This window comes from Kineosporia sp. NBRC 101677 (assembly GCF_030269265.1).
Lineage (GTDB): Bacteria > Actinomycetota > Actinomycetes > Actinomycetales > Kineosporiaceae > Kineosporia > Kineosporia rhizophila.
Window position 1 is genome coordinate 1 of sequence record NZ_BSTA01000012.1, and the last position, 115,343, is coordinate 115,343.

A 115,343-nucleotide genomic window follows, 5' to 3' on the forward strand; every position below is an offset into this window, starting at 1 on the left:
ATCTCGGACGTGAACTCCTGCAGCCGTTTCCGCACCCGCTCCAGTTCGCCCCTGTCCACCCCGGTAGTCAAACAGCTCCGGACAGAACAAACAAGTCAGAAGCGGATGTAACAAAGCACTACTAGGCTCTGGGCCTCGATCCGTCTCGCCCGGCCTGCCCACCGCAGGTCAGAGCTGTCTTGCATTCCCGGGCCCGGGCCCTACTGTTGAGCGTTCTCAAAATCTTTGTGGAGCGAAGGACTTATGCGCACAGTTCAGTTCGGACCTACCGACGTCCAGGTTCCCAACGTCGTCGCGGGCATGATGCGGATCAAGGCCGACGGCGACGAGCAGATCCAGGAGCTGTACGGCGCCGCCCGGGAGGCGGGGATCGACTTCTTCGACCACGCCGACCTGTACGGCTTCGACCATCCCGGCGGCGGCCCGCACTGGTGCGAGCACCGCTTCGCCTCGGCCCTGAAGCTCAGGCCCTCCGAGCGCGAGCAGATCACCCTGCAGACCAAGACCAGCATCGTGGCCGAGCCGTGGCACTACGACTCCTCCTACGAGCACATCGTCAGCTCGGCCGAGGGGTCGCTGAAGGCCCTCGACACCGACTACCTCGACGTGCTGCTGCTGCACCGCCCCGACGCGCTGATCGAGCCCGAAGAGGTCGCGCGGGCCTTCGACCACCTGGAGTCCTCCGGCAAGGTGCGGGCCTTCGGGGTGTCGAACTACACGCCGCGCCAGATCGACCTGCTGAAGACCGCGGTGAAGCAGCCCATCGTGGCCAACCAGGTGCAGCTGTCGATCACCCACTCCACGATCGTGGCGCAGGGCCTGTCCTCGAACATGGTGGGTTTCGAGGACTCGGTGACCCGCGACGGCGGTGGCGTCGTCGAGCACGCCCGCATCAACAGGATCACCCTGCAGGCGTGGTCGCCATTCCAGAAGAGCTTCGGCGGCGGCCTTCTCCTGGGGGCGGAGGACCTTCCGGAACTGAACGCGGCCCTCGCCCAGCTCGCCGCCAAGTACGACGTGACCCCGGCGGCGATCGCCACCGCCTGGATCACCCGGCACCCGGCCGGGATCCAGGTCGTGCTCGGTACCACCAAGGCCGAACGCATCACCGAAGCGGCTGCGGGTTCGGACATTCCGCTCACCCGGGCCGAGTGGTACGGGTTGATCCAGGCGGCCGGGCACAACGTTCCCTGATCAGTGGGTCACCGGTCGGCGAGGGCGGCCAGAGTGTCTGCCAGGTGCGCGACGTCCTCGGGGGTCGTGTCCCAGGTGGTCATCCAGCGGGCCTCGCCGGCCTCTTCGTCCCAGTCGTAGAAGTGGAACTGCTCGTGCAGCTGCACCAGAACCGGTGCCGGGAGGCGTACGAACACGGCATTGGCCTGTACCGGGTAGCTCACCGTGACGTCGTCCCGCCCTTTGACCGCGTCGTGCAGTTGGCTGGCCATGGCGTTGGCGTGCCGGGCGTTTCGTAGCCACAGGTCCGACTCCATCAGGGCGAGCAGCTGGGCCGAGACAAACCGCATTTTGGACGTCAGTTGGGTCGTGATCTTGCGCAGATAGTTGATTCCGTGGTCGAGTTCGGGATCGAGAACCACGACCGCCTCGCCCACCATGAGCCCGTTCTTAGTGCCACCGAACGAGAGGACGTCGACACCGACGTCCGTAGTCAGTGAACGCAACGGCACGCCCAGGTGAGCCGCCGCGTTGGCCAGCCGAGAGCCGTCCATATGCACGCGAAGACCGTTGGCGTGGGCGAAATCGGTGATCTCGGCGATCTCCTCGGGGTTGTAAACCGTTCCCAGCTCGGTGGACTGGGCGATGGAGACCACCTGCGGCTGGGCGCGGTGCTGGTCGTCGAAGCCCCGGGCCTCGGCGCGGATGTTGTCCACCGTGAGCTTGCCGTTGACGTGCGGAACGGTGAGCAGCTTGATCCCGCCGACCTTTTCGGGCGCCCCGGCCTCGTCGACGTGCAGGTGCGACGTGCGGGCGCAGATCACCGAGGCCCAGCGGTCGGTGGCGGCCTGCAGCGCCACCACGTTGGCCCCGGTGCCGTTGATCACCGGATACGTCCGGGCCTGCGGGCCGAAGTGTTCCCGGAAGACCTCCTGCAGACGCTCGGTGTAGATGTCGTCGCCGTAACTGACCTGATGGCCCTCATTCGCCTCGGCCAGGGCGGCCAGCACCTGCGGATGCACACCCGAGTAGTTGTCGCTGGCGAAGCCTCGGTGGTCCGGATCGTGCAGTCTCACTGGGGGAGCTCCTTCTCGGTTCTTGTTTCCCCCACGCTGACGGCTGGTGGCACAGTGGCGAAAGCGGGTTCCGCCGATGCTGAGCGTAGGATTTGCCTGTGCTTGACTCCGGGCGTCTGCGCCTGCTGGTGGCCCTGGCCGACACCGGCTCCATCGCAGGAGCCGCGCAGACCGTGGGGTGCAGCGCAGCCGCCGCCTCTCAGCAGTTGGCTGTGCTGGAACGCGAGAGTGGTGTCTCCTTGCTGGAACGCGGCGCGCGCAGCGTGCGCCTGAGCCACGCCGGGCAGGTGCTCGCCGAGCACGGCCGCCGCATCCTGGACGACCTCGCCGCCGCCGAGCAGGCGGTCGTCGCGGCCGGATCCCCCAACCATGGACGAGTCCGGGTCGCCTCGTTCGCCAGCGGCGCCCGGCGTCTGGTCGGGCCGGTGATCGCGAGCCTTCGACGCCGATCGCCCGACCTCGACATCACTTTTACCGAGATGGAGCCGGAAGAAGCCGTCCCCGCCCTGAGGTCCGGCGACATCGACCTGGCCCTCACCCACCAGTACGCCGGATTCGCAGCCCCTGATCTGCGTGGCCTTCAGCAGACCTTCCTGCTCAGTGACCCACTTGCCTTGGCGGTGCCGACTCACGGCGCGCAGACCGGTGACGTCGATCTTCTGGACTTTGCCCAGGACGGCTGGATATCCGGCCGGTCGGGTCATGGATTCCAGGCCCTGACGGAGATGGTCACCGGGCTGTGCGGCTTCGAGCCCCGGATCACCGCCCGCGCCGACACGTACGCACTGGTGCTCGACCTTGTAGCAGCCGGCCTGGGCGTAGCGCTCGTGCCTCGAGGTGCCGTCGCCGCCCCGCGAGGTGTTGTTCTGCTGGGCGTTTGTTCACCTGCGGATCTCGTTCGCGCGGTTCACGTCACGAGGCGCAGCGGGGACTGGGCGGCAGCGACCCTGGCCTTCGAAAGGGAACTTGTCCGAAGGGCGGGAAGAGTCCCAGCAGGGATCCTGAACCATGTCGGGTGCGGGGGCTGCAACAGTCATGCCCACCGGCAAGAAGGTAACCGACGGTCTGGTGCCCCCATCACCCGCTTGTGCCTGCTTCAGCCGAGGCGGAGGGCCGGAAGGTAATAGGGTCCTACCGGATTCAGCCACTCGTCCACGCGTCGGGTGCACGGGGAATGTGCGCTGTCCAGAGGCCGGCAGGAGCTTCCCTCGGTCACCGAACGAACCCAGAGGTCTGCACTGTTATGAGCATGGAAATGGCCGCGTGGTCGACGATCGCCGGGGCCCGGTCGGCCCGGGAGCGGCAGCCGTTCCGCCCCGGCACGGTGCGCCGCGTGATCGTCCTGGCCCGTGAGCGCAGGCGCTCGTTCGGCCTGTTCGTGCTGGGTAGCGCGGTGACGGCGGTGCTCTCGGTGGTCACCCCGGTCCTGGCCGGGCGGGTGGTGGACGCGATCGGTGAGGGGGACCGGGGCGCGGTGGTGCGGCTGGCGCTGCTGATCGCGGTCATTGCGCTGGCGGAGGCGGGGCTGGGGGTGGCGGTGCGCTGGCTGTCGGCGCGGCTGGGTGAGGACCTGATCCTGGATCTGCGCACCCGGGTGTTCGACCACGTGCAGCGCATGCCGCTGGCGTTCTTCAACCGTACCCGCACCGGTGCGCTGGTCAGCCGGCTGAACAATGACGTGCTGGGGGCCCAGCGGGCCTTCAGCAACACCTTGTCGGGCATTGTCAGCAACTTGATCGCGGTGGCCCTGACCGGCGCTGTGATGATCGGGATCTCCTGGCCGGTGACGCTGCTGGCCCTGGCGCTGCTGCCGTTGTTCGTGGTGCCGGCCCGGATCATGGGCCGGCGTCTGGCTCTGCTGTCCCAGGATGCCGCCCAGTTGAACGCGGCCATGATGACGCGCAGCACCGAGCGCTTCTCGGCCAGTGGGGCGGCCCTGGTCAAGCTCTACGGGCGACCTGAGGACGAGTCGCGGTTCTTCGCCGAGGCGGCCGGGCGGGTGCGGGACATCGGGGTGCGTACGGCGGTGCTGCAGACGGTCCTGATCACCTCGCTCACCCTGGTCTCCGCGCTGGCCCTGGCGCTGGTCTACGGGGTCGGTGGGGTGGCGGCGGTGGCCGGGAACCTGGAGACCGGCAGCATCGTGTCGTTGGCCCTGCTGCTGACCCGGCTGTACGCACCGCTGACCGCTCTGGCCAGCGCCCGCATCGACATCATGGGTGCGCTGGTGAGTTTTGACCGGGTGTTCGAGGTGCTGGACCTGGTGCCGCTGATCCAGGAGGCCCCGGATGCGCGTCCGGTGCCGGACGGCCCGGTGAGTGTCGAGTTCCGCGATGTCGGCTTCGCCTATCCGAGCGCGGCGGAGGTTTCGCTGGCCTCGCTGGAGGATGTGGCGACGCTGGAGACCCGCGGCGGGGCGCAGATCATCCACGACGTGTCGTTCCGGGTGGAGCCCGGGCAGGTCGTGGCCCTGGTGGGTTCGTCCGGCGCGGGGAAGTCGACGCTGGCGAACCTGCTCGCACGGTTGTACGACGTCAGTTCCGGGCAGATCCTGGTCGGCGGGACCGATGTGCGGCAGTTGCAGACGGACTCGCTGCGGCGCACCGTCGGAGTGGTCAGCCAGGACGGTCACCTGTTCCACGAGTCTCTGCGCTCCAACTTGCACCTGGCCCGCCCGGAGGCCAGCGACGAGGAACTGCTCGATGCCCTGCGGCGCAGTCGGCTGGCCGATGTGATCGCCGGGCTGCCGGAGGGCCTGGACACGGTCGTGGGGGAGCGCGGCTACCGGTTCTCCGGTGGGGAGCGGCAGCGGCTGACCATCGCCCGACTACTGCTGGCGCAGCCTCGGGTCGTAGTCCTGGACGAGGCCACCGCACATCTGGACTCGGCGTCGGAGGCGGCCGTGCAGGCGGCGCTGGACGAGGCCCTTGAGGGCCGTACCGCCATCGTCATTGCGCACCGTCTGTCCACCGTGCGCTCGGCCGACCAGATCCTGGTGCTGGAGGCCGGCCGGGTGGTGGAGCGCGGCACCCACGAGGAGTTGCTGGCTCTGGACGGGCGGTACGCCGAGCTGCACCGGACCCAGTTCGCCACGTCGGACTGACGCCGTCGACCGTCGGCCGTGCACAAGGCGTCGGGCCAGAATGGGCTCCAGGCGGATAGGGTGGTCGGCCATCCATCCGGAGGAGTTGTCGTGACCCGCCCTGTCGACCCCGATGAGCAGGAGTACGTCGAGTTCGGGCCCTGGGTCACCGAGGTCAGGACCTTCGAGGAAATACCCCGCCTCTTCCGCTCCGCCGGGATCGACCCGCGCGAGCAGCGGCTGGTGCTCAAGGTGCCGCGCGACATCGAGCGCCGCAATGTCGGCCCGGGCATGCACCTGTACGACTACCTGGTCGTGCTCGGCTTCGCAGAACTGACCGTTCTGCAGCGCAGCGGCGAGCGCTTCCAGACCCGGAGCATCCCGATCGATCAGATCGCCGCTGTTCAGGACAGTGTGCGACTGCTGGACGGCCGGCTCACCGTTCATGCCCTGGACGGCTCGAACGTTCAGGTCGCCTACAACGGCTCCGCCACTGACACGGTGCGCAAGCTCGTCGACCAGATCCGCGAGACCTATGCGCCACGGCCCCAGGCCATGACGGCTGTGCCGCAGCAAGCGATTCCGGCACTGGGCCGCGGCGATGTGGGGCTGGCGACGGAGGTCAGGCGGCTGATGCAGGCCGAACCGCAGCTGCGCGTGCTGCACGCCGCCCCCGGCGTCACCGTGACACCCGCCTCCGCCGTCGAGCGGTTCTACCGGCGGCTGCAGCCTCTGACCCTGCACCCTCTGGTTGCTCTGCAGGACGAGCGCGAGATCCAGGTGATCCACCGGCGGGACTGGTGCACGCCGGCGGGCGATGAGATCTCCCTGGCCCGCACGCTCGTGCCGCGTTCGCGCATCACGCAGGTCATGGGCCGGCCCTGGGAGCGTTTCCGGGGCGTGCACGTGATCACGGTGCACGTGGGGCAGACCCAGCTGGACTTTCCCGTTCAGGCCGGACCGCAGAGCACAGCGATCCTGGCAGGCATCCGGCCCTAGGACGGCCAGTCGGCGTCGTCGACCTCACCGGCCACCCGGTTGAACGCCACCACGCCGCGAGCGATTGCCCGGCGCTCGGTGGGCGTCAGATCCGCGACCAGAGCAGCGATCTCCTGTCGCCGCGCTACGGTCACCGCGTCGAGGACCTCGCGCCCGGCCGGGAGGAGCGCCACCTCGACGGCCCGCCGGTCCCAGGCGCACGGGCGTCGCTCGATGAGCCCGATGCGCTGTAGCCGGTCCACCAGCCGGCTGGCGTTGGACTGATCCACACCCAGCTCGCCGGAGAGGGCGCTGATCGTCTGACCACCCCGGGCGGCGAGCAGGACCAGCAGTCGGTGCTGGGCGAGGGTGATGTCCACCGGGGAGGCGGTCAGGGAGCGCAGGGAGATGCCGATCAGGGCCCGGCTGGCGGTCAGCAAGGCATCGGTCGCTCGTGCGTGCTCCCCGGGCGTGGGGCTGGGGGTGGACACGGGGGCGGCTCCTAGGTCGGGCTCTGACGCAGCGCCCATTCTCCCGCACCGGTTCGGCCCGACGATTTGCATGCGCTTGAACATGTAAAAGGACTTTGGCGGGGACCGCATGGGACCAGTGGCCCTGATGGCGCCAGCCCGCTTGACAGCACTGTGAGAGCACGGATTTCAGCCACGTGATCCGGGCAGGACGCCGCATTCAGATGCTGGCGTCACCACGACGGTGTGATCGGTCATACGGGCAGAGAGGTTGTCGTGAGTCGCGACATCGAGACAGAGCGGACGCGGGCGGCGGCCGAGGCGGGGGTGGGCTCGCCCTGGGTGATGGTCGTCGTGGCCACGCTCGGCTTCGCCCTGAACTTCTGGGCGTGGGCCCTGGTGAGCCCACTGGGGCCGTTGTTCCGCGACAACGGCCGGCTCGGCGAGCTGAGCGAGTCCGACGTCTCGCTCATGGTGGCCGTGCCGGTCATCGTGGGCTCGCTGGGGCGCATCCTGGTCGGGGCCCTGACCGACCGCTTCGGCGGGCGGGTCATGTTCCCGCTGGTCTCGGCCGCCACCGTGGTCCCCGTGCTCTTCCTGGCCTTCTTCGCTCTTGACTCCTACGCCCTGATCCTGGTGGGCGGCTTCTTCCTGGGAATCGGTGGGACGGCGTTCGCGGTCGGGGTGCCGTTCGTCAACGCCTGGTTCCCGCCGGAGAAGCGCGGCCTGGCCGTCGGCATCTTCGGGGCCGGTATGGGTGGGACCGCGATCAGCGCACTCACCACGGTGCGGTTGTTCCAGAACGTGGGGGAGCAGGCGCCGTTCCTCATCACCGCTGCGGCGCTGGCGCTGTACGCCGTCATCTCCTGGCTGGTGCTGCGGGACGCGCCCGGCCGAAGCGTGCCCAGTACCTCCCTGGCCACCCGTCTGGCCGCCACTGCCCGGCTGCCGATCACCTGGCAGGCCTGCGTTCTGTACGCGGTGGCGTTCGGTGGGTACGTGGCGTTCTCGGTCTACCTTCCGGCCTACCTGAAGACGGCTCACGGGCTGACCGCGGCTGACGCGGCGAACCGGATGGCCGGGTTCGTGATCGTCGCGGTGCTGATGCGCCCGGCCGGGGGTTGGCTGGCCGACCGGTTCGGTGCGATCCCGGTGTTGGGCGCCGGGTTCGGCGTGGTCGTGGTCGGTGCGGGCATCTCGGCCGGAACGCCGCCGCTGGACGGCATCGGCACGGTCGCGTTCCTGGCCATGGCCGCAGCGCTGGGCTCCGGCAGCGGCGCGACGTTCGCGCTGATCGCCCAGATCGCCGAACCCTCACGGGTGGGCGGGATCACGGGCCTGGTCGGGGCGGCCGGTGGCCTGGGCGGGTTCGTCCCGCCGCTGATCATGGGCTACGTCTACGGCCGCACCGACTCCTACGCGATCGGGCTGTGGCTGCTGTCGGCCGCCGCTGCTCTCACCCTGGCCCTGACCCTGACCGTCGTGCGCCGCACCGCGGTGAGCGTCACCTCCGGAAAGGAAGTTGCGTGAGCACCGAACGCAAACCGGACGCCCACAAACGTCCATTGTTGGAAGGCCCTCTGTCGGAGGCCCTGGTGGGCACGCGGCGGTTCTTCACCCGTGGTGAGGTCTCGGCCGACGGGCGGACCCTGACCAAGAAGGGCGGCCGCCAGGCCGACGACTTCTACCGTGACCGCTGGAGCCACGACAAGGTCGTGCGCTCCACCCACGGTGTGAACTGCACGGGCTCCTGCTCGTGGAAGGTGTACGTCAAGGACGGCATCATCACGTGGGAGACCCAGCAGACCGACTATCCCTCGGTCGGGCCGGACTCCCCGGAGTACGAGCCTCGTGGCTGTCCTCGGGGCGCGGCCTTCTCCTGGTACACCTACAGCCCGACCCGCGTGCGCTACCCGTACGTGCGGGGCGTGCTGCTGCAGATGTACCGCGAGGGCAAGCGCCAGTACGACGGCGACCCGGTCAAGGCCTGGGCCCATGTCGTCGAGAACCCCCAGCGCGCGAAGACGTACAAGAGCGCCCGCGGCAAAGGCGGCCTGGTGCGGGCCGGCTGGGACGAGGCGGTCGAGATGGTGGCCGCCGCGCACGTGCACACCATCCAGAAGTGGGGACCGGACCGCATCGCCGGTTTTTCGCCGATCCCGGCCATGTCGATGGTCTCGCACGCTTCCGGGGCCCGGTTCATGCATCTGATCGGCGGCTCGATGCTGAGCTTCTACGACTGGTACGCCGACCTGCCGGTGGCCTCCCCGCAGGTGTTCGGCGACCAGACCGACGTTCCGGAGTCCGGCGACTGGTGGGACGCCGGCTACCTGATCATGTGGGGCTCGAACGTCCCGGTCACCCGCACCCCGGACGCGCACTGGATGACCGAGGCGCGCTACCGTGGCCAGAAAGTCGTTGTCGTGGCGCCCGATTACGCGGACAACGTGAAATTCGCGGACGAGTGGCTGCCGGCCAATCCCGGTACGGACGGGGCGCTGGCGATCTCGATGGGGCATGTCGTCCTCAAGGAGTTCTTCGTCGACCGGCAGACCCCCTACTTCGTCGACTACACCAAGCGTTACACCGATCTGCCGTTCCTGGTGAAGATCGACGTCGGCGCCGACGGGGTGCACCGGCCCGGGAAGTTCCTCACCGCCGAAGACCTCGCGGCCCACCGGGACGAGGAGAACGCCGCCTTCAAGACGGTGCTCATCGATGCCGCCACCGACGACGTGGTGGTCCCCAACGGTGCACTGGGTCACCGTTTCGGGCCGACGGGCGAGGGACGCTGGAACCTCGACCTGGGTGCGGTGGACCCCCGGCTGAGTCTGGTCGGTGCCGAAACCGATGTGGTGGAGCTGGAACTGCCGCGGTTCGACAACCCGGACGGCGCGGCCGCCTCTATGCGGCGAGGCGTTCCGGTGCGCACGGTCGAGGGGCACCTGGTCACCACCGTGCTGGATCTCATGCTTGCGCAGTACGGCGTGGCCCGCGCAGGGCTGCCCGGGCAGTGGCCGTCCGGCTACGAAGATGCCGACGCGCCCGGGACCCCGGCCTGGCAGGAGCAGTTCACCGGCGTCCCGGCAGCCGCTGCGGCCCGGATCGGCCGCGAGTTCGCCCAGAACGCCGAGGAGTCGCGCGGACGCTCAATGATCCTGATGGGCGCGGGCACCAACCACTGGTTCCACTCCGACACGATCTACCGGGCGTTCCTGGCCCTGACCACACTGACCGGTTGCCAGGGCGTCAACGGCGGCGGCTGGGCACACTACGTCGGGCAGGAGAAGGTCCGGCCGATCACCGGCTACAACCAGGTGGCCAACGCCCTGGACTGGAACCGTCCGCCGCGCAACATGATCCAGACCGCCTACTGGTACCTGCACACCGACCAGTTCCGCTACGACCAGTTCGGCGCCGACACCCTCTCGGCCAGCAGCGGGCAGGGCACGTTCGCCGGCCAGAGCACCGCCGACGTGATCGCCCAGAGCGCTCGGATGGGCTGGTCCCCGTCCTACCCGACCTTCGACCGTAACCCGCTGCAGATCACCGAAGAAGCAGCCGCAGCCGGGCGCAGTACCGCCGAGCACGTCGCGGCCGGGCTGAAGGACGGGTCACTGAACTTCGCCTGCGAGGACCCGGACGCGCCCGAGAACTTCCCCCGGATCCTGTCGATCTGGCGGGCCAACCTGATCGGCTCCTCGGCCAAGGGCAACGAGTACTTCCTCAAACACCTGCTGGGCACCGACTCCTCGGTGCGCGCCAGTGAGACTGCTCCGTCGTTGAGGCCGCGGGACGTGACCTGGCACGAGGACGCTCCGGAGGGCAAGCTGGACCTGCTGATGACGCTGGACTTCCGGCAGACCTCCACCACGGTCTTCTCGGACGTCGTCTTCCCGGCCGCCACCTGGTACGAGAAGCACGACCTGAACACCACCGACATGCACCCGTTCGTCCACTCGTTCAACCCGGCCATCGCCCCACCCTGGCAGACCCGCACGGACTGGGAGACCTGGCAGGCGATCGCGGCCAAGTTCAGCGAACTGGCCGGTCCCCGGCTGGGCACCCGGCGCGACGTGGTCGCCGTTCCACTCATGCACGACACCCCCGACGCCATGGCCAACCCCCACGGGGTGGTGCGGGACTGGAAGAAGGGCGAGTGCGAGCCCGTGCCGGGAGTGAGCATGCCCCGGCTGGTGGAGGTGGAACGCGACTACGGGGCGATCAGCGAGAAGATGAACGCGCTGGGGCCGCTGCTGGACACGCTGGGCGCCACCACCAAAGGCGTGACCTTCGAACTGGGCCAGCAGATCGACTACCTGCGGGCGAAGAACGGTGCAGTGCGCGGAGGCGTCGCTGACGGACGTCCTTCATTGAAACGTGACGTCCACGTGTGCGAAGCGATCCTGGCCCTGTCGGGAACCACCAACGGTCACCTGGCCGTACAGGGGTTCAAACAGCTGGAGAAGCGCACCGGCCACCAGATGCACGACCTGGCCGCCGAACACGAGGGCAAGCAGGTCACGTTCGCCGACACCCAGGCGGCCCCGGTCCCGGTCATCACCTCCCCGGAATGGTCCGGCTCGGAGTCCGGAGGCCGGCGCTACTCACCCTTCACGATCAACGTCGAGCGACGGAAGCCGTGGCACACCCTCACCGGACGCCAGCACTTCTACCTCGACCACGACTGGATGAGCGAACTGGGCGAGAACCTGCCGGTCTTCCGGCCACCGCTGAACATGGGCGCCCTCTTCGCAGAGCCGGCGATCGGTGACGTCGCCGGCCCCGGCGCCGATCGGGTGGAAGGGCTCACGGTGCGGTACCTGACCCCGCACAACAAGTGGTCGATCCACTCGGAGTACCAGGACAACCTGTTCATGCTGTCCCTCTCACGCGGCGGCCAGACCATCTGGATGAGCGACCGCGACGCCGCCAAGGTGGGCGTGAAGGACAACGACTGGATCGAGGCCGTCAACCGCAACGGCGTGGTCGTGGCCCGGGCCGTGGTCTCGCACCGGATGCCCGAGGGCACCGTGTACATGCACCACGCCCAGGACCGGCTCATCGACGTGCCCCTGGCCGAGACCTCGGGCAAGCGAGGCGGCATCCACAACTCCCTGACCCGACTGCTGGTCAAGCCCTCGCACCTGATCGGCGGGTACGCCCAGTTGTCCTGGGCCTTCAACTACCTCGGCCCGACCGGCAACCAGCGCGACGAGGTGACGGTCATCCGTCGCCGCTCGCAGGACGTGGAGTACTGACATGCGCGTGATGGCTCAGATGGCGATGGTGATGAACCTCGACAAGTGCATCGGGTGCCACACCTGCTCGGTCACCTGCAAGCAGGCCTGGACCAACCGCACCGGCACCGAGTACGTCTGGTTCAACAACGTGGAGACCCGTCCCGGACAGGGGTATCCGCGCACCTACGAGGACCAGGAGGAGTGGAAGGGCGGCTGGGCCCTGAACCGGCGCGGGCACCTGGTGCTCAAGGGCGGCGGACGCATCCGCAAGCTCGCCTCCATCTTCTCCAACCCGAAGATGCCCTCCATCAAGGACTACTACGAACCCTGGACGTACGACTACTCCACCCTGACCGACGCCCCGGCGCAGCAGCACACCCCGGTCGCGCGGCCCAAGTCGCTGCTGACCGGCAAGGACATGAAGGTCGAGTGGTCGTCCAACTGGGACGACAACCTGGGCGGCTCGGCGGCCACCCTGGAACGCGACCCGATGCTGGCCAAGATCGAGCAGAAGGTGAAGTTCGAGTTCGAGCAGACCTTCATGTTCTACCTGCCGCGCATCTGCGAGCACTGCCTGAACCCCTCCTGCGCTGCCTCGTGCCCCAGCGGAGCGATCTACAAGCGCGAAGAAGACGGCATCGTGCTGGTGGACCAGGACCGCTGCCGGGGCTGGCGGATGTGTGTCTCCGGCTGCCCCTACAAGAAGGTCTACTTCAACCACCGCACCGGCAAGGCCGAGAAGTGCACCTTCTGCTTCCCCCGCATCGAAGTCGGCTTGCCGACCGTCTGTTCCGAGACGTGCGTGGGCCGGCTGCGCTACCTCGGCCTGATCCTCTACGACGCGGACGCGGTGCTCGAGGCCGCAGCCACCCCCGACGAGCAGGACCTGTACGAGGCCCAGCGTGCCCTGATCCTGGACCCGAACGACCCGGAGGTGGTCAGCGCAGCCGAACGTGACGGCATCCCGCACGACTGGATCCAGGCCGCCCAGCGATCCCCGATCCACGCGCTGATCAACACCTACAAGGTCGCGCTGCCCCTGCACCCCGAATTCCGCACCATGCCCATGGTCTGGTACATCCCCCCGCTGTCGCCGATCGTCGACGTGGTCAAGGAGACCGGTTCGGACGCAGAGGATTCCGGCAACCTGTTCGCGGCCATCGACACGCTCCGGATCCCGGTCGAGTACCTCGCCGAGCTCTTCACCGCAGGCGACGTGACACCCGTCCACAATGTTCTGCGCAAACTGGCCGCGATGCGTTCGTACATGCGAGACATCACTATGGGACGGTCTCCCAACGGTGCTATCCCGGCTTCGGTGGGGATGGGGGAGGAGGACATGTATGACATGTACCGCCTGCTGGCCATTGCCAAGTACGAAGACCGGTACGTCATCCCGCCTGCCCACGCCGAACAGGCCCATGCCCTGGAGGAAATAGCGACCGAGTGCTCGGTGTCGGAGTACGGTGGCGGTCAGCAGGGGCCTTTCGGTGAAGGGTCCGGACGGCTGGTTCCCCTTGCCGCAGAAAACTTTCAGATGCTGCAGGAGCGTCAGACCTCCGACACGATGACCGCTGCCGCCGGGAAGCGCCGACGGGTGAATCTGCTCAACTGGGACGGCAAGGGCTCACCGGCCGGACTGTTCCCACCCGCCGAGGGCGATCCGGAAGGCGATGCGCGGTGAAAAGTCTGACCAGGATGAGGCGCAGCAAGCCGCACCAGATCTCGCCGGAGCACACTGCGTGGATCTGGCAGGCGGCCTCGTTGCTGCTGGACTACCCCGACGAACAGCTCCCGGAGCGGCTCGACCTGGTCGAGCGCGTGGCGCGGGCCGTTCCAGGGCGCAGTGCAGAACTTTTGGACGATTGCCAGCACCGTTTACGAGGCGTTGCCCTGGTCGACCTGCAGGCCGACTACGTCGGCACCTTCGACACCCGGCGTCGGCACAACCTGTTCCTGACCTACTTCGCCCACGGCGACACGCGCAAGCGCGGTATGGCCCTGCTGCGGTTCAAGCAGACCTATCTGGAGTCCGGCGTCGAACTGGGACCGGACGGTCAGCTGGCCAACGGTGAACTTCCCGATCACCTCTGCGTGGTGCTGGAATACGGTGCGGCCGTCGACCTCGAGCGCGGCCGTCAGCTGCTGCTGGATCACCGCGCCGGCCTGGAACTGCTGAACATCGGCCTCACCAAGAGCGACTCGCCCTGGGCCGGCGCCGTCCAGGCCGTCTCCGCTACCTTGCCGCCCCTGGCCGGAGACCAGATGTCCGCGGTGAGAAGACTGGCGGCCGAAGGACCCCCGGCCGAAGAGGTCGGACTCAGCCCATATGCCATCCCTGGCTTCGACCCTGCCCCGGCAGTCCAGCTGCCCATGCCTACTTTCCGCGGAGCCCGCTGATGGACACGTTCCTGTGGGTCGTCGTGCCCTACGTCTGCCTGACCACCTTCGTGGCGGGCCACCTGTGGCGCTACCGCTACGACAAGTTCGGCTGGACCACCCGCTCGTCCCAGCTGTACGAGAACCGCCTGCTGCGCTGGGGCAGCCCGCTGTTCCACTTCGGCATGCTCGGCGTGGTCGGTGGCCACGTGATCGGCCTGCTGGTGCCGCGCTCGTGGACCGAGGCGGTGGGGATCAGTGACCACCTGTACCACCTCGTCGCCGTGCTCGGCGGCCTGCTCGCCGGGATCGCCGCCACCGCGGGCATGCTCATCCTGATCTACCGCAGGCGCACGGTCGGCCCGGTGTTCTCGGCCACCACAGTCATGGACAAGGTCATGTACCTGTTCCTGGCCGCGGCCATCCTGCTGGGCATGTGGAACACCATCGCCGGATCCGTCTTCACCATCGGCGGGGAGTACAACTATCGTGAGGGCGTCTCGGTCTGGTATCGCTCCTTCCTCGCCTTCCAGCCCGACGCGTCACTGATGGCGGACGCGCCGATCGGTTTCCAGCTGCACGCCCTGGTCGCCTTCGGCCTCTTCGCGATCTGGCCCTTCACCCGGCTGGTGCACGTCTTCAGCGCCCCGCTCGGCTACCTGACCCGGCCTTACATCGTCTACCGCAGTCGCGACATCCAGCTGGGCAGTCACCGGCCCCGGCCCGGCTGGGACCGCGTCAGCTCTGATGGAACGAAATGAGTTCCGTCATGGAGATCGCGCGCCGGGAGACGGTTCCCAGATCCTTGCCCTCGGCCGTCCAGGGTGGCGGCCAGGTGTGGATGCCCTGGTCCAGTCGCGTGCCGGCCACCTCGTCGGCCCATCCTGACCAGCGCAGCGATGCGTAGAAGTCGCTCAGCCAGCCGGTGAGCATGGCGGCGAGCCAGCGGCCGTATCCCAGTTCCAGGTCTTCCCAGGCCAGGGTGTCCGGAGCGTAGTAGTGCACGGTCGGGGGTGACTCAGGGGCGGACTGGCGCCAGACGAAGTGCCCGCCCAGCACGTCGTGGGCGACGGTGACGGATCCGGTGGAAGGGGCTGCGGCCGAGACCACGTCGGGCAGCGGGCCGCGCCGGCCCTCGTAGCCACTGCCGAGTACCCGCAACCAGCCGTGGTCGATCAGGATCCCGCCGGTGTGCAGCATCACCGCGCCCAGCCAGGAGCGCTCGGTCATGCCAAAGGCGCTCAGACACTGCTGAGCCCGCTGCGCATCCACCGGCAGAACCTCGACGGGGTAAGGGGCCTGGTCGGCGCATTCGCGGATCTCGGGCCAGGCCGGTGTGCTCATGGGGTCAGGATTGCATGCCCTCGGTTCGGCGATCCTGAACATGGGTGCAACGGGGTCAGTGTCCTCGCTTCGTCTCCAGTAACGCCCGGCGTCGAGTCGGGTCGGCCATCACACCGGCCAGTTCCTCGTCCCACAGCAGGCCCATCGGGGCTAGATGCCCGCTCGACAGAGGGCGCCACTGCTTGAGGCCGTTGACGAGGTGATTGAACGACTCCTGTCCGCGCCCCGCCGCAGCAAGCGACCGGGCCTCGTCCACCGTGACAGCGAAGGCGGGGGCGTAACTGAAGTCTGCCCGCAGACCGGGTTCGCGCTGGAAGGTGGCGAGCAGTTCCCGAAGACGGTGTGCAAGCTGCTGCGGAGCCCGCTCGATCGTGCGGTCCAGAGCCTGCCGATCGTTACCGGGACAGCCGAGGACCAAGAGCGGCAGCAGGTCCTCGAAGACGGCCGGATCTTCGGCGATCTCGGGTTTGCGAAGGTCGAGATCCGAGATATGCGAAGGGCTGTCGTGACGGCCGTCAAGAATGTGGAGCTGCGAACGTAGGACATCCGCACGGTGGTCCCCGAAGCTCACCGCCCGGTCAAGAACGTCAGCCCGGGCACGGTCACCCTCCAGAAGCAACTGGTAGGCGACCTCGACCTGCTCGGCCACTTCTTGGCGGGTCCGGCTGCCGGGGGAGTGGAACCTGACGAAGGTTGCGTAGTGGTCTTCCAGGCCTGCGCGGAACGACCAGTCGGCTTCCCCGGCACCGGGGTACCAGCTGGTGAAGCCGACGGCTGCCCACTCCGGCTCGTTCTGGAGCCGGCCGAATGTGAGGCGCGCCGGGTCCAGCAGGAAGTGATCGGTTCCCGTGTTGAGCAGCAAGGACCGGCGCAGCAAAAAAGAGCCGTCATCCGGTTCCTGCGCGTACGTCTCGTCGTCAGGTTCGGTGCTGGACCAGATCGCGACAAGCTCCGACTCCAGGTCCCGCACCCAGCCGAGTTCCTGAACGGGACGCAAGGCGTCGAACCCCATCGACAGCACCGGCCAGCCATTGGTCACCGCATAGAAGTCTTTCAGCGACGGAGGCAGTTTCCGGCCCAGTTTCGTCTCGGCGTCTCGCACCTGTTGCGCGGAGGCCGGTGGCGACCCGATCCAACCGGTGGTGCGCATCTGCTCGGTGACGTCCAGGGCGATCTCGTCGCCGGCCTCGAGCGCCTCCCGGCTCCACCGCTCCAACCAGGTCCGGGTGTCCAGATGTGCGAGCAAGCTGCGGATGGGTCGCATCTCAGAGTCCACGAGAGGACCGTAGCCAGCACCACCGACGATCTTGCCGCCTGCACCTTGCGTGAAGGGATGCGTACTCATTGCGTACGCGCGTTACGGCATGGACGTCCCGGGGATTTCAGCCCGGTTCAAGAAAACCAAGTCGGCAAAAGGTTGCCGTGACAAACGCCGCAGAAGCGGAGCGGGTCACATAGGAAACCCATAACGTCCACTTCTCTACCTTTGGACACCTGCCCCCCAGGCTCGACCAAAGAGGAACCGTGAAGCGTCGTACCACCGTGATCATCTCTGCTGCAACCGCTCTGGCGATCGGCGGTGCAGTGACGCAGAGCCTGGTCGGGCACGCCGAGCCCGCCGCCCCCGCGGCTGCGGTTGCGGGTAAGACCAGCGTCACGACCGTGGCACCGGCCGCGGAGGCCGCCCCGGCTGCGGCAGCGGTCAAGGGCCTGCCCAAGACCATGACGTTCTATGCCGACCCCAAGTCGGGTCCGGCCACCTGGGTCGCCCAGAACGCCGGCGACAGCCGCAAGGCCACGATCAAGGCGAAGCTGTCGTCCAAGCCCTCGGCCAAGTGGTTCGGCAACTGGTCGGGCAGCATCAGGCCGGCCGTGAACACCTACGTCTCGGCGGCCGCCAAGAAGAAGAAGACTCCGATCCTGGTGGCCTACAACATCCCCGGCCGCGACGCCTGCGGTGGGCACTCCTCCGGCGGCACCGCCGTCAGCGAGTACCGCACCTGGATCAAGTCGTTCGCCAACGGCGTGGGCAAGCGCCGCGCCCTGGTCGTGCTCGAGCCCGACTCGCTGGCCGACTTCCAGTGCATGAGCACGGCCGACGCCACCACCCGGACGAAGCTGCTCAGCTACGCCACCGAGCAGTTCAAGAAGAGCGCCCCCAACGCCTACGTCTACCTGGACGCCGGCAACTCGAACTGGGCCTCGGCGCAGGACATGTCGGGCCGCCTGGTCAAGGCCGGCCTGAAGAACGTGCGTGGCTTCTCCCTGAACGTGTCCAACTACCGCACCACCGCGCAGGAGAACGCGTACGCCGCCAAGGTGAACGCCGAACTGCGCAAGCGCGGCGCCAAGGCCAAGCCCTACGTGGTCGACACCAGCCGTAACGGCAACGGCAGCAACGGCGAGTGGTGCAACCCGGCCGGCCGCAAGCTCGGCGCCGTCTCCCAGGTGAACAAGAAGCCCACGGCCAAGACGCCCGAGGCCCGCCTGTGGATCAAGACGCCCGGCGAGTCGGACGGCAACTGCGGCATCGCCTCCGGCACGGCCGCCGGGGTCTTCGACCCGCAGATCGCGGTCTCCCTGATCAAGGGCCAGTGATTTCCCGGAGCAGTTGCAGTGACTGATTGAGGACGTCGGTGACCACCAAAGCCTTGGTGGTCACCGACGTCCTTTGGGGCTTGGGTCGGTTCACACCTCAGGAGTGGCTGAGCCTGCCCCAGGCCGCAATGCCGCCGCGCAGGTGAGCAGCATCGCGATGCCCCGCAGCCAGCACGGCCCGCAGCGCCCGGGCCGAGCGCACCCCGCCGGCGCAGTGCAGCACCAGCGGCTGATCCGGGTCGAAGCGGCCCGGATCGGCCAGCACGTCGGCCAGCGGGACCAGGATCGAGCCCGGGATGGAGTTCTCGGCGTGCTCGTGGGGCTCGCGCACGTCTACCAGAACGAGATCCGCCTTGTGGTCGCGTAACCGGTGTGCCAGTTCCCCGGCATCCACTTCGGGCAGGTCGTCGGAGGGTTCCCGATCGGCGTCGACGGACTCGATGCGGGTCGGGGGCGTGCCGTATGGGTCGGGCGTCAGCCGCAGTGTGCGCCAGGTCATGGCCAGGGCGTCGTGCACGAGGACCCGGCCCAGCAGGCTCTGTCCGGCGCCGGTGATGAGCTTGACGGCCTCGGTCACCATGGCCGCGCCCACGGCCGCGCACACCGCGCCGATCACCCCGGCCTCGCTGCAGGAGGGGACGGTGCCCGGCTCCGGCGGGGCGGGGAACAGATCGCGGTAGGTGGGGCCGGGGCCGGGCCAGAACACCGAGACCTGGCCCTCGAAGCGCAGGACCGCACCCCACACCCACGGCGTCCCGGTCAGCACGCAGGCGTCGTTGACCAGGTAGCGGGTGCCGAAGTTGTCCGAGCCGTCGACGACCAGGTCGTAGCCGGCGATCAGCTCCTGGGCATTGTCCGCGGTCAGCCGCTCACCGTGTCCGACCACCCGCACGAACGGGTTCGAGCGGGCCACGGCGTCGGCGGCGCTGTCGACCTTGGCCCGGCCCACGTCCGCGCTGCCGTGCACGACCTGCCGGTGCAGGTTCGACTCGGTCACCACGTCGTCATCGACGATGCCGATCGTTCCCACCCCGGCGGCGGCCAGGTACAGCAGTGCGGGGGAGCCGAGGCCACCGGCGCCGATCACGAGGACTCGGGCGGCCTTCAGCCGCCGCTGGCCCACTTCACCCACATCCGGGAGCAGTATCTGTCGCGCGTAGCGGCGGCGCTCGTCGTGGGTGAGTTCCGCCGCCGGCTCGACAATCGGCGCGCTCACGGCTCAGTACCGAAGCTGGCCAGGCCCTCCCACGTGGAGGAAGCCTGCGCCAGCGCCCGCTGAGGAATGCGTCCGGCCAAGCGGGCCGCGCGACCGGCCAGCACGGCATGACGCATGGCCGTGCCCATCAGCTCGGGATCCTGGGCGCGGGTGACGGCCGTGGCCAGAAGCACTGCATCGCACCCCAGTTCCATCGCCCGCGCCGCGTCCGAGGCAGTCCCGATCCCGGCGTCGAGCACCACCGGAACGTTGGCGCGCTCGGCGATCAGGGCGATGTTGTGCGGGTTGAGAATGCCCAGCCCAGTGCCGATCGGCGCCCCCAGCGGCATGACCGCCGCGCAGCCGATGCGTTCCAGGCGCAGGGCGAGGGCCGGGTCGTCGTTCGTGTAGGCGAGGACGGTGAATCCGTCGTCCACGAGCTGCTCGGCGGCCTCCAGCAGTTCCACCGCGTCCGGCAGGAGGGTCTCCTCGTCGGCGACGACCTCCAGCTTCACCCAGTCGGTGCCCAGAGCCTCCCGGCCCAGACGCGCGGTCAGCAGGGCCTCACGGGCGGTGCGGCAGCCGGCCGTGTTGGGCAGTACCTGAACGCCGACGCGGTCCAGGACATCCAAGAGCGAACCGCGTACGGACGGGTCGACTCGCCGGAGCGCGACGGTGGTCATCTCGGTGCCCGAGGCTCTCAGGGCCCGCTCCAGGATGTCGTGGTTCGCGGCCCCACCGGTACCGGTGATCAGCCGGGAACCGAACGCCCGGCCGGCCACCACGAACGGCTCCGCGTCCACCGTGGGAACCGGTTGCATCGCAACGCTGCTCATCCTCCGGCCACCGCCTGCAGCAGCTCGAGGCGCTCGCCCCCGGCGACCGTGGTCTGCGACCAGCGGCCGGCCGGCACGATCTCCTCGTTAAGCGCCACGGCCGTACCCCGGCCGGGCCTGACCGTCGGCGCGAAACAGGCCACCACATCGGCCACGCTGCACCCCCGTGGAACCCGTAAAGGCTTGCCGTTGACCACAACTTCGACCTCACCGTCAGGGACCGTGCTCACCGTGTACCCACCTCCTCCCGGGCCGCCGCTCGCAGCCCGAACCGACCCGGATCGCACGCGGCGACCTCGGGCGCGACCTGTTCACCACTGACCAGCGCAGCCACCGCGTCGGCGGTCAGCCCGGACAGCAGCACACCGTTGCGGTAGTGCCCAGCCGCCACCAGCAGACCCGGCACCGGACCGAAGCCGATCAGCGGCAGATTGTCCGGCGATCCGGGCCGACAGCGCGCGAGCACCTCCACCAGTTCCAGCTCTGCCACTGCAGGCACGAGAGTCTGCGCATCACGCAGCAACTCGTGCACTGCCCCGGCGGTCACGCTCTCGTCGAAACCGCGCTCTTCGGAGGTGGCTCCCACCACCAGCTCACCATCTTCACGCGGCACCAGATACACCTCCCGGTCGCGCACCAGCCCTCGTACCGTGCGCTGCAGCACGTGCTCGCCGACCGGCATGCACAACCGGATGATCTGGCCCTTCACCGGTCGGACCGGAACGTGCTCGTGTGCCCGCGCACCCGTGGCGAGGACTACCAGCGAAGCGCGGAGCTCGCCGCCGCCCGCCAGGCCCACGCCGACAGCCCGGCCCTCGTGTACCAGTACTTCGCCCAGAGCCCGGACCGACCGCACCCCAGCCCGTTCGGCCGCGACCCGCAGCGCCGCCAGCAGCTCCCGGGGATTGACCTGATGATCGCCGCGCACCAGCGTGCCGCCGCAGACACTCGGGTCGAGGAACGGCTCCAGCTGACGCACCTGCCGCCCGCTCAGCGCCTCGACCTCCAGGCCGAGCGCGGTCTGAGCAGCCCGCACCCGCGCCAGCCGCGCCCGGTCCCCGGCGTCGAGGGCGACGGCCAGCGTGCCGCAGGCGCGATACCCCGTCGGCAGGCCGGACGCCTCACTGACCTGGCCCGCAAAGTCGGCAAAACCCGCTGCGGCCAGCAGACACAGCGCCAGCAGCTCTTCTTCGCCGTGGTGCAGTTCGCTGACCGGCGCCAGCATCCCGGCGGCCGCGTACGAGGCGCCGGCCCCGGGAGCAGGATCCACGAGCACGACGTCGTGGCCTCGTTGCGCCAGCCGCCACGCACAGGCGGTGCCGATCAGGCCGCCACCCAGCACAACCACGTCCCCCTGTACCGCGCTCTGCGCGGCCAGGGAGTTCCCAAGGGGAACCACCCAGCACTCCCTTCGCCGGCATGACCCGGAGCAGGTTCGACGGTCGGCGAGTGCGCTCGCCCTCTCAGCCCGCGATCCCGGGCTCCCGTGGTGCGGCCCACCATACCCCGCCACCGACGTCCCCCATTTGCCCTCCCCGTTCTGACCCCTGGCACACTCGCCCCCGTGCCGACCTCCGAGACCCTCCAGCCCACGCCCGACGCCCGCACCGCGCTGAGCACAGCCCGCCTCTACCTGTGCACGGGCGCTCGCCGCCGCGAGGGGGACCTTGAACAGTTCCTCGACGCAGTCCTGGCCGCGGGGGTCGACATCGTGCAGCTGCGGGAGAAGCAGCTGGAAGCAGCCGAGGAACTGGAGCTGCTGGAAGTCTTCGCCGACGCCGCCCGCCGCCACGGACGTCTGCTGGCTGTCAATGACCGGGCCGACATCGCCGCGGTGTCCGGCTCGGACGTGCTGCACCTGGGCCAGCGCGACCTACAGCCCGCAGCCGCGCGCCGCCTGATCGGCCCGGGCACCGGGATCGGCCGCTCCACCCACTCACCCGAGCAGTTCGACGCGGCCGTGGCCGACCCGGAGGTCGACTACGCCTGCGTGGGGCCGACCTGGGCCACGCCCACCAAACCCGGTCGAGCCGCCACCGGCCTGGAGCTCGTGCGGTACGCCGCAGCAAAGGCCGGTGAGAAGCCGTGGTTCGCTATCGGGGGTGTTGATCTGACCACCGTGGACGAGGTGGTTGCCGCGGGGGCGCGGCGCATCGTGGTGGTGAGAGCCATTACTGAAGCAGAGGATCCGGCCGCAGCTACGGTCGAACTGTTGCGGCGCCTGCCTGGTTCGCTGGGGTCAGGACATGGGCCGGTTCGTCTCTGAGCGCTTGGACACCGAGAACCTTTCACTGCCGTAGGTTTCGATGAGCTGCTGGGCGAATTCGGGCTTGTACTTGGTGAGAGTCATCCGGACGGTGTTGGTGTGGCCTGACGGGCCCCAGGAGGAGAAGTTGACGCCCTTCTGCCTCCACGACTCACTGTCCTCGTTGAGCTGCGCGGTCAGCGCCAGCAGATCCTTGTAGCTGTTGGGCACGCTTCTGGTGAAGACCGGAACCGTCTTCTCCATCTCGGTCACGGCGGCGGAAACGACCGGGCTCGGGGTGCCCACCACGTCCACGCGCAGCCCCGCGGGCACGATGGCCAGGCCGCCGAAGGTCGGGTCCGCCTCCAGGTTCTTCACGTAGGGATCGGCCGCCTCGGCCGCCCGCGCGCCGGCTTTCTGGTTGCGGGAGTAGTTCGGTCCGCCCGAGGGCGCCGGTTCGCTGACCTGGATCGGGAGGTGGGAGCGCTCCGGTTCGGGGGCGGCGGCGGCCGGTGCGGCCTCACTGCCGCAGGCCCCGAGGGCCAGGGTGCCGCTGACGGCTACGACGATCATCCACGGTGCACGCATCGAGGGCCTCCTCCTGAACGGTGGTCGGGGAGTTGGACGCAGCGCGGGCCGAGGAGGTTCCAAGGCCTAGGCTCCCTGGTGGACCAGCCCTGCCCAGTGCACCGGGTCGGCCGGGTCGATCCCGGCCAGCACCTCCCGCAGATCGGCCGGCATCTCGGGCGGGACGCTCCGGTCCGGGTTGAGCATCCAGCTCTGCGCCCGGTGCAGCGCCTGCACCGGGGTCAGTCCTCGGTGCAGGCCCCGATGCAGCATGAACATCATGACGGCGGCGCTGGCGTCGCGCAGTCGCCACAGGGAGCCGATCACCGAGGACGCCCCGCCGACCATGAAGGCGCTGGAAAGGGTGAGGGCCTCGTCGAACGCGGACCGGGTCAGGTGGGTGGTGCAGCCGGCCAGGCAGACGCACAGGCCCCGTTCGCGAGCCGGGGCGCCGGCGGCGGCCTGCATGATGACCTCGGCGCGCAGTCGCTGCGGGCCGAGGTCGAGGCACGAGGCTCCGGGGTGTTCGGGATCGACGGTGGCGTGCCCGGCGTAGTGCAACACGTCGCAGCTCCCACTGGCCAGCAGCCCTCGCAGCCGGGGCTGGGTGGCGGCTCCGTCGGTGAGATGAGGCGGCTTGCCCCAGATCTGGGCATCGGGGTAGAACGCCGAGCGGATCGCCCGGGTCTCCAGCTGGGCGTAGGGCAGGTCTCCGCCCGGATCGCCCACCAGCACAACGCTTCCGCCGGTCTGAGGGCGGGGGCGGGTGGCGGCGGTGACAAGCAGTGCGGCCGAGGCGATCTGCGAGAACGAGGCCAGCCGGAGCGCGCGCCGGCCACCCGGGTCGGCCGGGTGGGGGGAGGCCGCGTGCCAGGGGACGACGCACAGGGCGTCGGCGGGAACGAGGACGACGCGGGCGGGCCGGCTGGGGTGAACCCCCTGCAGACGGGCCGACAGCGGCGCGATCGTGGTGTCCCAGGCCGAACGGCAGACGTCGTTGAGGGCTTCGCGCCAGGCGCTGCGGTCGTGCGGGTCGAGGCTGTCGAGGGCCTGATGGTGGGTCTGGAGGTAGCGTTCGACGATGCTGCCGCTGCCCACCTCGAGGCCGGGCAGCGGAACCCAGTCGGTGGTACCGCCGGCGCTCACGACGAGAGCGCCGGGTGGGACGTCCTGCTGCTGGCCGGCGTCCCGGTCGCGGGGGACCAGGTAGATGAGCAGGTCCTGGTTCAGTGTCCGCAGGGCGCGGGCGATCTCGTCGGGGGTAGGCACCGGCAGGACGTCGGTGATCCCGTTGGCGGCCAGGGCGTCGATCACCCGGTGACGAACATCGTCCGGAACCGCACCGCCGTCGGCGGGACCAATCGTCCATTGTTCTGCGAGCTCTTGAAAACCCAGCGCCCGCAGGCGTTCGTCGATGGCGGGTCCGGCCTGCACGGCCAGCAGGGTGAGTCCGCGACCCGATTCCAGGGCCCGCACGGCGGTGTCGGTGGCTCCGTCGCGCAGACACCAGGCGGCCACCTCGTGGGCGTCGCCGGCCCCCGCGCGGGCGGTGGTGATCGCATCACGGGTGCCGCTCTGACGTAAGACCCGCAGCGCATGCCGGTTCAGCGCCTCCAGGCCCAGAGTGCGCGCCACGCGGCGGTCGTCGCTGTCTCGAACGTGATCGGCCGAGTGTTGCGTCATCTTCCGCAGCAGCGCCCCCGGACTGCCGACGCCGCCCCGGGCCCAGTCGCGCATCATGGCCAGCTCGGACTCGCTGACGACCGGCGCGTCCAGCAGGGCATCGCTCATCTGCCGCCAGCGCACGGCATCGCGTACCCGTAGCAGCCGGGCTCTCTCCATGGCCAGGAACGCGTCGAACGCGTTGTCCGGGGCGCGGCCGGAATCCTGCGCCGAGCGCTCCATCTCGGCGAGCGTCTCGTCGAGGGCGTCGGTCTGGGCCTGGTCGATGTCTTTCGGGGCGGTGGAGTTGACGTCCCAGTCGAGGGTGCGGACCGTCGCGCCGCGAAGCGCGGTGACCAGTTCCGGCGGCATGACGTCGGCGTAGGGCGCGAGCTGCTGCTGGAACCGGCTGAGCCGTTCGCCCGGAGCGTCCTCGTTCTCGAGCAGCAGGTGGAAGGTGCCGGCCAGGGCACCCAGCAGCCCGCCCCGGTCGGCCAGTTCGGTCCCGTCCAGTTGCCCCACGATCTGCCGGGACTCGGCGACCAGCCGGTCGGAGGTGGGCCGGTCGCGGGTCTGGCCGGCCTGCAGCAGCAGCCCGATCGCGATCAGGGCGAGCAGTTCGCGGTGCTGGGGTGCGTCGGTGGGAACGCGCTCGAGGACCTTGCGCAGGTTGCGGACGGCCGTGGAGGCCGGGTGGTTCTGCGGGTCGAGGGTGCTCATCTGCAGATCGGACAGGGCCAGGTTGGCCTGCATGATCGTGCGGGCGAAGTCGCCGTGCCCCTGCTGGTCCAGGGCGGCGAGGGTGTGCGCGCGGGCGGCCCGCACGTCGCGCAGGTCCCGGTGGTGCCGGAAGCGGGTGTCCAGGGCCATGGTCAGCGCCCCGGTGAGGGCGGTGCCGGTGTCCCCCTCGAATCGGGCCTCGGCGTGCAGTTTCTGGAGCTCGACCAGCGAATCGCGGTTCTCGAGGGCCTCGACGGGAGTGCCGGGGGCAGTACGGCGCTGGTCGTAGGTGAGCCGGAGGGCCTCGACCTGCGGGCGGTGCTCGTCGCCCGGCGGGAGCCCGGCCGAGGCCACCTGCAGCAGGGCCGGTACCTCGGGCAGCCGCCGCACCAGGGCGGAGCCGTCGGGGGAGGTCAGGATCGCCCCGGCGAGGGCTGCGCTGGTCAGGGCGGCCCAGCGGGGGTCGGGCACTCCGGAGGCCAGCAGTGAGTCGGCCACTTCGGCCAGGGCCTCGAGCCAGGCCGGGCGCCCCTGCTGTTCGTAGAGGAACCCGTAACTCTGCATGAGCAGGAGCCCGGTGGCCGCGAGCTGGGCCGGGTCGTCGTCGCCCGCGATCAGGGCGTGCGGGCGCGGGCGTCGTTGCAGATGGTGGGCGAGGGCGGCTAGGTCGTCCGGATTGTGGCCGACGAGCAGGAGGCGCTCAGCCAGGTTGGTGGCCGCCCGAAGGGCCGCGTACTCCTGCAGTTCGGCGGTTGGTGCGGTCTCTTCGACCCGGGACCAGGCGTGGGCGGCAGCGGCCAGAGCTCCGGGCAGGTCTCCTCCGGCGGCGCGGGCCTCTCGGGTGTTCTCGGCGCTCAGTTCGGCCAAGAGGAACAGGGCCTGATCCCGCAGCTCGGACCCTTCCGGCTCGATGCGCAGCACCTGGTGAAGGGCATGGGCGGCCCGCTCCAGGTCTGTCTCGGGAGAGTCGAGCCGGAAAGCGGCCAGGAGGAGCCAGGATTCGGGGTCGTCCAGGTGGAGACCGTCGATCCCGTGCAGCAGCACCGTCTCCAGAGCGTCGACGGCCTCCTGGCGGGCCAGTGGCAGTTCGGCCAGCAGGAGACCGATCTGCCGGCCGGCGTCCAGGCGGTCCAGGGCGTCGGCCGAAGGGTCGTCGAGCACGGAGCGCAGTCGGTCCAGGAGGGTGTGCGGCTCATCCATCCGTGGGCCACTGCAGTTCACGCTCGGCCACCGGCCCGAGCCGGGTGAGGTAGAAGTCCAGTTCCGCGCCGAGGGCGACCTCGTCGGCGCTGGAGGCCGGGGGCACCCAGCCGATCGCCAGGTAGAGCTTCGAGCGGCAGGTCAGGACGGTGGCCTCGATGACCGTGCAGTACTCGACCAGCGCCCAGCGGATCCCCGTCCACAACGCCACGACCAGCACGGCACCGACCACGAGGCCGGCCAGGACGGCGACCGGGCCCAGCAGCGGGGTCCAGAGCAGGCTCAGCAGCACCCAGAGCAGGTTCTGCACGCGGGCGGTGACGATGTCGGAACTGCGGTCCAGTCGGGTCAGGCGCTCGGCCGGCATGACACTTTCCAGCAGCGTCCAGCAGGTGGCGACGTCGAACCCGTGACGCCGCCGGATGCGCTGGCCCAGGGCCGCGAAGGTGTTGCCGGCCCGGGTGGGCAGCAGGTCGTCGCCGGTGGGGAACCACAGGAGCTGCGCGGTGGCCGGCCCGTCACCGGCCGCCGCCGCCGTGGCCAGCGCTTTCCGCCGCTCGAACTGCCGTTTCGTGAGCAGGGAGGACAGCCGCCGCCCGGGCCCGGGGCCGACGATCAGATAAAGGACGCTGGGGGTCAGGGCCGAGACCAGCGAACCGGAGGCGAGCACGACCAGCAGACCCAGCACGAGCACGGCTGTGAGCCGCAGACCGGCGGTGTCACCCACGGCGCACCACAGTTGCGAACTGCCCTCGGGACAGGCGCCCGGCGCGGTGGGGGCCGGGATCTGGCCGGCCAGGGCGAGCACCCCCAGGCACCAGAAGGCCAGGGCCCCGGCGACGGCCCCGGCGGCCCAGGGCCTGCCTCGCGAGGAAAGGATGCTTCCGACAAGCGCATCCATGTCAGGGCGCTTCGGGTTCCAGGACGACGTCCGGATGCCGGGGGCAGGTGCCGTCGCCCTCGAACGGGGCGTCGGCGGTGCCGGGCACCCGGTGCCCGCACTCGGTGCAGGCCCACGAGGTGAGCCCCCGGCCCGACAACGGCCGGGGAGGGATGCCGCGTTCGTCGCTCATCTGTCCGTTTCCCGCCCGACCTGGCGTGACCTGGTGTGATATCACGATTCCGAAAAGTCAAGAGAATGCCCCGATCGGAGTATAGGGTGAAGCCGACCTGAAACGACTGGGTTGTGAGATCCAGGAGGGGAGTCGCTTCCGGCCATGAGCTCATCCGTGACCATCGACTGGGCCGCCGTCCGTGAGCAGCAGCGTCGCGAGGTCCTGCAGCTGCGTTCACGTCTGGCCGGGCTCGCCCGCCGGCGCGACCAGATCGAGGCCCGTCGCGCCGCCGCCGACGCGGCCTGGAGCGGCCTGGGCCTGAAGGTGCCCGCCGTGCACGTGCTCAGTGACAGCGCCTCCGTCGAGCAGTTGCAGATCGCCGTCGCCACCGCCGCCCGGGAACTCGACCAGACCGAAGAGGCGCTACGGGCCCGGATCACCCAGTTGTCCACCGCCGCCCGGTCGGCCGGCCCGGCCACCCGGGTCGCGGGCGCCGGGGCTCCGGTCCGGACTCCCGACAGCACGGTCACCCTCGATCCGGAGGCGATCGGCCGGTACCGCGGCCCCTCGAACCAGCCCACCGTTGCCGATCTCGGCGCGGAGGCCGACCGCATCATCAGCGAGTGCGCGGTCCGGTGCCCCGAGGGCGACCTGAGTGAGCTGCACCGCCTGCGGGAGGGTCTGAGCGCCGACCCGGGCCGGGCGGCCGCCGGGGTCGACCGCATCTGGGCCACCGCCGGTGAACTGGCCCGCCGCACCGCCGCGGCCGAGGCGCAGGCCGTGGAACGCGAAGAACTGATGATGCTTCTCGGCGGGGTGCCCGACACCGAGACGCCCCGGCTGCGGGAGCGCATCACCACCGCCCCGGGGCCCGACCTGCCCGGCGTCAGGGCCGAGATCGTGGCCGCCAACGAGCAGGCCACCCGGGAACGTTCACGCGACGCGGCCGTCGGTGCGCTCGCCGCGTCGCTGTCGGAGCTCGGGTACGACGTCGGAGAAGGGTTCGAGACCTACCTGGACAAGGCCGCTCCGGTGGTCCTGCCGTCCATCCACTCGGCCGAGCACGGGGTGCGGGTCAAGGTCACCGAGGAACACCTCTACGTCTCGGTGGTGCGCAGGGCCGGCACGGCCCGGACCGGCTCGCACGAGGACGACCAGGCCGTGCAGGAGGCAACCTGCCGGGACCTGGACAACGCCATCGAACGGGCCGCCGAACACGGTGCGGACCTGAGCGTCGCGGCCCTGCGCGCCCCGGGTGAGCGGGCCCCGGTCATGCAGGCCAACGCCTGGCCGTCCTCCGACCAGGACGCTCGCCGCCGCCGAGCGGCCGCCGCGGCGCAGCAGAACGCCGCCCGGGCGGCCCAGGCGAACCGGGCCGCCCAGAGCCGGCGCCAGAACGGATGAGCGTGACCACCGAGTCCCCGGCCTGGCTGCGCGAGGTCGACTTCGCCCTGTCGCTGCACCCGCACATGGTGCTGACCGGCAACGTGCGCGACCAGTACCCGGTGCCGGTGCCAGGGCTGGTGCCCGAGGGCAGCGGCACCCGGTACGTGGTGATTGGCAGCGCCCTCTGGCAGGTCTGCCAGGCCCGGGGTTTCGCCGCGCTCGCGGTGCTCGACCCGGTCACCTACCGGCTGGACCTGCGGAACGAGGGCGCCGTGCCCGACGTGCTCACGTCCCACGCCAAGGAGTGCTTCTCGATCGAGGACGTGAACGGCGTCCCTCGCCTCGACGTGCGCAAGTTCGGCGCCCTGCTGCGCTCCCTCACCGAGCACCGCGGGCCGGCCATCGCCCTGCTGATCCCGTACGCGGCCCGGATGTTTCCCGCCGCCGGGCTCGCCGATGCGGGCATGCTCGAGATGCTCGGGCAGATCGACGCGCTGGCCCATCAGGCGAAACCGACGGCGCCGCAGACCGTCCCGGGGGCCGGGCAGCCCCGGATCACGCCCTACAACGTGGTGTTCTGGCTGTGCGACCGCCAGGAAGACCTGCACCAGGCTTTTCCCCTGAGCAATCGGGCGGTGCGGCAGATCCGGGTCCCTACCCCCACCTACGAAAACCGTTACGCAGCGGCGCTGGCGATGCTCACTCCCGGGGATCCGGAGCCGGGGAAGGCCGCCCGGGCGGCCGGTGAACTGGCCGAGGTCACCCACGGGATGAACATCGGTGAGGTCCTGGCCTGCGGCCGGGTGGCCCGCGACCGGCAGCTCCCGCCCGAGCGCTTCGCCGAGGCGGCCCGCCTGATGCGGGTCGGGATCACCGAGGACCCGTGGTCGGCGCAGTCGCTGCGCAAGAAGCTGGAAGAGGCCGAGGAGTACCTGAACGCCCGGGTCCTGGGGCAGGAGCGGGCGGTCGCCAAGACCCTCGACGTGCTCTACCGCTCGGCCGTGGGCCTGAACGGGGCGCACGTGTCCAGCTCGCCCAACCGGCCGCGCGGGGTGCTGTTCCTGTCCGGGCCCACCGGCGTGGGCAAGACCGAACTGGCCAAGGGCATAGCCAATCTCGTGCTCGGCAGCAGCGCCGAGCCGTTGCGGTTCGACATGAGCGAGTTCCGGGCCGACGAGGCCCACCAGCGGCTGATCGGTGCCCCGCCCGGCTACGTCGGCTACGACGCGGGCGGCGAACTGACCAACGCTGTGCGCTCCAACCCCGTCTGCGTGCTCCTGTTCGACGAGGTCGAGAAGGCCCACCCGCGCATCTTCGACCTCTTCCTGCAGATCCTGGAGGACGGCCGCCTCACCGACAGCCGCGGCGCCACGGTGTACTTCACCGAGTGCTTCCTGATCTTCACCTCCAACCTCGGTGTCCGGCCCGGCGGCGCCGAGACCGAACCGGGCCCGGCCGGCCCGCCGAAGACCGTGCGTGACCTGGTGCACTCGGGGATGGACCCGCGCCAGGTCGAGGAACTGCTGCGCGGCGCCTACGAGAAGTTCTTCAACGAGGACATCGGCCGCCCGGAGCTGCGCAACCGGCTCGGCGAGAACTACGTGGCCCTGAGCTACATCGACGAGGCAACCGTCCGCAAGATTGTCGACAAGGGGCTGGCCGCGGTGACGGCGAGGCTGAAGGCCGTGCACGGCACCACGCTCGTGGTCGGGCCGGACGTGCGCGAGAGCCTGATCGAGGCCTCCCTGTCCAAGAAGGACGACGGCGGCCGCGGGGTGAACAACGTGCTCGAGGCCGCGCTGGTGAACCCGCTGGCCCGGCACCTGTTCGCGAGGTCCCCGGTCGAGGGGCAGCAGCTGGAGCTGGCCGACCTGCTCTTCGACGACGAGAAGGGCTGGGTGCTGACGGTCCGATGACGTCGTTACGGGTCAGCCGGGCGCACTTCCCGGTGACCGCTCTGGGCCCCGGCCGGCGCCTGGCGGTCTGGGTGCAGGGCTGCGACCTGGCCTGCCCGGGCTGCATGTCCCGCGACACCTGGCCCGCCGACGGCGGTCAGGAGGTGCCGGTGGCCCAGGTTGTGCAGTTGTGGCAGCAGGTCGGCGCCGAAGGCCTGACGATCAGCGGCGGGGAACCCGGTCAGCAGGCCGCGGCGGTGCGGGAACTCATTGAGGGTGTGCGGGCGGTGCCTTTCGGCGGCGCCGAGCCCGACGTGCTGCTCTACACCGGATACACCGAGCCCGAGTTGGCCGAGCTGGCACCCGGACTGGCCGAGGCCGCCGATGCCGTGGTGTTCGGCCGGTTCGAGATCGCCCGTCCCACCGACCTTCTCTGGCGCGGCTCGGCGGGGCAGGTGCTCAAACCCATGACGGCGCTGGGGAACCAGCGCTACGGCCGGTTCGTCGAGGCCAGAACCGCCGAGCCGCCCGTGCAGTTCGCGGTGGAGGACGACCGGATCTGGACGATCGGGGTGCCCCGGGCCGGGCAGCTGACCGCTGTGGAGAAGCAGTTGCGCCAGCGGGGTATCGAGGTGGCAGGAGTGTCGTGGAGGCCGTGACCTGGCACTGCCCGGCCTGCGGGGCAACCTCTTCCTACGAGACCACCTGCATGATCGATTTCGTGCAGTACGTCCCGGTGCGACCACCCGAGCCCGAAGCGGTACTGTCCACGCCCACCGTGGCGCAACCGACGTCCACTGTTTCTGATCCACAACTCGCGGCCGGCAACGAGATCGAAGACGTCCGCCCGTCACCGGAGCGGTTGGCTCTGCGCACCCCCTGGCGCCGGGTGGTCAACCTGCCCGACGAGGGGGATCTGCTGATGGGCCGCTCGCACCCACCGCTGAAGGAGATTCCCGAGGCTCTGGCGAGCCACCAGATCTCGCGGCGGCACCTGAGGCTCTTCCGCGATCGCAGCGGGGTGCTCATGGTGGAGGACTTCAAGTCGACCAACGGCACCTTCGTCGACGGTGTCGCGGTGCGGGAACAGCCGGTTCCGTTGCGGGCCGGGCAGATCCTGCGGTTCGGGCTCGACGTCGAGTGCCCGGTGGTCCGGATCAACGAGTTCGGCGAACCAGAGGACGACTGAGTGAGCACCAGCGACGAAGAGCCGAAAACCGTTCGTCAGAGGCCGGAGGACCTCCCGCAGGTGCGCCACGGTGGTGAGGAACCCACCGTCGTCCAGACGCCGGCCGGCGGTCCCGCGGATCACGAAGACCCCACGGTGATACAGCTTCCGGCCGATCAGACTCCCGTCATCGACCTGCGTGCGCACGAGGCCCCGACCCTGGTTCAGCCGGTTCCGGGTGCTGCCCGGTCCGGTGCCGGGAGTTCCGGGCTTCCGGCGGCCCTGGCGGTGCGGTTCGAACTGCGGCCGGGCCCGAACGGTTCGCCCGCCCTCGGTGCGGGGGGAGAAGCCGACGTCTGGCTGGCTCAGGACAGCGAGAACGACTGCCTGGTGGCCCTGAAGGTCTACCGGGGTCAGGCCGAGGACTTCGACGAGCGGGTGCGTCGTGATCTGGAAGCTCGGCGGAACGAGTTGGGTGACGAGGTGTTCCGGCGCCACGTACCCCGCCTGTACGGCTGGGGTACGGTGCCTCACGGCGGCCGCGACGTCGCCTGGGAAGCGATGGAGTACCTGCCCGACGGCTCTCTGGCCGATCTGATCCGCTCGGCCCGGCCGGGAGTCCTGCCCGCCGGCCAGGCCGAGCAGGTCGTCGCCGCTCTGGTCGAGACCCTGGACTTCTGGGAGCGGGAGAAACTCGGCCGTCAGATCGACCTCTCGCCCGGCAACGTCCTGCTCCGGCGCGGTGAGCAGGTCGAACTGGTGCTGGGCGACTTCGGCGGGGTGAAGGGCACCGGGCTCAGCCAGGCCTTCGGGATCCTGCAGGTGAAGCTGGCCTACATGGCGCCCGAGGCGCTCAGCAGCGCCAGCCACGCCAAGAGCCCGTTCTGGAGCCTGGGCATGATCGTCCACGAGATGGTCACCGGGGCCACGGTGCTGGCCGGGCAGGACGAGAACGTGCACCGGCTGCTGCTGGCCACCGACGACATCGACGTCTCCGGCATCACCGACCAGCGCTGGCGCACCCTCGTCGAAGGTCTGCTCACCCGCGGCCTGAGCGACCGCTGGGGGGCGGTCGAGGTGCGGAAATGGCTGGCGCGCGAGCAGGTCCCGGTGCGGCGTTCCACCCGCGACCGCTCCCGGATGGAACAGCTCAGCTTCAACGGGAACTCGTTCGACGACCCGCGGCTGCTGGTCGCCGAGCTCGTCACCCACCCCGACCAGGCCATCAGCTGGCTGCGCCGCGGCGGGTCGGGCCGGCTCGACGGCTGGCTGCGCCGCACCTTCCCCGACCAGCCGTTCGACACCGCGCGGCTGGCCGGCCTGGGGCGCGACGAGGTCTCCGCGCACCTGGTGCTGGCCCACCTCGGCGCCGCCTTCCTGCGCGACGTGCAGCCGCTGTACCGGGGGCAGGCGATCGACACCGCAGGTCTGCTCAGGCTCGCCCGTGACCCGTCCCGGCACGCCCTGCTGCACGAGATCGTCGACAGCGGGGTCCTGGGCATCGCCGCCCGGCACAACTGCGAACATCCCGGCTGCACCGGCCGTTGCCGGCGGCTCGACCAGCTCGCCGAGGACATCCCCCAGGCCGTGCGCTTCTTCGAACGCCGGCTGGACGAGGTGACCACCACGCTGAGGCTGGACCCGCTGGTCGCCGCGGCGTTCGGCGGCTGGGTGGACACCACGGTCAACGCGTCGGCGGCCATCGCCCGCATCACCGAGATGCTGATCGACCCGGCCACGACTGCCGCGCTGCGGCAACGCGCCCAGTCCACGCGGCTACCGCGCCAACCTTGGTGGACCGAACTGGAGCGCACCGCCAAGAACCCGCGCGGTAACCGGGCCGAGCGCACGGCCGCGGTGGCGATCATCGAGCACCTGATGGACCTGGCCCGGCGCTACCGCCTGGCCGACGACCAGCGCCGGCAGGTGAGCCGCCGCCAGAACGCGGCCCGGGCCGGCCGCTGGACCCTCTCGCAGTTCACCGGCACCCCCACCGGTGGCCGGGTGTTCAGCGCGCCCCGGCCGGTGATGTTCCTGCTGTGGATCGCCCTGCTCGCCAGCACCTACGAACCGGCCTATTTGCTGGTGGCCAAGCGCAACGCCCTGCCTCGCGACCAGGCCTTCATGGCCGCGGCCGAGGAGGTGATGGCCGAGACCCACCTGTACACGCAGGGCATCCCGGACTGGATGACGCCGGTCCTGCGCGGGGTCTTCCCCGGCCCGGCCTGGAAGGCGCTCATCGCCTACCCCGTCGTCGTGGCGGTCTGCATCGTGGTCATCCGCCGCTCCACCCGCGGCTCGGGCGCCCGCTCCTGGATGGTCCTGCCGGCTGCCACCCTCGGTGCCCTGACCGCGATCGGCCTGATCATGCACCTCCTGGCCACCGACTTCCGGGGCTTCTGGGTGGCCATGGCCACCCTGGACGGCGAGGCCATCGGGATCATGCTGGTGGTCTGGATCGCCGTCCGCGTGGCCGCCGGCCCGCGCCGGGCCCCGGTGCGGCCGCCGACCCAGGGATGGGGCACCTAGCCGGCCTCAGGTCTTGATGCGGTCCGAGCACGCCCGCTGGGGGCGCATCTCGACCTGCGGCAGCACCCCGCCCAGGTGATCCCACGAAACCCCCTCGCTCACGTCCCACCAGCCTCCGTCCTCACCGAAGATCTGCTGGCTGCGTGAGGTCCAGGAGGTGGCGGACCACCCGTCGCCCTCGATCCAGTCGTGAGGGTCGGTGAGGTAGACCTGCCAGCCCCTGGTCACCACGGCCGTCCGGGTCGTGTACTGCTTGAGGTTGCCGAACACGGTTCTCTTGGCCTTGCCGAGCGTGACCACCTCGACCACCGCGTCGGTGGCACGCCCCCGTTCCCGGAGCACCCGCAGGAGGTTGGTGTAGATCTTGTCCATGAAGGCTGGATCGCCGCGGCGGCTGAGGTACTCCCGCTCCTGGGCGTCCTGCTCGGTGAGAACCTCCGACCGGCGCAGCAGGTCGTCGTTCTTGAGCCAGGTGCAGAGCCGGCTGTCGCCCTTCACCTCGCTGTGCAGCACGCAGACGGCGTTGCCGCAGCGGGCGCAGTACCCGACCGCGAACGTGCCGCACCGGCACAGCGGGGTATCCCCGGTGGGGCGGGCAGTCGGCTGGTGCCAGGTGTGACCGCAGGAGGCTGGGATGTGCTCGATGTGGGGAAGGCTCGGATCGCGGGGATCCATGCCGGGGCCGCGGAACTCCTCGATCCACCGGTTGTGGCATTTCCACAGGCCGACGTCCACCTGCTCGACCTTGCTGCCACCACATCGTGGGCACGTCACCATGCAGTGAGGATGGCAGTGGAAGCAGCCCCACGTGGTGGTTTTGGTACAGGTATCGACCAGTGGTGGATTTGGGGGTGGATGGCAATGTTGATCCGTCACCCCAGAGGGCCCCGCCGCCGTGAGTAGTACTGGCCAGTTGTCCAGTAGTGCATGGGTTTTCGTCATGCACTGAAAAGGCCTGTCAGAGAACGGATCTACAGCACTCGCCGAAGACAGGTGTGCGGATGTGTATCAGGCGGCGTGGTTTCATCTCCCTTGTTCGAACACCTGTGGGGGCAGGGGCCGTACCGAACCCGTCGAAGAAGTCCTCGAACTGGCGGGGGCGGTGCCGGAGTGGCGGAGTGCGGGGGCGCACCGGACCGGGAGGCCGAAGTGGCGCGAAGGGCGACTGGGAACACTTCGCGCAAGGAGGGGAGCACCATGGGGGAAGCAGTCGGGGTCACCGAGGAGGGCCGGGTCGAGTTCCGGATCCTGGGGCCGGTCGAGGTCTGGCTCGACGGCCGGCAGTACTCGCTCGACGGGTCCAAACAGCGAACTGTGCTGGCCGCCCTCCTGCTGGCCAAGGGCCGGATCCTGGCCGACGACCGGCTCAGCTCCCTGCTCTGGGGCGAGGAACCGCCGGCCACCGCGGCCGCGCAGCTCTACACCCACGTCTCCCGCCTTCGTAAGCTGCTCGGCGAACGGGCGGCGATCCGCCGGCAGCGGCCCGGCTACCTGATCGAGATCGGCTCGGCCCAGATCGACCACGTCGAGTTCGAGCGGCTGAGCACCGCCGGGCGGGCCGCCCTGGAGGCCGGCTCCTACGAGGACGCCTCGGCCACCCTGGGCCGGGCGCTGCGGCTGTGGCGCGGCCCGGCCCTGGCCAACGTCACCGAGCACCTGGCCGAGATGGGCCTGCCCGGCCTCGAGGAGGCCCGCACGGTGGCGCTGGAGAGCCGGATCGAGGCCGACCTGGCCCTTGGCCGCAGCGGCCCGCTGCTGGCCGAGCTGACCAGCCTGGTGGCCCTCTACCCGCTGCGCGAGCGGCTGCGCGCCCTGCTGATGATCGCCCTGTACCGGGCCGACCGGCAGGCTGATGCGCTGAACGTGTTCCACGAGGGCCGCACCCTGCTGGCCGAGGAACTCGGTGTCGACGCCGGGCCCGGGCTGACCGGCCTCTACCAGGAGATCCTCAACGGCGAACTACAGGTCGGGCCCGGGCGCACACCGTTGCGGGCCGACGCACCGGAACCGGCCGCGAGCGAGCAGCGCCCCTCCACGCTGCCCTCCGACGTCCCCGACTTCACCGGCCGTCAGTGTGAGGTCCGGCAGATCGCCGAGCTGCTCACCACGGGCGCGGGATCCGGCCGCTCCGGTATCGCGATGATCACCGGCATGCCCGGGGTGGGTAAGAGTGCCCTGGCTGTGCAGGCCGCCCACCGCTGTCGCGACGACTTCCCCGACGGTCAGCTCTACGCCGACCTGCGCGAGGCCAACGGCACCCCGGCCGACAGCTTCCTGGTGCTCGGCTCGTTCCTGCGCTCGCTGGGGATGCCCGAGTCGGACGTGCCGCAGGACCGGGCCCAGCGGATCCGCTGCTACCGCAGCCTGCTGGCCGACCGACGCGTGCTCGTGGTGCTCGACAACGCCGCCAGCGACCGGCAGGTGCGCTGCCTGCTGCCCTCTGGTCCGGAGTGCGGGGTGCTGATCACCAGCCGCTCGCCGCTGACCACGCTGGAGGGTACGCAACTGGTCGACCTCGAGCCGTTCGACGTCTCCGAGTCGGTGGCGATGCTCTCCGGGATCATCGGCCGGGAGCCCGTGGTGGCCGAGAACAAGGCCGTGGCCCGCCTGGCCGCGGCCTGCGGCGGCCTGCCGCTCGCACTGCGGGTGGCAGGAGCCCGGCTGGTCAGTGGCGGCCACCATTCCCCGGGCCGGCTGGCCAACCGGCTGTGGGCCGAGTCCGGGCGTCTGGACCAGTTGCGGCTGGGCAGCCTGGACGTGCGGGCCATTCTGGAAGGCGCCTACTGGGACCTGGACCCGCGGGCCCGCACCGCCCTGCGCCGCCTGGCCCTGCTGGAGGTGCCCGACTTCGCCAGCTGGGTCACCGCGGCCGTGCTGGAGGTCGGCGAGGAGGACGCCGAGGACGTGATGGACGTGCTGGTCGGCGCCCGGCTGGTCAGCGTCCTGGGCCGGCCGACGGGCGGTGTCCGGTACCGCGTGCACGACCTGGTGCGCCTGATGGCGCGTGAGCGGGCGGCAGCCGAGGAACCGGCGGGTGAACGGCAGGCCGCGCTCGACCGGGCGATGGGTGCCTGGCTGACGGTGGCGGCCGAGGCGGACCGCCGCCTCGGCGGTGAGGCCCCGGCCGGGGGAGCGAGCCGCTGGCGGCTGGGTTCGGGCTACCTGAGGCGGCTGCTCGAGGATCCGCTGACCTGGTTCGAGCAGGAAGAGGGCGCTCTGGTCGCCGTTCTCGAGCAGGCGGTGCGTACCGGGCGCACGGCGCACGCGTGGGAGACCGCGCAGAGCCTGTCCGGCTACTTCGGCCACCACCACCGCCACGACGACTGGCGGCGGACCCACCAGCGCGCCTGGACGGTGGCCCACGCCAGCGGCGACGTGCTCGGGCAGGCGGCGATCCTGCAGGGGCTGGCCCGGTTGTCGGCCGTGCTGGGCGACGACGGAGCCAGCCGCGGCTACGCCGGTCAGGCGGAGATGCTGAACGGGCAGCTGGGTTCCAGGGTGAAGGAGACCGCCGTGGTGGGGTGGACCTACCTACACCCCGCGGCGGGCGCAAGTGCCATTGCCGGGAAGCGTCTCTGAACCTACCGTTTCAGGGTGCCGAGCTTCCGTGTGCTGCCGATCACCCAGGACGTCGCCTGGAACGTGCGGGCCACTCTGCGTTCGCCGGGGTGTGACTACCCCGCCTACGTCGAACTGGCCAGTGGCGACGGCCCCTGCCGGGTCTGCCTGAACCCGTTCCGTTCCGGCGTCGACCGGGCCGTCTGGTTCGTCTACGACCCGGTCCGGGGCCGCGGCCCGGTTCCCGCCCCCGGGCCGGTGCAGGTGCACGAAGACGGCTGCTGCGCCTACGAGAACGCAGCTGCCGGGCTCGACCCGGCCGTCTTCACCGACGACCTCAGCGTGCTGCTGCAGGGTTTCCCGGTCCAGCCGGACGACACCGCCGCCGTCACCGGGATCGAGTGCGCCACCGGCGCCCCCGCGGTGGGCAAGGCGCTTCAGCACCTCTTCGCGGATCCGGCCGTCGCCTTCGTGCACGTGCGCCGGGCCGACGACGGGTGTTTCCTGTGTGAGGTCACCACCTCCGGCCACTGAGACCGCGCGGCACGTAGGAAAGATATAGATCCCGATAGAACCGGGATAGGCGCCCGCCCCAGGCTCTCACCATGCCTGATGGACAGCGAGGACAGCGGCCGGTCGCCTTGGTCACCGGAGGATCGCGGGGGATCGGGGCCGCGATCGTGGCCCGGCTGGCCCACGACGGACACGACGTCGCGTTCTGCTACGCCTCCAGCTCCGAGGCCGCTGCCCTGGTGGCCGAGAAGGCCCGGGCCCACGGCGGCCGGCTGCTGGAACGCCGGATCGACGTCTCCGACGGGGCCGCGGCCCAGGAGTTCGTGGCCCTCACCGAGCGCGAACTCGGCCCGATCAGCACGGTGGTCACCTCCGCGGGCATCATCCGCGACCGCCCGCTGGCCCTGATGGACGACGAGAGCTGGGACGACGTCCTGCGCGTCAACCTGGACGGCACCTACCACGTCTGCCGGGCCGTGGTCCGCAAGCTGATCCGGCGCCGTCAGGGCAGCGTCATCACCGTCTCCTCGGTCTCCGGGGTGAGCGGAAACGCCGGTCAGACCAACTATTCCGCCTCCAAGGCCGGGATCATCGGTTTCACCCGGGCGATGGCCAAGGAGGTCGGCCGCTACGGCGTGCGCGCCAACGTGGTCGCCCCGGGACTGATCGAGACCGACATGATCGCCGGGATGCCCGCCCAGGCCTCCGACGACCTGCGCGGCCGGATCCCGCTGGGCCGTTTCGGTCAGGCCGCCGAGGTGGCCGGCACGGTCTCCTTCCTGGCCTCGGACCAGGCCTCGTACATCACCGGTCAGGTGATCCAGGTCGACGGTGGCATCGCGATCTGAACCCAGCCTTTTCACCGCAAGGAGGAGCCATGCCCCAGAGTCACGAGTCCCGGATCAGCGGTATCGCCGCCTACCGGCCGTCCCGGCTGGTCACCAACGAGGAGGTGTCCGCCCGCACCACGGTCGAGCCGAACTGGATCGTCGAGCGCACCGGCATCCAGACCCGCGGCCTCGCCGGCCCGGAGGAGGACCTGGTCACCATGGCCGTCGAGGCGGGCCGCAAGGCGATCGCCATGTCCGCCGCCGATCCGGGCGACATCGGCCTGGTGGTGCTGGCCACGGCCACCCGCCGCCAGCGCATGCCCGGTATCGCCCCGCAGGTCGCCAGCCGGATCGGGCTGCCGGTGGCCGGCGCCTTCGATCTGAACGCGGTCTGCGCCGGTTTCACCTACGCCGTGGCGATGGGCTCCAACGCCGTCCGCTCCGGCGAGACCGGCCACGCCCTGGTGATCGGGGTGGAACGGGTCAGCGACTGGATCAACCCGGCCGACCCCGACACTTTCGTCATCTTCGGCGACGGGGCCGGCGCCGTCGTCGTGTCGCGCTCATCGGAATGGGGTGTCGGGCCGTCCATCTGGGGCAGCGATGGTGACCGACACGGCGTCCTCGAGTTGGTGGAGGCCGAGGACGGACGTGAGTACGTCGGCATGAACGGGCCGCTGGTGTACAAGTGGTCGACCTCGGTGATGCCCGAAGCGGCGCAGCGCGCCTGCGTCGCCGCCGGCGTCACCCTCGCCGACATCCAGTGGTTCGTGCCGCACCAGGCCAACTGCCGCATCATCGACACCCTCTCGCACCGCCTCGGTTTCCGCGAGGAGCAGGTGGTGCGCGACGTGGTCGACGCCGGCAACACCTCGGCGGCCTCGGTGCCGCTGGCCCTGTCCCGCCTGTACGACAGCGGCCGCACCACCCCCGGAGACCTGGTGCTCCTGCTGGGGTTCGGAGCCGGCCTCACCTACTCGGGCCAAGTCGTCCGCATGCCGTAAGCACCAGCAACCATCAAGGAGACCGCAATGAACAACGACCAGATCCTCGACGAGATCGCCCGCCAGATCCGCATCCTGATGCCCGGCCTGGACGAGACCGTCCGGATGGACACCGTCTTCGAGGAGCTCGGGATGGACTCCCTGACCCGGGTGGACCTGCTCTCGGCGGCCGAGATGTCGTTCGGCATCGAGGTGCCCGACGAGGAGGTGGGCTCGCTGGTGCGGGTCCAGGACCTCGTGGACTTCGTGATGTACAGCCAGGCCGCGGCCTGAGCCACTCGCCCGAATCAGACGACCGACGGACGGAGCCCTCAGGTGGAACAGCTCGAACACCGCTTGGCCGTGGGGCAGCAGGCCCTGTGGCTGCTGCACTCGATGGCCCCGCACAGCTCGGCCTACAACGCCGGCGGGGCGGGGCTCTTCCGCCCCGGCCCCGACCTGCCGGTGCTGCACAAGGCGGTCGCCGCCGTCGTACGCCGGCACGACATGCTCCGCTCGCGCTTCGTCGAACGCGACGGGCAGGTCGTGCGGGTCGTGCCCCGAGGGCTCACTCAGACGTCGGTGCTGCGCGTGGAGAACCTGGGTGACGCCGACGACGGCGAACTGCGCCGGGCCGTCACCGCGGCCTCCCGGCAACCGTACGACCTGGGCAAGGAAGGGCCGTTCCGGGCCGTCCTGATCCATCGGCCGCACGATGCGGTGCTGCTGCTGGGCACCCATCACATCGCCTCCGACGCCACCTCGCAGTGGCTGATCTGGCGCGACCTGATGGACGCGTACGAGGCCTACGCCGGAGGCCGAGGCCCTGCTTGGATGCCCACACACACCGGCTATCACGACCACGTGGCCCGGGAAGAGGACCTGATGGCCTCGCCTCGGGGTGCCCGGATGCGCGAGTACTGGCGCGGCATCACCGACGGCGCGGCCCAGGTGCAGCTGCCGTTGGACCGGCCCCGTCCAGCCACGCCTTCCTACCGTGGGCAGACGGTGGCCCGGCGCATGCCGGCCCGTGCCGTGCGTGAATCTGCTGCCCGGCAGGGCGTCTCGCCGTTCGCCCTGATGCTGGGGTCTTTCCAGATGCTGCTGCACCGCTACACCGGCCAGCGCGACTTCTCCCTGGTGTGCCCCGCCTCCACCCGCCGCCGCAACAGCGCCGAGGTGGTCGGCTACTTCGTCAATCCCATCACCGTGAGGGTCCGGTTCGACGAGAACACCACCGTGGCCGACATCATCGACGGTGCCGGCGACCAGTTGCGCAACGGCATGGCCCGGGCGGCCTGCCCCTACGAGCACGGTGCCTACCGGGTGTCGATGACGATGGTGCCCGCCGACCGCCTGGGCGGACGGATGCAGCAGGTCTACGACCACGAGATCGAGCTGGCCGGGCGCCGGCTGTCCTACTTCGAGGTGCCGCACCTGGAAGGACAGTGCGACCTGTCCGCAGAGATCACCGAGGGCGCGGACGACTTCACCGTGGCCTTCCGCTACGACAGCGACCTGTTCGAGCCGGCCACCGTCGAGCGGATGCTCGAGCAGTACCTGACCCTGACCGGCAACGCCGCCCGTCGGCCGGACGGCCCGGCCGACCGGGTGCCGATGGTCGAGGCCGACGAGCGCATGCGTCTGCTGGCTCTGGGCGGTGTGCGATGAGGCCACCGGTCGACGGGGTGCTGGGGGCAGTGGGAGACACCCCGCTGGTCCGCCTCACCCGCGTGTCCCACGAACTCGGCCTCGACGCCTACGCCAAGCTCGAGCGGTTCAACCCGGGCGGCAGCGTGAAGGACCGCACAGCGGTGAGCATGCTGCGGGCCGCCCTGCGCGACGGAGACCTGGTGCCCGGCTACTCCACCGTGGTCGAGTCCAGCTCCGGCAACCTCGCCGTCGGTCTGGCCCAGTTCTGCCTCTACCACGGGCTGGACTTCGTCTGTGTGGTCGACGCCAAGACCACTGCGGCCAACGTGCGGCTGCTGCACGCCCTCGGCGCCACCGTCGAGATGATCACCGAGCCGGACCCGGCGACGGGGGAGTACCTGCCGGCCCGGCTGCGCCGGGTGCGGGAGCTGAGTGCCACCCTGCCCGGCGCCTACTGGCCCAACCAGTACGCGAATCCGCTGAACGCCCGCGCCCATCACGAGACCATGCACGAGATCGCCCAGGCGCTGGACGGTCACGTCGACTACGTCCTGTTCCCGGCCGGCAGCTGCGGCACCCTGGTCGGAAGTGCCCGCTACGTGCGGGTGAACGGCCTGGACACCAAGGTGGTGGCGGTCGACGCGGTGGGCAGTGTGCTGTTCGGCCGGGCCGAGGGCCGGCGGCTGATCCCCGGCCACGGGGCCTCGGTGCGGCCGGCGCTGCTGGACCAGACACTGGCCGACGACGTCGTGCGGGTCACCGACCTCGACTGTGTGGTCGGGTGCCGGCGTCTGGCCCGCTCGGAGGCGATCCTGGCCGGCGGTTCGTCCGGCGCCGCCGTGGCCGCCCTCTACCGGCTGGCCGAGCGGATCCCGGCCGGTTCGCGCTGCGTGATGATCTTCCCCGACGGGGGCGACCGCTACCTGGACACGATCTACTCCGACGACTGGGTGCAGCAGCACTTCGGCGACGTCTCCGACCAGTGGCGCACCGCCGCGCAGAGGCAGGTCGCGCCGTGCTGATCGTCGATCACGCCACCGTGCGCAGAGTGCTGGACGGGCGCGAGCGGGAACTCGTCGAGCTGGTCGGGCAGACCTACGCCGAGCACGACCGGGGCCGCAGTTCGCTGCCGCACTCGATCTTCCTGAGGTTCCCGGACGAGCCCCGCAACCGGATCATCGGGCTCCCGGCCTACCTGGACGGGCCGCCCCGGGCCGGGATCAAGTGGATCTCCTCGTTCCCGGGCAACATCGACACCGGTCGCGAAAGAGCCAGCGCCGCGATCATTCTCAACTCGATGAGCACCGGTCACCCCGAGGCCCTGGTTGAGGGCTCGCTCATCTCGGCCCGCCGCACCGCCGCGAGTGCCGCCCTCGCAGCCCGCGAACTAGCTCCTGCCGACACCGGTGGCATCGTGCTGATCGGCTGCGGTGTGATCAATTTCGAGATTCTCCGGTTCGCCGCCGCCGCCCTGCCCGCGTTGAGAAAGGTGACGCTGTACGACACCGACCCGGCCCGCGCGGAAGCGTTCGCCGGCCGTGCTATCACCGAAATGCCGCACCTGACTGTGCAAACGCACCACAACGTCGAGAAGGCGCTGAAGGAGGAGGCGTTGGTCAGCCTGGCCACCAACGCCTCGACTCCTCATCTGGACCTGTCGCAGGCCGATCCGGCCACGACGGTGCTGCACGTCTCGCTGCGCGACCTGAGCGTGGCCACGGTGCTGGCAGCCGACAACATCGTCGACGACACCGACCACGTGTGCCGGGAACAGACATCCTTACATCTGGCCGAAAAGGCGACCGGGAAGCGGGACTTCGTGACCGCGACCATCGGATCCCTGATGCGGGGCGAGAACGGGACGTTCCGCACCCACGCCGCCCGCAGACGTCCGGTGATCTTCTCTCCGTTCGGTCTGGGGGTGCTCGACCTGGCCCTGGCTCACCTGGTCGTGACCCGGGCCCGGCAGGAAGGCCTGGGCGTGGTTGTGGACGGGTTCCTGCCCGAGCCGGCCCTCGCCTGACGCCCCCAAACCACTCAACAAGAGGACATTCTCATGAAGCCCTTGGTCACCACCTCGCCCGAACCGGCCCTCCGGGGCGGGGGTGGCGACCTCCCATCCGCACCCTACCTACTGCCAGACCTGGTCGCTCAGCGCATCGGCAGCGATCCAGCGCGCGCGGCGATTACCTTTGGCGAGAACACGACTGACTACGCGCACCTCGGCCGGCGCGCCGGGGCCGTGGCCCAGAAGCTCAAAGACCTGGGGGTACGGCGGGGCGACCCGGTGGGGGTGTTCCTGCACCGCCACCCCGACCTGGTTGCCGCCCTGCTGGGAATCTGGTGGGCGGGGGCCGCCTACGTACCCCTGGATCCGAATCACCCTGACGAGCGGCTGGCCTGGATGGCCGATGATGCCGGCGTCCGGGTGACCGTCACCCGCGGCGACCTCACCTCCCGCGTGGGTCGGCTTTCTCAATTGAAGACGCTTGTGCTGGACGATCTGCCGACGGCGGGTTCGCCAGTGGGCCCATTGGTGGACGTCAGTGCCGACGACGCGGCGTACGTCATGTACACCTCCGGCTCCACCGGACGCCCGAAGGGCATCGTGATCGGCCACGGGGGCATCGCCAACCGGGTGCTGTGGACCGTGCGTACCCACGGCCTCGGACCGGGGGACCGGGTGCTGCAGAAGACCTCCACCGGTTTCGACGCCGCTGTCTGGGAGTTCTTCGCACCCCTGGTCAGCGGTGCCACGGTGGCGCTGGCCCCCCTCGGCGCTGAGCGGGACCCGGAGCTGATGGTCCGGGCGATCGCTGAGCAGGACATCACCGTGCTGCAGGGCGTGCCGTCGGTGCTGCGTAGGCTGGTCACCGAACCGGCCTGGCCCGACTGCCGTTGCCTGCGTCTGGTCTTCTCCGCCGGGGAGCCCCTCGATGCGGCTCTGGCCCGGGCTCTCAGCCTGGAGGGGCAGGCTCAGGTGTGGAACACCTACGGCCCCACCGAGTGCTCGATCGACGTCACCGCGCACCGCAGCGACCCCTCCGCCGCGGAAGGCGCCGTGCCGATCGGCCGCCCCCTGGACAACCTGCGCATCCTCCTGCTGGAGCCCAGTGGTGAGCCGGTGCCGGTCGGGGTGCCGGGCGAGGTGCATGTGGGCGGCGCCGGTCTGGGCCGCGGCTACCTGAACCAGGCGGCCCTGACCGCCGAACGGTTCGTGCCCGACCCCTACGGCGAACGCGGCGCCCGCCTGTACCGCACCGGCGACCAGGCCCGCTGGCGCTCCGACGGCAGCCTGGAGTTCCTGGGCCGCCTGGACGGGCAGGTCAAGGTCAACGGTGTGCGCATCGAGCCCGGCGAGGTGGAGGCCGCCCTGCTGGGCCACCCGGCCGTGCAGAACGCCGCGGTCCTCGTCGAGGAACATGAGCAGGCCCGGCGGCTGGTCGGATACCTGGCCGGCCCTGACCTGCCCAGCGCCGACGAGACGCGGGCGTATCTGCGCGAGCGGGTGCCCGAGGTGATGATCCCGGCCCGGTTCGTGCACCTGGCCGAGTTCCCGCTCAACACCAGCGGCAAGACCGACCGCCGCGCCCTGGCCGCCCTGGCCCCGCCCGCGGCCGAGCGGGAGGTGGTGCCGCCGCGTAACGCTGCCGAAGAACTGATCGCCGAGATCTGGCGAGAACTGCTCGGCGTGGACGAGGTCAGCGTTGATGACGACTTCTTCTCTCTGGGTGCTACTTCGCTCGACGTCACCCGTCTGGCCACCCGACTGCGCGCTCGCTGCGGCCGGGTGGACCTGCCCGGCCTGTTCGGCGCCTCCACCCTGGCCGGGCAGGCTGCCCTGATCGGTACGGCTGCGTCGGAGCGGGCCACCTTGACCGGTACGGCCGGGGCGGGGCGGGCCGGTGAGGTCGGGCAGGCTGGGCCGGATCAGGGCGATCCCATCGGTACGGGCGGGTCGGAGCAGGCCGAGATCCGGCGGGTACCCCGCACCGGACCACTGCCGCTCTCGCCCGGCCAGCACCGGCTCCGGTTCCTGGACAGCCTGAATCCGGGCAGCCCGGAATGGGTCGCCCCGCTGTTCCTGCGCCTGCCCGCGGGTGCTGACGAGGTCAACGTGCGTCGCGCCCTGCACCACATCGAGCAGCGCCACGAGTCGCTACGCACGCGCTACCCCGGCGACGACGGCCAGGTCGTGGTAGCCGCCGGGCAGGTGGAACTGCGGGTCGAACACAGTGAGGCGCTGGAAGGGCTCTTCGCCGAGCAGTTCGCCCGCGGCTTCGACCTGGCCAACGGCCCCCTCTGGCGGGCTCTGCTGGTTCACGTACCCGGCCAGGACCCGGTGCTGCTGGTCACGGTGCATCACATCGCCTCCGACGGCTGGTCCACCGCCGTGCTGGAACGCGAACTGCGCCACCTCATCTCGGGCGGCGGTGCAGAGGATCTGCCCGAGCTGCCGGTGCAGTACGCCGACTACGCGCACTGGCAGCGCCGCCACACCAGCGACGAGGCGCTGGCCGGTGACCTGGCGTACTGGCGCCGGCAGCTGGCCGGGGCCGTGCCCACCGAACTGCTGCCCGACCACCCCCGGCCCGCCCGACGCGACGCCGCCGGAGCCGGGGTGCAGGTGCGCATCCCGGCCGCGCTGGCCCAGTCGATCGAGAAGTTCTCCCGCGCGCAGGGCGTCACCCCGTTCACCACCCTGCTCACCGCCCTGGCAGCCCTGCTGGCCCGGCACACCGGTTCGCAGGACGTGGTGATCGGCACCCCGGTGGCGGGCCGCGACCGCGAGGAGCTGAGCAACGTCGTCGGGTTCTTCCTGAACTCGGTGGTGCTGCGCTGCCGCCTCGACGACGATCCGGACGCGCTGACCGCGGTGCAGCGGGTGAGGCAGACCTGCGCCGAGGCCTTCGCCCACCAGAGCGTGCCGTTCGAGCGCCTGGTGAACGAGCTTCAGCCCCAGCGCGACCTTTCCCGTACCCCGCTCTACCAGGTCGCCTTCGACCTGCAGGAGGAGGGCGCGACCACGATGAGTGCCGACCCGGTGGTGAACGCCGCGTTCCAGCAGGCCTGGAAGGTGTCCAAGACCGACCTGACCCTGTTCGTGCGCCGGGGTGAGAACGGCACCCTCGATGCAGCCTTCGAATACGCCGCAGCCCTTTTCGACCAGACCACCGTGCAGCGCCTGGCCGACCGGTACATGCGCCTGCTGCGGGCGATCGTGGCCAAGCCCAGCCGCCGGCTGTCCAGCATCGACCTCGTGCCCGCCGCCGAACGCAGGCAGCTGCAACGCTGGTCGGTCAACCCGGGCCCCCTGCCCCTCACCTGCGTACACGAGGACATCCGGGCCGCCGGGCAGGCCAACCCGCAAGCGGTGGCCGTGGAGTCGGGCCTGCACGCGCTCACCTACGCCGAACTCGAGGCCGCCAGCAACCGGATCGCCCACCACCTCACGGGTCTGATAGCCGGCCAGAGCGAGCCGACGGTAGCGGTTCTGCTCGATCGTGGGTCGGATCTGATCACGACAATGCTCGGCATCTGGAAGGCCGGGGGCGCCTACGTCCCGCTCGACCCGTCGTTCCCGGCCGAGCGGATCGCCGACATGGCCGAGACGGCGGGTACCACCGTCGCCGTCACCAGTTCCGCCTACGCGCAACGGTTCCCACAGCAGATGCGCACCGTGGCGCTCGACAGCTCCACATTGGACGTCCACCCCGACACCCCGCTGGATGTGCCGGCCGACCCGGACCGACTGGCCTACGTCATCTTCACCTCCGGGTCCACCGGCCGCCCGAAGGGGGTCGCCGTCACCCACCGAGGACTGGCCAACCACGTGCACTGGGCCGCCCGCGAACTGGCGGGTCAGGGCACCGGGGGAGCGCCGCTGTTCTCGTCGGTGGCCTTCGACCTGGTGGTGCCCAACCTGTGGGCGCCGCTGGTGGCCGGTCAGCGGGTCTGGATGTACCCGCAGAGCGCCGAACTGGACGGCCTCGGGAAGGCTCTGGCCGGGGCGGGCTCGTTCAGCTTCGTCAAGCTGACCCCCGGGCACCTGGAACTGCTGGAGCACCAGCTCACCCCGGCCCAGATGGACCGGCTGGCCGAGGTGGTCGTGGTCGCCGGCGAGGCCCTGGCCGGTCCGCTGGCCCAGCGCTGGCGCAACGTCCTCGGCGACGCCCGGCTGATCAACGAGTACGGCCCCACCGAGGCATCGGTCGGAACCTGCGTGCACCCGGTCACCGGGCAGGTGACCAGCGACGTGGTGCCGATCGGCCGTCCGCTGCCGAACCTGAGCATGCGCGTGCTCGAGCCCGACGGCTCGCCCGCCCCGATCGCGGTGCCGGGGGAGCTGTGGGTCGGCGGCGTGGGCGTGGCCCGCGGCTACATCGGCCGGCCCGACCTGACCGCCGAGCGGTTCGCCCCCGACCCGTGGGGCCCGCCCGGGGCGCGGATGTACCGCACCGGAGACCTGGCCCGGGTCAACGCCGACGGGGCCGTGGAGTTCCTCGGCCGGATCGACGACCAGGTGAAGATCCGCGGCTACCGGGTCGAACCCGGGGAGATCCGCGCCCGGCTGCTGGAGAACCCCGAAATTGAGGACGCGGTGGTCGTGGCCGCCGGTCCCCTCACCGACCAGCGGTTGCTGGCCTACTACGTCCCGGCCGCAACCGGCGAGGTGAACGACCTGGCCTCCTACTGCGCGCAGCGACTACCCGCCTATCTCGTCCCGGCCGTCTTCATCGCCCTCCCGGCGATCCCGCTCACCGCCAACGGCAAGCTCGACCGCTCGTCCCTGCCCGAACCTGAGGCGAAGTCGGCCCTTACCGCGCCTCGTAACCCGGCCGAGGAACGCGTCGCGCAGATCTGGGCCGGCGTGCTCGGCTGCCCGGAGGAGGAGGTCGACGTGCACACCGGGTTCTTCGCGGCCGGTGGGCACTCGATCCGCGCGGTCCAGCTCATCTCCGAGCTGAAATCCGCCTTCGGTGTGCAGCTGTCGATCCGTGCCGTGTTCGAGCGGCCCACCGTCGCCGAGCTGGCCGAGGAGATCGAGGCCGCGATCCGCGCCGAGATCGAGCAGATGACCGCCACCGACCTGCTGGCCAGCGTGCAGAACCAGGTACAGGAAGGAAACTCCTGATGCGACATCTCATCTCGATCGCCGACCTGACCGACCGGCAGGTGCGGCAGATCGTCGAACGGGGCGCCGAGTTCGCCGACGGCGAGCGCTCCCGGGCCCTCGACGAGGCGGTGGTGGGCGTGTACTTCCGCAAGACCTCCACCCGTACCCGCACCGCGTTCTCCAGCGGCGCCCTGCGGCTGGGGGCCCGGATCATCGCCTACGGCCCGGAAGACCTGCAGACAAACACCGGCGAGACCCTGAAGGACACCGGGCAGGTGTTCTCGCGGATGCTCGACGGCCTGGTCGCCCGCACCGCCGCGCCGACCGCCGAGCTGCGCGCCTGGACCGGGCAGGAACGGATGGGGGTGGTGAACGCGATGACCACCGAGGAGCACCCCACCCAGGCCCTGACCGACCTGACCACCCTGTTCCGGCACTTCGGCCGGATCGACGGGCTACGGGTGCTGTACCTGGGCGAGGGCAACAACACGGCGGCCGCCCTCGCCCTGGCCCTGCCCCGCTTCCCCGGCACCGTGCTGGACCTGCGCACCCCACCCGGGTACGGCGTCCCTGGAAAAGGTCTGACGGCGCCAGGGGTGACCCAGCGGCACGACCTGAAGAACCTGGAGAGCGACTACGACGTCATCTACACCACCCGCTGGCAGACCACCGGCACCAGCAAGCCCGACCCGGACTGGCGGCAGGTGTTCGCGCCCTTCCAGGTGGGCGAGCAGCTGTGGCGCGACAGCCCCAAGGCCGTGTTCATGCACGACCTCCCGGCCCACCGCGGTGAGGAGGTGACCGCCGCGGTGCTCGACGGGCGCCACAGCATCGCCTTCGACCAGGCCGGGAACAAGCTCTACAGCGCCATGGCCGTGCTGGAATGGTGCCTGGCCGGCTCCCGGTGACCCTGACCGAGCCTGACACCCGTCCTCAAAGTTCCCCGACCGCAGAGGACGCGGAGGTTCCGCTCGGCCGCAACCGGCAGTTCCTGCTGATGTGGGCCGGGTCGGGGGCGGCGGTGCTGGCCGAGCGCTTCAGCGCCGCCCCCTTCACCTTCGTGGTGGTCTACGAGGGCTACGCCAAGAGCCTGGCCGGGCTGGTCGCCTTCGCCGCCCTGCTGCCCCAGCTGCTGGTGCAGCTGCCGGCCGGGGTGCTGGTCGACCGGTGGGACCGGCGCCGGGTGATGATCGTGGCCGACCTGGTGCGGCTGATCGGGATCGGCTCGGTGGCCGTGGCGCTGGTGCTGGGCCACGTCTGGATCGCCCACCTCGTCGTGGTCGCCTTCCTCCAGGGGGCCTTCACCGTCTTCTACACGCTTTCCGAGCGCGCCGCCGTGCGTTTCGTGGTGGCCAAGAAGCAGCTGCCGGTCGCCCTGGCCCGCAACGAGGCCCGCGCCCGGGCGGCCGCGCTCGGCGGGCACCCGGCCGGAGGCACGCTGTACGAGCTCACCCGCTGGGCCCCGTTCACCTCCAGCGCCGTGCTGTACCTGCTCTCGCTGCTGGCGATCCTCTCGTTGCGCGGGCCGATGCCGCCGCCGCAGCGCACGAACCCCCGCTCACCGCTGGCCGAGGCCCGCGAGGGGCTCACCTGGGTGTGGCGCGAACGCGAACTGCGCATCGCCCTGGGCCTGATCGCGGTCAGCAACATGATCTTCCAGGGCATCATCCTGGCCCTGCAGTTCATCGCCAAGGACGGCGGGCGCTCACCGCTGTCGGTCAGCCTGATCCTGGCCGCGGGCGGAGTCGGCGGCCTGGCCGGGGCCCTGTTCGGCGGGCGCTGGATCCAGCGCGCCCGGATGGAACGGATCATGGTGGTCACCTACCTGGCCTGGGCGATGGTGCTGCCCGGCATGATCTGGGCCGACGACCCCTGGCTGCTGGGGGCCCTCTTCCTGCTCATGTCCGGCATCGGCGCCTCGGTGACCGTGGCCGGCACCGTGCACCAGATGCGGGTCACCCCCGACCGTCTGCAGGGCCGGGTCGGCAGCGTCGTCCTCCTCATGGTTTCCGGCTTCAGCGCCTTCGGCGCGCTCGGTGCCGGATACCTGTTGCAGGAGACCGGAACCCGCACGTCCATGATCGTGTTCTCGGCCGTGATGGCCACGCTCGCCCTGGTCGCGATCGTGGTGTTCGGGCCGCACCGTAACCCCCGCGGCCGGCACCTGGCCCCCCGCCCGCGCCGTACCACCCGCGGCCGGCACTGCTGGTGAGCTGCTGGTGAGCCATATCGGAAACGTATAGACGGGGCTGGGAACCTCCCATCACCCGCTGAGACCACCCGCACAGAGAGGGTCTTCATCATGAGCTGGCACCCGCACGAGATCGCCCCGGGCGACGTCTCCTCGCCCGCCACCGCCCAGGGGCTCCTCGAGTACCTGCGCGCCGAGAGGGCGCTGGACTCGCTGCTGACCGAGCACAAGGCCCTGGTGTTCCGGGGTTTCGGGGTCAGCCCCGAGACCCTGGAGAGCGCCATCGACCTGCTGCTGCCCAACCGGCTGGCCTACGTGCACGGAAACTCGCCCCGCACCAAGGTGGGCAAGAACGTGTACACCTCCACCGAGTACCCGCCCGAATACACCATTTCCATGCACAACGAGCTCTCCTACGCCGCCTCCTGGCCGGCCCGGCTGATGTTCTTCTGCCAGGTCGCCCCGGCCACCGGCGGCGCCACCCCGATCGTCGAGGGCACCGCCTGGCTGGAGGCTCTCGACGACGAGGTCCGCGACGCGTTCGCCGGGGGCGTGCGTTACACCCAGAACCTGCACGACGGGCTCGGTCTGGGCAAGAGCTGGCAGGACACCTTCGAGTCGCAGGACCGCGACCAGGTGCAGCAGCTGCTGGCAGCCTCCGGCGCCACCTGGGAGTGGCGCAGCGACGGCGGCCTGCGCGTGCACATGGTCCGGCCCTCCACGATCAAGCACCCGGTCACCCACGACGAGGTCTGGTTCAACCAGTCCGACCAGTGGCACTCGGCCGCCCTCGGCGACGAGACGGCCGCCGCCCTGGCCAAGATCATGCCCGAGGACGAACTGCCGCAGTCGGTCACCTTCGCCGACGGCAGCCCGATCCCCGGCGAGTACGCGATCCAGGTCCGCGACCGCGGCCTGGCCACCGCCGTCGACGTGCCCTGGCGCACCGGCGACCTGATGCTGATCGACAACATCGCCGTCGGCCACGGCCGGCGCTCCTTCACCGGGCCGCGGCGGGTTCTCGTCGCGATGTCCGACTGAGCCGCGGTCATGAGCGAGATGCTCCCGGCCCTCGTCGAGGACGACGGCTCCGTGCTGGAACTCATCACCAAGGACCGCCCGGCCCTGCGGCGCAGCCTGGCCGAACGCGGAGCGGTGCTGCTGCGAGGCTTCGACATCGGCGGGGTGGACGGTTTCGCCGACGTGGTGCGGGCCTTCTCCGGCGACGACCCGCTGACCTACGCCGAGCGTTCCTCACCCCGGCACAGCATCAAGGGCGACATCTACACCTCCACCGACTACCCGCCGGCCGAGGAGATCTTCCTTCACAACGAGAACTCCTACCAGGCGGTCTGGCCGCAGACGCTGTACTTCCACTGCCTCGGCGAACCCCTCACCCAGGGCGCCACCCCCCTGGCCGACATCCGCCAGGTCTGGCAGGCGGTCGACCCGGCGGTGCGCGAGGAGTTCACCCGCCGCCGCTGGCGCGTGGTGCGCAACTTCCACCCCGGCTTCGGCGTGCCCTGGCGGGAGCTGTTCGGCACCGAAGAGCGCTCGCAGGTCGAGCAGTACTGCCGCAGCCGGGGCATGCAGGTGGAGTGGACCGGGCGGGACTCGATGCGCACCACAGCCGTACGCCAGGCCGTGCACACCCATCCGGTCTCGGGGGAACCGGTCTGGTTCAACCACGCCACCTTCTTCCACGTCAGCACCCTCGCGGCCGAGGTGCGGGAAGGTTTGCTGGGCATCTTCGACGAACCGGACCTACCCACCAACACCTACTTCGGTGACGGCGGGCGGATCCCCGACGACGTGATGGACCACCTGCGGGGTTGCTACCGGGCCGCCTCCCGGCGCTTCGACTGGCGTCAGGGTGACGTTCTGGTGGTGGACAACATGGCCGCCGCCCACGCCCGCGAGCCGTTCACCGGTCCCCGCCGGATCGCGGTGGCGATGGCCGAGCCGTCCTCGGCCACGGTGGTCCGGGTTCCCGAACCGGCGGGAACACCGGTCATGGGCTGAAGGGTGGTGCTGGGTACAGGGTGAGAACGGGTACTGACGTACTCGCGGGTCAGGCCCGCGGTTGCCTACCTTCGAGGGCATGGACGAGGGGGAAGTGCGCACGGTGAGCGGCAGGCAGACCGCCCTCACCCTGTTGCGCGGACCGTTCCGCCGCCAGGCCTGGCTCGACACCGCCTACCTGTGCCTGAACGTGCCGCTCGGTATCAGCGCGGCGGTCGGGGTGCTCGTTCTTCTCACCCTGACCGCCACCCTGGCGGTGACCGTAGTCGGCGCCCTGCTCAGCCTGGGGCTGCTGCTGATCCTGGTACGGGTGATGACCGACGTGCAGCGCTCCCGGCACCTGGCCTTCCGGCAGATCGCGATCCCGCCGGACGAGCGCGACTACGCCGGACGGGGCTGGTTCGGGCGCCGGGTCACCGACCTGCGATCGGAGGGCTTCTGGCGGCAGGTCAGCTACCACCTGCTGTCGGCCGTGTTGGGCGCCGGGGCCCTGCTGATCGGCCTGGGCTGGGTCGCCGGGGTCACGCTGAGCGTGCTGCCGGCCTATGCCTGGTGGATGCCGATCGGTGGGCCGTACAGCACCGACCTGCGGCTGACCTTGGCCCAGATCGGGTTCTTCGTCTTCGGCGTGGTGGTCCTGCTGGCCACCCCGCTGCTGGCGATGGGCCTGGCCGAGGCCGACTCCCGGGCCGCGCAGGCCCTGCTGGGGCAGAACCGGCGCCTGCAGTTCGACCGCCGGCTCAGCGCGGTCGGGGCCAGCCGGGCCGCGGCGGTCAGCGCCGCCGACGCCGAGCGCCGCCGGATCGAACGCGACCTGCACGACGGGGTGCAGCAACGACTGATGTCCCTGGCGATGAACCTGGGCATTCTGCGCACCGCCCACCCGGACCTCTCCGAAGGGGCGAAACTGGCCGTCCAGGACGCCCACGAAGAGGCCAAGCTGGTGCTCTCGGAGCTGCGCGACCTGGTGCGGGGCCTGTACCCGGCGGTGCTCGACGACCGCGGGCTCGACGCCGCCCTGTCCGGGATCGCGGCCCGCTCGGCGGTGCCGGTGCGGCTGAAGGTCGACCTGCCCGAACAGCGCCCGCCGATCGCCCTGGAGGCGGTCGCCTACTTCGTGGTGGCCGAGACCCTGACCAACGCCGTGCGCCACTCCGCGGCCACCACCGTCGACATCGACGTGCGGCTGCAGGAGGGCGTGCTGCGGGTGCAGGTCAGCGACGACGGCCGGGGCGGCGCCCGTCCGGGCGGCGGCACCGGTCTGCAGGGCCTGGGCGACCGGGTCGCCTCGGTCGACGGAACGTTGCGCATCGACAGCCCCAGCGGGGGGCCGACCACGATCACTGCGGAGTTGCCGTGCGCGTTCTGATCGCCGAGGACTCGGTGCTGCTGCGCGAGGGCCTGGCCAAGCTGCTGGAGATGAACGGCCTGTCGGTGACGGCGGCCGTGGGCGACGCCGACGCGCTGCTGCAGGCGGTCACCGAGGACCCGCCCGACCTGGCCGTGATCGACGTGCGGATGCCTCCCGACCTGACCGACGACGGCCTGCGGGCGGCGATCCGGATCCGCCGCGAGCAGCCCGCGGTCGCCATCGTCGTGCTCTCCCAGAGCGTGGAGGAGCGCTACGCCAACGAACTGCTGGCCACCGGCACCGAACGGGTCGGCTACCTGCTGAAGGACCGGGTGGCCGACGTGCAGGAGTTCGTCGACGCGGTTCGCCGGGTGGCCGGCGGCGGCACCGCCCTCGACCCGGAGGTGGTGGCCCAGTTGCTGCTGCGCCGCCGCAGCCCGATCGAGGGCCTGTCCCCGCGCGAGCGCGAGGTGCTCGAGGTGATGGCCCAGGGCCGCTCCAACGCCGGGATCGCCGGCGCCCTCTCGATCAGCGAGAGCGCGGTGGCCAAGCACATCAACGCGATCTTCACCAAGCTCGACATCACCGGGGGTGAGGAGGACCACCGCCGGGTACTGGCCGTACTGCGCTACCTGGAGGCGGACGACTCCTCGGACCCCACGACCGGCGGGGGCAAGCGATGAGCATCCATCTACGGGCGGCCTGGCTGGCCGCCGGGGCCGTGGTGACCGTGATCGTCCTGGCCTCGATGAGCCGGGTGTTCGCCGACGCCGCGGTCCCGCCCGAGAGTGCCGAGGGGGAGCAGGTTCTCGTGCACCCGGTGAGCAAGGTCGTGGTCGACTCCAACGCCGGCGACGCCGTGGTCGCCGTCGGCCCGGCCGGGCAGGTCACCCTGGGCCGCAGCACCGTCTCCTCGTTCGGGGCCACCCCCGAGATCGAGCAGCGCTGGGAGGGCGAGGTGCTGCGGGTGCGGGCCCGCTGCCCCGAGGGCGGGGTGGCCGGGATCGGCGACTGCTCGGCCGAGTTCGTGCTCACCGTGCCCGCCGACGTGGACGTCGACCTGCGCACCGAGGCCGGCACCCTGAGCGTCACCGGTGTCACCGGCGACGTACGGGCCGAGAGCAGCGCCGGCGACATCGAACTGGACGGGCTGGGTGGGAGCATTCACGCCCGCACCCAGAAGGGAAGCATCGTCGGGCGCGACCTCGAGGCCGCCCGCACCGACGTCGAGGCCCAGGCCGGCGACGCCCAGCTGCACTACCACGCGGCCCCACGCCAGGTGCGGGCGGTGACCAGCGCCGGAGACGTCTCCGTGCTGGTCCCGGCCGGGCCCTACGCGGTCGTCGCCCGCTCACAGTCGCAGGAGACGACCGTGGGCTTCACTCCCGACCCGGACGCCGGGTCGACCATCACGGCCACGGCCGAGGCCGGCCGGGTCGAGGTCGCTCACACCGACTGAGAGCAACCGGACCACGCATCGACCCAGTGGGGGGAATCATGCGAGGCAAGACCAGCGAGATCGAGACCAGCGAGATCGAGACCAGCGAGTACACGGGCGCGGACGAGCCGGGGGGCTCCATGACCATTCCAGGCACCGACCAGGCCGTCCAGATCACCGGGCTGACCCGGACCTACCGCACCGGCGGCACCGTGGTGCGGGCCCTGGACGAGGTCAGCATCGCGTTCCCGGTGGGTGCCTTCACCGCCATCATGGGCCCCTCCGGCTCGGGCAAGTCGACCCTGCTGCAGTGTGCGGCCGGGCTCGACCGCCCCGACTCGGGCCGGGTCACGGTCGGCGGCACCGACCTCACCGGCCTGGACGAGACCGCCCTGACCCTGTTGCGGCGCGACCACATCGGTTTCGTGTTCCAGTCGTTCAACCTCCTGCCCTCCCTGACCGCCACCCAGAACGTCGAGCTGCCGCTGCGGCTGGCCGGGATCCGCCCCGACCGGGCCCGGGTCGCCCAGGCCCTGGCCGCGGTCGGCCTGGCCGAGCGGGCCGGGCACCGCCCGGCCCAGCTCTCCGGCGGGCAGCAGCAGCGGGTCGCGATCGCCCGGGCCCTGGTGGCCCGCCCGGCCGTGCTGTTCGCCGACGAGCCCACCGGTGCCCTCGACGCCACCACCGGCCGGGAGCTGCTGGTCACCCTGCGCGGCCTGCTCCAGGCGGCCGACGGCGGCCTGCAGAGCATCGTCATGGTCACCCACGACCCGGTGGTCGCCGCCCACGCCGACCGGGTGGTCTTCCTGGCCGACGGCCGGGTGGTCGGCGAACTGCCCAACCCGACCGCGGCCCAGGTGGCGGCTCGGATGACCGGACTGGAGGCGGACCGGTGCTGACCGTCGCCGCCCAGACCCTGCGGGCCCGCTGGGTGGGCTTCAGCGGCAGCGTGCTGGCCCTGGTCCTGGGCGTCGCCCAGATCGCCGCCGTCGCCCTGCTGCTGTGCGCCACCATGTCCCGGCCCGACCGGGCCCCCGAACGGTTCGCCGCCGCCCCCGCGGTGGTCTTCGCCACCGACCCGGAGTGGAACCCGGTCCACCACGACCTGCACCAGCGCCCCCTGCAGGAGGCCGAGGGCGTCGACCCCGAACTGGTCGCCGACCTGAGGCGGACCGGCCCGGTCACCCTGGACCGCAGCTTCGAGGTGCGTCTGGGCACCGCCGCCGATCCGGGCCCGGCCAACGGGCTCGGGCACCCCTGGGACGTGGCCCGCTACGGCGGCTACGACCTGATCGCCGGCGCCGCACCGACCGGTGCCGAGCAGATCGTCGTGCCGCAGGGCACCGGCCTGACGGTCGGCGCCCAGACCAACGTCTACACGCCGCAGGGCGCGAAAACCTATACCGTCAGCGGCCTCACCAACGACGTGGGCTACGAGGACGCGGTCTTCTTCAGCGCCGCCCAGGCCGCCCGCATCTCGCCGCGCATCCAGGCCGTGGTGCCCAGTGCCCCGCTCGAGCAGGTGCGGCAGGTCACCGGCGAGCGGGCGCAGGTGCTCACCGGCCAGGACAAGCACGTCCTGGACGAGAGCCGCGCGCAGGACCTGGAGGACATCGACAACACCGTCACCCTGCTGCCGGTGATGGCCAGCGTCGCCGGGGTCACCGCGGTCTTCGTGGTCGCCTCCACCTTCGCCTTCACCGTGGTGCAGCGCCGCCGCGAGATCGCCCTGCTGCGCGCGGTCGGCGCCACCGGCCGGCAGGTGCGCCGGATGATCCTGGGCGAGGCCGCCCTGGTCGGCGCCGGCGCATCGCTGGCCGGCTGCGCCCTCGGCCTGGCCGGGGCCAATGTGCTGGCCGGCTGGCTGCACCGCCTCGGCGTGGCCCCCGAGGGCTTCGGCCTCCACGGACCCTACCTGACCCTGGTGGTGCTGCCCCTGCTGGCTGCGTTCGTCGGCGGGGTGCTGATGGCCGTGCTCGGGGTGGTGGTGGCCGCCGGGCGGGCCGGGAAGATCCGCCCGATGGAGGCCCTGCGCGAGGCCGACGCCGACGACTCGGCCGGGCAGCGCAGCCGCCGGGTGGTCGGCGCGCTGGCCCTGACCTGCGCGCTGGCCGTGGTGGTGTGGATCGGCTGGCTCGACCCGCGGATCACCCTCTCGCCCAACAGCTACGTGCCGCTGCTGCTGGTGCCGGTGATCGCCTTCGCCCTGCTCGCCCCGGTCGCGGTCGGCCCGCTCACCCGCATCCTCATGCGGCCCTTCGCCTCCTCCCGGCACGCCGGGCCGATGCTGGTGCGGGAGAGCGCGCTGACCGCCCGGCGCCGCACCGCCGCCACCGCCGCACCGGTACTGCTCACCGTCGGCATCGCGACCTCGCTGCTGGCCGCGACCGGCTCGATCGGCCTGGCCCGCGACAACGGGGTGCGCAACCGGGTCGCCGCCCCCTACACGATCGCCCCGGATGCGGCCCCGGGCATCAGCCTGGCCGACATCGACCGCATGCAGCAGCAGATGCCCGGAGCCCAGGTCGTCGCCCCGGTGCACACCACCGTCTACACCCGCGACGAGGACGCCTGGGACGAGAACGAGGCCGAGGTCATCTACGGCGGTGAGCTGTCCAGCGTGCTGGAACTGCCCATGGTCGCCGGATCCGCCGACGACCTGGACGCGAACGGCATCGTCGTGCCCGAGGTGTGGCATTACGAGCTCGGCGAGCGGGTTCCGGTGCACCTGGGCCACGGCGACCCGGTCGAGCTCACCGTCACCGGCGTGTACGAGGCCCTGCGCGGCGACGACATCGGCTACCTGTCCGAAGAGCACGCCGACAGCACGGCCTACGCCTCCAACGGGATGGCCCGCCGGGCGTTCGTCGTGCCCCCGGCCGGCACCGGCGCCGAGCAGGTGCAGTCGGCCCTGGGCGGCCTGGCCGCCACGGCCGGGCTGAAACTGCAGCCCACCGCCGAGTTCGAGGTCAGCGAGGACGCGGCCACCCGGCACCTGATCGAGGTCCGCCAGCGCTCGGTGGCGGTGATCGTGGTGCTGTTCTGCTTCATCGCGGTGCTGAACACCCTGCTGATGGCCACCGCCGACCGGCGCCGCGACCTGGCCGTGCTGCGGATGGCCGGGGCCACCCCGCGCCAGGTGCTGCGGGTCTTCGCCGGAGAGTCGTTGCTGGTCGGCCTGATCGGCGTGGTCCTGGCCCTGCTGGCCTCGGGGCTGAACCTGATCGGGCTGCGGTTCGCCCTGGGCGGCATGTTCGGCAGCACCACCATCGAGATCCCCTGGCTCCCGGTCGTGGCCATCGCCTGCGTCGGCCTGGCCCTGGCCGTGCTCGGGGCGGTGGTGCCGGCCCTGGCCGCCGGTCGCGGTCCGGCCGGGCAAAGGGCCGGGCTGCGTGAGTAGACACGTCGGCCAGAACCACGGCGCCCGGACCCGAAAAGGTCCGGGCGCCGTGCGTTTGGTGCTCGGTGGATCTCGATATAGGTCAGATATAGCCGCGCCGCCGAAGGTGATCTCGTCAAGGCATCCGAATGCGAGGAGTCCCAGAGATGAGCGACGAGCGCGCCTACCAGGTGGTCCTGAACGACGAGGAGCAGTACTCGGTCTGGCCGGCCGGGCGGGAACTGCCCGACGGCTGGCACGCCGAGGGCACCGAGGGCCCCAAGGAGCAGTGCCTGGCCCGGATCACCGAGGTCTGGACCGACATGCGCCCGCGCAGCCTGCGCGAGCGGATGGCCGCGCAGGCCTGACCTTTCACCAGACACGACGGCAACGGCCGGAGGCGGGGGACATGAGCACGGACGAGATGGAAGCGATCGACTCGGGGGCGGCCCTGAGGACGGCCCGGCAGGAGTTGCTGCGCCGGCGGCTCGGAGGGCTGAGCGTCGAGCGGGACGAGATCGTCCGGGCCGACCGCAGCGCCCCCCTGCCGTTGTCGGCCGGGCAGCAGCAGATGTGGTTCCTCAGCCGCCTCGAGCCCGAGAGCTGGGAGTACGTGGTACCTCTGGCGGTGCGGCTGAACGGCCCGCTCGACGCCCGGCGGATGCGCCGGGCCCTGAGCGGCATCGTCGCCCGCCACGAGGTGCTGCGCACCCGCTACGTGCTCGAGGGCACCGCGCCGGTCCAGGTCGTCGACCCGCCCGCCGACCTGGACCTGCCCGTCGACGACGTGAGCGACCTGGACCCGCAGCGCCGCGAGGAGGCCGCCGAGGGGATCGCCCGGCGTGAACCCGGGCAGCCGTTCGACCTGGAGCAGCAGTGGCCGGTGCGGGCCCGCCTGATCCGGATCAGCGCCGTGGAGCACATCCTGGTCGTGGTGTTCCACCACATCGCCTGCGACGCCTGGTCGGTGCGGCAGTTCGCCCAGGAACTGGGCGTGCTCTACGGCGGCGGCGCGCTGCCCCCGCTGCCCGTGCAGTACGCCGATCACGCCGCCCAGGAACGGGCCTTCCTCACCGGGCCCGGCCTGGAACGCCAGATGTCCTACTGGCGCGGCGAACTCGACGGGATCCCGACCCTGGCCCTGCCCACCGACCGGCCCCGCCCGGCGGTACGCAGCAGCGAGGGCGACGCCGTGCGGTTCGACCTCGGCGCCGGGCTCTCGCAGCAGGTCGCCGACCTCGGCCGCCGCTACGACGCCACCTCGTTCATGGTCATGCTCACCGCCTTCCAGGTGCTGCTGTCCCGCTACACCGGCAGTCAGGACATCCCGGTCGGCACCGTGATGTCCGGCCGGGGCCGGCCCGAGCTGCAGTCGCTGATCGGCTACGCCATCAACACCCTGGTGATGCGGGCCCGCTGGCAGGGCGAGGCCGGTTTCGGGGAGCTGCTCACCCGCTCCCGCACCACCGTGCTGGGCGCCTTCGACCACCAGGGCGTGCCGTTCGCCCGGCTGGTCGACGAGATCCAGCCGGCCCGGGACCTGTCCCGCAGCCCGCTGTTCCAGGTCGCCTTCACCATGCACGAGTCCCGCCAGGACGCCTTCAGCCTGCCCGGCCTGGACGCGGAGGCCCTCGAGAACACCTCACGGGTCTCCCGTTTCGACCTCACCCTGCAGATCACCCAGGACGCCGACGGCGGGCTCAGCGGCTCGTTGGAGTACGTCAGCGCCCTGTTCGACCGGGCCACCGTCAGGCGGATGTCCCGCCATCTGCTCCGGCTGCTGGAACAGGCCTGCGCCACCCCCCTCGCCCCCGTGTCCGAGCTGCAGCTGCTGGACCACGACGAGCTGGCCCTGGTCACCCCCGCCCCCCGAACCGCAGCCTCACCGACGTCCACAATCACCGAGGTTTTCGAGCGCCAGGTGGCCCTGACGCCCGACGCGATCGCCGTGGTCTGCGGCGAGCAGGAACTGACCTACGCCGAACTGAACGCCCGCGCCAACCGCCTCGCCCACCTGCTGCGCGAGCGCGGTGTGAGCGTGGAGGCGCCGGTCGGTCTCTGCCTGGAGCACGGCCCGGACCTGCTGCCCGCGCTGCTGGGCATCATGAAGGCGGGCGCCGCCTACCTGCCGCTCGACCCGGCCCACCCGGCCGACCGGATCGCCTACATGGTCTCCGACTCCGGCACCGGCCTGGTCGTCACCACCGAGAAGCACCGTGAGCTGTTCGGGAACGACCAGCTGATCGTGCTGGACCGCGACCAGCACCGGCTGGCCGCCCAGCCGGACACCGACCCGGAGCCGGTGCACGAGCCGGAGAACCTGATCTACGTCATCTACACCTCCGGCTCCACCGGACGGCCCAAGGGCGTCACCCTGACCCACGCCAACCTGCACCGGTTGTTCACCACCGCCCAGCGGCACTACGACTTCGGCCCGGCCGACGTCTGGGCGCTGTCGCACTCCTACGCGTTCGACTTCTCGGCCTGGGAGCTGTGGGGCTCCCTGGCCACCGGCGGGCGCCTGCTGGTGGTCTCCCACGAGGAACGCCGTTCCCCGGAAGAGTTCCTCGACCTCATGGTGCGCCACCGGGTCACCGTGCTGAACCAGACCCCCTCCGCCTTCCGCGGCCTGGTCGACCTCGCCGCCACCGGCGACCCCCGCATCGACGACCTCGACGTGCGCGTCGTCATCTTCGGCGGCGAGAAGCTGGTCATGCCCGACCTGGCCCCCTGGGTGGCCCGGCGCGACCTGCAGCGCACCGAGCTGGTCAACATGTACGGCATCACCGAGACCACGGTGCACACCACCTATCACCGGGTCACCGCCGCGGACCTGGTGCCCGGGGCCGGCAACCAGGTCGGCCACCCGCTCGACGACACTGCCGTGTACCTGCTCGACGAGGCCGGGCAGCCGGTGCCGATCGGCGTGACCGGCGAGATCCACGTCGGCGGGCCCAGCGTCGCCCGCGGCTACCTGGGGCGCCCCGACCTCACCGCCCAGCGTTTCGTGCCCGACCCGTTCGGCCCCCGCGGCGGGCGCCTGTACCGCTCGGGCGACCTGGCCCGCCGTTGCCCCGACGGCAGCCTGGAGTTCCTGGGCCGCGCCGACGATCAGGTGAAGGTACGCGGCTTCCGGATCGAGCTCGGCGAGATCCGTACCGTACTGCTCACCCACCCCACCGTGCGCGACGCCGTGGTGCTGGTGCGCGAAGACACCCCTGGCGAGCGCCGCATCGTGGCCTACGTCGTGCCCGAGGGCGGCGCGGTGCCCAATCCCGTCGACCTACGCACACTGCTGGGCCGCCATCTGCCCGACTACATGATCCCCAGCGCGTTCGTGCCGTTCGGCCGGATTCCGCTGACCAACAACGGAAAGGTCGACAAGGCGGCGCTGCCCGCCCCCGGCCGCGCAGCGCTGGCCTCCGGGCAGGAATACGTGGCCCCGCGTACGCCCGCCGAGGAGCAGATCGCCCAGGCGTGGGCCCAGGTGCTGACCGTAGACCGGATCGGCGTCGACGACGGGTTCTTCGAGCTCGGGGGAGACTCCATCGCCGCCGTAGCCCTGGTCGGCGCCCTCCGGCAGAGCGGCCTGGACATCAGCGTGCGCGACGTCTTCGAGCACAGGACGATCGCCCGGCTGGCTGCTCAGGTCGGCACCCAGTCGGCGGCCGATCTGGCCGTCGCGCCCTTCGCCCTGGTCTCCGAGCAGGACCGGGCTCTGCTGCCGGAGGGGCTGAGCGACGCCTACCCGCTGGCCCAGGTCCAGCTGGGCATGGTGGTCGAGATGCTCGCCGACACCAGCCGTCGGGTCTACCACAACTCCACCTGCTTCCGGATCATCGACGACCAGCCGTTCTCCGGCGAGGCCTTCCGCACCGCGGTCGAGCAGGTCCTGGATCGGCACGAGATCCTGCGTACCGCCTTCGATCTGGACCGCTACTCGGTGCCCATGCAGCTCGTGCACGCCCAGGTCGAGGCGCAGGTCGGCTGGCAGACCCTGCCCGCGCAGGAGCAGGACGAGCGGGAGCGCACGCTGCGGGCGTTCATGGCCCACGAGCGTTCGGTGCTGTTCGACCTGGCCCGGCCCGGCCTGGTGCGGTTCTTCGCGCACGCGACCCCTGGCGAGAACGGCTGGTGGATGACTCTCACCGAGTGCCACGCCGTGCTGGAGGGCTGGAGCCACCACTCGCTGCTGATGGAACTGGTCTCGGTCTACCGTCAGGTGCGCGACGGCCGGCCGGTCACTGCCCCCGAGCCCGCCGCCGTGCGTTACGCCGACTTCGTGGCCGCCGAGATGGAGGCGCTGCAGGGAGACGAGGACCGGGCCTACTGGCAGAGCGTCGTGGAGGAGCACGAACGGCTCACGCTGCCCGACGTCTGGGGTCAGGCACCCGACGCCACCGGGGTCAACCGCACCTGGGTGCCCTACCGCGACCTGGAGCCGCAGCTGCGGCGGCTGGCCACCGAGACCGGGGTCTCGCTCAAGACCGTCATGCTCTCGACGCACCTTTCGGTGCTGAGCAGAATCACGGACGTCGGTGCCTTCCATTCGGGGCTGGTCACCAATGCGCGTCCCGAGGCCCAGGGGGCCGAGCGGGTCGCGGGCGTGTACCTGAACCCGCTGCCGTTCCCGTTCCGGGCCCGCGCCGCCGGCACCTGGGGCGAGGTGCTGCGCCAGGTGTTCGCCACCGAACTGGACCTGTGGCCGCACCGGCGCTTCCCGATGGGCGCCATGCAGCGTGAGTTCAACGGCGGCCGGCGTCTGCTCGACGTGCGCTTCAGCTACCAGGACTTCCGCCAGGTCGACGCCGACGTGATCGACTACGCCGCCACGATCGACGACAGCCCCACCGAGTTCCCCCTCGGCGTCTCCACCCGTGCCGGGTTCCTGGTGCTCACCGCGCAGAACCGGTACATCGCCCCCGAGCGGCTTTCCGCCCTGGGCCGGATGTACCGGCAGGTGCTCGAAGCCATGGTGACGGACGGGCCCGACGGCCTGGTCGCGCCGGTCGCTGTACCCCCGGAGGCTGCTCGTTGGGGTGTGGGCGAACCGTCTCTGAGCGGAGCCGGGGTCAGCGTTCCGGTGGCCGTGGAAGGGACGGCAACACGCCGCCCGACCGCCGCAGCGATCTGGTGCAACGGCAAACGCGTCGACTTCGGGGACCTGAACGCCCAGGCCGATCGTCTGGCGGGGTACCTGGCCAGTGTCGGCGTGGGCCGGGGTTCGGTGGTGGGGGTGCTGCTGGAGCGTGGTCCCGACCTGATCGCCGCACTGCTGGGGGTCTGGAAGGCCGGGGCCGCGTTCGTGCCGCTCGACGAGGCCTTCCCCGCCGACCGGGTGGCCCACATGCTCGACGCAGCCGGGGCCGAGGTGGCGCTCACGCAGCCGTCCCTGGCCGACCGGTTCACCTCACCGGGCCTACGGGTCATCACTGCCGCCAATGCGAACGGCTTCCAGAGTCCCCGGATCAGTGTGGATCTGGACGACCTCGCGTACGTCATCTTCACGTCCGGATCGACCGGCCGCCCCAAGGGCGTGGCGGTCTCGCACCGCGGCCTGGCCAATCACGTCGCCTGGGCCGCCTCGGAGCTGGCCCTGCGCGGCACCGGCGGCTCGGCGCTGTTCTCCTCGGTGGCGTTCGACCTGGTGGTGCCCAACGTGTGGGCCGCCCTGAGCACCGGGCAACCGGTGCACATCGTGCCCGGCTCGGTCGACCTGGCCGAGCTCGGCCCCGCCCTGGTGCGCTCGCTGCGGGCCGCCGGATCGCCCGGTTTCAGCTTCCTCAAGCTCACGCCCGGCCACCTGGAAGTGCTCGGCCGTCAGCTCACCGACGGCGTACTGGCCTCGCTGGCCGGCGTGATCGTGGTTGCGGGAGAGGCCCTTCCGGGCGCCCTGGCCGAACGTTGGCGCGGCCTGCTGGGCGACGGCCGCCTGATCAACGAGTACGGCCCCACCGAGGCCTCGGTCGGCACCTGCATCCTGCCGGTGGCCGGAGCCCAGGGGGAGGGGGTGGTGCCGATCGGGCGTCCGCTGCCCGGCATGCGGATGTACGTGCTGAACAACGACCTTCAAACAGTGGACGTCGGTGTGCCGGGTGAGTTGTATGTCGGCGGCACCGGGGTGGCCCGGGGATACATCGGCCGTTCCAGCCTCACCGCCGAGCGTTTCCTGCCCGATCCGTTCGCGGGCGCCGGCGCTCGCATGTACCGCACCGGCGACCGGGTGCGCTGGATCGAGGTGGACGGATCACCGGTGGTCGACTTCCTCGGCCGCGTGGACGACCAGGTGAAGATCCGTGGCTACCGGATCGAGCTGGGTGAGGTGGCCGCGGTGGTGCAGCAGTGCGCGGGCGAGGCCGTAGCGGTTGTCGACGGAACCGGACCCGACGCTCGTCTCGTGTGCTACTTCACCGGCGCCGACTCGTCCACTGTTGATGCTTTCTGCCGGGACCGCCTGCCCGAGTACATGGTGCCGTCGGTGTTCGTGCGGCTGGACGAGATGCCGCTGAACCGCAACGGCAAGGTCGACCGGAAGGCCCTGCCGCCGGTCGAGACCGGTTCTGAGGTGCGGGTTCTGATCGAACCAGCCACCGAACAGGAAGCGCTGATCGCGGGCATCTGGGGCCAGGTGCTCGAAACCGACCAGGTGAGCGTGGAGGACAACTTCTTCGCCGTGGGCGGGCACTCGATCCGGGCCATCGCCCTGGTCGGTGCGCTCCGGGCCGCGGGCCTGCCGGCGCAGGTGAAGGACATCTTCGAACTGCGCACCGTCCGCGCTCTGGCCGCTGCTCTGAGTCCCAGTGCGCAGAGCGCCGAAAGTAGCTGCGTATCTGCCTTCTCGTTGATCGGCGAGGAAGACCGGGCGCTGCTGCCCAGTGGTCTGACCGATGCCTACCCGCTGGCCCAGGTGCAGCTGGGCATGCTGGTCGAGATGCTCGCCGACGACAGCCGCAACCGCTATCACAACACCGCCTCCTTCCGGGTGCGTGACGGCCGGCCGTTCCAGGCCGAGGCGCTGCAGCAGGCCGCGGCGGCGGTGCTCGAACGGCACGAGATGCTGCGTACCTCGTTCGATCTGGACCGGTACTCGGTGCCCATGCAACTGGTCCACACCACCGCCACCATGCCGGTGCAGGTGCGGGACCTGCGCGGGCTCTCCCCGCAGGATCTCGCTACGGACCTGCAGGAGTTCACGGCAGCCGAGCGGGGCACGCTCTTCGACCTGCAGCAGGCGCCGCTGATGCGGATCACTGCTCACGTCGAGAGCGACGAGGCCTGGTGGATGTCGGTCAGCGTGTGCCACCCGATCACCGAGGGCTGGAGCCACCGGGCGCTTCTGGTCGAGCTGGTCGAGGGCTACCTGCATGCCCGCGCCGGGGAACTTGCGCCCGCACTGGAACTTCCGCAGGTGCGCTACGCGGACTTCGTCGCTGCCGAGCTGGAGTCGCTGGACAGCCCTGAGGAGCGCGAGTTCTGGCAGGACACCATCACTGAGCACGAACAGTTCGAGCTGCCGCAAGGCTGGGGCGACGTGCCCGGAACCCATGTGGTGCGGGTGCCTTTGGACGATCTTCGGCCCCGACTGCAGGAACTGGCCGGTCGGGCCGACGCCTCACTGAAGAGCGTGCTGCTGTCGGCGCACCTGGCCGTGCTCGGGCGCCTGACCGACCTGGAGGCCTTCCACACCGGGCTGGTGTGCAGTGGCCGGCCCGAGGTTCTGGGCTCGGAGAAGGTCTACGGCATGTACCTGAACACGCTGCCGTTCCCGCACCGTCGGCAGTCCGGCAGCTGGGGTGAGCTGATCCGGCAGACCTTCGACACCGAGGCCGCGATCTGGCCGCACCGACGGTTCCCGATGCCGGAGATCCAGCGAATGGCCGGCGAAGGGCGTCTGCTCGACGCCCGGTTCAGCTATCTGGACCTGGACCGGTCTGCCTCTGACAACTCTGACGACTCGGACGTTGTAGACGCTGAGTCCGGACTGGGGGAGGGAGCAACCGAATTCGGGTTGGCCATCGCGGCCAGAGGTAGTGAGATCCTGCTGACGGTCGACACCAGCCGGCTCTCGCGCACCTCGGCCGAACGTCTCGGCGCGGCCTACCGGGCCGCCCTGCAGAACCTTGCCGAGGAAGGGCTCTCGGCGCCGGTGCGGGTGCCCGGCCTGCAGGTGAATATCGAGGTGGGTCTGGGTGTCTCGCCGCTGCCCAGCGCAGCGGTGAGTGTGCCGACGGCGGTATCGGCCGTGGCTGCCCGCATGCCGGGCCTGGCCGCCGTCCGGTGCAACGGTGAAAGCATCGGCTTCGGGGAACTGGAGGTGCGGGCCAACCGGATCGCCAACCACCTTTCGAGCCTGGGCTGCGGGCGTGGTTCGGTGGTCGGGGTGCTGCTGGAACGCGGCCCCTCGCTGATCGCCGGTCTGCTCGGGGTCTGGAAGACCGGCGCCGCGTTCGTCCCTCTCGACAGCACGTTCCCGGCCGACCGGGTGCAGTACATGCTCGCCGCGGCCGATGCCTCGGTCGTCCTCACGCAAGACTCCCTGGCCGATCGGTTCGCCTCGTCCGAGCAGCGGATCGTCGTGCTCGACGGTGCCGACCAGCTCGCGGTCGAGTCGGCTGCACCGGAGTTCGTTCCGGCTGAGATCGACCTGGACGAGTTGGCCTACGTCATCTTCACTTCCGGATCGACCGGCCGGCCGAAGGGGGTCGCGGTGCCGCATCGTGGCCTGGCCAACCATGTGGCCTGGGCCGCAGCGGAACTGGCGTCCCAGGGCAGTGGTGGCTCGGCGCTGTTTTCCTCGGTGGCCTTCGACCTGGTGGTGCCGAACCTGTGGGCGCCCCTGGTCTCTGGGCAGCCCGTGCACGTGGTGCCCGAATCGGTCGACCCCTCCGAACTCGGCCGGACTCTGACCGGTGGCGCCTACAGCTTCCTGAAACTGACGCCCGGTCACCTGGAGGTCCTGGGCCGGCAGCTGCCGGACAACGAGCTGGCTTCCCTGGCGGGCGTGATTGTCGTTGCCGGTGAGGCGCTTCCGGGTGCCCTGGCGGAACGTTGGCGAGGCCTGCTGGGCGAAGGCCGCCTGATCAACGAATACGGACCCACCGAAACCTCCGTGGGTACCTGCGTTCTACCGGTTGTCGGGGTTCAGGAGTCGGGGGTCGTGCCGATCGGACGACCGCTGCCCGGCATGCGGATGTACGTGCTGGACAGCGACCTTCAAACAGTGGACGTCGGTGTGCCGGGTGAGTTGTATGTCGGCGGCACCGGGGTGGCCCGGGGATACATCGGCCGTTCCAGCCTGACGGCGGAGCGTTTCCTGCCCGATCCGTTCGCGGGCGGCGGTGCCCGGATGTACCGTACTGGCGACCGGGTGCGCTGGGTCGAGAAGACCCCGGTCGCGGCCGATCCCTCCGGTTCGGACTCACCTCTGGTGGTCGACTTCCTGGGGCGCGTGGACGACCAGGTGAAGGTCCGTGGCTACCGGATCGAGCTGGGTGAGGTGGCCGCGGTGGTGCGGCAGTGCGCGGGCGAGGCCGTGGTGGTCGTCGACGGAACTGGACCCGACGCTCGTCTCGTGTGCTACTTCACTGGTGGCGACTCGTCCAGTGTTGGTGCTTTCTGCCGGGACCGCCTGCCGGAGTACATGGTGCCGTCGGTGTTCGTGCGGCTGGACGAGATGCCGCTGAACCGCAACGGCAAGGTGGACCGGAAGGCCCTGCCGCCCATTGAGATCGACGCCTCGGAGCAGGTTGTGGTCGAGCCGGCCACCGAGCTGGAGGCGCTGATCGCACGGATCTGGTGCGAGGTGCTCGAGGTCGATCAGGTGAGTGTGGAGGACAACTTCTTCGCCGTGGGTGGGCATTCCATCCGGGCCATCGCCCTGGTCGGCGCCCTGCGGGCAGCCGGGTGCGAGGTCCAGGTCAAGGATGTGTTCCAGTACCGCACCGTTCGGGCTCTGGCTGCGGTGGTCGGTTCTTCCGAGGCAGTGGCCGAGGTTGCGGTGCAGCCGTTCTCGATGATCAGCGCGGCTGACCGCACCCGGTTGCCGCAGGATGCCACTGATGCCTATCCGCTGGCCCAGGTGCAGCTCGGCATGCTCGTCGAGATGCTGGGGGACGACCGGCAGCGCCGCTACATCAACGCCTCCACCTTCGTTATCCGGGACGGCCGGCCGCTGCAGATCGAGGCGCTGCAACGCGCCGCCGAAACTGTTGTTGCCCGGCACGAGATGCTGCGCACCTCGATTCATCTGGACGAGTACGCCGAGCCCCTGCAGGTCGTGCACGAACGGGCCGACGTCAGGGTGAAGGTGGCCGATGTGCGAGGCCGGGACGAGGAGGAGGCGGTACGGGAATGGCTGAGCACCGAGCGCTCCACGCCGTTCGACCTCAGCGCACCGCCGCTGTTGCGCATCGGGGCGCTGATCACTGATGGCGACTCCTGGCGGCTCGCCTTCACCCACTGCCACGCCATCACCGAGGGCTGGAGCCAGCACAACCTGCTCATGGAGGTGCTCGAGCTGTACCGGGCCTGCAGTGACGGGCAACCGGAACCGGTCTGGGAACCGCCAGTCTCGCGGTATGCCGAGTTCATTGCGGCGGAACGCGAATCTCTGAATGGCGATGGTGATCGGGCGTTCTGGCGGGATCTGGTGGATCGCCACCGCAGCTTCGTGCTTCCGGAGGGCTGGGGCGAACCGGCCGGCACTCCGCGGGAGCAGTTCAAGCTGCGCGTCGGGTTCGCCGACCTGGAACCGGCCCTGCGCGAACTGGCCCGCGTCGAGCAGGTCTCGTTCAAGAGTGTGCTGCTGTCGGCCCACCTGAAGGTGCTGAGCCAGCTGACCGGCGCGGAGGCGTTCCACGCCGGGCTGGTCAGCAGTGGCCGGCCCGAGAGTGCCGGGGCCGAGCGGGTCTACGGCATGTTCCTGAACACCCTGCCCTTCCCGTACGACCGCTCGGCCACCACCTGGCGTGAGCTGGTTCGCAGGACCTTCGACACCGAGGCTGCGATCTGGGGCCACCGGCGCTTCCCGATGCCGGAGATCCAGAGGATGGCCGGGGACGCCCAGTTGCTGAACGTCATGTTCAACTACACCGACTTCGGGCAGGTCGACGGCGAGCAGGTCGACGTGCGCGGGGGCGCCTCCGACAGCGCCAACGAGTTCCTGATGTCGGTGAACACGCAGCCCGGCCAGCTCACGGTGCGGCTGGTCAACCACGCCGTGGCGCGGGCCGGGGCCGAGCAGATCGCCGCGATGTACCGCACCGTGCTGGAGGCCATGGCCACCGACCCGGACGGACCGGCCCAGCCGGCCCTGGTCTCCGAGGCCGAACGCGACCGGCTGCTGCACGAATGGAACGACACGGACGTCGAGTGGTGAGGGGGGCTTCACAATGACTACTCTGACGACGGATTCGGCCCTGGTACGGGTCAAGGCGCCGATCGACAGCCTGGCGGCCTGTTTCACCGAGCAGGCTCTGCGGACTCCGCACGCTGAGGCGGTGGTGGTGGGCGGGCGCCGCATCACGTACGCCGAGCTCGACCGCCTGTCCGGCTCGGTCGCCCGCGGGCTGGCCGCGGCCGGGGCCGGGCCCGACCAGGTGGTGGCGGTGATGCTGGAACGGTCCGAGCAGGCCCTTGCCGGGATGCTGGGGGTCTGGCGGGCCGGGGCGGCCTACCTGCCGGTCGATCCCGCTCTGCCACCCGAGCGCATCGGGTACATGCTGGCCACGGCCGGGGTCCGGGTGGTGCTCACCGCCTCGGGGCTCACCGCGAACCTGCCTGCCGGCTTCGCTGGGCACACTGTGCTGACCGACCGTCTGACCGGTCCTCCGGCCCAGGCCGGGCCCGGCCGGGACGACCGGGATCTGCTGGCCTACGTGCTCTTCACCTCCGGCTCCACCGGGCGGCCGAAGGGCGTGCAGATCAGCCGGCGCGCTCTGATCAACCTCCTGTTCTCGATGCGGGCCCGGCTCGGTTCTGGGCCGGGGCACGTCTGGCTGGCCGCCACCTCGTTCTCGTTCGACATCTCGATGGCCGAGCTCTGGCTGCCGCTGATCACCGGCGGCAGGGTGGTGCTGGCCACCGACCAGCAGGTGCACGACCCCCTCGCCCTGTGCGAACTGGTCCAGGGCGAGGGGGTGACCCACCTGCAGGCCACCCCCTCGGGCTGGAGACTGCTGCTGGCCGCCGGTTTCGGGCAGCGAGACATCACGGCGATCACCACCGGCGAGGCCTGCCCGCCGAGTCTGGCGGCCGAGCTGAGCCGGCGGGTGCCGGTGCTGTACAACCTGTACGGGCCCACCGAGACCACGGTCTGGTCCACCGGCTGGCTCATTCCAGAAGGCGGCGCCGGGGGAGTGGCGATCGGGCGTCCGCTGCACAACACCCGCGCCTACGTTCTCGGTGACGGCCTCGAGCCGGTCGCCCCTGGGGTGGTCGGCGAGCTGTACCTGGCCGGGGACGGAGTGGCTCGCGGCTATGCGGACCGCCCCGACCTGACCGCGGAACGGTTCGTGCCCGAGCCCTTCGGGCGTCCGGGGGCCCGGATGTACCGCACCGGCGACCTGGCCCGGATGCGGCCCGACGGTGAGCTGGAGTGCCTGGGCCGGGTGGATCACCAGGTCAAGCTGCGCGGCCACCGGATCGAGCTCGGTGAGATCGAGGAGTGTCTGCGCAGGCACCCGGACCTGGCCGGCGGCGATGCCGCGGTGGTGCTGCGGGAGGACTCTGAAGGTGACAAGGGCCTCGTCGCCTACGCCACCGGCGGTGACGCGGTCGGCCTGCGGGAGTACCTGGGCCAGGAACTGCCTGCATACATGGTCCCGGCCGCGGTGGTGGTGCTGCCCGAGCTGCCCCTGCTGGCCTCGGGCAAGGTCGACCGGCAGGCCCTGCCCGCCCCTTCGAGTGACAGCTACCGGGACGGGGACGAGTACGTCGAGCCGCGGACCGACACCGAGCGGCTGATCGTGCGGATCTGCGCGGAGACCCTGGGCCGGGACCGGATCAGCGTGCGGGACCGGTTCTCCCGCCTGGGCATCGACTCGCTGCGCATCGTCAGCCTGCTCGGGGCCGCCCGCCGGGCCGGGCTCACCGTGCAGCTGAAGACGCTGCTGATGTCCGAGACCGTCGAGCAGCTCGCGGCGAGCATCGACCAGGCTGCGCGGTCGGCCCGCTCGGTGGTCGCGCTGGGCCTGCGTCAGGCGCTCGAGGACAACGACGTCCCCGGCGCCAGTGTGGCGGTGATCCACAACGGTGAGATCAGCGAGGTGACGACCAGTGGTCTCCTCACGCCGGGCGGGGCCGCCGTCACCGAGCAGACCCGCTTCCACGTCGCCTCGATCAGCAAGCACGTCAGCGCCTGCCTGGCGTTGCGCCTGGTCGACCGGGGCCTGCTCAACCTCGACCAGGACGTGAACATCCACCTGCGCCGCTGGCGGATCCCCGGCGGGTACGGCCCGGTGACCATGCGGCACCTGCTGGCCAACCGCTCGGGCCTGTCCCCGACGCCGGCCACCTGGTACTCGCCCACCCAGGACCTGCCCTCGCTGGTCGCCGTCCTGCAGGGCACCGCGCCGGGGCAGGAGGGGCCGATCCGCCGGGACGCGGCGCCGGAGAGCACGTTCCAGAAGAGTGGATCGCACTGGGCCGTCCTTCAGCTTCTCCTGGAGGACCGCACCGGCACCCCCTTCGCCGAACTCGCCGACGAGTTCGTGTTCGCCCCGCTGGGCCTCACCGGCAGTACGTTCCGGCACGACTTCGACGACCAGGAAAGCGCCCTGGGCCACGATGCCGTGGGCCGGCCGATCACGGAAGGCTGGCGCACCCGGCCCACGGTGGCCGCGAACGGTCTCTGGACCACCGCCGCCGACCTGGCCCGCATCGCAGTCGACCTGCGGCACGCCTATCGGGGTGAACCGGCCACCCTGCTCTCACCCGGGGCGGCCCGGCAGATGCTCACCCTGCAGCACCCGGGCAGCTTCTACGGCCTGGGCACGGTGCTCGACACCAGCGGCGAGGACCCCGAGTTCGGTCACGCCGGTGAGGTGGTGGGCTTCCGGGCGATCAGCATGACCCGGATCGCCTCCGGCACCGGTTTCGTCTGCCTGACCAACTCCGACGGCGGCAAGGCCGTCCTCACCAGCACAGCCGACCTGATCAGCCGCACCGGCCCCCGGAGTATCCGATGACCACTGACACCACCACCCCGGTAGGCATCACCGTGAAGGTGACCGCACCCGTCCATCATTCGGTGTTGAAAGGCCACTACCCCGACTTCCCGCTCGTGCCGGGCGCCTACCTGGTCGACGTGGTCCGGCGGGCCTTCCCGGACGCCGAACTGGTCGAGGTCGAGCAGTGCCGGTTCGTCGGCCCGACCTTCCCCGGTGAGGAGATCGTCGCCAAGATCACCGTCGAGCCCGGCGGAAGTCTATGCACCGCAATGGTCACGGCCGCCGGTCGCCCATCGGCCCAGATCCGCTTCCGCACCCAGGCCGCCCACCATCCGGGACCGCTCCCGGTGCGTCCTCCGGCCGCAGAGCTGCCGGTTGTGCTGGACCGGGAGGCGATCGCCGGCATCATTCCGCACCGCCCTCCCATCCTCTTGGTCGACCAGGTCAGCGAACTCGTGCCGGGCAAGCGGGCTGTGGCCCACCACACCGTGTCGGCCGAACCGGTCTGGCTGGAACCGGTGGGCGATGTGCTGCCTCAGGCCATGCTGCTGGAGTCCTGGGCCCAGGCGGCCCTCGTCCTCCTGCTCGCCGAACGCCCCCACCCGCACGTGAGCGTCGGCGGGGTTCCGGTGGCGGGCACCGCCGAACGGGTCACGTTCGGCCCGCCCGTGCAGCTGGGCTCCCGGATCGACCACGAGATCGTCTTCGTGCGGAACCTCGGCGGCATGAGCATCGTGCGTGGGGGCAGTCGGGTGAACGGCGTGCCCGTGCTCGAGATCGGCCGCATGGTGGCCACTCTCGCACCGATCGAGCAGCTTCTGGCAACGTCGTGACCACAACCACGACGGCCTCCTGGGTGCGGCGGTGGCCGGCCCGGGGCGTGCGCGCCCGTCGCTTCGTCTGCTTCCCACCCGCAGGCGCGGGTGCGGGCTTCTACCGTGACTGGGCCGCGGCGCTACCCGCAGACTGCGAACTCTGGGCCGTGCAGTACCCCGGCCGGGAAGACCGTTTCGGCGAGCCGCTCGTACCCGATCTGCAGCGTCTGGCCGACCAGACAGCCGAAGTGCCGGGCCTTCTCGACGGGACACCGCTGTGGCTGTTCGGGCACAGCATGGGTGCTCTCGTGGCCTATGAGGTCGCCCGCCGCCTGGAGACCTCGACAACCCTGCAACGGCTCGTCGTCTCGGGCCGGATCGCCCGGCGCCACCATCGTCCCGGTGTGCTGCACCAGCTCGACGACAAGGCCTTCGCAGCGGAAGTGCTTCAGCTGGGCGGTGTTCCGGAGGCCCTGCTGGCCGACCCGGACATGCGCGCCCTGATCCTGCCGATCATGCGTTCCGACTACCAGGCCGTCGAAACCTATGCGGCCCTGCCCCATCCGCCGTTGTGCACCCCGGTCCTGGCCCTGTCCGGAACCGACGACCAGCATGCCCCGCCGCCGCTGATGGAGCACTGGGCCGATGTCACCGCCGGGCCCTTCCGGCTGGGCGTGCATCCGGGCGGGCACTTCTTCCTGGTGCCCCGGCTATCGGAGGTAGTGAGGGACGTGCTCGCGCCGATGTGACAGGATTTCTGCGTCGGGGAGTGTCGAAGGAGGCCAGGGATGGCGCGGTCTGTGGTCGTTCTGCTGGCGGTGGCCGGACTGGCGGCCTGCGCAACGTCGACGTCTGAGAACGCTGGTTGTGCCCGCCCCGGCCTGCTGGTGTCGATTCGCGAGGCCGTCCCCGGCGATTCCCTTGAGGTGCAGGGGGAGTCGTTCCTCAGCGAGTGCGGTGACACGATCGCCAACGGCAGGGCGGCGGAGTCGAAGGGGATGACCCGGCCGATCAGGCTCTTCCTGGTTCAAGGGGAGACCCGGATCGACGTGGGTGAGGCCCAGGCGGACATCGAGACCGGCGCCTTCGCCACCACGGTCACTTTGCCACCGGGGGCTGTGCCCGGCCCGGCCACGCTCGAGACCAGTGTCAAGGACTCCGGGGCGGCGGAGATCGACATTCTCGCTCGGTGAGAAGGCCCGCCGGTGCGAGTCCCGGCAAAGGGGGTCGTACTGGGGCGGCTGAGCATAGGGTTGCCGCATGTCGGGCGAATCGATTCGTGGGCGTCTTGAGGCGGTCGTTCTCGATGCGGCCGACATCGAGGCCCTGGCCGGGTTCTACGCCTCGCTGACCGGCTGGACGATCGCCGAGTCCGACGCCGGCTGGGTCACCCTGCGCACCCGGGAGGGGTTCGAGGTCGGGCTGCAGGCGGCACCTGACCACGTGCCGGGGCCACCGTCCCAGTTTCGGCTGGATCTGCTGGTCAGCGATCCGGCAGCAACCGCTCAGCAGGCCGAGCGGCTGGGGGCGACACGGCTGGAGCAGACATTCGGCCACATCACCCTGGCTGACCCGGCCGGGCACCCGTTCGGCCTGTGCTGCTGTTCGGGCGTCGGCGAGGCGGCCGGTCTGGAGGCGGTCGTGGTCGCCGCCCCCGACGCGGCCGCACTGGCCGCGTTCTACGGGCGACTGCTGGGTGTCGAGGTGGCCTCCGGCGAGCCCGTGCTGAGCCCGGACCGCAGCTTCGTGGTGAAGTTCCGGCAGGTCGAGGGCTACACCGCCCCGCAGTGGCCCGATCCGGCGCACCCGCAGCAGGCCCATCTCGACATCGCGGTGGACGACCTGGACGCCGGTGAGGCGCACGCGCTGCAGGCCGGGGCCACAAGGGTGCCGGGCGATCAGCTCACGTTCCGGGTGTTCCGCGACCCGGCCGGGCACCCCTTCTGCCTGACCGACGCCGGCTGATCCTCCCCTGAACAGCCCCTCTCGAAGGCGTAGTAGCGGACAGGACCTGTCACGCCGCGGTGGGAATCTCGGCTCGAGGCGCAGATCCGGCCAGCCCGGACCGCCCAGCCCGTCTCCACTACCGAGAGAGGCCACCTCATGTCGGCCGATGCACCGAACCCCGTGCAGGCGTCCAGAAGTGACTGGATGGGCCTGCTGGCGATCTCACTGGGGGTCTCCCTCGTGGTCGTCGACTTCACCATCGTCAACGTGATCATCCCGCCGATCGTGGAAGACCTGGACATCTCCTCGCTCGACGCGCAGTGGATCCAGGAGTCCTACGCCATCGCCCTGGCGGCCCTGCTGCTGGTGATGGGGCGCCTTTCCGACATCTGGGGGGCCCGTCGGCTCTTCCTGCTCGGCACCCTCCTGTTCGGGGTGGCCAGCATCGCCGCGGCCCTGGCCCCCAACGGTGACGTGCTGATCGCCGCGCGCCTGGTGCAGGGCATCGGCGGGTCGATCGTCATGCCCACCTCGCTGGCCCTGCTGAACTACACCTTCCAGGGGCCGGACCGCGGAAAGGCCTTCGCCATCTGGGGTTCCACCATCGGCGCGGCCGCCGCGGTGGGCCCGCTGCTGGGCGGCTGGCTGGGCGAGATCTCCTGGCGCTGGGCCTTCGGCATCAACATCGTGGTGATCGCGATGATCGTGGCCGGCGTGATGAAGTACCTGACCGAGGCCCACACCCAGCGGGCCGCCCTCGACGTGCTCGGGGCCGTGCTGTCGGTGGTCGGCCTGGGGCTGCTGGCCTTCGGCCTGATCGAGGGCCGCAACTACGGCTGGTGGGAGTCGACCCGGGAGTCCGGGCCGCTGGGCATCTCGTTCGGCGACCTGTCGGTGATCCCGGTCGCGCTGGCCGTCTCGGCGGTGGCCCTGGTCCTGTTCCTGCTGCACCAGGCCCGGCTGACCCGGACCCGCTCGCCCGAGCCGCTGATGGACACCCAGCTGTTCTCGATCCGGTCGTTCAGCACCGGCAACCTGGCCACCCTGATCATCGGCCTGGCCGAGTTCGGGATCCTGGCCGTGCTGCCGCTGTGGCTGCAGTTCACCCTGGGCTACTCCACCCTGCAGACCGGCCTGATGATCGCCGTGGTGGCGATCGGCAGCTTCTTCGCCAGCGGCGCCAGCTTCGGGATGGCCGAGAAGACCTCCCCGGTGCGCCTGGTCCAGATCGGCCTCGTCCTGGAGGCCCTGGGCCTGCTGGTCTTCGCGGTCCTGGCCCGCAGCGACTCCAGCTGGTGGATCATCGCGATCGGCCTGTTCCTGTACGGCACCGGCGTCGGCTTCGCCACCGCCCAGGTCACCAACGTGGTCCTGGTCGACGTCCCGCCGCGCAAGGCCGGTCAGGGCTCGGGCATCCAGAGCGCCTCCCGCCAGCTCGGCTCCGCCCTCGGTATCGCGGTGCTGACCACCACGTTCTTCAGCGTCCTGGCTTCCAGCACGGTGGATCGGCTGAAGGACTCCGGAGCCCCCGCGGGCGCGGCCGAAGAGCTCGGCAAGGCCGTCGGCGACAGCGCCGGTGCGGCCATCCCGGCTCTGGCCGCCGACCCGAACACGGCGTCGGCCGCCGATGCCGCCCGTGAGGCCATGACCTACGGCGTGCAGATCAACGGCTACACCTGCGCCGCCCTGCTGTTCCTGGGGCTGCTGGCCACCTTCCTGATCCCCAAGACCGCAGCTGCCCGGCCCAGCGCCGAGGCCGACCCGGCCGAGGCGGGTGCCGGCCGTGAGGCCGGTACGCCCACGGCATAGCACCCGCGGGGCTGTGGGCCGGCCGCGCCCGCCCACAGTCCCGCCCCGAAGATCCCACCTCCCTCCCACAGGCATACCTGTCGGCCTGTTCGCCGAGGCGACGACCATCTCAGTGGAACCACGTTCGTCGCCCTCGGTTCCGCGTACCCCCGAAGGGACATCATGAAGATTTCGGACGACGCAAGGACCCTGCCGGCCCGACCTCCGGTGAGCGTGCAGATCCTCGACCTGCTGATGGGGAGCTGGCGTGCGGGGGTCGTCAGCACCTTCGCCGAACTCGGGGTCGCCGACGCGTTCCGGGCCGGGAGCCTGACCCCCACCCAGCTGGCCTTCCGGCTGGGTCTGGAGCGGGACATCAGTGACCGCTTCTGCCGGGCCGCCCGCGCGGTGGGCCTGATCGCCGAGGCCCCGCACGGCACCCTGGAACTGACCGAGCTCGGAGAGGCCCTGGCCACCGAGTCGGCCCACTCGATGCGCAACTTCGCGCGCTGGTCCGGCTCCAGCGCCGACCGGGCCACCTGGGCCCATCTGCCCACCGCGGTGCGCACCGGCCGGTCGCCGTTCGCGGCCGTCCACGGCACCGGGGTCTGGGACTTCTTCGACACCCACCCCGACACCGGCGCGGTGTTCAACGCGGCCATGACCGAACTCTCGCGCCACGTCATCCGCCCGGTGGTGCAGGGCATCGACTTCAGCCGCTACAAGTCGGTCACCGACATCGGCGGCGGACGCGGGGCCCTGCTCTCGTCCGTCCTGCGCGAGTTCCCCCACCTGAACGGCGTCCTGGTCGACCAGCCGGACGTCCTGGCCCGGGCCCCCCAGGTGCTCCAGGACGCCGGGGTCGCCGAACGGGTCACCCTGGCCCCGGGCTCGTTCTTCGACGAACTGCCCAGCGGCAGCGACATCTTCCTGATCTCGAACGTCCTGCACGACTGGGACGACTCGCGCACCCGGGCCATCCTGCGCAACATCGCCACCGCCATGCGCCCGGGCGACGACCTGGCCGTCATCGAGGCCGTGGTCGGGGTCGACGCGCAGTTCGACGAGGCGATCGGCCTGATGGACATGGACATGCTGGTGCTCTGCGACGGCAAGCAGCGCTCGCTGGAGGACTTCCGCGTCCTGCTCGCCGAACTCGGCATCGAGGTGACCGGTCTGAGCCGGGCCGGCCTGCAGTCCATCGTCCACGGCACCAAGCGCCCCTAGGAGGACCCATGCCCCTCATCACCCCCGACAACGGCTCGCTGACCGTCTTCAACCTGTTCAACACCACCGACCTGCAGAAGCAGGCCACCCTGCTGGAGGCGATGCGCGGCATCATCTCCAACGCCAACTACGACGGCTGGCGCTCCTCCACCCTGCACGGCGGGATCGCGAAACCCTGCGCCGCCAACTACATCCAGTGGCGTTCGCTGGCCGACCTGCGCGAGCGCTACGAGGGCGAGAACTTCAAGCACAACACGGTGCCGTACTTCACCGACCTGACCACCTCGGTGCACCTGCTGAAGACCGAGGTGGTCACCGTGCAGAGCTGCGCGGACGCCCCGGTGCTGATCGATCCCGACCGGGACGACTTCACCGTGATCGTGCTGATGGGCTGCGACGGCGCCGACCAGGCCGAACTGGTGGACCTGATGACCAAGCCGGACGAGTGGATGCGCACGCAGCCCGGCTACCGCTCGCACAGCATCCTGCGCGGTCTGGACGGCGACATCGTGGTCAACTACGCCCAGTGGGACAGCCAGGCCGACTACGAGCGGTTCCACGACCAGCCCGAGCAGCAGCGCCCCCGGCACGACCGGGACATGCGGGCCCGGGCCCGGTCGCTGCTGACCTCCTACGAGTCGAACACCTACGAGGTGGTGTTCTCCCGCTCGCTCGAGGAGGCGACCCCGTGAGCGCCGGGGTGGCGCCCGGGATCCGGCTCCAGGAACAGGTCCGGCCCGGTGACCCCCGGTTCGCCGAGCTGTCGCACTCGGACAACCAGCGTTTCGAGGTGCTTCCGGACGCCTTCGTCCTGCCGCGCACCGCGGCCGAGGTGGTGACCGCGATGCAGGAGGCGGTGACGCAGGGGTGGGAGATCTCCTGCCGCTCCGGTGGCCACTGCGGTCAGGACTTCGTCGGTACGCCCCGGCGGAACCTGGTGCTGGACCTGCACCGGCTGAACGACATCCGGCTCACCGCCGACGGTCACGGGGTGCGGGTGGAGGCCGGCGCCACCGTGGGCCAGGTCCAGAAGGAGCTGTTCCGGGAGTGGGGCGTGACCCTGCCGCTGGGTGCCTGCTCGGCGGTCGGCATGGGCGGTCTGGTGGCCGGTGGCGGCTACGGCCCCCTGTCGCGGCAACTGGGCCTGGTGGCCGACCATCTCGCCGCGGTCGAGGTCGCGGTGGTCGACGGCGACCGTCAGGTGCGCCTGATCACCGCCCGGGCCAATGACGACGGCGAGCTGGGCGACCTGTTCTGGGCCCACACCGGCGGCGGGGGCGGCAATTTCGGTGTGGTCACCGCCTACGAGTTCCGTAGCCCCGAGCACCTCGTCGAGCCGGGCGCCGGCGTGCGCCTGCCGCGGGCGGCCGGCGGCCTGCACGTGCAGAAGATCATCTACCCGTGGCCGATGATCGACGAGGCCGCCTTCACCGAGCTGATCGGGCGCTTCTTCGCCTGGCACGAACGCCATCAGGAGCCCGGCACCGCCGAGGCCTCGGTGTTCGCCACGTTCTTCCTGCACCACAACACCACGCCGTACCTGCAGCTGATGGTCCAGTCGGACGCCGACATCGACCAGGACGGCTCGGCCCTGGCCGATTTCGTGGCCGGCCTGACCGCCGGCACCCGGGTCATGGGCATCCCCCGGGGTGGGCGGATGACGTTCCTGACCGGCACGCGCTACATGAGCCAGGCCGACTGCGGCGACGTGATGGGGGCCCGCTCGGCCTCCAAGTCGGCCTATCACCGGGCCGCCCCGGGCGCCGGGCAACTGGCCGTGCTCTACCGGCACCTGACCACCCCGCACGCCGGTCCGGCCTCGTACGTGATGCTCAACAGCTACGGCGGTGAGATCAACCGGCGCGAGCGCACCGCCACCGCCTCGGTGCAGCGCGACTCGATCGCGAAGTCGTCGTGGTTCACCGCCTGGCTGGACCAGGGCCAGGACGAGCTGCAGCTGGGCTGGCTCCGGGGGCTGTACGAGGAGTTCTTCGCCGAGACCGGCGGGGTCCCGCTGAGCAACGCCTCGACTGACGGCTGCTACATCAACTACCCCGACGCGGACGTGCTCGATCCCATGCACAACCGCTCCGGTCAGGCCTGGAGCGATCTGTACTACCAGGAGAACTACGGACGCCTGCAGCGCACCAAGCGCACCTGGGACCCGCACGGCGTCTTCCACCACCGCATGTCCATCGACCCCGCAGAGGTGTGATCGCGTGACCTCCACCGAACGAATCCCTTTCGAGAAGCTGTACGGCGACGGCCAGAAGAGCGGCCCGCTGATGCCCTGGAACATCGGTGGGCCCCAGCCGGCGGTGCGGGCCCTGGCCGACCGCGACGCGCTGGGCGGGCACGTGCTGGACATCGGCTGCGGGCTCGGCGACAACGCCCTGTACCTGGCGTCCAAGGGACTGCAGGTGACCGGCGTCGACATCTCGCCGGTGGCGATCGAGTGCGCCCAGGAGAAGGCCGAGAAGGTCGGCCTGGACGTGCGGTTCGTGGCGGCGGACGCGTTCGGTCTGGCCGAGGCCGGCGTGCGCTACGACACCGTGCTGGACAGCGCGTTCTTCCACACCCTGCCCCGCACCGAGATCCCGGCCTACCTGGCGCTCCTGGACGCGATCACGCAGGAGCGGGCCCAGCTGCACCTGTTCACCTTCGCCACCGAGCTCACCCCCGACTTCCCGGGGCCGCGCCGCAGCTCGGCCGTGGAGCTGCGGACCGACTTCGAGGCCACCTGGAAGATCCACTCGATCTCCTCGGCGCGTTACTCCAGTTCGCTGCCGGCCGCCGCGGTGGCGCAGATGGTCGACCCGCGCACCTTCGAGCTGGACGCGCCGACGCAGAACCTGACCGGCGTCAGCGTGGACGAGAACGGCTGCGTGGTCTCGTCGATCTGGCACCTGCACGCCGAGCGCCTCGCCCGACCGGCCTGACCACCCGCCCCCAGGATCTCAGGAGTGCACCGATGAAGTTCACCGCCGTGATGGTCGTCGACTACCAGAAGCCCTGGTACGCGCTGGCCTACGAGAACCGGATCGACTTCGAGCACGAGCACGTCTTCCCGGCCATCGCCGGCTTCGTCAAGGCCGGGGGAGAGGTCACCCCGGTGCGGGCGATCCGCTACGGCCACGAGGCGGAGAGCTTCTTCGTCATGCGGTTCGAGGAGATGGAGGACTACCTGGACCTGGTCCGGCAGCTGCGCTCCAGCCGGCTGATCACCGACGCGATGGCGGAGATCTCGTTCGAGGTCGTCGGCCTGAACGAGGCCTACTTCGCCGAGCGCGACGCGGCCCGGCCGGCGGTGGCCCGGTGAAGGCGCTCTTCTACGCGGCCGGCACCAGCCCGGCCAGCGCGTTCGCGATCGGCCCGCTGGCCTCGGCCCTGCGGGCGGCCGGGCACGAGATCCTGGTGGCCTCGTTCGAGGAGATGGCCCCGGCCGTCCTGGGGGTCGGGCTGCCCTCCTACGTGGTCGCCGCCGGGCACACCACCGAGGGGATCAAGGCGGCCTCCGAGGGCCGCCCGGCCATCGAGTACCCGCACGAACCGGCCCAGGAGATGCTCTACCTGGGGCACTGGTTCGGCCGTCAGGGCAGCTACGTGTTCGACGACCTGGTCGAGGTGGCCCGCCTGTGGGGCGCCGACGTGATCATCGCCGGCAGCCTCGGGCACGGCGCCGAGGTCGCCGCGCGCTACCTGGGCATCCCCTTCGTGCGCCAGTCCTGGGACGTCTTCGACATCCACGGCTACGAGCAGTACGTGTGCACCGAGATGGCCGAGCAGCTGGGCAAGATCGGCGCCACCACGCTGCCGGAACCCACTCTGCAGCTCGACATCTGCCCGCCCAGCCTGGCCAGTACCGACTCGCTGATGCGCTGGACCCCGCACAACACCCCGCGCCGGATCGAGCCGTGGATGATCCAGGCCCCCGACGCCGGCCGGATCTGCCTGACCATGGGCAGTTTCCGCTATGCCGACCCCCGGGTGATGGGCCGGGTGCTGGGGCTGCTGGGCGAGCTGACCAGGCTCGGGCCCGAGGTGGTGGTGGCCATCGGCGAGGACAAGGCCGAGGTCGTGCGGCAGGAGTTCCCCCAGGTCCGGGCCGGCTGGATCCCCCTGGAGTTCATCCTGCCCAGCAGCGACGTGCTGATCCACCCGGCCGGAGGGCTGACCGCGATCAACGCCGTCAACACCGCCACCCCGCAGTTGCTGCTCAATCCCTTCGAGGCGTTCGTGCCGACCCTGAAGAGGTTCACCGACCAGGGCTCGGCCCGCAGCCTGTACCGCGAGGAGGGCTCACCCGAGGCCGTCGCCGAGGTGACCGCCGAGATGCTGCGTGAGCCCGGCTACGCGCTGAAGGCCCGCGAGCTGGCCGAGGACGCCGCCACCGCGCCCACCGCCGCCGGTGTGGTGCCCCTGATCGAGCAGCTCGTCGCCCAAGACACCTGAGGAGTCAGGACTCTCATGCCGACCATCACCGTACCGGCCACCGACATCGACCCCTACAGCGACGCGTCCATCGCCGACCCGTACCCGGTCTACCGGGAGCTGCGCGACCTGGCCCCGGTCAGCTACCTGCCGCAGTACGAGGTGTTCTGCGCCGCCCGCTACGACGAGGTGCTGCACGGCCTGCACAACCACGGGGCGTTCATCTCCGGCGAGGGCGTGGGCCTGACCGACACCCTGAACAAGGCCCAGAAGGGCAGCAGCTTCACCAGCGACCCGCCCTGGCACGCCCACGTCCGCGGGCTGGTGGCCCGGCACCTGCGGCCGCGCTCGATGGTCGACATCCACGAGTACGTGGAGGGCTGGGCCGACCGCCTGGTCGCCCAGCTGGTGGCCAAGGGCGACTTCGAAGTGGTCCGGGACTTCGCCCAGGCCTTCCCCCTGGCCGTGGTGCCGGACCTGCTGGGCTGGCCCGAGGACGAGGGCAAGGAGCGTCTGCTGGACTGGGCCAGCGCCGGGTTCAACGCCTTCGGACCGCTGAACCAGCGCACCATGGAGGGCTTTCCGCACCTGGGGGAGATGTCGCAGTTCCTGCAGCGGATGTCCGAGCCGGGCAACCTGCGGCCCGGCAGCTGGGGCGAGGAACTGGTGCTGGAGGCCCGGGCCGGCAAGATCGAGGAGCACCTGCTGCCCGGTCTGCTCGGCGACTTCCTGGCCCCGTCGATGGACACCTCGGTCAGCGCCCTGTCCAGCATGATCTGGCTGCTGGCCGAGCACCCGCAGCAGTGGGCCGCGCTGAAGGCCGACCCCTCGCTGGTGGGCTCGGCGTTCAACGAGATCATCCGGATCGAGTCGCCGCTGCGCGGTTTCACCCGCTACGTCGCCGAGGACACCGAACTGGGCGGCACCCCGCTGGCCCAGGGCTCCCGGGTCCTGCTGCTGTTCGGCTCGGCCAACCGCGACGAGCGGTTCTGGGACCGCCCGGAGGACTTCCAGGTGGCCCGGCCGGGAGTCGGCCAGCACGTCGGGTTCGGCCACGGCATCCACGCCTGCGTCGGTCAGGCCCTCTCCCGCCTGGAGGGGCAGAGCCTGCTGAAGGCGCTGATCCGGCAGGTCGACCGGATCGAGACCGGCCGGCCGACCTGGCGGCTGCACAACACCATCCGCGGCATCGACCGGCTGGAGGCGAGGCTTCATGCCTGAGACCGGCCAGGAGGCCCATCTGGCCGGTGGGCTCACGGTGGTGGGCGACGCCCGCCGCTGTGAGCTGCACGACCAGTGCGAGGGCCTCTCCCGCCGGGTCTTCGGCAGCCGGCAGGGCCGGCTGCAGATCGATCTGTCGGTCCCGACGGCCGCACAGACGCGGGGCGACCTGGAGCGCGCGGTGCGCTCATGCCCCATGGACGCGCTCCGGATCCTGCCGGAGGCGTCCGCACCGACCGAGCACGAGGAGCACTCATGAGCGCGAAGCGCCACGATCACAGCAAGATCGTCGTCACGGGGGCGCGTACGCACAACCTCAGGGACGTCACGGTCAGCATCGACAAGAAGTCGCTGACCGTGTTCACCGGGGTCTCCGGCTCAGGGAAGAGCTCACTGGTGATCAGCACCATCACGGCCGAGTCGCAGCGGCTGTTCAACGAGACCCAGCCCGCGTTCCTGCAGGGACTGCTGCCCACCACCCGGCGCCCCGACGTCGACGACCTCACCGGCCTGGCCCCGGTGGTGATGGTCGACCAGCGCCGGCTGGGCTCCGACCCCCGCTCGACGGTGGGCACGGCCACCGACACCTACGGGAAACTGCGCTCGCTGTTCGCCCAGTACGGTTCCCCGGCCCTGGGGTCGGCCACCCACTTCTCGTTCAACGACCCGCTGGGCATGTGCCCCAAGTGCCACGGCACCGGCTTCTACGCCGACGTCGACCCGGGCCTGCTGCTGGACGAGAGCAAGTCGCTGAACGAGGGGGCGATCCGGTTCCCGACCTTCGCGGTCGGCTCGAACTTCTGGTCGATCGTGGTGGACTCGCAGTTCTTCGACCCGGACAAGAAGATCGGCCGCTACACCAAGAAGGAACGCCACGACCTGCTGGAGCTGGAAGAGGCGACGATCGTCAACCGCAGCATGAAGACCAAGTACGAGGGTCTGCTGCCCAAGCTGCGCCGGCTGTACCTGGCCAAGGAGCCCGACTCCCTGCAGAAGCACGTGCGCGAGGCGGTGGCCCGCATCGCCGTGCAGTCGGCCTGCCCCGAGTGCGACGGCTCCCGCCTGGCCGAGCCGGCCCGCAAGGTGAAGCTCAACCGCCGCACCATCGCCGAGCTCGGCCAGATGGAGGTCAAGGACCTGGCCGAGGAGATCCGGGGGTGGAAGAAGCCCACCGGGGCCGGGCTGCCCCGGCTGCAGGCCGCTCTCGACGCCATGGTCGAGCTCGGCCTGGGCTACCTGTCGCTGTCCCGGCGCACGGCCAGTCTCTCCGGCGGGGAGTCCCAGCGGATCAAGATGATCCGGCACCTCGGCTCGGCGCTGACCGACCTGACCTACGTGTTCGACGAGCCCACCAACGGGCTGCACCCGCACGACGTCGAGCGGGTCCTGGGCCATCTGGTCGAGCTGCGCGACCAGGGCAACACCGTGCTCGTGGTGGAGCACGACTACCAGGTGCTCAGCGTGGCCGACCGGGTGATCGACATGGGCCCGCAGGCCGGTACCGGAGGCGGGCAGATCGTCTACGCCGGCACCCCGGCCGGGCTGGCCCGCAGCAAGGGCCCCACCGCCGAGGCCCTGCGCCGCCCGACCCGTCTGCGTGAACCCCGCGAGGCCAGGGACTGGATCAAGGTCAACAACGCCTCCGACAACAACCTGAAGAACATCTCGGTGCAGATCCCCACGGCCGTGATGACCGCCGTCACCGGGGTGGCCGGGGCCGGCAAGAGCTCGCTGACCCGCGGCGCCCTGCGGCGCACCGTACCCGGGGCGGTCGTGGTCGACCAGGACCTGCCGCGCGGCAGCCGCCGCAGCATCCCGGCCAGCTGGATCGGCATCCTGGACCCGATCCGCAAGCGGTTCGCCGACGCCAGCGGCCAGCCCGCGAGCCAGTTCTCGGCCAACTCCAAGGGCGGCTGCGAGAACTGCGGCGGGGCCGGGGTGATCCAGGTCGAGCTGGGCCGCGGCGACGTCATCGAGACCGTCTGCGAGGAGTGCCGCGGCACCCGGTTCCGCCCCGAGGTGCTCGAGCACCGGTTGCGGGGCAAGAACATCGCCGAGGTGCTGGAGCTGTCGGTCGACCTGGCCGCGGAGTTCTTCGACGCCGAACCTGGCATCGCCGAGGTGCTGCGCCTGCTGTCCGAGGCCGGGCTGGGGTACATCAGCCTGGGGCAGCCGCTGTCGACGCTCTCCGGCGGTGAACGGCAGCGGCTGAAGCTGGCCATCGAGCTGTCCGAGCCGGCCGAGCTGTACATCGTCGACGAGCCGACCGCCGGGCTGCACCGCCAGGACGTCACCCGGCTGATCGGCCTGCTCGACCGCCTGGTCGAGGCGGGCAGCACGGTCGTGGTGATCGAGCACGACCTGGACGTGGTGGCGGCCGCCGACTGGGTGGTCGACCTGGGCCCGGGAGCCGGTGAGGACGGCGGTGAGGTGGTCTTCAGCGGCCCGCCCGAGGACCTGACCCGCTGCCGGGCCTCGCTGACCGGCCGGCACCTGCGCAAGGCGGTGGGGTGAGGTGCCGCCGGCCCTGCGCCGGTTCGCCTGGTGGGTGGTGAGAGCCCTGACGATCTCCTCCTGCGTCTACTACCACCTCGACCCGGCCGTGCGGGCCGCCGTCCAGCCCTTGCCCACCGCCCGGCCGGCTCGGCGGCGTGATGCCGCCGTCGCGGTCGAGGACGATCCCGGCTGGCTGCGGTACGCCTGGTCCGGCGGCTGACCGGACCCGCCGGCAACGACTGCGGCCTCCCCATGCTCCGAAACGGAGCGGGGGAGGCCGCTTTTCGTTGTGCCCGGACTGCCCGTTCCTGGCCGCTACCACGGATATACCCTGATCGTGGCGTTCGGCGCCCTTACCCAGGGGTAGTCGCCTCACGGAGAGTTCCTGGGGTGAACACCAACGAGCCCAGGGACGACTTCCCTGACCAGGCCCCGGTTCTCGTGGTCGGGGCCGGGCCCAGCGGCCTGATGCTGGCGGCCGAGCTGGCGCTGGCCGGCACCCGGCCTCTGCTGATCGACGCCCTCGAGACCCCGACGGGTCAGTCCCGGGCGCTCGGCTTCACGGTCCGCACGCTGGAGATCTTCCAGCAACGCGGCATCCTGTCCCGCTTCGGCGAACTCGCTCAGCAGCCGGGCGTCCACTTCGCCGGGCTGCGGATCGACTCCGGTCACCTGTCCAGCCCGGTGCGCCCGGCCAACCAGTACCCGCAGTCGCGCACCGAGGAGGCGCTGGCCGGCTGGGCCGCCGACCTCGGGGTCCAGGCGCACCGGCCCTGGCGCCTGGTCTCGGTGGAACCCCACGAGGGCGGCTACCGGTGCGTGCTGGAGGGCCCGGCCGGCCGCCGGGTGGTGAGCGCCCGGTTCGTGGTCGGCTGCGACGGGGCCCGCAGCCGGGTGCGCGAGTCGACCGCCATCGGCTCCCGGCGGACCGAGCCCTCGGTCCAGATGCTGGTCGGGGACCTGCGCGGCAGTGGTCTGGCCGACCGGCCCTTCGGAGTGAAACACCGCGGCGGAATGGTGATGTCGGCCCCGCTCGGCGACGGTACCGAGCGGGTGATCGTCTGCGACTTCAGCCGCCCCTTCGCCCCCCAGGGCTCCGGGATCACCCACGAGCAGGTGCGGATCGCCTACCGCAACGTGGTGGGTGAGCCGCTGGACGCGGGCGAGTGCCTGTGGGCCAGCTCCTTCACCGACGCCTCGGCCCTGGTCGACGCCTACCGCGAGGGCGGCATCCTGCTGGTGGGCGACAGCGCCCACACCCATCTGCCGGCCGGTGGGCAAGGGATGAACGTGTCCGTCCAAGACGCGGTCAACCTCGGCTGGAAGCTGGCCGCGGTGGTCCAGGGGCGGGCGCCGGAGAGCCTGCTGGACACCTACCAGAGCGAAAGGCGCCCGGTCGCCGAGGAACTGCTGCGCAACACCGCGGCCCAGGGGCAGCTCTTCCTGCGCGGCCCCGAGGTGGACCCGCTGCGCGAAATCCTCGCAGGCCTGCTCCAGATCCCCTCGGTGGCAGCCCGTCTGGGAGACAGCGTCAGCGGCCTGGACGTGCGCTACGACCTCGGTGACGAGAACGCCTCGCCGCTGGTGGGCGGCCGGCTCGCCCCGGGCGTCCTGGTCGATCCCCGGACCGGCGGCGACCCGGCCGACGAACTGCGCCACGGCCAGGCCCTGCTGGTCCTGCTGGACGGCGCCGGTGATCCGGGTGAGCTGGAGCCGGAGGCCCGTCGTCGGGAGCCGCACCTGCGTGTGGTCGCCGCCCGGCCGGTGGATCCCGGGTTCACCTCTGAGAAAGCTCTTTTCGTGCGGCCGGACGGTCACATCGCCTGGGCCGGCCACCGCCTGCAGGACCTGCAGGCGTCGCTCACCGCGTGGCTCGGGACGCCGGCCGCGCAGACCCTGGAGGTCTGATCGTGTTCAGCACACTCATCGTCGCGCGGATGGACCCGGCGCACTCCCTGCCGGTGGCCGACCTGTTCGGCCGCTTCGACGGCACCGAGATGCCGTACCTGATGGGCACCCGGCGCCGGGAGCTGTTCCGCTTCCACAACCTCTACTTCCACCTGCAGGACTTCGCCGGCGAGAACGGTGAGCACGTGGTGGAGGACGCGAAGACCGATCCCCGCTTCATCCAGGTCAGTGCCGATCTGAGGCCCTACATCGAGCCTTTCGCGCCGGACTGGCGATCCCCCAAGGACGCCATGGCGGAGCGTTTCTACCACTGGGAGGCCTCCTCGTGAGCAGACGTGTCTTCATCACCGGCGTAGGCGTCGTCGCCCCCGGCGGCGCCAGCCGCGACGACTTCTGGAAACTGCTGATGGACGGGCGCACGGCCACACGCACGCTGAGCCTGTGCGACCCCACGCCCTTCCGTTCGCAGGTCGCTGCCGAGGTGGACCTCGACCCGGAGGTGGCCGGGCTGAGCGAGCGCCAGGTCGAGGTGCTCGACCGGGCCGCGCAGTTCGCCCTGGTGGCGGCGCGCGAGGCGGTCACCGACGCCGGCTGGCGGGAGAGCTGCCCGCCGGAGCGGGCCGGTGTGGTCATCGGGTCGGCGGTCGGGGCCACAACCCGGCTGGAACAGGTGTACCGGGAACTGAGCCTGGAGGGCCGGCTCTGGGACGTGATGGCCGACGGGCCGCAGGCGCTCTACTCCTACTTCGTGCCCAGTTCCTTCGCCGCCGAGGTGGCGGCCGAGGTCGGTGCCCGCGGCCAGAGCGCGGTGATCTCCACCGGCTGCACCTCGGGGATCGACGCGGTGGGCCACGCCTGGGAACTGATCCAGGACGGCGTCCTGGACTGCGTCGTGGCCGGCGCCACCGAGGCCCCCATCTCACCGATCACGGTGGCCTGCTTCGACGCGATCAAGGCGACCTCGACCTACAACGACACCCCGGCCAGCGCCTCGCGGCCCTTCGACGTCAGCCGGGGCGGGTTCGTGCTCGGCGAGGGCAGCGCCATGTTCGTGCTGGAGTCCGAGGAGAGCGCCGTGGCCCGCGGTGCCCGCGTCTACGGTGAGATCCGGGGGTACGCCAGCCGCGGCAACGCCTTCCACATGACCGGGCTGACCGCCGACGGGCTGGAGCTGGCCGCCGCGGTGACCTCGGCGCTGGGCCAGGCCCGGCTGCGCCCCGACCAGGTCGACTACGTCAACGCGCACGGCAGCGGCACCAAGCTGAACGACAAGCACGAGACCGCGGCGCTGAAGGCCAGTCTCGGCGAGGCCGCGCACCACGTGCCGATCAGCTCGATCAAGTCGATGGTCGGGCACTCGCTCGGGGCGATCGGGGCGATCGAGATCGCGGCCTGCGCGATGGCCCTGCGCTACGACTGCATCCCGCCCACGGCCAACCTGCACACCCCCGACCCCGCGCTCGACCTGGACTACGTACCCCTGCACTCACGTTCGCAGCGCACCGACGCGGTGCTCACCACGGGCAGCGGGTTCGGCGGTTTCCAGAGCGCGATGGTGCTCACCGCCCCGGGGATGTTCTCGTGAGCGCCGCACCCCTGGCCGGGCCGGTCCGGGCGGGCACCGGGCGCGGCACTGGGCGCGGCACTGGGCTCGGCACGGCGGCGGTCACCGGGATCGACATCGTCTCGCCCCTGGGCCTGTCCCGCGAGGAGCACTGGCAGGCCGTCCTGGACGGGGTCAGCGGGCTGGCCCCCACCGCCCGGTTCGACTCCGCCCGGCTGGAGAACCCGGTCAGCGGCGAGGCCGGGGACCTGCCCCTGGACCGTCTGCCCCCGCGCCTGCTGCCGGCCACCGACCGGATGACCCAGATGTCGCTGCTGGCGGCCGAGGGGGCGATCGCCGACAGCGGTCTGGAGGCGGCCGGACTCGACCGGGACGGGGTCGGGGTGGTCACCGCGGCCTCGGCGGGTGGCTACGCCTTCGGGCAGAAGGAGCTGCAGAACCTCTGGGCCCAGGGCCCCGAGTACGTCAGCACCCACCAGTCCTACGCCTGGTTCTACGCCGTGAACACCGGCCAGATCTCGATCCGGCACAAGTTCAAGGGCCACAGCGGGGTGCTCGTCGCCGACGACGCGGGCGGCCTGGACGCCCTGGCCGCCTCCGCCCGGCGGCTGCAACGCGGCAACCACACCGTGCTCAGCGGGGCGGTGGACAGCACCATGTGCCCGTGGGGACGGGTGGCCCACGTCTCCACCGGGCTGACCTCGCCGGTCGCCGACCCGCAGCTGGCCTATCTGCCCTTCGACCGCCGGGCCCGCGGCTGGGTCCAGGCCGAGGGCGGCGCCCACCTCGTGCTGACCAGCACCCCGGCGCCGGGCGCGTACGGCCGCCTGCTGGGCCACGGGGCCACCATCGACGGTCCCGGTGAGGACTCCACGGTGGGGCTGGTGCGGGCCGTACGCACGGCGCTGCAGCAGGCCGGGCTGCAGCCGCGCGACGTGGACGCCGTGTTCGCCGACGCGGCCGGCGCCCGCCGCCGCGACCTGAGCGAGGCGAACGCCCTGACGCAGGTCTTCGGCGCGCACTCGGTGCCGGTCACCGCACCGAAGGCGGCCACCGGCCGGATGGGCAGCGGCACCGCGCCGCTGGACGTGGCGATGGCCCTGCTCTCGATCCGCGACCAGGTCCTGCCGCCCACGATCAACGTCGAACCCGACCCGGCCCTGGGCATCGACCTGTGCCGGGCCGCCCGCCGCACCGCCGTCCGCAACGTCCTGGTGCTCGCCCGGGGCATCGGCGGATTCAACTCGGCCCTGATCGTCGGGGCCTGACCAGAGGGAGAACGCAATGGCAGACCAGATCACCATGGCCGACGTGAAGCAGGCCCTGCTGGAGGGTTCCGGGGTGCAGGACGGGGTCGACCTCGACCGCGACCTGCTCGGCAGCTCCTTCCGCGAGCTGGGCTACGACTCGCTGGCCGTCCTGGAGACCGGGCTGAGGCTGGGCCGGGACAACAGCATCAAGATCGACGACGAGGTGTTCACCGACCTGGAGACCCCGCAGCAGCTGCTGGACGCGGTCAACCTGGCCCTGGCCGGCCGGAAGGTGGCCTCGTGAACGCCGCCGGGCACGCCCTGGTCACCGGCGGCTCCAGCGGTATCGGCAAGGCCGTCGCCGCCCGCCTGGGCCTGGCCGGGCACCGGGTGACGATCTGCGGGCGCAACCCCGAGCGCCTGCAGGAGGCGGCCGAGGAACTGGCCAAGCAGGACGTGGCGGTCACCACCGTGGTCGCCGACGTCAGCCTTCCGGACCAGGTCGCCGGCCTGGTCGCCGAGGCCGTCCGCAGCAACGGGCCGATCTCGATCCTGGTCAACAACGCCGGGCGCAACGGCGGCGGGAAGACCGCCGAGCTGAGCGACGAGCTGTGGCGTGACGTGATGAGCACCAACCTGGACAGCGTCTTCTACACCACCCGCGAGGTGCTGGCCAACGGCGGTATCACCGCTCAGCCGGCCGCCCGCATCATCAACATCGCCTCGACCGCCGGCAAGCAGGGCGTCCTGCTGGCCGCGCCCTACTCGGCCTCCAAGCACGCCGTGGTCGGCTTCACCAAGGCCCTGGGCAAGGAACTGGCCCCCCAGCGGATCACCGTCAACGCGGTCTGCCCGGGCTACGTGGAAACCCCGATGGCGCAACGAGTCCGGCAGAACTATGCGGCCGCCTGGGACACCACCACCGAGGACATCCTCGAGCAGTTCGAGGCCAAGATCCCGCTCGGCCGCTACTCCACCCCCGACGAGGTGGCCTCGATGGTCGAGTACCTCACCACCGAGGGGGCGGCCTCGGTCACGGCCCAGGCCCTCAACGTCTGCGGCGGTCTCGGCAACTTCTAGGAGGACAACCAGATGAGCACCCAGGACCGGACCGAACGCACCGACGTGCACCGCATCCGGATCGACGCCGACGCCGCCGCGGTCTTCGCCCGGCTGCAGGACGTCGCGCGCTGGCCGGAGATGTTCGAGCCCACCATCCACGCCTGCGAACTGTCCCGCACCGAGGGCCGGCAGCTGATCCAGCTGTGGGCCGTCGCCAACGGCGAGCCCAAGACCTGGGTCTCGGAGCGGCAGCTCGACGAGCAGCAGCGTCGCATCACCTGGCACCAGAGCCGCACGGCCGCCCCCGTGGCCCGGATGAGCGGCGCCTGGAGCGTGATGGGGGCCGGCCCGGGCAACACCGTGGTCGAACTGCTGCACACCTACGCCGCGCAGGACGACGACGAGCAGTCGCTGGAGTGGATCGCCCGGGCGGTGGACGGCAACAGCACCAAGGAGCTGGCCGCCCTGAAGAGCGCCTGTGAGCGCGAGAACGACGCCGACGCGGCCCCGTTCACCTTCTCCGACGAGGTCCTCACCGACGCCGACCCGCACCTGGTGTTCGCGTTCCTGGACCAGGGCGGGCGCTGGGCGGAGCGGCTCGGGCACGTGGCCGAGGTGCGGATGGACGAGTTCACCGACGGGCTGCAGTTCTTGCGGATGACCACCCGTACCCCCGACGGCGACTCGCACGTGACCGAGTCGTTCCGGCTCTCCCAGGGCCCGGCGGTGCTGCGGTACAAGCAGACCACGCTGCCGGGGCTGCTCACCCTGCACACCGGGGTCTGGACGATCACCCCGGCCGGCGAACAGTGGCGGGTGCGCTCGGAGCACACGGTGGCCATCCGTACCGACGCGGTCACCCGGGTCCTCGGCCCGGAAGCGACCGTCGAGCAGGCGCGCGAACTGGCCCGGCGCAACCTGGGCAACAACAGCCTCCGCACCCTGGAGGCGGCGGTGCGCTGGGCCCACGAGAACGCCGGCCGGAAAACGACGGTCTCGTGAACCGTCCGACGAGTGCTCCGGCCTCCGACGGGCAGGGCGTGCTGGTGGTGGGGGCCGGCCCGAGCGGGCTGCTCGCCGCCGGCGCCCTGGCCCAGGCCGGCCTGCGGGCCACGGTGCTGGAGGCCGGGAACACGCCCCCGGCCCAGTCCCGGGCCTCCACCCTGCACGCCGGGGTCATGGAGATCCTCGAAAGTCTGCGCGTGCCCGGGCTGGGCGACCTGCCGGTCAGCCGGCAGGGCCACTACGTGGGGCTGCCGCTGGACCTTTCGGACGCCCCCTCGGCCTGGGCGGGGATCCGCAAGTGCCCCCAGCCGGACCTCGTACGCCGGCTGGTCCGGTGGGCGCAGGACCAGGGGGTCGTCCTGGAGTGGGGGCAGCCGGTCTCGCACGTGAGTCAGGACTCGCGCGGGGTGGAGGTGCGTACAGGCAGCGGTCGCACCTACGCCGGGCGATTCCTGATCGCGGCCGACGGCGCGGACAGCACCGTGCGAAAGGTGCTGGGGGTGGGGCGCACCGGTCACCCGGCCACCCGCTCGCTGGTGCGGGCCGACCTGGCCACCCAGGGTCTGCCGCCGCGCCGCTTCGAGCGGATCGGCCGGCGCACGCTGGTCTGCGCCGCCCTGGACGCGACCACCACCCGGATCATGATGCACGACCCGGAGTGGGCGGTCGGGCCGGAGGTGGACGAGGCCCGGTTGCGCCGGGCCTGGACGGAGTCCACCGGCCAGGCCCTGCCGGGCGGGCTGACCTGGATCGACACCTTCGGCGACGGGGCCACCTGGAACGAGCAGATGGTGCTGTCCCGCATCGCCTTCTGCGGGGACGCGGCCCACCAGTTCGTGCCGATCGGGGGCGCCGCACTCTCCAGCGCCCTGATCGGGGCGCACGCCCTGGCCGCCCGGGTCGTGCGTGACCTGCGCGGCTGCCCGGTGGCCCGGGACGAGCAGGCCTACGAGGCCACCGCCGAGGCGGCGGCCGAGGCCGGCCGACTGCGGGCCCAGGCCCGGCTGCTGTTCGACGTGGACGAGGCCGCGGTGACCGAAAGGGCCGAGATCGCGCAGCGTCTGGAGCAGGACCCGGACTTCCGGGCCGAAGTGGTGCGGCAGGTGTCGCGGCTGACCTCCGGGCCCGCGCCGTCGGGCTTCTCGTCCTTCCCGATGGGGGCGGTGTTCAGCCGATGAAGGCGTTCCTGTTCCCCGGCCAGGGCACCCAGAAGGTCGGCATGGGGGTGTTCCTGCGTGAGCGCTACCCGGACCTGGTCGGGCCGCTGTGGCGGGAGGCCGACGAGATCGTCGGTTTCGAGCTGACCCGGGCCTGCCAGGACGGGCCGGTGGGCCTGCTGCGGCAGATGCCGGTCACCCAGCCCGCCGTCTTCATGTGCAGTTACGCGGCTTTCGCGGCGGCCCGGGCCGCCGGGGCCCGGGCCGACGTGGTCAGTGGGCACAGTCTGGGGGAGTACTCGGCGATCGCCGCCGCCGGGGTGCTGGACTGGCGAGAGGTGTTGCAGATCGTGCGTTACCGGGGAGAGCTGATGGCCGGGGTGCAGAACCGGGTGGACGGAAAGATGGCGGCCGTCCTGGGGCGCACACTGTCACAGATCGAGGACGCCTGTGCCCGGGTGAGTGCCGCCAGTGGGCTGGTCGTCGAGGTCGCCAACCACAACGAGGAGCGTCAGGTGGTGGTCTCCGGCCAGTCGGTCGCGGTGGACCTGCTGATCGAGGACCTGGAACGCGAGCCCGAGACCCGCGCCACGGTGCTGCGGATCGGCGGGCCGGCGCACTCCAGCCTGATGGGCGAGGCGGCCGAGGACTTCGCCCGGTTCCTGGACAAGTTCACCTTCCGCACCCCGCGGACCGAGCTGCTGTCCGGGTCCGACGCCCGGCCCTACCGATCGGGTGAGGACGTCCGCCGGCAGCTGGGTGCCCAACTGGTCCACCGGGTGGTGTGGGTCGAGGTGATGCACCAGATCGCCCGGCGGGGAGTGACCCAGACCTGGGAACTGGGACCGGGCCGGGTGCTCAGCGGTTTCGTCGAGCGGGCCCTGCCCGGGACCCGCGCCTACCGGGCCAACGACTGGGACGCCTTCGCCGCGGCCCTGGCGAAATGGTGAGCCGCGCCGTGGACGTCGTGTTCATGCTGCCCGGCCAGGGCTCGCAGTTCCCCGGTATGGGCCAGGCCCTGTACGAGCACGAGAACGCCTTCCGGGACTGTGTCGACGAGTTCTTCGAGGCCTACGGCGAGGGCGCCGAGGAGCTGGAACGTCTGTGGCGTCAGGGAGATCGCCGGGATCTGGCCCGGGCCGAGGTGGCCCAGCCGCTGCTGTTCGTGGTCACGCTGGCCACCTCCCGGGCCCTGCTCGCGGCCCGGCCGCACCTGCGGCCGGTCCTGGTGGGGCACAGCGTCGGCGAGCTGGCGGCCGCCACCCTGGCCGGGGTGATGTCGATCGACCTGGCCGCAGCGCTGATCCGGCGGCGGGCCGAACTGCTGCGTGAGGATCCGGCCGGCGGCATGGTGGGCTGCCGCGCCGAGCCGCAGGAGGTGATGCGCCACCTCCAGGAGCACGCGGTGGAAGGGGTGATCGGCGCCGACAACGGGCCCGGGCAGTGCGTCGTGAGCCTCGCCGAGGCCCAGGTGGCCAGAGCGGTCGAGGTCCTGCGGGAGGCCGGGATCGCCTGTATGCGGGTCCCTTCCACCCGGCCGTTCCACTCGCCGCTGCTGGCGGCGTCGGCCCGCTCCCTGGGCGACTTCCTCGCTACCCGGGCCGACGAACTGAGGGGCCCCGATCGTCCTCTGGTATCTGCCTTCTCCGGCGTGCCGGTGACCGCCGGGCACGCTCGGGACCCGTACTTCTGGACCGCCCAGATGGCCCTGCCGGTGCGATTCCGGCAGGCCCTGCGGGGGCTGGACAGGCCGGGTCTGCTCTTCGTCGAGACCGGCCCGGGCGCCACCCTGAGCACGGCGGCGCGCACCCTGCGGCACGTCGCCGCCGGCTCGTCGCGGGTGCTGGGGACGCAACCCGGTGCCAGCAGCGGGATCTCGTCCTGGACGGCGGTCCGGGACGAGCTCAGCAGTTCACTGCCGGTCCCTCGCTGACCTCCCGGCCGGGGTCGGCGGCGGCCGGGTCACAGGCCTCGGAGACGATGCAGGGCCCGGCCGCGGGGACCGAGTCCAGGAAGGCGTCGATCTCGTCGACGATGCGCAGGGAGCCGGTCTCCAGGACCGCCGACCGCGAGGCCTGGGCCGCCTCGGCGGCCGAGGCCGCGGCCGAGTGCGGGATGGCCCGCAGGGTCCGGGCCATCTGCTGCAGCGCGAGCGAACGGCCGTAGGCGGAGCGGATCTGGTTGGCCTCGTGCAGGGCGGCGGTGCCGGCCCACAGGGCCTGCCCGTAGTTGCCCAGGCCCAGCTGGGCGGCGGCCTGGGTGACCTTGGCCATGATCGTCACCCGGGCGTCGATGCCGTCGGCGTCGATCACCCTCTGGCTGAGTTCGGCGGCCCGGGCGAACTCCCGGCGCTCGGCCAGCAGGGCGGCCTCGTTCGACATGATCTCCATCGCCTCCCGCCCGGCCGCGGCCTCCCCGGCCTGCTCCTGGCACGCCCGCAGGTGCCCGCGGGCCTCGGCCAGGTAGCGCAGCCCCTCGGCGGTCTCGCCGGTGAGCCAGCAGAACGAGCTGCTGCGCAGCAGCGAGCGCACCCGCAGCAGGTGGTCGTCGGCCTCCTGGGCGTCGAACCAGGCCAGCCGGGCCGCCTGCATGCCGGCCCGCATCTCGTTGCGGTGCCACAGGCAGCGCGAGACCGCCAGCCGGATGTTGCCGCGGATCGAGCGGTCCGGGTGGTCGTGGGCCGCGGCCAGCGCCAGGTCCCAGACGGTCTGCTGCTGGTCGGTGTCCAGGTAGAGGTTGACCGGGCGTTCCCAGGCCAGGCACAGGTCGGCGAAGGCGTTGCGCAGGTCCAGCTCCTCGGCCAGCTGCGCGGCCCGGGTCAGGGTCCCGAAGAGCAGGGCGGGCGAGGGGCCGGGAGAGGGGCTGACCCGGGCCGATCCGATCAGCCCGACGGCGTTCTTGTAGTACTCCAGCGCCGCCGCGATCACCGACCGCTGCACGGCGGGCGACAGCGACCGCTCGATGTGCAGGGCCGCGGTCTGGGCCAGCAGGGGGTGCATCCGGTAGGTGCCGGTGGCCACCCGCTGCAGCAGGGCCCGGTCGGTGAACCGGCGGCAGGCCCGCCGCGCCTGGTCGGTGCCGCCGCCGATGGCCACCGAGGCGGCGACCTCGTCCAGCTCGGGGGCCGGCAGCAGGGCCAGGCGCAGGTACCGGTCCAGGTCGGAGGGCTCCATCGAGGTCAGGGAGGTGTCCAGCCGGCCGATCAGGCTGCGGCCGGGCAGTTCCACCTCGTCGACCGGGCTGGAGGAGTCCTGCAGGCTGCGGGCCAGTTCGCCGAAACTGACGAACTCGCGGGTGGAGAGCCGGGCCCCGGCCAGCCGCAGGGCCAGCGGCAGGTTCTCGAACTGCCGGATCACCGAGCGCACCGACTTCGGGTCCTGGTCGACCAGGGTGTCCCCGACGATGCTGCGCAGCAGCTCGACGCACTCGTCCTCGCCGGGCACCTCCAGGCGCAGGTAGGCCGCCCCGTCGATGCCGGACAGCACCACCCGGGAGGTGATGATGCAGGCGCTGCCCTCGGAGGCCGGCATCAGGGGCTCGACCTGGGCCAGGCCGGCCGCGTCGTCCAGGACCAGCAGGTGCCGGCGCCCGGCCGTCACCTCCCGCCAGCGGGCCAGCCGGCTCTCCTGCGAGGAGGGGATGTCCTCCTCCGCCATCCCGAGCTGACGCAGCAGGACGCCCAGGGTGTTGCGGACCGACTGCGCCTCGGGCGAGCGGACCCCGTCCAGGTTGACGAAGAGCTGCCCGTCCGGGAAGTGCGGGGCCAGCTGGTGGGCGGTGTGCAGGGCCAGGGCGGTCTTGCCCACCCCGCCCATCCCGTGGACCGTGACCACGAACGGGCCCGGCGACTCGCCCAGCAGGTACTCGTGCAGCCGGCGGCCCTCCTCCTCGCGGCCGCTGAAGTCCTTCAGATCACGCGGCAGGCAGTGGCCGCCCACCGTCCCTACCCGGCTCAGCGGGCTCCCGCCCGGCGGGGCCGACGTGACTACCGGAACCGGGGACGGTGGCCGGGCCGGTTCGGTGGCGACGGCCTCCTGGACCGGTTGCCCGTGGATCTTGGCCGCCGTCTGCAGAACGGCCACCAGTTCGTCCTCGCGGCCCCGGTCCGAGAACGCCCGGAACGTCTTCAGCAGCAGTGAGCGGTGCTGCTCGACGAGCTCGGCGACCCGTTCCTCGCACCCGCTGGGCAGCGAGCCCTCGCAGGGGCGGCCGCGCCACAGGGCCAGGGCGTCGTAGGCGGCGGCCAGTTCCTCGTCGGTGTTCAGCGAACCCGACATCACCCGGGCGTACCTGCGGGTGAAGTCGGCCAGGTCGGACTGCTCGGGGGTGACCCGCAGCAGGTAGCCCTCCTGCGAGGTGCGGACCAGGTCCCAGCCCTGTTCGATGCCCAGCCGCAGCGCCGAGATCATCTTGCGGACCTGGTGCACGGCGCTGCGCGGCTGCGGGTCGCTCCAGGCCGCCCGCAGCAGGGTGTCCATGCTGATGGTCTGTTCCGGGTGCAGGGCCAGGCAGGAGATCACCGTGCGGTTCTTCTGGCCGGTGATGGTCATCAGCTCGTCGTTCTGCCGCACGTGCAGGGGGCCGAGGACGTCGAACCGGGTCCCGGTCACGGCGCGACCGTCGGCCGGGCGGGGCGGCCCACGACGCCCCGGGGGGTGATCCGTCTCCGCCGTCCGGCGGAAAGCGTTTCGGTGAGGCAGTATCCGGTAGCCGTCCGTGGCCCGTGCTTACTCAATTTCCCCCCAGGGAATCGTGTCGGGATGCGCCGGGCGCCCCCGCCCGGCCGCGGGTGGTCAGGACTTCCCGGCGACCGCCTGGCCCTGCTGCTCGGCGAAGGCGACGCCGTCCTGGTCGTCCAGGTGGCACACGGCCTCGACATTGACGCCGTCCGGGTCGTGCACGAACGCGGCGTAGTAGTGCTCGTGGTACTCCGGATGCACCGCGGGTTCCAGTTTCACCTGCCCACCGGCCTTCTCGGCGGCCTCGAAGAAGCGCCGGACCAGGTTGCGTGAGCCGACGTTGAAGGCGACGTGCAGGTTGGGGTCGACCGTCCCGGCCTCGACCAGCCAGAAGTAGGGCTTGTTCTCGAAGCCGAAACCCACCATGCGGGGCCGTGACTCCTTCTCGTCGCCCGGTACGTCGAGCACCTTCAGCACGCCGATGGCGTTCAGGGCGCGCTCGTAGAAGTCCAGCGACTTGTCGATGTCGGACACCGAGACGTTGATGTGATCGATGGCCGAGCCCTGGAACTGCTCCGGGGCGAGGGTGTCCTCCACGAGATCTCCTTACGTCGGCTTGCTTCGACGGGGTCGGCTGACCCCGGGTTCCGAACGTAGCCGGACCACTGGACAGACCCTGTCCTACATTCGTTTGGGCCTGGTATCAAGCAGTTACGCGAACCCATTGGCTGCTCTCGACATCACCAGGATTGTCAAGGCGCAGGCACTGCACCTGGGGGTGGGCGCGCTCGAGCAGTCCCTGGAGCGTCTTGGCCGGCGGCAGTTCCACGGCCTCCTGCAGGCCCGCGGCGAATAGGGACTGCATGGTCAGGTCCCACCGGACCGGGGCCAGCATCTGCGTCAGCAGGGCGGCCGTGACCTCGGATCCGTTGGTCAGGACCTGTCCGCCGCGGTTGCTGACCAACGTGGCCACCGGGTCGGCGGGGGAGAAGCCGGCGATGAGTTCCTGCACCTCGGGCACGGCCTGGGCCATGTACGGGGTGTGGAAGGCACCGGCGACGCGGAGGGCGATGACGCGTGCCTGAGCAGGCGGATCGGCGCGCAGTCGCTCCAGGGCCGGCCGGGAACCGCCCACGACGAACTGGCCGGCGCCGTTGTGGTTGGCCAGGTGCAGGTCCTCGCCGTCGAGGCGCTCGGTCAGACGCTCGAGGGTGGTGCCGACGACCGCCACCATCCCGGAGGGCTCCCGGCTCGCGGCGGCGGCCATCGCCCGCCCCCGTCCGGCGGCCAGCCGCATGCCTTCCTGCTCGGTCAGGACACCGGCGATCACGGCCGCGGTGATCTCACCGACCGAGTGACCGGCCACCAGCAGGTCCGCCGGGGCCGGGCGGCCGGCCCGCCCGGCCAGCCGCGCCCAGGCCAGCAGCCCGGCCGCGACGATCAGCGGCTGGGCCACGGCCGTGTCGCGCAGCGTCTCGGCGTCGGACCGGGTGCCGTGCTCCAGAAGGTCCAGACCGGCCCAGTCGCCCAGTCTGCGAACGTGTTCCCGGGACTCGTCGGTCCCGGTCCAGGCCGTGAGCAGGCCAGGTCGCTGGGAACCCTGGCCGGGGCACAGAATTGCCCGCATGATCTCCCCCAAGCAGATTCCGGGCCGGGCCGGCGGTGCCGGTGCCCGGCGGAAGGTCCAGTGAGAACATGAGGCAGCCTGGTGAACGGGGGAGCGCCCGGGCAAGGCGGTGCCCTGATCGTCCCGCGAGGCTCCCGCCGCTCTCCCCGGTGAATCGGGACCGGGGAGAACTGTTTCCAGTACGCTCTCAGCCGGGTAGGCTCGCCATGAACCGGTCGACGGTGCGGCGGATGGTCTCGTCGTCGGGCGGCCGGCCACCCATCAGGGCGGCGTAGAAGACCGATCCGGAAAGCATCAGCAGGGCGCTCTCCAGGTCCTCGCCGTCGAGTACGGTGGCCAGCAGTTGGCGCATCACCCGCTCACCGTCCGCCACCAGCTGGTCCCGCAGTTCGGCGATCTCGGGATTGGCCAGGGCCAGGCCGGACAGCACGGCCAGGGCCCGGTCGAGCCCGTGGTTGCTCATGCCGTCCCGGAAGATCTGCAGCTCGCACACCAGGTCACTGCGCAGGTCGCCGGCCGGGGTGTGGTGCGGCATCGAGCTCAGGTGGGCGAAGACCTCGCGCAGCAGGTCGACGCGGGTCGGCCAGTGCTTGTAGATCGTGGCCTTGGAGTAGCCGGCCACCTGGGCGATCCGGGCGTGGGTGACGGCGTCCCAGCCCTCCTCCATCATCACCCGCATCGCCGTGGAGACGATGTCGTGCCTGGTCCGGGCGACCCTCGGGTCCTCGGCGGGCTGAGACCCCGGATCGCCATGGGCAGTTGGCATCAGGAGCTCCTTTCCTTCTGTGCTGAACCTCTTGCATTGAACTGCTGATCGGGTAACGTACAAATCGTTCATAACTGACCGAGAAGTTCATGACTGGTCGAACTCCCCATCTGTCCACCGAGGGCTCTTCTGCGAGCCCGCGCACGGAACTGGGACACTCTATGTCTGCTCTCTTCTTCGGCTCTATCAGCGCACTTGCGGACACGTCGGAACTGCAGCGCGAAGCATTCAACCAGGCCTTCCGCGAGCACCGGCTCGACTGGGAGTGGGACCGCGAGACCTACCGCGGCCTGCTCGGCAGCAACGGCGGGGCCGACCGGATCGCCGCCTACGCCCGCGACCGGGGCGAGTCGGTGGACGCCGCGGCCGTGCACGCCACGAAATCCGCGCTGTTCCAGCGCAATCTGCTCACCTCCGAGGTCGCGCCCCGTCCCGGGGTGGTGCAGACGATCAAGGACGCCCGGGCCGCCGGAACGGTCCTGGCCTTCGTCACCACGACCTCCGCCGAGAACCTCAAGGCCCTGTTCACCGCCCTCGAGCCGGCGGTCGCGGCCGGCGACTTCGACCTGGTGCTCAGCGCCGGCGACGTCGAGTCGGGCAAACCCGATCCGGCGGTCTACCGGCTGGCGCTGGAGAGGCTCGGCCTGGCGCCCGGCGACGCCGTGGCGGTGGAGGACAACCCCGGTGGGGTACAGGCGGCCAGGGCTGCCGGGGTCCGGGTGGTGGCCTTCCCCAACGAGAACACCGCGGGCCTGGACCTGGGGGCCGAGCGCACCGTGGAGCGTCTGGCCCTGGCCGAGCTGCAGACCGCGTGAGCGCGGCGCCGGCGCCCGTGGGCCTCACCGTCACCGACAACCAGTTCCGGGTCGAGACCTACGAGAAGATCGACTACACGCTGCGCTACGTGGACGGGGTGTTCTCGCCCGGGAACGACGAACTGGCCCGGTTCTACGAACCTTTCGGGCGCTGCCTGATGGTGGTGGACCAGGCGGTGCACGAACTGTACGGCGAGCAGGTCCGGGCCTACTTCGAGCACCACGCGATCGCCCTGACGGTGTTCCCCGTCCAGGTCCGGGAGACCGAGAAGTCCCTGCGCACGGTGGAGAAGATGGTCGACGCGTTCGCCCGCTTCGGCCTCCTGCGCCAGGAACCGGTGCTGGTGGTGGGCGGGGGACTGACCACCGACGTGGCCGGCTTCGCCTGCGCCTCGTTCCGGCGCTCGTCGAACTACCTGCGGATCCCGACCACCCTGATCGGCCTGATCGACGCCAGCGTCTCGATCAAGGTCGGGGTGAACCACGGCCGGTACAAGAACCGGCTCGGCGCCTACCACGCCTCCCAGCAGGTCCTGCTCGACTTCTCGTTCCTGCGCACGCTGCCCCGGGCCGAGGTCCGCAACGGCATGGCCGAGCTGATCAAGATCGCGACGGTGGCCGACAGCGGCATCTTCGAGGCCCTCGAGAAGCACGGTGAGGACCTGCTGCGCACCCGCTTCGGCCACGACGGGGGCACCCCGGAGCTGCTGCAGGTGGCCCACCAGGTCACCTACACCGCGATCGAGCGGATGCTCCGGCTGGAGACGCCCAACCTGCACGAGCTCGACCTGGACCGGGTGATCGCCTTCGGCCACACCTGGAGCCCGACCCTCGAGCTGGCCCCCGCCCGCCCGTTCTTCCACGGGCACGCGATCAGCATCGACATGGCCCTGTCGGCCACCCTGGCCAAGGACCGCGGGTACATCACCGAGAGCGAGCGTGACCGCCTGTTCTGGCTGATGAGCCGGCTCGGGCTGTCGATGGACACCCCGCACCTGACCCCGGAACTGCTGCACCGGGCGACGGAGTCGATCACGCAGACCCGCAACGGCCGGCTCCGGGCCGCGATGCCCCGGCCGATCGGGGCCTGCCACTTCGTCGACGACCTCGGGGGCCCGGAACTGGAACGGGGACTGGCCCGCCACCGGCAGGCCATGCCCATCTATCCCGGCGGCGGCCTGGGGGAAGACCTGTTCACCTCGTGAACCCCCGTCCGGTCACCCCCGTCGCCCTGGCCGCCGGCCGCCTGCAGACGCTCCTGACGCGTCTGCCGGCGGCCGGGCCGGACCCCGGCTGGCTGCAGGAACTGCGGGACGTCGCGGAACTCGTCGCCGGGCTGGACCCCTATCTGGCCCGGATGAGCACCCCCGAGTCACCGGCCCTGCAGGCCCTGGCCGAGAGCACCCGTTCCCACGACTGGTCCGGTGGGGAGCGGCTGCTGGAGCAGGAGATGCTCTCCGGCCACGTGGAGGGCCAGTTCCTCAAGATGCTCGTGCACGCCACCGGAGCCCGGCAGGTGCTGGAGATCGGCATGTTCACCGGCTACTCGGCGCTCGCCATGGCCGAGGCCCTGCCGGCCGGGGGCCGGGTGGTGGCCTGCGAGATCGACCTCCGGGCGGTCGAGCTGGCCCGGGAGAGCCTGGACCGGACACCGACGGGCCGGCGGGTCGAGATCCGCACCGGCCCGGCGGCGGCGACGCTGAGCGCGCTCGCGGCCGAGGGGGCGCTCTTCGACCTGGTGTTCGTCGATGCCGACAAGGGCGGCTACCTCAGCTATCTCGACCACCTGCTCACCCTCGACCTGCTCAGCTCCCGGGCCCTGATCTGCGTCGACAACACCCTGATGCAGGGCGAGCCCTGGGGACGCGGGCCGGTGTCGGCCAACGGGGCCGCGATCGAGGAGTTCAACCGGGCGCTGGCCGCCGACCCGCGGGTGGAGCAGGTCCTGCTGCCGCTGCGTGACGGGGTCACCCTGGTGCGCCGGGTGCCGCAGCCGTAGGCGCCGACCGATCCACTGGAGGAGAAGCCGTGGACATCACCGTACTGAGTCCCGTAGGTGTTCGTGTCGAGGGAGTTTCGGTCGCGGCCCTGCCGGAGCCGGAGGCCTTCCGGCTGAAACAGCTCCTGGCCGAGCACGGGGTGGCGGTCCTGCCCGGCCAGGACGTCGACGACCAGCAGTTCCTGGAGTTCCTCGGCCGCTTCGGCCGGCTCACCTTCACCCAGGGCGAGACCCCGGTGCCCGGGTTCGGCGACCTGAACGTGATCAGCAACGTGGGGCGGACCACCCCACCGCGCAGCGTGTTCCACGTCGACACCAGCTATGTCCGCAACCCGCCCGCGTACACGGCCCTGCGTGCGGTCCAGGTTCCCCGGCGCGGAGGGCAGACCCAGTTCACCAACCAGTACCGTGCCTACGAGACCCTGCCGCCCGAGGTGCGCGACCGGCTGCGCGGACTGAAGGCCCGGCACGTGGTGTCCGGTCTGGACACCGCCGACCTGGCCGAGACCCAGGCGGAACATCCTCTGCTGCGCCGGCACCCGGTGTCCGGGCGCACCTCGCTGTACCTGTCCACGCCGCAGCGCTGCCGCGAGATCGGTGGGCTGGAGCCGGACGAGGCCACGCAGCTGATCGAGTTCCTGTACCGGCACTCCACCGCGCCCGCCAACGTCCTGGCCCACTCCTGGGCGGCGGGTGATGTGGTGATCTGGGACAACCGGGTGGTCCTGCACCGGGCCGACCACTCCGGGGTGGAGGGGGAGCGGGTGATGCACCGTGGCATGGTCACCGCCTGAGCTCGGTCCGGCCGCACGCACCCTGGGAGCCCTGGGCCTGCTCACCCTGGCGCTGCCGGCCAACCTCGCCGTCACCGGCGCCGCCCTGGTGCGCCGAATGCGCTCCGGCGGTGCAACTTCCGTCTCCTCCAGCCCTCGCACCGTCCTGATCAGCGGCGGGAAGATGACCAAGGCGCTGGTGCTGGCCCGCTCCTTCCACGCCGCGGGGCATCGGGTGGTGCTCGTCGAGCAGCACAAGTACCGGTTCACCGGCCACCGGTTCTCGCGGGCGGTGGACGCTTTTCACGTGGTGCCGCCGCCCCAGGCGCCCGGTTACGCCGAAGCCCTGCTGCAGATCGTGCTGGACGAGAAGGTGGACGTCTACGTGCCGGTCTGCAGCCCGGCCTCCAGCCTGTACGACGCGCGGGCGGCGCCCCTGCTGGCGCAGCACTGCGAGGTGCTGCACGGCGATGCGGACACCATCGCGGCCGTGGACGACAAGCACGCGTTCTCGCTGCTGGCAGCCGGTTTCGGCCTGCCTGTGCCGGACGCCCACCGGATGACGTCCGCGCAGCAGGTCGCCGACTTCGACTTCGCCGCGCGCAAGGACACCTACATCCTCAAGAGCATCGCCTACGACCCGGTCAACCGGCTGGACCTCACCGTGCTGCCGCGCCCCACCCGCGCGGCCACCGCCGAGTTCGCCCGCTCCAAGCCGATCTCGCCGGACAACCCCTGGATCCTGCAGGCCCTGGTCGAGGGGACCGAGTACTGCACGCACGCCACCGTCCGCAACGGCCGGGTGCAGGTGTACGCCTGCTGCGAGTCCTCGGCCTTCCAGGTGAACTACGCCTGGGTCGACCGGCCCCGGATCGAGGCCTGGGTCCGGGACTTCCTGGAGAAGGTGGGCGGGAGCGGGCAGTACAGCCTCGACGTGATCGAGACCGCGGACGGCCGGGTGTTCCCGATCGAGTGCAACCCGCGCACCCACTCGGCGATCAGCGTCTTCCGTGACCACCCCGGCCTGGCCGATGCCTACCTGCGGGACGGCGCGACGCCGGTGCAGCGTCCCGCCCCGGGTGCCCGACCCAGCTACTGGCTCTACCACGAGGTGTGGCGGCTGCTGAGAGGTCCGCAGCGCCGGCAGCGCCTGCAGGTGATCCGCGCGGGCCGGGACGCGGTCTTCGACTGGGACGACCCCCTGCCCTTCCTTCTGCTGCACCACCTCCACATCCCGAAGCTCCTGCTGGGCAACCTCCTTCGCGGAAAGCCCTGGAACCGGATCGACTTCAACATCGGCAAGCTGGTCGAGCCGGCGGGGGACTGAGTGGTGCTACGCGTGCTGCATCTGGCCGGGTCGGCCACGGACGAGTTCACCGCCGAACTGTCCCTGCTGTACGCCCGGGACTGCCTTGAGGCCACGGCCGACCCGGCCCGCTACGAGTTCCGTGCGGCCTATGTCGATCCGGCCGGTTCCTGGCGGTTCGGCGCAGATTTCGAGCCCGAGACGTTACACGCGGCCCCGCGCACAGACTGGCCGCAGGCCCTGCAACACCTGCACGATCTGAACGTCGACGTCGTGGTGCCGCAGATGTTCTGCCTTCCGGGCATGACCACCTACCGGGCCGCGCTCGACCTGGCGGGTCTGCCCTACCTGGGCAATCGTCCGCCGGTGATGTCTCTGGGGGCCGACAAGGCGCATGCCCGGGCCGTGGTCGCGGCGGCGGGGGTCGATGTGCCGGAAGCCGAGGTCTTGCGTCGCGGTCAGCGGCCCACGCTGCCACCACCGGTCGTGGTCAAGCCCGTCGACGGTGACAACTCACTGGGAGTCAGTCTCGTGCAGGCCCCCGAGGCCTACGGAGCAGCTTTGGCGGCCGCCTTCGAGCACAGCGAAAGGGTGCTCGTGGAAGCCTATGTCGAGCTGGGCCGGGAGGTGCGCTGCGCGGTTCTGGAACGGGAGGGAGAACTGGCCGGGCTCCCCTTGGAAGAGTATGCCGTGGATCCGGTGCACCGGCCGGTGCGTCGGCATGCCGACAAGATCGGCCGCGGCGACGCGGGGGGACTGCAGCTGCTGGCCAAGAGTTCCGAAGAAGCCTGGACGGTGGATCTCTCGGACCCGGTGACCGCCCGGGTGCACGAGGCGGCCTTCCGTGCCCACACCGCCCTGGGGTGCCGCGACTACAGCCTCTTCGACTTCCGGATCGACCCGTCGGGCCGGCCCTGGTTCCTGGAGGCGGGTCTGTACTGTTCCTTCGCCCGCCAGAGCGTGGTGGTGATGATGGCCGAGGCGGCCGGGATCGCGCTGCCGGACCTCTTCGCCCAGATGATCGCTCAGCGGGTGCCGTCGGCCTGAAGCTCGCGCGCGCGGTCCGGTCCGGCCGAGCGCAGCAACGCGTCCATCGCGGCGGCGAAGAAGGCCCGGTCGGTCTCGCCCAGACCGGCCAGCAGCTGGTCGAGATGCTCGGTGACCTCCTGGTGGAAGGCCGTGGCGGCACTCAGGCCGGGCGGGGTGAGCGAGACCAGGCTGGCGCGACGGTCACCCGGGACGGGGGAGCGCAGCAGCAGACCGCGGCGTTCGGCCCGGTCGACCAGCCCGGTCACGGCGGCCTTCTCGACCCCGCAGGCGCGGGCCAGCTCGGCCATCCGGCTCGGCCGGCCGGCCAGTACGCAGAGCATCCGGGCCTGGCTGGGAGGCAGCCCGTGCCGGTCGGCCACCTGGGTGAACACCGACTGCACGAGGGTGGACAGGCGCACCAGGGCCATGACGCCGGCTCCCTCGCCGTTCCCCTGCGGATACGTCGCGGAGGTGCCCGCCGTCCCTTGCCCTGCCTCGTCCACGCCTCCTAAGGTACATGACGGCGATAGTCTGCTCCGCGTACTATCACTGCCATTGACTACATCCGGCCGAGCCTCGGAGGCCCGCACGTGACCCGCATCGGCATCATCCTGGGTAGTACCCGCCCCAACCGGAACAGCGAGAGCGTGGGCCGGTGGGTGCTGGAGCACACGGCCGGGCACGACGCCTCGTTCGAGATCATCGACCTGCGCGAGCACACGCTGCCGCTCTTCGACGAGCCGCTGCCGCCGATGGCCGGGCAGTACCAGAACCCCCACACCCGGGCCTGGGCCGAGCTGATCAGCTCCTTCGACGGCTTCGTGGTGGTCACGCCCGAGTACAACCACGCCCCGTCCGCGGTGCTGAAAAACGCCCTGGACTACCTGTACGCCGAATGGAACAACAAGGCAGTGGGTTTCGTCTCGTACGGGATGCTCGGCGGGGTGCGGGCCACCGAGCAGTTGCGCCTGGTGGCCGGTGAGCTGCAGATGGCCGACGTGCGGGCCCAAGTGGCCCTGTCGATGGTCAGCGACTTCGAGAACTTCAGCGAGTTCCGGCCCGCCGCCCGCCACGAGGGCGACCTGCAGGCCCTGCTGGGGCAGGTGGTCAGCTGGAGCCGGGCCCTGGCCCCGCTGCGCCAGGCCGGCCCGGTGGCGGCCACGGTGTGATCCGGCCGGTTCAGCCAATCCGGCGCCACCGGCGCCGGGCCGGGCAGTGGTCCTAGGAGGACGTCATGCGGGGCATCATTCTGGCCGGTGGGACCGGGACACGCCTGTACCCGATCACCCACGCCGTCAGCAAGCAGCTGATGCCGGTCTACGACAAGCCGATGATCTACTATCCCCTCTCCACCCTGATGGCGGCCGGCATCCGGGAGGTCCTGATCATCACCACCCCCGAGGACAACGAGCAGTTCCGGCGCCTGCTGGGCGACGGCAGCCGGCTCGGCATGCGGCTGGAGTACGCGGTCCAGCCCCGCCCCGAGGGCCTGGCCCAGGCGTTCGTGATCGGGGCCGAGTTCATCGGCGACCAGGCGGTGGCCCTGGTCCTGGGCGACAACATCTTCCACGGGGCCGGGCTGGGCAGCGTCCTGCGCCAGAACCTCGAGGTCAGCGGCGGGCACATCTTCGCCAGCCGGGTCGCCAATCCCCAGGCCTACGGGGTGGTGGAGTTCGACGACGGCGGACGGGTGCTCTCGATCGAGGAGAAACCCGCCCGGCCCCGGAGCAACTTCGCCGTGCCCGGCCTGTACTTCTACGACAACCGGGTGGTGTCGATCGCGGCCGGCGTCAGACCCGGTGGGCGCGGAGAACTCGAGATCACGTCGGTCAACGAGCAGTACCTGCAGGAGGGCGCCCTGACCGTGACCGTCCTGGGCCGGGGCACCGCCTGGCTGGACACGGGCACCGTCGACTCGATGATGGACGCCACCCAGTTCGTCCAGGTCGTGGAGGCCCGCCAGGGCCAGAAGATCGGGTGCATCGAGGAGGTGGCCTTCCGCAACGGCTGGATCGGCCCGGCCGAGCTCGAGCGGCTGATCGCGCCCCTGGAGAAGTCCGGCTACGGCAGCTACCTGCGACAGTTCCTGCCGGACGGGCCCGGGTCGCGACCGGCCGAGAGCCCGGTCACCGTGCTCAGGTCGTCGGAGTCCGATCGCCGGCTGTGGCCCGCCGCGCACCTGGAGAGTGCCCTGTGACGGTGAAGGGCGCCCGCGGGGCCGCACCTCGCCTACCGTTGGTCTTATGTCCGAAATAGCCACGCGCACCTTGGAGCTGCTGAGTCTGCTGCAGGCCCAGAAGGAGTGGACCGGCGACGAGCTGGCCGCCCGCCTCAAGGTCAGCACCCGCACCGTGCGCCGCGACTTCGAACGGCTGCGGGAACTCGGCTACCCGGTCGACGCCGAGAAGGGGCCGGGAGCCACCTACCGCCTGGCCCCCGGCTCCACCCTCCCGCCCCTGATCTTCGACGACGACCAGGCCATCGCGATCGCCCTGGCCCTGCAGACGGCCCCCTCGTCGGTGCAGGACATGGGGGACTCGGTCAAGCGCGCCCTGCGCACGGTCACCGAGCTGATGCCCGAGGAACTGGCCCGCCGGCTGAAGACGTTCGACGTCCAGACCATCGAGAACGCCTGGGACCTGGCGCCTCCCACGATCACCCCGGCCCTGCTGGCCTCGCTGAGCTCGGCCGCGCAGGACCGGCAGCTGGTCAAGTTCCAGTACCGGTCCCGCACCGTCGAGTCCTCGGACGACGTCCCGGTGGTGGCCGAGCCGCACAAGCTCGTGGTCTGGTCGGGACGCTGGTACCTGATCGCCTACAACCAGCGCCAGCACTCGTGGCACGCCTACCGGCTGGACCGGATCAGCGACCTGACCCAGCCCGGCTGGCGGTTCCGGCCGCACGAGTTCCCCGAGGACGACATCACCCGCTTCATCCAGCTGCAGCCCGACCGGGGCGACGCCACTGACTCCTGGCCCTGCCGCGGCACCGTGCGGATGAACTGCCCGGTGCACCTGGTGGCCAAATGGGCTCCCGGCGGGGCGAACATCGAGTTCATCGACGAGCGGACCACCCGGATCAGCATGGGGGCCTGGTCCTGGTCCGGCCTGCTGGGCCTGCTCGCCACCTTCGGCTGCGACTTCGTGGTGGAGGACCCGCCCGAACTGGCCGCGGCCGCGCGGCGCATCGCCGTACGGCTGGGCCGGGCCGGCGAATTCCCGTCCGAGACCGCCCCCGAGGGGTGAGGCCGGTGCCCAGTGGGCCGCGACGGGTTGCGGTGATCGGCGCCAACGGCTTCCTGGGCGCCCCCCTGGTCGATGCCCTGCTGGCGCAGGGGGCACGGGTGAACGCGTTCGACCGGTACTCCACGCCACCCCGTCATCGGGTGACTCCGGACGTGACCCTCTACCAGGGTGACCTTCTCGAGCCCGGCAGCCTGACGGAGGTGGTGAAGGGTGCCCACGACGTCTTCCACTTCACCACCCTCACCGGTCCCCAGGATTCCGCGCGCGACCCGATGCGCGACATCGCCACCAACGTGACCGCAGGCGTCGGCCTCTTCTCCCTGTGCGCCGAGGCGGACGTCCAACGCGTCTTCTTCGCCTCTTCCGGCGGCACCGTCTACGGCACCGCGCCGATGCCTCATACGGAAGAAAGGGCACGTAACCCGATCTCGCCCTATGGGATCGGCAAGACGTCGCTGGAGAACTACCTGCGCTTCTTCGAGGCTCAGCACGGCCTGGAGTCCGTCTCCCTGCGTATCTCCAACCCCTACGGTCCGGGGCAGAAGCCCGGAACTCAGCAGGGGATCATCCCGATCGCCCTGCGAGCGGCCCGTGACGGGCTGCCGCTGAGGCGTTTCGGCGACGGCAGCATGACCCGCGACTACATCTATGCGCCGGACCTGATCGGCATGGTGCTGCGGATCTGGGACCGGCCGAAGGCCCACACCTACAACCTGGGGGCCGGCGCCGGAACGAGACTGGGTGAGGTGCTGCAGCTCGTCCAGGAGGTCACCGGCCGCGAGCTGGAGCTCGAAGAGGTCGCGGTACCGATGAGTTTCGTTCACACCTCCGTGCTCGACGTCACCCGCTACCACGCTCACTACGGCCCGCCCCGGCTGACGCCGATGCGGGAGGGCATCGAGGCGACCTGGGAGCGCATCCGGCACGAGTGAGCGGGATACAGGGGAGGGTCAGGGGATGATCTCGTCAGGCTGAGGCCATCGGTCTGTTGCCCGAGCCGGACGACCGTCAGCATGGAGACCGGTACCTCTGGCGGAAAGGTCTGGCACATGCGCGTTCTGGTCACCGGTGGAGCAGGCTTCATCGGTTCGCACTTCGTCCGCTCGCTGGTGGGTGGGCGGTATCCGGGGTTCCCGCGGGCCCGGGTGACCGTGCTCGACAAGCTGACCTACGCAGGCAACCGGGCCAGTCTGGAGCCCCTGCTCAGTTCCGGCCGCGTGGAGCTGGTGGTGGGGGACATCCTGGACCGCGGCCTGGTCGACACCCTCATGGCGGCAACCGATCTGGTCGTGCACTTCGCGGCCGAGTCGCACGTGGACCGCTCGATCGCCGGCGCCGCCGACTTCGCCGTCACCAATGTCGTGGGCACCCAGTCGTTGCTGGACTCGGCCCTGCGGGCCGGCCCGAAGGATCTGCGCTTCGTCCATGTGTCCACCGACGAGGTCTACGGTTCGATCGAGACCGGTTCCTGGCCCGAGACCGCCGTGCTGGAGCCGAACTCGCCCTACTCGGCGAGCAAGGCCGGAAGTGATCTGATGGCGCGCGCATACGCCCGGACCCACGGTCTCGACGTGCTCGTCACCCGCTGTTCCAACAACTACGGCCCGTACCAGTTCCCGGAGAAGGTCATCCCCCTGTTCATCACCAACCTGCTCCAGGGGCGCAAGGTCCCGCTGTACGGCGACGGGCTCAACGTCCGTGACTGGCTCCACGTCGACGACCACTGCCGCGCCATAGCTCTCGTCGCCCAGAAGGGGCGTTCCGGCGAGACCTACAACATCGGGGGTGGTACCGAACTGTCGAACCGGGAGCTGACCGGCCTTCTTCTGCAGGCCTGCGACGCCGACTGGTCGCGGGTGCAGTGGGTGCCGGACCGTAAGGGGCACGACCGCCGCTACTCGGTCGACATTGCCAAGTCCACGCGGGAACTGGGATATGCACCGCAGGTGCCGTTCGGTGCGGGCCTCGCCGGGACCGTCGACTGGTACCGCGAGAACCCGCAGTGGTGGGGCGGTCTGCTCCACCCGCGTAGACCGGCCGATCCGTCCACGACCCTTGTCAGGAGCCGCAATGTCTGACCGTTTGTTCACCTCCGAGTCCGTCACCGAGGGGCACCCCGACAAGATCTGTGACCAGATCAGTGACGCGGTCCTGGATGCTCTGCTGGAGCAGGACCCCACGAGCCGGGTGGCGGTGGAGACCATGGTCACCACCGGCCTGGTGCATGTCGCGGGTGAGGTGACCACCAAGTCGTACGTGGACATCCCGTCGATCGTGCGTAAGACGATCCTGGACATCGGGTACGACTCCAGCACGAAGGGTTTCGACGGCAACTCCTGCGGCGTCGAGGTCAGCATTGGTGCGCAGTCTCCGGACATCGCCCAGGGTGTGGACACCGCGTACGAGGCGCGGGTCGAGGCGGGGGAGGACCCGCTGGACCTGCAGGGCGCGGGGGATCAGGGCCTGATGTTCGGTTACGCGAACGACGACACCCCGGAGTTGCTGCCGTTGCCGATCTGGCTGGCGCACCGGCTGGCCGAGCGGCTGACCGAGGTCCGCAAGTCCGGCGAGGTGCCGTACCTGCGCCCGGACGGTAAGACCCAGGTGACGATCGCCTATGACGGTGACAAGGCCGTGCGGCTGGACACCGTGGTGGTCAGCAGCCAGCACGCGGCCGACATCAGTCTCGAGAACTTCTTGCTGCCGGATGTGGCGAACTACGTGATCAAGCCGGTGCTGGAGCATGTCTCGATCGACACCTCCGGTTTCCGGTTGCTGGTCAACCCGACGGGGCGGTTCGAGGTCGGTGGCCCAATGGGTGACGCCGGTCTGACCGGGCGGAAGATCATCGTGGACACCTACGGTGGTTTCGCCCGCCACGGTGGCGGCGCCTTCAGTGGCAAGGACCCGAGCAAGGTCGACCGTTCCGCGGCGTACGCGATGCGCTGGGTCGCCAAGAACGTGGTCGCCGCCGGCCTGGCCAAGCGGTGCGAGGTGCAGGTCGCGTACGCGATCGGTAAGGCTCAGCCGGTCGGCCTGTACGTGGAGACGTTCGGCACCGAGACGGTGGCCACCGACAAGATCACGGCGGCGATCAAGGAGGTCTTCGACCTGCGTCCGGCCGCGATCATCCGTGATCTGGATCTGTTGAAGCCGAAGTACCACCAGACCGCGGCCTACGGTCACTTCGGCCGTGACCTGGAGGGCATGACCTGGGAGCAGACCGACC

92 protein-coding genes (1 of these 92 running past the window's edge) are annotated in these 115,343 nt (G+C 70.8%); 74 read left to right on the forward strand and 18 right to left on the reverse strand.

What is annotated here, in order from left to right:
- Positions 1-243: 243 nt before the first annotated feature.
- Positions 244-1,194, forward strand: a complete 951-nt coding sequence (locus tag QSK18_RS28605) for an aldo/keto reductase (RefSeq protein ID WP_285625454.1) — start codon at positions 244-246, stop codon at positions 1,192-1,194.
- Positions 1,195-1,202: 8 nt separating this feature from the next.
- On the opposite strand, the gene QSK18_RS28610 is transcribed toward QSK18_RS28605, so the two are convergent.
- Positions 1,203-2,249 (reverse strand): threonine aldolase family protein, encoded by a 1,047-nt coding sequence (locus QSK18_RS28610; protein WP_232812299.1) that lies wholly within the window; start codon positions 2,247-2,249, stop codon positions 1,203-1,205.
- A 98-nt stretch (positions 2,250-2,347) separates the two neighbouring features.
- Here QSK18_RS28610 and QSK18_RS28615 point away from each other — a divergent pair, with 98 nt between their 5' ends.
- The 3 genes from QSK18_RS28615 to QSK18_RS28625 all read left to right on the forward strand — a co-directional run bounded on the left by QSK18_RS28615 (position 2,348) and on the right by QSK18_RS28625 (position 6,330).
- On the forward strand, positions 2,348-3,373 hold the full coding sequence (locus QSK18_RS28615; protein ID WP_285625462.1) for a LysR substrate-binding domain-containing protein: 1,026 nt from the start codon (positions 2,348-2,350) through the stop codon (positions 3,371-3,373).
- A 119-nt stretch (positions 3,374-3,492) separates the two neighbouring features.
- On the forward strand, positions 3,493-5,352 hold the full coding sequence (locus QSK18_RS28620) for an ABC transporter ATP-binding protein (RefSeq protein WP_352396681.1): 1,860 nt from the start codon (positions 3,493-3,495) through the stop codon (positions 5,350-5,352).
- A gap of 90 nt (positions 5,353-5,442) precedes the next feature.
- Positions 5,443-6,330 carry a hypothetical protein gene (locus QSK18_RS28625; RefSeq protein WP_285625466.1) on the forward strand — a complete coding sequence of 296 codons (888 nt, stop codon included), beginning with the start codon at positions 5,443-5,445 and terminating at the stop codon, positions 6,328-6,330.
- Here QSK18_RS28625 and QSK18_RS28630 read toward each other — a convergent pair.
- Complete coding sequence (locus QSK18_RS28630) at positions 6,327-6,800, reverse strand: MarR family winged helix-turn-helix transcriptional regulator (protein WP_232812295.1); 474 nt, start codon at positions 6,798-6,800, stop codon at positions 6,327-6,329. The genes QSK18_RS28625 and QSK18_RS28630 overlap by 4 nt on opposite strands.
- A gap of 324 nt (positions 6,801-7,124) precedes the next feature.
- Between QSK18_RS28630 and QSK18_RS28635 the strand changes: the two genes are divergently transcribed.
- From QSK18_RS28635 to narI, 5 genes are read left to right on the forward strand one after another with little or no spacing between them, the layout of a single operon-like run.
- Positions 7,125-8,309 (forward strand): MFS transporter, encoded by a 1,185-nt coding sequence (locus QSK18_RS28635; RefSeq protein ID WP_269810499.1) that lies wholly within the window; start codon positions 7,125-7,127, stop codon positions 8,307-8,309.
- Entirely contained in the window at positions 8,306-12,040 is a 3,735-nt protein-coding gene (locus QSK18_RS28640) for a nitrate reductase subunit alpha (protein ID WP_232812293.1), read from the forward strand. The genes QSK18_RS28635 and QSK18_RS28640 overlap by 4 nt, the downstream gene beginning before the upstream one ends.
- A gap of 1 nt (position 12,041) precedes the next feature.
- The gene (narH, locus tag QSK18_RS28645; RefSeq protein WP_232812292.1) at positions 12,042-13,706 is read left to right on the forward strand and encodes a nitrate reductase subunit beta; all 1,665 of its coding nucleotides are present in this window, start codon (positions 12,042-12,044) and stop codon (positions 13,704-13,706) included.
- Between the two features lie 14 nt (positions 13,707-13,720).
- Positions 13,721-14,422, forward strand: coding sequence for a nitrate reductase molybdenum cofactor assembly chaperone (gene narJ / locus QSK18_RS28650; protein ID WP_232812291.1), 702 nt, complete (start codon positions 13,721-13,723; stop codon positions 14,420-14,422).
- Entirely contained in the window at positions 14,422-15,162 is a 741-nt protein-coding gene (gene narI / locus QSK18_RS28655) for a respiratory nitrate reductase subunit gamma (protein WP_232812290.1), read from the forward strand. Before narJ ends, narI begins: the two co-directional genes overlap by 1 nt.
- Here narI and QSK18_RS28660 read toward each other — a convergent pair.
- Positions 15,140-15,745: a DUF2625 family protein gene (locus QSK18_RS28660; protein WP_285625492.1), complete on the reverse strand. Its 606-nt coding sequence runs from the start codon at positions 15,743-15,745 to the stop codon at positions 15,140-15,142. The two genes, narI and QSK18_RS28660, sit on opposite strands and share 23 nt — an antisense overlap.
- Positions 15,746-15,800: 55 nt before the next feature.
- A complete protein-coding gene (locus tag QSK18_RS28665) occupies positions 15,801-17,021 on the reverse strand; it encodes an SMI1/KNR4 family protein (protein WP_285625494.1) in 1,221 nt (406 codons plus the stop codon).
- 248 nt (positions 17,022-17,269) lie between these two features.
- Here QSK18_RS28665 and QSK18_RS28670 point away from each other — a divergent pair, with 248 nt between their 5' ends.
- Positions 17,270-18,343, forward strand: a complete 1,074-nt coding sequence (locus QSK18_RS28670; RefSeq protein WP_285625496.1) for a glycoside hydrolase family 6 protein — start codon at positions 17,270-17,272, stop codon at positions 18,341-18,343.
- Positions 18,344-18,440: 97 nt separating this feature from the next.
- Here QSK18_RS28670 and moeB read toward each other — a convergent pair whose 3' ends face one another.
- The 4 genes from moeB to thiO are packed head-to-tail and all read right to left on the reverse strand — an operon-like array spanning position 18,441 to position 21,773.
- The gene (gene moeB, locus QSK18_RS28675) at positions 18,441-19,559 is read right to left on the reverse strand and encodes a molybdopterin-synthase adenylyltransferase MoeB (RefSeq protein WP_285625499.1); all 1,119 of its coding nucleotides are present in this window, start codon (positions 19,557-19,559) and stop codon (positions 18,441-18,443) included.
- Positions 19,556-20,374 (reverse strand): thiazole synthase, encoded by an 819-nt coding sequence (locus tag QSK18_RS28680; RefSeq protein ID WP_285625502.1) that lies wholly within the window; start codon positions 20,372-20,374, stop codon positions 19,556-19,558. The genes moeB and QSK18_RS28680 overlap by 4 nt, the downstream gene beginning before the upstream one ends.
- Positions 20,371-20,604, reverse strand: a complete 234-nt coding sequence (gene thiS / locus QSK18_RS28685; protein WP_285625505.1) for a sulfur carrier protein ThiS — start codon at positions 20,602-20,604, stop codon at positions 20,371-20,373. The genes QSK18_RS28680 and thiS overlap by 4 nt, the downstream gene beginning before the upstream one ends.
- Positions 20,601-21,773: a glycine oxidase ThiO gene (thiO, locus tag QSK18_RS28690; protein ID WP_285625508.1), complete on the reverse strand. Its 1,173-nt coding sequence runs from the start codon at positions 21,771-21,773 to the stop codon at positions 20,601-20,603. The genes thiS and thiO overlap by 4 nt, the downstream gene beginning before the upstream one ends.
- 165 nt (positions 21,774-21,938) lie before the next feature.
- Between thiO and thiE the strand changes: the two genes are divergently transcribed.
- On the forward strand, positions 21,939-22,640 hold the full coding sequence (gene thiE, locus QSK18_RS28695) for a thiamine phosphate synthase (protein WP_232812282.1): 702 nt from the start codon (positions 21,939-21,941) through the stop codon (positions 22,638-22,640).
- Here thiE and QSK18_RS28700 read toward each other — a convergent pair.
- From QSK18_RS28700 to QSK18_RS28715, 4 genes are all read right to left on the reverse strand, one after another.
- Positions 22,614-23,207 (reverse strand): hypothetical protein, encoded by a 594-nt coding sequence (locus QSK18_RS28700; RefSeq protein WP_232812281.1) that lies wholly within the window; start codon positions 23,205-23,207, stop codon positions 22,614-22,616. The two genes, thiE and QSK18_RS28700, sit on opposite strands and share 27 nt — an antisense overlap.
- A gap of 66 nt (positions 23,208-23,273) precedes the next feature.
- Positions 23,274-26,768 carry a CHAT domain-containing protein gene (locus QSK18_RS28705; RefSeq protein WP_285625513.1) on the reverse strand — a complete coding sequence of 1,165 codons (3,495 nt, stop codon included), beginning with the start codon at positions 26,766-26,768 and terminating at the stop codon, positions 23,274-23,276.
- Positions 26,761-27,669, reverse strand: coding sequence for a hypothetical protein (locus tag QSK18_RS28710; protein ID WP_232812279.1), 909 nt, complete (start codon positions 27,667-27,669; stop codon positions 26,761-26,763). Before QSK18_RS28710 ends, QSK18_RS28705 begins: the two co-directional genes overlap by 8 nt.
- Position 27,670: 1 nt before the next feature.
- Positions 27,671-27,841: a hypothetical protein gene (locus QSK18_RS28715; RefSeq protein WP_232812278.1), complete on the reverse strand. Its 171-nt coding sequence runs from the start codon at positions 27,839-27,841 to the stop codon at positions 27,671-27,673.
- A 144-nt stretch (positions 27,842-27,985) separates the two neighbouring features.
- Between QSK18_RS28715 and QSK18_RS28720 the strand changes: the two genes are divergently transcribed.
- Genes QSK18_RS28720 through QSK18_RS28740 form a run of 5 tightly spaced genes read left to right on the forward strand, consistent with a single transcriptional unit; the run spans position 27,986 to position 34,801 of the window.
- The gene (locus QSK18_RS28720) at positions 27,986-29,227 is read left to right on the forward strand and encodes a hypothetical protein (protein WP_285625517.1); all 1,242 of its coding nucleotides are present in this window, start codon (positions 27,986-27,988) and stop codon (positions 29,225-29,227) included.
- A 2-nt stretch (positions 29,228-29,229) separates the two neighbouring features.
- On the forward strand, positions 29,230-31,125 hold the full coding sequence (locus QSK18_RS28725; RefSeq protein ID WP_232812276.1) for an AAA family ATPase: 1,896 nt from the start codon (positions 29,230-29,232) through the stop codon (positions 31,123-31,125).
- Positions 31,122-31,763, forward strand: a complete 642-nt coding sequence (locus QSK18_RS28730) for a 4Fe-4S single cluster domain-containing protein (protein WP_232812275.1) — start codon at positions 31,122-31,124, stop codon at positions 31,761-31,763. Before QSK18_RS28725 ends, QSK18_RS28730 begins: the two co-directional genes overlap by 4 nt.
- Positions 31,751-32,293, forward strand: a complete 543-nt coding sequence (locus tag QSK18_RS28735; RefSeq protein WP_285625522.1) for an FHA domain-containing protein — start codon at positions 31,751-31,753, stop codon at positions 32,291-32,293. The genes QSK18_RS28730 and QSK18_RS28735 overlap by 13 nt, the downstream gene beginning before the upstream one ends.
- Positions 32,294-34,801, forward strand: coding sequence for a protein kinase domain-containing protein (locus QSK18_RS28740; protein ID WP_285625525.1), 2,508 nt, complete (start codon positions 32,294-32,296; stop codon positions 34,799-34,801).
- Positions 34,802-34,807: 6 nt separating this feature from the next.
- Here the strand turns inward: QSK18_RS28740 and QSK18_RS28745 are convergent, their stop codons facing one another.
- On the reverse strand, positions 34,808-35,578 hold the full coding sequence (locus tag QSK18_RS28745; protein ID WP_285625528.1) for a hypothetical protein: 771 nt from the start codon (positions 35,576-35,578) through the stop codon (positions 34,808-34,810).
- A gap of 420 nt (positions 35,579-35,998) precedes the next feature.
- Here QSK18_RS28745 and QSK18_RS28750 point away from each other — a divergent pair, with 420 nt between their 5' ends.
- From QSK18_RS28750 to QSK18_RS28975, 46 genes are all read left to right on the forward strand, one after another.
- Positions 35,999-38,380 (forward strand): AfsR/SARP family transcriptional regulator, encoded by a 2,382-nt coding sequence (locus QSK18_RS28750; RefSeq protein WP_285625531.1) that lies wholly within the window; start codon positions 35,999-36,001, stop codon positions 38,378-38,380.
- Between the two features lie 15 nt (positions 38,381-38,395).
- Positions 38,396-38,893, forward strand: coding sequence for a DUF1203 domain-containing protein (locus tag QSK18_RS28755; protein WP_232812270.1), 498 nt, complete (start codon positions 38,396-38,398; stop codon positions 38,891-38,893).
- Between the two features lie 71 nt (positions 38,894-38,964).
- Entirely contained in the window at positions 38,965-39,720 is a 756-nt protein-coding gene (gene fabG / locus QSK18_RS28760) for a 3-oxoacyl-ACP reductase FabG (protein ID WP_232812269.1), read from the forward strand.
- A gap of 29 nt (positions 39,721-39,749) precedes the next feature.
- Positions 39,750-40,706: a beta-ketoacyl-ACP synthase III gene (locus tag QSK18_RS28765; protein ID WP_232812268.1), complete on the forward strand. Its 957-nt coding sequence runs from the start codon at positions 39,750-39,752 to the stop codon at positions 40,704-40,706.
- 27 nt (positions 40,707-40,733) lie between these two features.
- Entirely contained in the window at positions 40,734-40,979 is a 246-nt protein-coding gene (locus QSK18_RS28770) for an acyl carrier protein (RefSeq protein WP_232812267.1), read from the forward strand.
- 42 nt (positions 40,980-41,021) lie between these two features.
- A complete protein-coding gene (locus QSK18_RS28775; RefSeq protein WP_232812266.1) occupies positions 41,022-42,356 on the forward strand; it encodes a condensation domain-containing protein in 1,335 nt (444 codons plus the stop codon).
- Entirely contained in the window at positions 42,353-43,360 is a 1,008-nt protein-coding gene (gene sbnA, locus QSK18_RS28780; RefSeq protein ID WP_232812265.1) for a 2,3-diaminopropionate biosynthesis protein SbnA, read from the forward strand. Before QSK18_RS28775 ends, sbnA begins: the two co-directional genes overlap by 4 nt.
- The gene (gene sbnB / locus QSK18_RS28785; RefSeq protein ID WP_285625538.1) at positions 43,354-44,361 is read left to right on the forward strand and encodes a 2,3-diaminopropionate biosynthesis protein SbnB; all 1,008 of its coding nucleotides are present in this window, start codon (positions 43,354-43,356) and stop codon (positions 44,359-44,361) included. Before sbnA ends, sbnB begins: the two co-directional genes overlap by 7 nt.
- Positions 44,362-44,394: 33 nt before the next feature.
- Positions 44,395-49,473, forward strand: coding sequence for a non-ribosomal peptide synthetase (locus QSK18_RS28790; protein WP_285625541.1), 5,079 nt, complete (start codon positions 44,395-44,397; stop codon positions 49,471-49,473).
- Entirely contained in the window at positions 49,473-50,363 is an 891-nt protein-coding gene (locus tag QSK18_RS28795; RefSeq protein WP_285625544.1) for an ornithine carbamoyltransferase, read from the forward strand. The genes QSK18_RS28790 and QSK18_RS28795 overlap by 1 nt, the downstream gene beginning before the upstream one ends.
- Positions 50,360-51,667, forward strand: a complete 1,308-nt coding sequence (locus QSK18_RS28800; RefSeq protein WP_285625547.1) for an MFS transporter — start codon at positions 50,360-50,362, stop codon at positions 51,665-51,667. The genes QSK18_RS28795 and QSK18_RS28800 overlap by 4 nt, the downstream gene beginning before the upstream one ends.
- A gap of 90 nt (positions 51,668-51,757) precedes the next feature.
- Positions 51,758-52,687: a TauD/TfdA family dioxygenase gene (locus QSK18_RS28805; RefSeq protein ID WP_232812260.1), complete on the forward strand. Its 930-nt coding sequence runs from the start codon at positions 51,758-51,760 to the stop codon at positions 52,685-52,687.
- 18 nt (positions 52,688-52,705) lie between these two features.
- Entirely contained in the window at positions 52,706-53,668 is a 963-nt protein-coding gene (locus QSK18_RS28810; protein WP_408623591.1) for a TauD/TfdA family dioxygenase, read from the forward strand.
- 79 nt (positions 53,669-53,747) lie between these two features.
- The gene (locus QSK18_RS28815; RefSeq protein ID WP_232812258.1) at positions 53,748-55,037 is read left to right on the forward strand and encodes a sensor histidine kinase; all 1,290 of its coding nucleotides are present in this window, start codon (positions 53,748-53,750) and stop codon (positions 55,035-55,037) included.
- Positions 55,025-55,702: a response regulator transcription factor gene (locus tag QSK18_RS28820; protein WP_232812257.1), complete on the forward strand. Its 678-nt coding sequence runs from the start codon at positions 55,025-55,027 to the stop codon at positions 55,700-55,702. The genes QSK18_RS28815 and QSK18_RS28820 overlap by 13 nt, the downstream gene beginning before the upstream one ends.
- On the forward strand, positions 55,699-56,478 hold the full coding sequence (locus QSK18_RS28825; RefSeq protein WP_232812256.1) for a DUF4097 family beta strand repeat-containing protein: 780 nt from the start codon (positions 55,699-55,701) through the stop codon (positions 56,476-56,478). Before QSK18_RS28820 ends, QSK18_RS28825 begins: the two co-directional genes overlap by 4 nt.
- A 119-nt stretch (positions 56,479-56,597) precedes the next feature.
- Positions 56,598-57,356 carry an ABC transporter ATP-binding protein gene (locus tag QSK18_RS28830; RefSeq protein WP_352396683.1) on the forward strand — a complete coding sequence of 253 codons (759 nt, stop codon included), beginning with the start codon at positions 56,598-56,600 and terminating at the stop codon, positions 57,354-57,356.
- Entirely contained in the window at positions 57,350-59,857 is a 2,508-nt protein-coding gene (locus QSK18_RS28835; RefSeq protein WP_285625558.1) for an FtsX-like permease family protein, read from the forward strand. The genes QSK18_RS28830 and QSK18_RS28835 overlap by 7 nt, the downstream gene beginning before the upstream one ends.
- A 146-nt stretch (positions 59,858-60,003) precedes the next feature.
- A complete protein-coding gene (locus tag QSK18_RS28840) occupies positions 60,004-60,204 on the forward strand; it encodes an MbtH family protein (protein ID WP_232812253.1) in 201 nt (66 codons plus the stop codon).
- 41 nt (positions 60,205-60,245) lie between these two features.
- Positions 60,246-71,213 carry a non-ribosomal peptide synthetase gene (locus tag QSK18_RS28845; protein ID WP_285625563.1) on the forward strand — a complete coding sequence of 3,656 codons (10,968 nt, stop codon included), beginning with the start codon at positions 60,246-60,248 and terminating at the stop codon, positions 71,211-71,213.
- A 13-nt stretch (positions 71,214-71,226) separates the two neighbouring features.
- Positions 71,227-74,022: a non-ribosomal peptide synthetase gene (locus tag QSK18_RS28850; protein ID WP_285625566.1), complete on the forward strand. Its 2,796-nt coding sequence runs from the start codon at positions 71,227-71,229 to the stop codon at positions 74,020-74,022.
- Entirely contained in the window at positions 74,019-74,837 is an 819-nt protein-coding gene (locus QSK18_RS28855) for an ApeI family dehydratase (RefSeq protein WP_285625573.1), read from the forward strand. The genes QSK18_RS28850 and QSK18_RS28855 overlap by 4 nt, the downstream gene beginning before the upstream one ends.
- Positions 74,834-75,568: a thioesterase II family protein gene (locus QSK18_RS28860; protein WP_285625576.1), complete on the forward strand. Its 735-nt coding sequence runs from the start codon at positions 74,834-74,836 to the stop codon at positions 75,566-75,568. Before QSK18_RS28855 ends, QSK18_RS28860 begins: the two co-directional genes overlap by 4 nt.
- Before the next feature lie 39 nt (positions 75,569-75,607).
- Entirely contained in the window at positions 75,608-76,012 is a 405-nt protein-coding gene (locus QSK18_RS28865; RefSeq protein WP_232812248.1) for a hypothetical protein, read from the forward strand.
- Between the two features lie 67 nt (positions 76,013-76,079).
- Entirely contained in the window at positions 76,080-76,784 is a 705-nt protein-coding gene (locus QSK18_RS28870) for a VOC family protein (protein ID WP_285625581.1), read from the forward strand.
- A gap of 186 nt (positions 76,785-76,970) precedes the next feature.
- Positions 76,971-78,575 carry a DHA2 family efflux MFS transporter permease subunit gene (locus QSK18_RS28875; protein WP_232812246.1) on the forward strand — a complete coding sequence of 535 codons (1,605 nt, stop codon included), beginning with the start codon at positions 76,971-76,973 and terminating at the stop codon, positions 78,573-78,575.
- Positions 78,576-78,737: 162 nt separating this feature from the next.
- On the forward strand, positions 78,738-79,781 hold the full coding sequence (locus QSK18_RS28880; RefSeq protein WP_232812245.1) for a methyltransferase: 1,044 nt from the start codon (positions 78,738-78,740) through the stop codon (positions 79,779-79,781).
- 8 nt (positions 79,782-79,789) lie between these two features.
- A complete protein-coding gene (locus tag QSK18_RS28885; protein ID WP_285625587.1) occupies positions 79,790-80,473 on the forward strand; it encodes an antibiotic biosynthesis monooxygenase family protein in 684 nt (227 codons plus the stop codon).
- A complete protein-coding gene (locus QSK18_RS28890) occupies positions 80,470-81,996 on the forward strand; it encodes an FAD-binding oxidoreductase (protein WP_285625590.1) in 1,527 nt (508 codons plus the stop codon). The genes QSK18_RS28885 and QSK18_RS28890 overlap by 4 nt, the downstream gene beginning before the upstream one ends.
- 4 nt (positions 81,997-82,000) lie before the next feature.
- Positions 82,001-82,720: a class I SAM-dependent methyltransferase gene (locus QSK18_RS28895; RefSeq protein WP_232812242.1), complete on the forward strand. Its 720-nt coding sequence runs from the start codon at positions 82,001-82,003 to the stop codon at positions 82,718-82,720.
- Between the two features lie 32 nt (positions 82,721-82,752).
- Positions 82,753-83,100: a hypothetical protein gene (locus QSK18_RS28900; protein ID WP_232812241.1), complete on the forward strand. Its 348-nt coding sequence runs from the start codon at positions 82,753-82,755 to the stop codon at positions 83,098-83,100.
- Entirely contained in the window at positions 83,097-84,233 is a 1,137-nt protein-coding gene (locus QSK18_RS28905; RefSeq protein WP_232812240.1) for a glycosyltransferase, read from the forward strand. Before QSK18_RS28900 ends, QSK18_RS28905 begins: the two co-directional genes overlap by 4 nt.
- Positions 84,234-84,248: 15 nt before the next feature.
- Positions 84,249-85,433 carry a cytochrome P450 gene (locus QSK18_RS28910; RefSeq protein ID WP_269810444.1) on the forward strand — a complete coding sequence of 395 codons (1,185 nt, stop codon included), beginning with the start codon at positions 84,249-84,251 and terminating at the stop codon, positions 85,431-85,433.
- A complete protein-coding gene (locus tag QSK18_RS28915) occupies positions 85,426-85,692 on the forward strand; it encodes a hypothetical protein (protein WP_232812239.1) in 267 nt (88 codons plus the stop codon). Before QSK18_RS28910 ends, QSK18_RS28915 begins: the two co-directional genes overlap by 8 nt.
- Positions 85,689-87,947, forward strand: coding sequence for an ATP-binding cassette domain-containing protein (locus QSK18_RS28920; RefSeq protein WP_285625601.1), 2,259 nt, complete (start codon positions 85,689-85,691; stop codon positions 87,945-87,947). Before QSK18_RS28915 ends, QSK18_RS28920 begins: the two co-directional genes overlap by 4 nt.
- Before the next feature lies 1 nt (position 87,948).
- Positions 87,949-88,149, forward strand: a complete 201-nt coding sequence (locus QSK18_RS28925; protein ID WP_232812237.1) for a hypothetical protein — start codon at positions 87,949-87,951, stop codon at positions 88,147-88,149.
- 170 nt (positions 88,150-88,319) lie between these two features.
- Positions 88,320-89,837 (forward strand): FAD-dependent monooxygenase, encoded by a 1,518-nt coding sequence (locus tag QSK18_RS28930; RefSeq protein WP_232812236.1) that lies wholly within the window; start codon positions 88,320-88,322, stop codon positions 89,835-89,837.
- Between the two features lie 2 nt (positions 89,838-89,839).
- The gene (locus tag QSK18_RS28935; RefSeq protein ID WP_232812235.1) at positions 89,840-90,166 is read left to right on the forward strand and encodes a TcmI family type II polyketide cyclase; all 327 of its coding nucleotides are present in this window, start codon (positions 89,840-89,842) and stop codon (positions 90,164-90,166) included.
- Positions 90,163-91,422 carry a beta-ketoacyl-[acyl-carrier-protein] synthase family protein gene (locus tag QSK18_RS28940; RefSeq protein ID WP_285625609.1) on the forward strand — a complete coding sequence of 420 codons (1,260 nt, stop codon included), beginning with the start codon at positions 90,163-90,165 and terminating at the stop codon, positions 91,420-91,422. Before QSK18_RS28935 ends, QSK18_RS28940 begins: the two co-directional genes overlap by 4 nt.
- Positions 91,419-92,669, forward strand: coding sequence for a beta-ketoacyl synthase N-terminal-like domain-containing protein (locus QSK18_RS28945; RefSeq protein ID WP_285625612.1), 1,251 nt, complete (start codon positions 91,419-91,421; stop codon positions 92,667-92,669). Before QSK18_RS28940 ends, QSK18_RS28945 begins: the two co-directional genes overlap by 4 nt.
- 16 nt (positions 92,670-92,685) lie before the next feature.
- On the forward strand, positions 92,686-92,955 hold the full coding sequence (locus QSK18_RS28950) for an acyl carrier protein (protein ID WP_232812233.1): 270 nt from the start codon (positions 92,686-92,688) through the stop codon (positions 92,953-92,955).
- Entirely contained in the window at positions 92,952-93,731 is a 780-nt protein-coding gene (locus tag QSK18_RS28955) for an SDR family NAD(P)-dependent oxidoreductase (protein ID WP_232812232.1), read from the forward strand. The genes QSK18_RS28950 and QSK18_RS28955 overlap by 4 nt, the downstream gene beginning before the upstream one ends.
- 12 nt (positions 93,732-93,743) lie before the next feature.
- A complete protein-coding gene (locus QSK18_RS28960; RefSeq protein WP_232812231.1) occupies positions 93,744-94,715 on the forward strand; it encodes an aromatase/cyclase in 972 nt (323 codons plus the stop codon).
- Entirely contained in the window at positions 94,712-95,896 is a 1,185-nt protein-coding gene (locus tag QSK18_RS28965) for an FAD-dependent oxidoreductase (protein WP_285625618.1), read from the forward strand. The genes QSK18_RS28960 and QSK18_RS28965 overlap by 4 nt, the downstream gene beginning before the upstream one ends.
- Entirely contained in the window at positions 95,893-96,825 is a 933-nt protein-coding gene (locus QSK18_RS28970; protein WP_232812229.1) for an ACP S-malonyltransferase, read from the forward strand. The genes QSK18_RS28965 and QSK18_RS28970 overlap by 4 nt, the downstream gene beginning before the upstream one ends.
- Before the next feature lie 8 nt (positions 96,826-96,833).
- Entirely contained in the window at positions 96,834-97,808 is a 975-nt protein-coding gene (locus QSK18_RS28975) for an acyltransferase domain-containing protein (protein WP_285625622.1), read from the forward strand.
- On the opposite strand, the gene QSK18_RS28980 is transcribed toward QSK18_RS28975, so the two are convergent.
- The 4 genes from QSK18_RS28980 to QSK18_RS28995 all read right to left on the reverse strand — a co-directional run bounded on the left by QSK18_RS28980 (position 97,780) and on the right by QSK18_RS28995 (position 102,947).
- Positions 97,780-100,485, reverse strand: coding sequence for an AfsR/SARP family transcriptional regulator (locus QSK18_RS28980; RefSeq protein ID WP_285625626.1), 2,706 nt, complete (start codon positions 100,483-100,485; stop codon positions 97,780-97,782). The two genes, QSK18_RS28975 and QSK18_RS28980, sit on opposite strands and share 29 nt — an antisense overlap.
- A gap of 183 nt (positions 100,486-100,668) precedes the next feature.
- Positions 100,669-101,151: a VOC family protein gene (locus tag QSK18_RS28985; protein WP_232812226.1), complete on the reverse strand. Its 483-nt coding sequence runs from the start codon at positions 101,149-101,151 to the stop codon at positions 100,669-100,671.
- A 106-nt stretch (positions 101,152-101,257) separates the two neighbouring features.
- Positions 101,258-102,181: an ACP S-malonyltransferase gene (locus QSK18_RS28990; RefSeq protein ID WP_285625634.1), complete on the reverse strand. Its 924-nt coding sequence runs from the start codon at positions 102,179-102,181 to the stop codon at positions 101,258-101,260.
- A gap of 187 nt (positions 102,182-102,368) precedes the next feature.
- The gene (locus tag QSK18_RS28995) at positions 102,369-102,947 is read right to left on the reverse strand and encodes a TetR/AcrR family transcriptional regulator (RefSeq protein ID WP_232812224.1); all 579 of its coding nucleotides are present in this window, start codon (positions 102,945-102,947) and stop codon (positions 102,369-102,371) included.
- Positions 102,948-103,108: 161 nt separating this feature from the next.
- Between QSK18_RS28995 and QSK18_RS29000 the strand changes: the two genes are divergently transcribed.
- The 6 genes from QSK18_RS29000 to QSK18_RS29025 are packed head-to-tail and all read left to right on the forward strand — an operon-like array spanning position 103,109 to position 108,887.
- Entirely contained in the window at positions 103,109-103,762 is a 654-nt protein-coding gene (locus QSK18_RS29000; RefSeq protein WP_285625637.1) for an HAD family hydrolase, read from the forward strand.
- The gene (locus QSK18_RS29005; RefSeq protein WP_232812222.1) at positions 103,759-104,967 is read left to right on the forward strand and encodes a sedoheptulose 7-phosphate cyclase; all 1,209 of its coding nucleotides are present in this window, start codon (positions 103,759-103,761) and stop codon (positions 104,965-104,967) included. The genes QSK18_RS29000 and QSK18_RS29005 overlap by 4 nt, the downstream gene beginning before the upstream one ends.
- Positions 104,964-105,761, forward strand: a complete 798-nt coding sequence (locus QSK18_RS29010) for a class I SAM-dependent methyltransferase (RefSeq protein ID WP_285625642.1) — start codon at positions 104,964-104,966, stop codon at positions 105,759-105,761. The genes QSK18_RS29005 and QSK18_RS29010 overlap by 4 nt, the downstream gene beginning before the upstream one ends.
- A gap of 29 nt (positions 105,762-105,790) precedes the next feature.
- Positions 105,791-106,555, forward strand: a complete 765-nt coding sequence (locus QSK18_RS29015) for a TauD/TfdA dioxygenase family protein (RefSeq protein ID WP_232812220.1) — start codon at positions 105,791-105,793, stop codon at positions 106,553-106,555.
- Positions 106,536-107,861 carry an ATP-grasp domain-containing protein gene (locus QSK18_RS29020; protein WP_285625645.1) on the forward strand — a complete coding sequence of 442 codons (1,326 nt, stop codon included), beginning with the start codon at positions 106,536-106,538 and terminating at the stop codon, positions 107,859-107,861. Before QSK18_RS29015 ends, QSK18_RS29020 begins: the two co-directional genes overlap by 20 nt.
- Before the next feature lie 12 nt (positions 107,862-107,873).
- The gene (locus tag QSK18_RS29025) at positions 107,874-108,887 is read left to right on the forward strand and encodes a D-alanine--D-alanine ligase family protein (protein WP_285625648.1); all 1,014 of its coding nucleotides are present in this window, start codon (positions 107,874-107,876) and stop codon (positions 108,885-108,887) included.
- Here the strand turns inward: QSK18_RS29025 and QSK18_RS29030 are convergent.
- Entirely contained in the window at positions 108,866-109,372 is a 507-nt protein-coding gene (locus tag QSK18_RS29030; protein ID WP_232812217.1) for a MarR family winged helix-turn-helix transcriptional regulator, read from the reverse strand. The two genes, QSK18_RS29025 and QSK18_RS29030, sit on opposite strands and share 22 nt — an antisense overlap.
- 87 nt (positions 109,373-109,459) lie before the next feature.
- On the opposite strand from QSK18_RS29030, the gene QSK18_RS29035 reads away from it, so the two are divergent.
- The 6 genes from QSK18_RS29035 to metK form a co-directional block, all read left to right on the forward strand.
- The gene (locus QSK18_RS29035; RefSeq protein WP_285625653.1) at positions 109,460-110,038 is read left to right on the forward strand and encodes an NADPH-dependent FMN reductase; all 579 of its coding nucleotides are present in this window, start codon (positions 109,460-109,462) and stop codon (positions 110,036-110,038) included.
- Between the two features lie 65 nt (positions 110,039-110,103).
- On the forward strand, positions 110,104-111,066 hold the full coding sequence (gene rfbA, locus QSK18_RS29040) for a glucose-1-phosphate thymidylyltransferase RfbA (protein ID WP_352396682.1): 963 nt from the start codon (positions 110,104-110,106) through the stop codon (positions 111,064-111,066).
- Between the two features lie 46 nt (positions 111,067-111,112).
- Positions 111,113-112,114, forward strand: coding sequence for a helix-turn-helix transcriptional regulator (locus QSK18_RS29045; RefSeq protein WP_232812215.1), 1,002 nt, complete (start codon positions 111,113-111,115; stop codon positions 112,112-112,114).
- Positions 112,115-112,119: 5 nt separating this feature from the next.
- Positions 112,120-113,046: an NAD-dependent epimerase/dehydratase family protein gene (locus tag QSK18_RS29050; RefSeq protein WP_285625658.1), complete on the forward strand. Its 927-nt coding sequence runs from the start codon at positions 112,120-112,122 to the stop codon at positions 113,044-113,046.
- A gap of 117 nt (positions 113,047-113,163) precedes the next feature.
- Positions 113,164-114,192, forward strand: coding sequence for a dTDP-glucose 4,6-dehydratase (gene rfbB / locus QSK18_RS29055; RefSeq protein WP_232812213.1), 1,029 nt, complete (start codon positions 113,164-113,166; stop codon positions 114,190-114,192).
- Positions 114,185-115,343, forward strand: the 5' portion of a protein-coding gene (gene metK / locus QSK18_RS29060) for a methionine adenosyltransferase (RefSeq protein ID WP_285625662.1). 32 nt of this gene lie beyond the right edge of the window; only the first 1,159 of its 1,191 coding nucleotides appear in the window; its start codon is at positions 114,185-114,187; the stop codon falls past the right edge of the window. The genes rfbB and metK overlap by 8 nt, the downstream gene beginning before the upstream one ends.

What these genes read in the sequence shown, in the direction of transcription:
- QSK18_RS28605 (WP_285625454.1), top strand. Translation starts at nt 244, where the DNA reads ATGCGCACAGTTCAGTTCGGACCTACCGACGTCCAGGTTCCCAACGTC.
- QSK18_RS28620 (WP_352396681.1), top strand. Translation starts at nt 3,493, where the DNA reads ATGAGCATGGAAATGGCCGCGTGGTCGACGATCGCCGGGGCCCGGTCG.
- QSK18_RS28635 (WP_269810499.1), top strand. Translation starts at nt 7,125, where the DNA reads ATGGTCGTCGTGGCCACGCTCGGCTTCGCCCTGAACTTCTGGGCGTGG.
- narH (WP_232812292.1), top strand. Translation starts at nt 12,042, where the DNA reads ATGCGCGTGATGGCTCAGATGGCGATGGTGATGAACCTCGACAAGTGC.
- narJ (WP_232812291.1), top strand. Translation starts at nt 13,721, where the DNA reads ATGAGGCGCAGCAAGCCGCACCAGATCTCGCCGGAGCACACTGCGTGG.
- narI (WP_232812290.1), top strand. Translation starts at nt 14,422, where the DNA reads ATGGACACGTTCCTGTGGGTCGTCGTGCCCTACGTCTGCCTGACCACC.
- QSK18_RS28660 (WP_285625492.1), bottom strand. Translation starts at nt 15,745, where the DNA reads ATGAGCACACCGGCCTGGCCCGAGATCCGCGAATGCGCCGACCAGGCC.
- QSK18_RS28680 (WP_285625502.1), bottom strand. Translation starts at nt 20,374, where the DNA reads ATGAGCAGCGTTGCGATGCAACCGGTTCCCACGGTGGACGCGGAGCCG.
- QSK18_RS28700 (WP_232812281.1), bottom strand. Translation starts at nt 23,207, where the DNA reads ATGCGTGCACCGTGGATGATCGTCGTAGCCGTCAGCGGCACCCTGGCC.
- QSK18_RS28705 (WP_285625513.1), bottom strand. Translation starts at nt 26,768, where the DNA reads ATGGATGAGCCGCACACCCTCCTGGACCGACTGCGCTCCGTGCTCGAC.
- QSK18_RS28710 (WP_232812279.1), bottom strand. Translation starts at nt 27,669, where the DNA reads ATGGATGCGCTTGTCGGAAGCATCCTTTCCTCGCGAGGCAGGCCCTGG.
- QSK18_RS28715 (WP_232812278.1), bottom strand. Translation starts at nt 27,841, where the DNA reads ATGAGCGACGAACGCGGCATCCCTCCCCGGCCGTTGTCGGGCCGGGGG.
- QSK18_RS28720 (WP_285625517.1), top strand. Translation starts at nt 27,986, where the DNA reads ATGAGCTCATCCGTGACCATCGACTGGGCCGCCGTCCGTGAGCAGCAG.
- QSK18_RS28730 (WP_232812275.1), top strand. Translation starts at nt 31,122, where the DNA reads ATGACGTCGTTACGGGTCAGCCGGGCGCACTTCCCGGTGACCGCTCTG.
- QSK18_RS28745 (WP_285625528.1), bottom strand. Translation starts at nt 35,578, where the DNA reads ATGGTGACGTGCCCACGATGTGGTGGCAGCAAGGTCGAGCAGGTGGAC.
- QSK18_RS28750 (WP_285625531.1), top strand. Translation starts at nt 35,999, where the DNA reads ATGGGGGAAGCAGTCGGGGTCACCGAGGAGGGCCGGGTCGAGTTCCGG.
- fabG (WP_232812269.1), top strand. Translation starts at nt 38,965, where the DNA reads ATGCCTGATGGACAGCGAGGACAGCGGCCGGTCGCCTTGGTCACCGGA.
- QSK18_RS28765 (WP_232812268.1), top strand. Translation starts at nt 39,750, where the DNA reads ATGCCCCAGAGTCACGAGTCCCGGATCAGCGGTATCGCCGCCTACCGG.
- QSK18_RS28770 (WP_232812267.1), top strand. Translation starts at nt 40,734, where the DNA reads ATGAACAACGACCAGATCCTCGACGAGATCGCCCGCCAGATCCGCATC.
- sbnA (WP_232812265.1), top strand. Translation starts at nt 42,353, where the DNA reads ATGAGGCCACCGGTCGACGGGGTGCTGGGGGCAGTGGGAGACACCCCG.
- QSK18_RS28790 (WP_285625541.1), top strand. Translation starts at nt 44,395, where the DNA reads ATGAAGCCCTTGGTCACCACCTCGCCCGAACCGGCCCTCCGGGGCGGG.
- QSK18_RS28795 (WP_285625544.1), top strand. Translation starts at nt 49,473, where the DNA reads ATGCGACATCTCATCTCGATCGCCGACCTGACCGACCGGCAGGTGCGG.
- QSK18_RS28805 (WP_232812260.1), top strand. Translation starts at nt 51,758, where the DNA reads ATGAGCTGGCACCCGCACGAGATCGCCCCGGGCGACGTCTCCTCGCCC.
- QSK18_RS28810 (WP_408623591.1), top strand. Translation starts at nt 52,706, where the DNA reads ATGCTCCCGGCCCTCGTCGAGGACGACGGCTCCGTGCTGGAACTCATC.
- QSK18_RS28815 (WP_232812258.1), top strand. Translation starts at nt 53,748, where the DNA reads ATGGACGAGGGGGAAGTGCGCACGGTGAGCGGCAGGCAGACCGCCCTC.
- QSK18_RS28825 (WP_232812256.1), top strand. Translation starts at nt 55,699, where the DNA reads ATGAGCATCCATCTACGGGCGGCCTGGCTGGCCGCCGGGGCCGTGGTG.
- QSK18_RS28830 (WP_352396683.1), top strand. Translation starts at nt 56,598, where the DNA reads ATGACCATTCCAGGCACCGACCAGGCCGTCCAGATCACCGGGCTGACC.
- QSK18_RS28840 (WP_232812253.1), top strand. Translation starts at nt 60,004, where the DNA reads ATGAGCGACGAGCGCGCCTACCAGGTGGTCCTGAACGACGAGGAGCAG.
- QSK18_RS28845 (WP_285625563.1), top strand. Translation starts at nt 60,246, where the DNA reads ATGAGCACGGACGAGATGGAAGCGATCGACTCGGGGGCGGCCCTGAGG.
- QSK18_RS28850 (WP_285625566.1), top strand. Translation starts at nt 71,227, where the DNA reads ATGACTACTCTGACGACGGATTCGGCCCTGGTACGGGTCAAGGCGCCG.
- QSK18_RS28855 (WP_285625573.1), top strand. Translation starts at nt 74,019, where the DNA reads ATGACCACTGACACCACCACCCCGGTAGGCATCACCGTGAAGGTGACC.
- QSK18_RS28865 (WP_232812248.1), top strand. Translation starts at nt 75,608, where the DNA reads ATGGCGCGGTCTGTGGTCGTTCTGCTGGCGGTGGCCGGACTGGCGGCC.
- QSK18_RS28870 (WP_285625581.1), top strand. Translation starts at nt 76,080, where the DNA reads ATGTCGGGCGAATCGATTCGTGGGCGTCTTGAGGCGGTCGTTCTCGAT.
- QSK18_RS28875 (WP_232812246.1), top strand. Translation starts at nt 76,971, where the DNA reads ATGGGCCTGCTGGCGATCTCACTGGGGGTCTCCCTCGTGGTCGTCGAC.
- QSK18_RS28880 (WP_232812245.1), top strand. Translation starts at nt 78,738, where the DNA reads ATGAAGATTTCGGACGACGCAAGGACCCTGCCGGCCCGACCTCCGGTG.
- QSK18_RS28885 (WP_285625587.1), top strand. Translation starts at nt 79,790, where the DNA reads ATGCCCCTCATCACCCCCGACAACGGCTCGCTGACCGTCTTCAACCTG.
- QSK18_RS28900 (WP_232812241.1), top strand. Translation starts at nt 82,753, where the DNA reads ATGAAGTTCACCGCCGTGATGGTCGTCGACTACCAGAAGCCCTGGTAC.
- QSK18_RS28910 (WP_269810444.1), top strand. Translation starts at nt 84,249, where the DNA reads ATGCCGACCATCACCGTACCGGCCACCGACATCGACCCCTACAGCGAC.
- QSK18_RS28915 (WP_232812239.1), top strand. Translation starts at nt 85,426, where the DNA reads ATGCCTGAGACCGGCCAGGAGGCCCATCTGGCCGGTGGGCTCACGGTG.
- QSK18_RS28920 (WP_285625601.1), top strand. Translation starts at nt 85,689, where the DNA reads ATGAGCGCGAAGCGCCACGATCACAGCAAGATCGTCGTCACGGGGGCG.
- QSK18_RS28950 (WP_232812233.1), top strand. Translation starts at nt 92,686, where the DNA reads ATGGCAGACCAGATCACCATGGCCGACGTGAAGCAGGCCCTGCTGGAG.
- QSK18_RS28960 (WP_232812231.1), top strand. Translation starts at nt 93,744, where the DNA reads ATGAGCACCCAGGACCGGACCGAACGCACCGACGTGCACCGCATCCGG.
- QSK18_RS28970 (WP_232812229.1), top strand. Translation starts at nt 95,893, where the DNA reads ATGAAGGCGTTCCTGTTCCCCGGCCAGGGCACCCAGAAGGTCGGCATG.
- QSK18_RS28990 (WP_285625634.1), bottom strand. Translation starts at nt 102,181, where the DNA reads ATGCGGGCAATTCTGTGCCCCGGCCAGGGTTCCCAGCGACCTGGCCTG.
- QSK18_RS28995 (WP_232812224.1), bottom strand. Translation starts at nt 102,947, where the DNA reads ATGCCAACTGCCCATGGCGATCCGGGGTCTCAGCCCGCCGAGGACCCG.
- QSK18_RS29000 (WP_285625637.1), top strand. Translation starts at nt 103,109, where the DNA reads ATGTCTGCTCTCTTCTTCGGCTCTATCAGCGCACTTGCGGACACGTCG.
- rfbA (WP_352396682.1), top strand. Translation starts at nt 110,104, where the DNA reads ATGCGGGGCATCATTCTGGCCGGTGGGACCGGGACACGCCTGTACCCG.
- QSK18_RS29045 (WP_232812215.1), top strand. Translation starts at nt 111,113, where the DNA reads ATGTCCGAAATAGCCACGCGCACCTTGGAGCTGCTGAGTCTGCTGCAG.
- rfbB (WP_232812213.1), top strand. Translation starts at nt 113,164, where the DNA reads ATGCGCGTTCTGGTCACCGGTGGAGCAGGCTTCATCGGTTCGCACTTC.